Source organism: Pseudomonas sp. B21-056, assembly GCF_026016325.1.
In the GTDB taxonomy this organism is placed as follows: domain Bacteria; phylum Pseudomonadota; class Gammaproteobacteria; order Pseudomonadales; family Pseudomonadaceae; genus Aquipseudomonas.
In genome coordinates this window covers 4,746,052-4,860,307 of record NZ_CP087203.1, presented here as the reverse complement: position 1 = coordinate 4,860,307, position 114,256 = coordinate 4,746,052, and the positions used below count along the sequence as shown (strand labels likewise).

102 protein-coding genes, 8 tRNA genes, 2 pseudogenes and 1 riboswitch (2 of these 113 running past the window's edge) are annotated in these 114,256 nt (G+C 60.8%); of the genes and pseudogenes, 76 read left to right on the top strand and 36 right to left on the bottom strand.

The genetic code is table 11. The annotated features are described in order from the left end of the window. The 6 genes from alaS to LOY67_RS21050 form a co-directional block, all read left to right on the top strand. Nucleotides 1-874 carry the 3' portion of an alanine--tRNA ligase gene (gene alaS, locus LOY67_RS21075; RefSeq protein ID WP_265064272.1) on the top strand. Its footprint begins 1,748 nt before the window's first position, so 874 of the gene's 2,622 nt are visible here — the last part of the coding sequence; its start codon lies beyond the left edge, outside the window; it ends in the stop codon at nt 872-874. Between the two features lie 87 nt (nt 875-961). Further along, complete coding sequence (locus tag LOY67_RS21070) at nt 962-2,203, top strand: aspartate kinase (protein WP_265064271.1); 1,242 nt, start codon at nt 962-964, stop codon at nt 2,201-2,203. A gap of 186 nt (nt 2,204-2,389) precedes the next feature. Next, nucleotides 2,390-2,578, top strand: a complete 189-nt coding sequence (csrA, locus tag LOY67_RS21065; RefSeq protein WP_003178872.1) for a carbon storage regulator CsrA — start codon at nt 2,390-2,392, stop codon at nt 2,576-2,578. A gap of 62 nt (nt 2,579-2,640) precedes the next feature. Continuing rightward, nucleotides 2,641-2,731, top strand: a tRNA-Ser gene (locus LOY67_RS21060). 108 nt (nt 2,732-2,839) lie between these two features. Next, nucleotides 2,840-2,916: transfer RNA gene (locus LOY67_RS21055), tRNA-Arg, on the top strand. A gap of 72 nt (nt 2,917-2,988) precedes the next feature. Beyond that, a tRNA-Arg gene (locus LOY67_RS21050) sits at nt 2,989-3,065 on the top strand. 19 nt (nt 3,066-3,084) lie between these two features. Here LOY67_RS21050 and LOY67_RS21045 read toward each other — a convergent pair. Continuing rightward, complete coding sequence (locus tag LOY67_RS21045) at nt 3,085-3,609, bottom strand: outer membrane protein assembly factor BamE (protein WP_265064270.1); 525 nt, start codon at nt 3,607-3,609, stop codon at nt 3,085-3,087. A 321-nt stretch (nt 3,610-3,930) separates the two neighbouring features. Here LOY67_RS21045 and mgtE point away from each other — a divergent pair, with 321 nt between their 5' ends. Continuing rightward, nucleotides 3,931-5,373 carry a magnesium transporter gene (gene mgtE, locus LOY67_RS21040; protein WP_265064269.1) on the top strand — a complete coding sequence of 481 codons (1,443 nt, stop codon included), beginning with the start codon at nt 3,931-3,933 and terminating at the stop codon, nt 5,371-5,373. A gap of 125 nt (nt 5,374-5,498) precedes the next feature. Here mgtE and LOY67_RS21035 read toward each other — a convergent pair whose 3' ends face one another. Then, the gene (locus LOY67_RS21035) at nt 5,499-6,668 is read right to left on the bottom strand and encodes an IS4 family transposase (RefSeq protein WP_265064268.1); all 1,170 of its coding nucleotides are present in this window, start codon (nt 6,666-6,668) and stop codon (nt 5,499-5,501) included. Between the two features lie 303 nt (nt 6,669-6,971). Further along, on the bottom strand, nt 6,972-7,298 hold the full coding sequence (locus LOY67_RS21030; RefSeq protein WP_003178899.1) for an Arc family DNA-binding protein: 327 nt from the start codon (nt 7,296-7,298) through the stop codon (nt 6,972-6,974). 528 nt (nt 7,299-7,826) lie between these two features. Here LOY67_RS21030 and LOY67_RS21025 point away from each other — a divergent pair. The 7 genes and pseudogenes from LOY67_RS21025 (at nt 7,827) to LOY67_RS20995 (ending at nt 14,974) form a co-directional block, all read left to right on the top strand. Beyond that, nucleotides 7,827-7,903 (top strand) — tRNA-Arg (locus tag LOY67_RS21025). A 116-nt stretch (nt 7,904-8,019) separates the two neighbouring features. Next, complete coding sequence (locus tag LOY67_RS21020; protein WP_265064267.1) at nt 8,020-8,547, top strand: hypothetical protein; 528 nt, start codon at nt 8,020-8,022, stop codon at nt 8,545-8,547. Nucleotides 8,548-8,776: 229 nt separating this feature from the next. Next, nucleotides 8,777-9,454 (top strand): annotated as a pseudogene (locus LOY67_RS21015) (LysR substrate-binding domain-containing protein); the annotation flags it as partial. A 249-nt stretch (nt 9,455-9,703) separates the two neighbouring features. Further along, nucleotides 9,704-11,311: a tetratricopeptide repeat-containing response regulator gene (locus LOY67_RS21010; protein ID WP_265064266.1), complete on the top strand. Its 1,608-nt coding sequence runs from the start codon at nt 9,704-9,706 to the stop codon at nt 11,309-11,311. Continuing rightward, nucleotides 11,304-11,996 (top strand): sensor histidine kinase, encoded by a 693-nt coding sequence (locus LOY67_RS21005; protein WP_265064265.1) that lies wholly within the window; start codon nt 11,304-11,306, stop codon nt 11,994-11,996. The genes LOY67_RS21010 and LOY67_RS21005 overlap by 8 nt, the downstream gene beginning before the upstream one ends. Before the next feature lie 341 nt (nt 11,997-12,337). Then, the gene (locus tag LOY67_RS21000) at nt 12,338-13,579 is read left to right on the top strand and encodes a glutamine synthetase family protein (RefSeq protein ID WP_265067799.1); all 1,242 of its coding nucleotides are present in this window, start codon (nt 12,338-12,340) and stop codon (nt 13,577-13,579) included. Between the two features lie 69 nt (nt 13,580-13,648). Beyond that, nucleotides 13,649-14,974: an MFS transporter gene (locus tag LOY67_RS20995; RefSeq protein WP_320109993.1), complete on the top strand. Its 1,326-nt coding sequence runs from the start codon at nt 13,649-13,651 to the stop codon at nt 14,972-14,974. 117 nt (nt 14,975-15,091) lie between these two features. Here the strand turns inward: LOY67_RS20995 and LOY67_RS20990 are convergent, their stop codons facing one another. The 4 genes from LOY67_RS20990 to flgA all read right to left on the bottom strand — a co-directional run bounded on the left by LOY67_RS20990 (nt 15,092) and on the right by flgA (nt 17,687). Next, nucleotides 15,092-15,838, bottom strand: a complete 747-nt coding sequence (locus LOY67_RS20990; protein WP_265064264.1) for a flagellar brake protein — start codon at nt 15,836-15,838, stop codon at nt 15,092-15,094. 92 nt (nt 15,839-15,930) lie between these two features. Then, nucleotides 15,931-16,398, bottom strand: a complete 468-nt coding sequence (locus LOY67_RS20985; RefSeq protein WP_265064263.1) for a flagella synthesis protein FlgN — start codon at nt 16,396-16,398, stop codon at nt 15,931-15,933. Between the two features lie 46 nt (nt 16,399-16,444). Beyond that, the gene (gene flgM / locus LOY67_RS20980) at nt 16,445-16,750 is read right to left on the bottom strand and encodes a flagellar biosynthesis anti-sigma factor FlgM (protein WP_265064262.1); all 306 of its coding nucleotides are present in this window, start codon (nt 16,748-16,750) and stop codon (nt 16,445-16,447) included. Between the two features lie 172 nt (nt 16,751-16,922). Beyond that, nucleotides 16,923-17,687 (bottom strand): flagellar basal body P-ring formation chaperone FlgA, encoded by a 765-nt coding sequence (gene flgA, locus LOY67_RS20975; RefSeq protein ID WP_265064261.1) that lies wholly within the window; start codon nt 17,685-17,687, stop codon nt 16,923-16,925. 78 nt (nt 17,688-17,765) lie between these two features. Between flgA and LOY67_RS20970 the strand changes: the two genes are divergently transcribed. Together LOY67_RS20970 and cheR are read left to right on the top strand one after the other, a co-directional pair. Then, complete coding sequence (locus LOY67_RS20970) at nt 17,766-18,692, top strand: chemotaxis protein CheV (RefSeq protein WP_265064260.1); 927 nt, start codon at nt 17,766-17,768, stop codon at nt 18,690-18,692. Between the two features lie 54 nt (nt 18,693-18,746). After that, complete coding sequence (gene cheR, locus LOY67_RS20965; RefSeq protein ID WP_041024268.1) at nt 18,747-19,574, top strand: protein-glutamate O-methyltransferase CheR; 828 nt, start codon at nt 18,747-18,749, stop codon at nt 19,572-19,574. A 97-nt stretch (nt 19,575-19,671) separates the two neighbouring features. Here cheR and LOY67_RS20960 read toward each other — a convergent pair whose 3' ends face one another. Further along, a complete protein-coding gene (locus LOY67_RS20960) occupies nt 19,672-20,640 on the bottom strand; it encodes an IS110 family transposase (protein WP_265064259.1) in 969 nt (322 codons plus the stop codon). Nucleotides 20,641-21,111: 471 nt separating this feature from the next. On the opposite strand from LOY67_RS20960, the gene flgB reads away from it, so the two are divergent. The 9 genes from flgB to LOY67_RS20915 all read left to right on the top strand — a co-directional run bounded on the left by flgB (nt 21,112) and on the right by LOY67_RS20915 (nt 30,416). Beyond that, nucleotides 21,112-21,519, top strand: a complete 408-nt coding sequence (gene flgB / locus LOY67_RS20955; protein ID WP_024779770.1) for a flagellar basal body rod protein FlgB — start codon at nt 21,112-21,114, stop codon at nt 21,517-21,519. Between the two features lie 3 nt (nt 21,520-21,522). Continuing rightward, nucleotides 21,523-21,966: a flagellar basal body rod protein FlgC gene (flgC, locus tag LOY67_RS20950; protein WP_139647875.1), complete on the top strand. Its 444-nt coding sequence runs from the start codon at nt 21,523-21,525 to the stop codon at nt 21,964-21,966. A 15-nt stretch (nt 21,967-21,981) separates the two neighbouring features. Continuing rightward, entirely contained in the window at nt 21,982-22,701 is a 720-nt protein-coding gene (gene flgD, locus LOY67_RS20945; RefSeq protein WP_265064258.1) for a flagellar hook assembly protein FlgD, read from the top strand. Between the two features lie 29 nt (nt 22,702-22,730). Further along, a complete protein-coding gene (gene flgE / locus LOY67_RS20940; RefSeq protein ID WP_265064257.1) occupies nt 22,731-24,032 on the top strand; it encodes a flagellar hook protein FlgE in 1,302 nt (433 codons plus the stop codon). A 208-nt stretch (nt 24,033-24,240) separates the two neighbouring features. Continuing rightward, on the top strand, nt 24,241-24,960 hold the full coding sequence (locus LOY67_RS20935) for a B3/4 domain-containing protein (protein WP_265064256.1): 720 nt from the start codon (nt 24,241-24,243) through the stop codon (nt 24,958-24,960). 5 nt (nt 24,961-24,965) lie between these two features. Beyond that, nucleotides 24,966-25,919 (top strand): LysR family transcriptional regulator, encoded by a 954-nt coding sequence (locus LOY67_RS20930; protein ID WP_265064255.1) that lies wholly within the window; start codon nt 24,966-24,968, stop codon nt 25,917-25,919. 221 nt (nt 25,920-26,140) lie between these two features. Beyond that, a complete protein-coding gene (locus tag LOY67_RS20925) occupies nt 26,141-27,544 on the top strand; it encodes an amino acid permease (protein ID WP_320109992.1) in 1,404 nt (467 codons plus the stop codon). A gap of 40 nt (nt 27,545-27,584) precedes the next feature. Then, nucleotides 27,585-29,210, top strand: coding sequence for a thiamine pyrophosphate-dependent enzyme (locus LOY67_RS20920; RefSeq protein WP_265064253.1), 1,626 nt, complete (start codon nt 27,585-27,587; stop codon nt 29,208-29,210). Between the two features lie 15 nt (nt 29,211-29,225). Continuing rightward, nucleotides 29,226-30,416, top strand: a complete 1,191-nt coding sequence (locus LOY67_RS20915) for an aromatic amino acid transaminase (RefSeq protein ID WP_265064252.1) — start codon at nt 29,226-29,228, stop codon at nt 30,414-30,416. A 259-nt stretch (nt 30,417-30,675) separates the two neighbouring features. On the opposite strand, the gene LOY67_RS20910 is transcribed toward LOY67_RS20915, so the two are convergent. After that, nucleotides 30,676-33,567 carry a ribonucleoside-diphosphate reductase subunit alpha gene (locus LOY67_RS20910; RefSeq protein WP_265064251.1) on the bottom strand — a complete coding sequence of 964 codons (2,892 nt, stop codon included), beginning with the start codon at nt 33,565-33,567 and terminating at the stop codon, nt 30,676-30,678. Nucleotides 33,568-34,372: 805 nt separating this feature from the next. On the opposite strand from LOY67_RS20910, the gene LOY67_RS20905 reads away from it, so the two are divergent. Together LOY67_RS20905 and LOY67_RS20900 are read left to right on the top strand one after the other, a co-directional pair. Continuing rightward, on the top strand, nt 34,373-35,095 hold the full coding sequence (locus LOY67_RS20905) for a response regulator (RefSeq protein WP_265064250.1): 723 nt from the start codon (nt 34,373-34,375) through the stop codon (nt 35,093-35,095). Then, a complete protein-coding gene (locus LOY67_RS20900) occupies nt 35,092-36,702 on the top strand; it encodes an ATP-binding protein (protein ID WP_265064249.1) in 1,611 nt (536 codons plus the stop codon). The genes LOY67_RS20905 and LOY67_RS20900 overlap by 4 nt, the downstream gene beginning before the upstream one ends. 117 nt (nt 36,703-36,819) lie before the next feature. Here LOY67_RS20900 and LOY67_RS20895 read toward each other — a convergent pair whose 3' ends face one another. Next, nucleotides 36,820-37,545, bottom strand: a complete 726-nt coding sequence (locus LOY67_RS20895) for a 4'-phosphopantetheinyl transferase family protein (RefSeq protein WP_265064248.1) — start codon at nt 37,543-37,545, stop codon at nt 36,820-36,822. A gap of 234 nt (nt 37,546-37,779) precedes the next feature. After that, on the bottom strand, nt 37,780-38,571 hold the full coding sequence (locus tag LOY67_RS20890; RefSeq protein ID WP_265064247.1) for a dienelactone hydrolase family protein: 792 nt from the start codon (nt 38,569-38,571) through the stop codon (nt 37,780-37,782). 155 nt (nt 38,572-38,726) lie between these two features. On the opposite strand from LOY67_RS20890, the gene LOY67_RS20885 reads away from it, so the two are divergent. The 3 genes from LOY67_RS20885 (at nt 38,727) to LOY67_RS20875 (ending at nt 41,518) form a co-directional block, all read left to right on the top strand. Beyond that, entirely contained in the window at nt 38,727-39,326 is a 600-nt protein-coding gene (locus LOY67_RS20885) for a porin family protein (protein WP_265064246.1), read from the top strand. Between the two features lie 171 nt (nt 39,327-39,497). Further along, nucleotides 39,498-40,175 carry a response regulator gene (locus LOY67_RS20880; protein WP_265064245.1) on the top strand — a complete coding sequence of 226 codons (678 nt, stop codon included), beginning with the start codon at nt 39,498-39,500 and terminating at the stop codon, nt 40,173-40,175. Continuing rightward, a complete protein-coding gene (locus LOY67_RS20875) occupies nt 40,172-41,518 on the top strand; it encodes an ATP-binding protein (protein WP_265064244.1) in 1,347 nt (448 codons plus the stop codon). Before LOY67_RS20880 ends, LOY67_RS20875 begins: the two co-directional genes overlap by 4 nt. A gap of 139 nt (nt 41,519-41,657) precedes the next feature. Here LOY67_RS20875 and LOY67_RS20870 read toward each other — a convergent pair whose 3' ends face one another. Next, nucleotides 41,658-42,656, bottom strand: coding sequence for an AraC family transcriptional regulator (locus LOY67_RS20870; protein WP_265064243.1), 999 nt, complete (start codon nt 42,654-42,656; stop codon nt 41,658-41,660). 334 nt (nt 42,657-42,990) lie between these two features. Between LOY67_RS20870 and LOY67_RS20865 the strand changes: the two genes are divergently transcribed. Next, a complete protein-coding gene (locus LOY67_RS20865) occupies nt 42,991-44,343 on the top strand; it encodes a dicarboxylate/amino acid:cation symporter (RefSeq protein ID WP_265064242.1) in 1,353 nt (450 codons plus the stop codon). 310 nt (nt 44,344-44,653) lie between these two features. Further along, on the top strand, nt 44,654-45,835 hold the full coding sequence (locus LOY67_RS20860) for a CaiB/BaiF CoA transferase family protein (protein WP_265064241.1): 1,182 nt from the start codon (nt 44,654-44,656) through the stop codon (nt 45,833-45,835). A gap of 120 nt (nt 45,836-45,955) precedes the next feature. On the opposite strand, the gene LOY67_RS20855 is transcribed toward LOY67_RS20860, so the two are convergent. Both LOY67_RS20855 and LOY67_RS20850 read right to left on the bottom strand, forming a co-directional pair. Further along, nucleotides 45,956-46,450 (bottom strand): SprT family zinc-dependent metalloprotease, encoded by a 495-nt coding sequence (locus tag LOY67_RS20855; RefSeq protein WP_265064240.1) that lies wholly within the window; start codon nt 46,448-46,450, stop codon nt 45,956-45,958. Nucleotides 46,451-46,608: 158 nt separating this feature from the next. Beyond that, complete coding sequence (locus LOY67_RS20850) at nt 46,609-47,211, bottom strand: Yip1 family protein (RefSeq protein ID WP_139647902.1); 603 nt, start codon at nt 47,209-47,211, stop codon at nt 46,609-46,611. A 398-nt stretch (nt 47,212-47,609) separates the two neighbouring features. Here LOY67_RS20850 and ttcA point away from each other — a divergent pair, with 398 nt between their 5' ends. Then, nucleotides 47,610-48,434: a tRNA 2-thiocytidine(32) synthetase TtcA gene (ttcA, locus tag LOY67_RS20845; RefSeq protein WP_265064239.1), complete on the top strand. Its 825-nt coding sequence runs from the start codon at nt 47,610-47,612 to the stop codon at nt 48,432-48,434. Between the two features lie 19 nt (nt 48,435-48,453). After that, nucleotides 48,454-49,128 carry a DNA-3-methyladenine glycosylase I gene (locus LOY67_RS20840; protein WP_265064238.1) on the top strand — a complete coding sequence of 225 codons (675 nt, stop codon included), beginning with the start codon at nt 48,454-48,456 and terminating at the stop codon, nt 49,126-49,128. Between the two features lie 113 nt (nt 49,129-49,241). Here the strand turns inward: LOY67_RS20840 and LOY67_RS20835 are convergent, their stop codons facing one another. The 3 genes from LOY67_RS20835 to arsC are packed head-to-tail and all read right to left on the bottom strand — an operon-like array spanning nt 49,242 to nt 50,615. Next, on the bottom strand, nt 49,242-49,667 hold the full coding sequence (locus LOY67_RS20835) for a DUF2069 domain-containing protein (RefSeq protein ID WP_265064237.1): 426 nt from the start codon (nt 49,665-49,667) through the stop codon (nt 49,242-49,244). Continuing rightward, nucleotides 49,660-50,265 (bottom strand): NAD(P)H:quinone oxidoreductase, encoded by a 606-nt coding sequence (wrbA, locus tag LOY67_RS20830; RefSeq protein WP_041020225.1) that lies wholly within the window; start codon nt 50,263-50,265, stop codon nt 49,660-49,662. Before wrbA ends, LOY67_RS20835 begins: the two co-directional genes overlap by 8 nt. Then, on the bottom strand, nt 50,262-50,615 hold the full coding sequence (arsC, locus tag LOY67_RS20825) for an arsenate reductase (glutaredoxin) (RefSeq protein WP_265064236.1): 354 nt from the start codon (nt 50,613-50,615) through the stop codon (nt 50,262-50,264). Before arsC ends, wrbA begins: the two co-directional genes overlap by 4 nt. Before the next feature lie 89 nt (nt 50,616-50,704). On the opposite strand from arsC, the gene LOY67_RS20820 reads away from it, so the two are divergent. Then, nucleotides 50,705-51,172: a TlpA disulfide reductase family protein gene (locus tag LOY67_RS20820; protein WP_265064235.1), complete on the top strand. Its 468-nt coding sequence runs from the start codon at nt 50,705-50,707 to the stop codon at nt 51,170-51,172. Between the two features lie 92 nt (nt 51,173-51,264). On the opposite strand, the gene LOY67_RS20815 is transcribed toward LOY67_RS20820, so the two are convergent. From LOY67_RS20815 to LOY67_RS20805, 3 genes are all read right to left on the bottom strand, one after another. After that, nucleotides 51,265-51,669 carry an META domain-containing protein gene (locus LOY67_RS20815; RefSeq protein ID WP_265064234.1) on the bottom strand — a complete coding sequence of 135 codons (405 nt, stop codon included), beginning with the start codon at nt 51,667-51,669 and terminating at the stop codon, nt 51,265-51,267. Continuing rightward, nucleotides 51,669-52,103, bottom strand: coding sequence for a hypothetical protein (locus tag LOY67_RS20810; RefSeq protein ID WP_265064233.1), 435 nt, complete (start codon nt 52,101-52,103; stop codon nt 51,669-51,671). Before LOY67_RS20810 ends, LOY67_RS20815 begins: the two co-directional genes overlap by 1 nt. A 194-nt stretch (nt 52,104-52,297) precedes the next feature. Beyond that, nucleotides 52,298-55,048, bottom strand: a complete 2,751-nt coding sequence (locus LOY67_RS20805) for a response regulator (RefSeq protein ID WP_265064232.1) — start codon at nt 55,046-55,048, stop codon at nt 52,298-52,300. Nucleotides 55,049-55,263: 215 nt separating this feature from the next. Here LOY67_RS20805 and LOY67_RS20800 point away from each other — a divergent pair, with 215 nt between their 5' ends. From LOY67_RS20800 to LOY67_RS20770, 7 genes are all read left to right on the top strand, one after another. Next, nucleotides 55,264-55,986, top strand: coding sequence for a response regulator transcription factor (locus LOY67_RS20800; RefSeq protein WP_265064231.1), 723 nt, complete (start codon nt 55,264-55,266; stop codon nt 55,984-55,986). Then, nucleotides 55,973-57,409: a sensor histidine kinase gene (locus LOY67_RS20795; protein WP_265064230.1), complete on the top strand. Its 1,437-nt coding sequence runs from the start codon at nt 55,973-55,975 to the stop codon at nt 57,407-57,409. The genes LOY67_RS20800 and LOY67_RS20795 overlap by 14 nt, the downstream gene beginning before the upstream one ends. Before the next feature lie 179 nt (nt 57,410-57,588). Then, nucleotides 57,589-58,491, top strand: a complete 903-nt coding sequence (cysM, locus tag LOY67_RS20790; protein ID WP_265064229.1) for a cysteine synthase CysM — start codon at nt 57,589-57,591, stop codon at nt 58,489-58,491. Next, entirely contained in the window at nt 58,491-59,861 is a 1,371-nt protein-coding gene (gene rlmD / locus LOY67_RS20785) for a 23S rRNA (uracil(1939)-C(5))-methyltransferase RlmD (protein WP_265064228.1), read from the top strand. The genes cysM and rlmD overlap by 1 nt, the downstream gene beginning before the upstream one ends. 101 nt (nt 59,862-59,962) lie before the next feature. Next, a complete protein-coding gene (gene relA / locus LOY67_RS20780; RefSeq protein WP_265064227.1) occupies nt 59,963-62,209 on the top strand; it encodes a GTP diphosphokinase in 2,247 nt (748 codons plus the stop codon). A 127-nt stretch (nt 62,210-62,336) separates the two neighbouring features. Further along, nucleotides 62,337-63,170 carry a nucleoside triphosphate pyrophosphohydrolase gene (gene mazG / locus LOY67_RS20775; protein WP_265064226.1) on the top strand — a complete coding sequence of 278 codons (834 nt, stop codon included), beginning with the start codon at nt 62,337-62,339 and terminating at the stop codon, nt 63,168-63,170. 26 nt (nt 63,171-63,196) lie between these two features. Next, entirely contained in the window at nt 63,197-63,736 is a 540-nt protein-coding gene (locus tag LOY67_RS20770; RefSeq protein WP_024779739.1) for a DUF2058 domain-containing protein, read from the top strand. Between the two features lie 115 nt (nt 63,737-63,851). Here the strand turns inward: LOY67_RS20770 and LOY67_RS20765 are convergent, their stop codons facing one another. Beyond that, entirely contained in the window at nt 63,852-64,058 is a 207-nt protein-coding gene (locus tag LOY67_RS20765; protein WP_041020215.1) for a hypothetical protein, read from the bottom strand. A 105-nt stretch (nt 64,059-64,163) separates the two neighbouring features. Between LOY67_RS20765 and LOY67_RS20760 the strand changes: the two genes are divergently transcribed. Further along, a complete protein-coding gene (locus LOY67_RS20760) occupies nt 64,164-64,328 on the top strand; it encodes a hypothetical protein (RefSeq protein WP_265064225.1) in 165 nt (54 codons plus the stop codon). 107 nt (nt 64,329-64,435) lie between these two features. Here LOY67_RS20760 and LOY67_RS20755 read toward each other — a convergent pair whose 3' ends face one another. From LOY67_RS20755 to purM, 3 genes are read right to left on the bottom strand one after another with little or no spacing between them, the layout of a single operon-like run. Continuing rightward, on the bottom strand, nt 64,436-65,149 hold the full coding sequence (locus tag LOY67_RS20755) for a DUF3108 domain-containing protein (RefSeq protein ID WP_265064224.1): 714 nt from the start codon (nt 65,147-65,149) through the stop codon (nt 64,436-64,438). An 8-nt stretch (nt 65,150-65,157) separates the two neighbouring features. Next, nucleotides 65,158-65,808 (bottom strand): phosphoribosylglycinamide formyltransferase, encoded by a 651-nt coding sequence (gene purN, locus LOY67_RS20750; RefSeq protein WP_265064223.1) that lies wholly within the window; start codon nt 65,806-65,808, stop codon nt 65,158-65,160. An 11-nt stretch (nt 65,809-65,819) separates the two neighbouring features. Then, complete coding sequence (gene purM, locus LOY67_RS20745; RefSeq protein ID WP_258626573.1) at nt 65,820-66,878, bottom strand: phosphoribosylformylglycinamidine cyclo-ligase; 1,059 nt, start codon at nt 66,876-66,878, stop codon at nt 65,820-65,822. Nucleotides 66,879-67,242: 364 nt separating this feature from the next. Between purM and LOY67_RS20740 the strand changes: the two genes are divergently transcribed. The 6 genes from LOY67_RS20740 to LOY67_RS20715 all read left to right on the top strand — a co-directional run bounded on the left by LOY67_RS20740 (nt 67,243) and on the right by LOY67_RS20715 (nt 72,653). Next, nucleotides 67,243-68,301, top strand: a complete 1,059-nt coding sequence (locus LOY67_RS20740; RefSeq protein ID WP_265064222.1) for a DUF2066 domain-containing protein — start codon at nt 67,243-67,245, stop codon at nt 68,299-68,301. A gap of 32 nt (nt 68,302-68,333) precedes the next feature. Continuing rightward, complete coding sequence (locus tag LOY67_RS20735; protein WP_265064221.1) at nt 68,334-69,407, top strand: AI-2E family transporter; 1,074 nt, start codon at nt 68,334-68,336, stop codon at nt 69,405-69,407. Between the two features lie 180 nt (nt 69,408-69,587). Further along, nucleotides 69,588-70,292 (top strand): DnaA regulatory inactivator Hda, encoded by a 705-nt coding sequence (gene hda, locus LOY67_RS20730; protein ID WP_003178999.1) that lies wholly within the window; start codon nt 69,588-69,590, stop codon nt 70,290-70,292. 357 nt (nt 70,293-70,649) lie between these two features. Further along, complete coding sequence (locus LOY67_RS20725) at nt 70,650-71,276, top strand: C40 family peptidase (RefSeq protein WP_265064220.1); 627 nt, start codon at nt 70,650-70,652, stop codon at nt 71,274-71,276. A gap of 165 nt (nt 71,277-71,441) precedes the next feature. Then, entirely contained in the window at nt 71,442-71,975 is a 534-nt protein-coding gene (locus LOY67_RS20720; protein ID WP_265064219.1) for a C40 family peptidase, read from the top strand. Between the two features lie 15 nt (nt 71,976-71,990). After that, entirely contained in the window at nt 71,991-72,653 is a 663-nt protein-coding gene (locus LOY67_RS20715) for a class I SAM-dependent methyltransferase (protein ID WP_265064218.1), read from the top strand. A 177-nt stretch (nt 72,654-72,830) separates the two neighbouring features. On the opposite strand, the gene LOY67_RS20710 is transcribed toward LOY67_RS20715, so the two are convergent. Beyond that, nucleotides 72,831-74,141, bottom strand: coding sequence for a PQQ-dependent sugar dehydrogenase (locus tag LOY67_RS20710; protein ID WP_265064217.1), 1,311 nt, complete (start codon nt 74,139-74,141; stop codon nt 72,831-72,833). Nucleotides 74,142-74,207: 66 nt separating this feature from the next. Beyond that, complete coding sequence (locus LOY67_RS20705; RefSeq protein WP_265064216.1) at nt 74,208-74,792, bottom strand: hypothetical protein; 585 nt, start codon at nt 74,790-74,792, stop codon at nt 74,208-74,210. Between the two features lie 158 nt (nt 74,793-74,950). Next, nucleotides 74,951-75,152, top strand: a riboswitch (cobalamin riboswitch). Between the two features lie 80 nt (nt 75,153-75,232). On the opposite strand from LOY67_RS20705, the gene cobO reads away from it, so the two are divergent. The 13 genes from cobO to LOY67_RS20640 all read left to right on the top strand — a co-directional run bounded on the left by cobO (nt 75,233) and on the right by LOY67_RS20640 (nt 86,886). Beyond that, complete coding sequence (gene cobO, locus LOY67_RS20700) at nt 75,233-75,859, top strand: cob(I)yrinic acid a,c-diamide adenosyltransferase (RefSeq protein WP_265064215.1); 627 nt, start codon at nt 75,233-75,235, stop codon at nt 75,857-75,859. Beyond that, on the top strand, nt 75,856-77,274 hold the full coding sequence (locus LOY67_RS20695; RefSeq protein ID WP_265064214.1) for a cobyrinate a,c-diamide synthase: 1,419 nt from the start codon (nt 75,856-75,858) through the stop codon (nt 77,272-77,274). Before cobO ends, LOY67_RS20695 begins: the two co-directional genes overlap by 4 nt. Beyond that, nucleotides 77,271-77,921, top strand: coding sequence for a 5,6-dimethylbenzimidazole synthase (gene bluB / locus LOY67_RS20690; RefSeq protein ID WP_265064213.1), 651 nt, complete (start codon nt 77,271-77,273; stop codon nt 77,919-77,921). Before LOY67_RS20695 ends, bluB begins: the two co-directional genes overlap by 4 nt. After that, complete coding sequence (gene cbiB / locus LOY67_RS20685; protein ID WP_265064212.1) at nt 77,918-78,826, top strand: adenosylcobinamide-phosphate synthase CbiB; 909 nt, start codon at nt 77,918-77,920, stop codon at nt 78,824-78,826. The genes bluB and cbiB overlap by 4 nt, the downstream gene beginning before the upstream one ends. Continuing rightward, nucleotides 78,819-79,811, top strand: a complete 993-nt coding sequence (gene cobD / locus LOY67_RS20680) for a threonine-phosphate decarboxylase CobD (RefSeq protein WP_265064211.1) — start codon at nt 78,819-78,821, stop codon at nt 79,809-79,811. Before cbiB ends, cobD begins: the two co-directional genes overlap by 8 nt. Next, nucleotides 79,808-81,259, top strand: a complete 1,452-nt coding sequence (locus LOY67_RS20675; protein ID WP_265064210.1) for a cobyric acid synthase — start codon at nt 79,808-79,810, stop codon at nt 81,257-81,259. The genes cobD and LOY67_RS20675 overlap by 4 nt, the downstream gene beginning before the upstream one ends. Before the next feature lie 131 nt (nt 81,260-81,390). Continuing rightward, a complete protein-coding gene (gene cobU, locus LOY67_RS20670) occupies nt 81,391-81,912 on the top strand; it encodes a bifunctional adenosylcobinamide kinase/adenosylcobinamide-phosphate guanylyltransferase (RefSeq protein WP_265064209.1) in 522 nt (173 codons plus the stop codon). After that, nucleotides 81,909-82,964 carry a nicotinate-nucleotide--dimethylbenzimidazole phosphoribosyltransferase gene (gene cobT / locus LOY67_RS20665; RefSeq protein ID WP_265064208.1) on the top strand — a complete coding sequence of 352 codons (1,056 nt, stop codon included), beginning with the start codon at nt 81,909-81,911 and terminating at the stop codon, nt 82,962-82,964. The genes cobU and cobT overlap by 4 nt, the downstream gene beginning before the upstream one ends. Then, nucleotides 82,961-83,536, top strand: a complete 576-nt coding sequence (gene cobC / locus LOY67_RS20660) for an alpha-ribazole phosphatase family protein (protein ID WP_265064207.1) — start codon at nt 82,961-82,963, stop codon at nt 83,534-83,536. Before cobT ends, cobC begins: the two co-directional genes overlap by 4 nt. Nucleotides 83,537-83,538: 2 nt before the next feature. Further along, complete coding sequence (locus tag LOY67_RS20655; RefSeq protein WP_265064206.1) at nt 83,539-84,270, top strand: adenosylcobinamide-GDP ribazoletransferase; 732 nt, start codon at nt 83,539-83,541, stop codon at nt 84,268-84,270. 216 nt (nt 84,271-84,486) lie between these two features. Beyond that, entirely contained in the window at nt 84,487-84,891 is a 405-nt protein-coding gene (locus tag LOY67_RS20650; RefSeq protein WP_265064205.1) for a MarR family winged helix-turn-helix transcriptional regulator, read from the top strand. Nucleotides 84,892-84,952: 61 nt separating this feature from the next. Beyond that, complete coding sequence (locus LOY67_RS20645; RefSeq protein ID WP_413776224.1) at nt 84,953-86,152, top strand: MFS transporter; 1,200 nt, start codon at nt 84,953-84,955, stop codon at nt 86,150-86,152. Nucleotides 86,153-86,334: 182 nt separating this feature from the next. Beyond that, a complete protein-coding gene (locus LOY67_RS20640) occupies nt 86,335-86,886 on the top strand; it encodes a glutathione peroxidase (protein ID WP_265064203.1) in 552 nt (183 codons plus the stop codon). A 90-nt stretch (nt 86,887-86,976) separates the two neighbouring features. Here LOY67_RS20640 and LOY67_RS20635 read toward each other — a convergent pair whose 3' ends face one another. The 3 genes from LOY67_RS20635 to LOY67_RS20625 all read right to left on the bottom strand — a co-directional run bounded on the left by LOY67_RS20635 (nt 86,977) and on the right by LOY67_RS20625 (nt 89,385). Next, nucleotides 86,977-88,257: an OmpP1/FadL family transporter gene (locus tag LOY67_RS20635; protein WP_265064202.1), complete on the bottom strand. Its 1,281-nt coding sequence runs from the start codon at nt 88,255-88,257 to the stop codon at nt 86,977-86,979. A 145-nt stretch (nt 88,258-88,402) separates the two neighbouring features. Further along, complete coding sequence (locus LOY67_RS20630; RefSeq protein WP_265064201.1) at nt 88,403-88,885, bottom strand: hypothetical protein; 483 nt, start codon at nt 88,883-88,885, stop codon at nt 88,403-88,405. Nucleotides 88,886-89,160: 275 nt separating this feature from the next. Continuing rightward, the gene (locus LOY67_RS20625; RefSeq protein WP_003204606.1) at nt 89,161-89,385 is read right to left on the bottom strand and encodes a hypothetical protein; all 225 of its coding nucleotides are present in this window, start codon (nt 89,383-89,385) and stop codon (nt 89,161-89,163) included. 909 nt (nt 89,386-90,294) lie between these two features. On the opposite strand from LOY67_RS20625, the gene LOY67_RS20620 reads away from it, so the two are divergent. After that, nucleotides 90,295-90,618: a sel1 repeat family protein gene (locus LOY67_RS20620; protein ID WP_265064200.1), complete on the top strand. Its 324-nt coding sequence runs from the start codon at nt 90,295-90,297 to the stop codon at nt 90,616-90,618. Nucleotides 90,619-90,807: 189 nt separating this feature from the next. After that, nucleotides 90,808-92,193, top strand: coding sequence for a DNA recombination protein RmuC (gene rmuC / locus LOY67_RS20615; protein WP_265067798.1), 1,386 nt, complete (start codon nt 90,808-90,810; stop codon nt 92,191-92,193). A 192-nt stretch (nt 92,194-92,385) separates the two neighbouring features. On the opposite strand, the gene LOY67_RS20610 is transcribed toward rmuC, so the two are convergent. Both LOY67_RS20610 and LOY67_RS20605 read right to left on the bottom strand, forming a co-directional pair. Further along, on the bottom strand, nt 92,386-95,856 hold the full coding sequence (locus LOY67_RS20610; protein WP_265064199.1) for a PAS domain-containing hybrid sensor histidine kinase/response regulator: 3,471 nt from the start codon (nt 95,854-95,856) through the stop codon (nt 92,386-92,388). 294 nt (nt 95,857-96,150) lie between these two features. Continuing rightward, nucleotides 96,151-96,690: a TetR/AcrR family transcriptional regulator gene (locus tag LOY67_RS20605; RefSeq protein WP_265064198.1), complete on the bottom strand. Its 540-nt coding sequence runs from the start codon at nt 96,688-96,690 to the stop codon at nt 96,151-96,153. A 116-nt stretch (nt 96,691-96,806) separates the two neighbouring features. Here LOY67_RS20605 and LOY67_RS20600 point away from each other — a divergent pair, with 116 nt between their 5' ends. The 4 genes from LOY67_RS20600 to LOY67_RS20585 all read left to right on the top strand — a co-directional run bounded on the left by LOY67_RS20600 (nt 96,807) and on the right by LOY67_RS20585 (nt 101,626). Beyond that, nucleotides 96,807-97,994 carry an MFS transporter gene (locus tag LOY67_RS20600; RefSeq protein WP_265064197.1) on the top strand — a complete coding sequence of 396 codons (1,188 nt, stop codon included), beginning with the start codon at nt 96,807-96,809 and terminating at the stop codon, nt 97,992-97,994. A 92-nt stretch (nt 97,995-98,086) separates the two neighbouring features. Continuing rightward, complete coding sequence (locus tag LOY67_RS20595) at nt 98,087-98,398, top strand: cupin (protein ID WP_265064196.1); 312 nt, start codon at nt 98,087-98,089, stop codon at nt 98,396-98,398. A 104-nt stretch (nt 98,399-98,502) separates the two neighbouring features. After that, nucleotides 98,503-99,651: a TDT family transporter gene (locus LOY67_RS20590; RefSeq protein ID WP_265064195.1), complete on the top strand. Its 1,149-nt coding sequence runs from the start codon at nt 98,503-98,505 to the stop codon at nt 99,649-99,651. Nucleotides 99,652-99,751: 100 nt separating this feature from the next. After that, complete coding sequence (locus LOY67_RS20585) at nt 99,752-101,626, top strand: MFS transporter (RefSeq protein ID WP_265064194.1); 1,875 nt, start codon at nt 99,752-99,754, stop codon at nt 101,624-101,626. Nucleotides 101,627-101,728: 102 nt separating this feature from the next. On the opposite strand, the gene sugE is transcribed toward LOY67_RS20585, so the two are convergent. The 3 genes from sugE to rdgC all read right to left on the bottom strand — a co-directional run bounded on the left by sugE (nt 101,729) and on the right by rdgC (nt 104,201). Next, nucleotides 101,729-102,043, bottom strand: coding sequence for a quaternary ammonium compound efflux SMR transporter SugE (gene sugE / locus LOY67_RS20580; protein ID WP_265064193.1), 315 nt, complete (start codon nt 102,041-102,043; stop codon nt 101,729-101,731). A 119-nt stretch (nt 102,044-102,162) separates the two neighbouring features. Next, a complete protein-coding gene (locus LOY67_RS20575; protein ID WP_265064192.1) occupies nt 102,163-103,131 on the bottom strand; it encodes a bile acid:sodium symporter family protein in 969 nt (322 codons plus the stop codon). A gap of 149 nt (nt 103,132-103,280) precedes the next feature. After that, on the bottom strand, nt 103,281-104,201 hold the full coding sequence (gene rdgC, locus LOY67_RS20570) for a recombination-associated protein RdgC (protein WP_245138850.1): 921 nt from the start codon (nt 104,199-104,201) through the stop codon (nt 103,281-103,283). Nucleotides 104,202-104,361: 160 nt separating this feature from the next. Here rdgC and LOY67_RS20565 point away from each other — a divergent pair. From LOY67_RS20565 to LOY67_RS28645, 7 genes and pseudogenes are all read left to right on the top strand, one after another. Then, nucleotides 104,362-104,437 (top strand) — tRNA-Val (locus LOY67_RS20565). A gap of 19 nt (nt 104,438-104,456) precedes the next feature. Then, nucleotides 104,457-104,533 (top strand) — tRNA-Asp (locus LOY67_RS20560). Between the two features lie 174 nt (nt 104,534-104,707). Then, nucleotides 104,708-104,783 (top strand) — tRNA-Val (locus LOY67_RS20555). Between the two features lie 17 nt (nt 104,784-104,800). Continuing rightward, nucleotides 104,801-104,877: transfer RNA gene (locus tag LOY67_RS20550), tRNA-Asp, on the top strand. A gap of 629 nt (nt 104,878-105,506) precedes the next feature. Beyond that, nucleotides 105,507-108,410, top strand: a complete 2,904-nt coding sequence (locus LOY67_RS20545; protein ID WP_265064191.1) for an EAL domain-containing protein — start codon at nt 105,507-105,509, stop codon at nt 108,408-108,410. A 483-nt stretch (nt 108,411-108,893) separates the two neighbouring features. Next, nucleotides 108,894-109,964 (top strand): annotated as a pseudogene (locus LOY67_RS28650) (methyl-accepting chemotaxis protein); the annotation flags it as partial. After that, entirely contained in the window at nt 109,959-110,822 is an 864-nt protein-coding gene (locus LOY67_RS28645; protein ID WP_413776223.1) for a methyl-accepting chemotaxis protein, read from the top strand. The pseudogene LOY67_RS28650 and the gene LOY67_RS28645, both read left to right, overlap by 6 nt. A 47-nt stretch (nt 110,823-110,869) precedes the next feature. Here LOY67_RS28645 and LOY67_RS20535 read toward each other — a convergent pair whose 3' ends face one another. Together LOY67_RS20535 and LOY67_RS20530 are read right to left on the bottom strand one after the other, a co-directional pair. After that, nucleotides 110,870-112,006 carry a catalase family protein gene (locus LOY67_RS20535; protein ID WP_265064189.1) on the bottom strand — a complete coding sequence of 379 codons (1,137 nt, stop codon included), beginning with the start codon at nt 112,004-112,006 and terminating at the stop codon, nt 110,870-110,872. A gap of 31 nt (nt 112,007-112,037) precedes the next feature. Further along, complete coding sequence (locus LOY67_RS20530) at nt 112,038-113,846, bottom strand: c-type cytochrome (RefSeq protein ID WP_265064188.1); 1,809 nt, start codon at nt 113,844-113,846, stop codon at nt 112,038-112,040. Between the two features lie 379 nt (nt 113,847-114,225). On the opposite strand from LOY67_RS20530, the gene LOY67_RS20525 reads away from it, so the two are divergent. Next, nucleotides 114,226-114,256: the start of an FKBP-type peptidyl-prolyl cis-trans isomerase gene (locus LOY67_RS20525; protein WP_003204577.1), read on the top strand. The gene runs 683 nt beyond the window's last position; the window shows 31 of its 714 coding nt (coding positions 1-31); it begins with the start codon at nt 114,226-114,228; the stop codon falls past the right edge of the window.

Below are 114,256 nucleotides of genomic sequence, written 5' to 3'. Positions count from 1 at the left end.
GGGTTCGTTGGTGGACAGCCAGCGCCTGCGCTTTGACTTCAGCCACTTCGAGGCTATCAAGCCAGAGCAGCTCAAGACCCTGGAAGACATCGTCAACGCCGAGATCCGCAAGAACTCCCCGGTAGAGACCGAAGAAACCGACATCGACACCGCCAAGAAGAAAGGCGCGATGGCGTTGTTCGGCGAGAAGTACGGCGACAGCGTGCGCGTGCTGAGCATGGGTGATTTCTCCGTGGAACTGTGCGGTGGCATCCACGCCAACCGGACCGGTGACATCGGCCTGCTGAAGATCATCAGCGAAGGCGGTGTGGCCTCCGGCGTGCGGCGTATCGAAGCGGTCACCGGTGCCGCGGCACTGGCGTATCTCAACGCCGCCGAAGAACAACTCAAGGAAGCGGCGAGCCTGATCAAGGGCAGCCGTGACAACCTGATCGACAAGCTGTCGGCTGTGCTGGAGCGCAACCGCTTGCTGGAAAAACAACTGGAACAGTTGCAGGCCAAGGCTGCCAGCGCCGCGGGCGACGATCTGTCGGCCCAGGCCGTGGACGTCAAAGGTGTCAAAGTGCTGGCCGTGCGTCTGGACGGTCAGGACGGCAAGGCCCTGCTGGGGCTGGTCGATCAGCTGAAAAACAAACTCGGCCGCGCAGTGATCCTGCTCGGCAGTGTCCATGAGGAAAAGGTCGTTCTCGTCGCAGGCGTGACCAAGGACCTGACCGGCCAACTCAAAGCCGGTGATTTGATGAAGCAGGCCGCTGCGGCAGTGGGCGGCAAGGGCGGTGGTCGTCCGGACATGGCGCAAGGCGGCGGTACCGACGTTGGCGCACTGGACGCGGCACTGGCCCAGACCGTTGCATTTGTAGAGCAGGGTATTTAAGGCGGTGCTTCGGGTTCGCGGTCTAGTCGCGGGCCCGACCGCCGTTGTAATTATTGGGCGCCCTTCATGGGCAGAGGCGGCTTTGAAATGGCTTTGATCGTACAGAAATTTGGAGGCACCTCGGTCGGCACTGTCGAGAGAATCGAACAAGTCGCCGACAAGGTTAAGAAATTCCGTGATGCGGGCGATGACCTGGTGGTTGTGCTGTCGGCAATGAGCGGCGAAACCAACCGTCTGATCGATCTGGCCAAGCAAATCAGCGGAGAGCAGCAGCCGGTTCCTCGTGAACTGGATGTGATCGTTTCCACCGGCGAGCAGGTGACTATCGCCTTGCTGGCCATGGCGCTGATGAAGCGTGGCGTGCCGGCGGTGTCCTACACCGGCAACCAGGTGCGTATCCTGACGGACAGCGCGCACAACAAGGCGCGTATCCTGCAGATCGACGATCAGAAGATTCGCGGCGACCTGAAGGCTGGTCGCGTCGTGGTGGTCGCCGGTTTCCAGGGCGTGGACGAGCACGGCAACATCACCACCCTCGGGCGTGGCGGTTCCGACACCACCGGTGTTGCGCTGGCGGCGGCTCTCAAGGCTGACGAATGCCAAATCTACACCGACGTGGATGGCGTCTACACCACCGATCCGCGAGTGGTACCCGTGGCTCAGCGCCTGGATAAGATCACCTTCGAAGAGATGCTGGAAATGGCCAGTCTCGGCTCGAAGGTGCTGCAGATCCGGGCGGTTGAATTCGCCGGCAAGTACAACGTTCCGCTGCGCGTCCTGCACAGCTTCAAAGAGGGTCCGGGCACCCTCATTACTATTGATGAAGAGGAATCCATGGAACAGCCGATCATTTCCGGCATCGCTTTCAACCGCGATGAAGCCAAGCTGACCATCCGTGGCGTGCCAGACACCCCCGGCGTGGCCTTCAAGATTCTCGGCCCGATCAGTGCCGCGAACATCGAAGTCGACATGATCGTGCAGAACGTCGCGCACGATAACACCACCGACTTCACCTTCACCGTGCACCGCAACGACTACCAGGCCGCCGAAGCCGTGCTGAAGAAGACCGCAGCCGAGATCGGTGCCCGGGAAGTGGTGGGTGACACCAAGATCGCCAAGGTTTCGATCGTCGGCGTCGGCATGCGCTCCCACGCAGGCGTGGCCAGCCGCATGTTCGAATCCCTGGCCAAGGAAAGCATCAACATCCAGATGATCTCGACTTCGGAAATCAAGGTTTCCGTGGTGATCGAAGAGAAATACCTGGAACTGGCCGTGCGCGCCCTGCACACGGCTTTCGAACTCGACGCAGCCGCCCGACAGGGCGAGTAAGGCGTTGTCCCGAGGGCGCGGTTCTACCGCGCCCTTTGTTTTTTTCAATGGCGCGTCTCAAAACTGTTCTTTTGCCCGCGCTGGTCAATACTGAGGCCTGTAGGCTGCGACCGTTGCGGTTGCAGGTCCAACGCCTTTGTTTTGCAGACTTGTAGTCCCTGAACTGAATTGCGTGAGGAGAAAGGTATGCTGATTCTGACTCGTCGGTGCGCAGAGAGCCTGATTATTGGCGATGGCGAAATCACCGTGACCGTGCTCGGCGTCAAAGGAAACCAAGTGCGTATTGGCGTCAACGCCCCGAAAGAGGTCGCGGTGCACCGGGAGGAAATTTACCTGCGTATCAAGAAAGAGAAGGACGACGAACCAAGCCATTAATTTTTATCGATTTTTATGTTTGCAAACGGGGATGAAGGTGGTTAATATACGCCCCGTGTTGCGGAGAGCTGGCCGAGTGGCCGAAGGCGCTCCCCTGCTAAGGGAGTACACCTCAAAAGGGTGTCGGGGGTTCGAATCCCCCGTTCTCCGCCATTATTCATGTAGTGCGTTGTAATCTGGCTTGTTCGGTAAGTTGTTGAAACTACTGGAAAAAAGCGCTTTACAAAAAGATTCGACGACCTATAATGCGCGGCAACACATGCACTCGTAGCTCAGCTGGATAGAGTACTCGGCTACGAACCGAGCGGTCACAGGTTCGAATCCTGTCGAGTGCACCATTTAAGAGTCGTTTGCAGCAATGCAAATAACTTGGCTTCAACCAGTTGTGATCTGGTATAAAACCACAACCTGCACTCGTAGCTCAGCTGGATAGAGTACTCGGCTACGAACCGAGCGGTCACAGGTTCGAATCCTGTCGAGTGCACCATACATCAAGAAGCCCGCGTTTAACGCGGGCTTTTTGTTGCCTGTGATTTGCCTTTTACACAGCCTTTCTCATCGAACACGACCTCTGCGCTGCGACCGTTCTTTGCTTTGTAGGTGTAGCGGGTGTTCGAATTCCGCATCTTGATTGAATCGGGTTTGCCGAGGGCGCTTTCCACGTCCTGCTGGCTCATGCCGGTGACGATTCGCCTGTCCATGATTGCATCGCGACGCTGCCCGGGGCTGAGCAGATTCCCGCAGCGGTCTTCGAACTGACCGACAACCGTCGGTTCCCTGCGCCTGGTTATGTTGCCGGATGTTTGCCGGTGCTCGGCTTCGGGCAGCATCGATTCGCCGGCGGGTTCGATCGTGCCGGGGCTGTATGGATGGATTTGTTGCAATGACAGGTCTTCTCCCGGCCCGCAGCTCAAGGTGGTGAAGGTGACCTGCCCTGCGCTGTTTTCGCAGCGATGAACGGTGTGTTCGGCGGCCCACGAAGGCAGGCAGCACTGGGTGGCAAGCAGAAGCAGATAACGATTGGCCGGCATTTTGGCGTCTTCCCTGACGATGGAAAGGGAAGGGTAGCTGCTCCATTTCTGCCGGCGCGTGTGTTTTCTTTTCAGGATAAATCGTCGTAAACCTGGAGGTTCAGCCTGCGTTCAGGTTTGTCTCGCAAGCGCTTGTTCTTGCCATGATTTTTTAACGTTTTAAAACGCCAAGCGGTGTATGATTGCGCCCGTCAGCCCCGCCGGGGCTTTGGAATACTTCCATGGACTTACCCAGTAGTTACTCAAAACCTCGTTTCACCAATCATGAATTGACTGATTGATCCTTCCGGCGTGCCCCACTGCTGGGAGTGGAGTTCGCCTATGACCGAAGTTGAAGTAAAGAAAACGCAGGAAAGCCTTCAGGATCGTCTCGCTCAAGTCGTTGAGCTGCTGCATCGCCAGCGGGTCGTGGAAGACCTGACGCATCGCCAGGAAGGCCCGCATCATGACCGGGTCGAGAACCTGGTCCACCGGCAGAACCTCGTCGAGTTGCAACGCAAGCTCGATGACCTGCACTCCGCCGACGTTGCCTACATCCTTGAAGCCTTGCCGCTGGAAGAGCGTCTGACGGTCTGGCAACTGGTCAAGGCTGATCGTGACGGCGACATCCTGCTCGAAGTGTCCGACTCGGTTCGTGAAACCCTGATCGCTGACATGGATGATCACGAGTTGCTGGCGGCGGCCAAGGAAATGGACGCCGACGAACTCGCCGACCTTGCGCCCGAACTGCCACGGGACGTTGTCCACGAACTGATGGAAGCCCTCGACGGCCAGCAGCGCGAGCGCGTGCGCTCGGCGTTGTCCTATGACGAGGAGCAGGTCGGTGCGCTGATGGACTTCGAGATGGTGACGATCCGTGAGGACGTCAGCCTTGAAGTGGTGTTGCGTTACCTGCGTCGTCTCAAGGAGTTGCCGGGACATACCGACAAACTTTTTGTGGTCGATTACGACGGCGTGCTCAAGGGCGTGCTGCCGATCAAGCGATTGCTGGTCAACGATCCTGAAAAGCAGGTCGCAGAAGTCATGGCCAGCGACCCGGTGAGTTTTCATCCGGACGAAGACGCCTATGATGCGGCCCAGGCGTTCGAACGTTATGACTTGATTTCCGCTCCGGTGGTCGACAAGAACGGCAAGCTGATCGGCCGTCTGACCATCGATGAGATGGTCGACCTGATCCGTGAGGAAAGCGAAAGCGAAGTCCTCAACATGGCCGGTCTGCGCGAAGAGGAAGATATCTTCGCCTCGGTCTGGAAGTCCCTGCGTAACCGTTGGGCCTGGCTGGCGATCAATCTGATCACGGCGTTTGTCGCCTCCCGGGTCATCGGTTTGTTCGAGGGTTCCATCGAGCGGTTGGTGGCGCTTGCGGCGCTGATGCCCATCGTTGCCGGTATTGGCGGCAACTCCGGCAACCAGACCATCACCATGATCGTTCGCGCCATGGCGCTGGACCAGGTCAGCACCGGTAATACCTCGCGATTGATGCGCAAGGAACTGGCGGTGGCGCTGATCAACGGCGTGCTTTGGGGTGGTGTGATTGGTGTTGTGGCGTATCTGCTCTATGGCAGTTGGTCATTGGGAGTGGTCATGACTGCCGCAATGACCCTCAACCTGCTGTTGGCAGCATTGGCGGGAGTCCTGATTCCCATGACCCTCGCCCGGTTGGGGCGTGACCCGGCCATGGGCGCGAGCGTAATGATTACCGCCATGACCGACAGCGGCGGGTTCTTTATTTTCCTGGGACTGGCGACGATCTTCCTGCTCTGAGGTGCTCGTTCCCATGCTCCGCGTGGGAATGCAGCCGGGGATGCTCTGCGTCCCGAAAATTCGAACGCGGAGCGTCCGTTGAGGCATTTCCACGCAGAGCGTCACTAGTGTCCGGTAAAACCTTTTCATAGCTGAAGGCTACCCTGGGCAGCCTTCAGCTCTGTTCGTTCTTGCCTTCGATATCCGCGGTGTGTGTCGCTGAGCGGGCGCTCAAACAAGCTATGAGCCAGCCGGATAGTGAAGTTTGAAAGTGAGTCTGAGCAGGCCGAGCGTTGTTGATACAGGAGCAGCAAAAGGTATGTGATCAGCGCGCTGTAGATTTGTAGACGCACCGCGTTTTCAGAGAATCCGAAGTACCGTTTGAGCTTGAGTTTTTGCTTGATCCACTTGAAGAACAACTCGATCTGCCAGCGCTGCTTGTACAGGTCGGCAATTTCTTCAGCTGAGCGTGAAAAATCATTAGTCACCAGGATCAGCGGCGTTTCGTGATCATCTCGACGAACCTGGACCCGACGTACGGTTTGGTCGTGATAGTGATTTAACCGTCGTGTATTCAGGTGTTTTTTGCCAAATCGCACGGCTTCGTCCGACTCTATGAAGTCGGCATTTTCCCCTCTGTTCAGATCCTCTACGTGATTCACATTGGCATTTTTTTTGAGTCGTGTGACGAAGAACGCCCCCACCTGATCAATCTGGTGCCACCAGTTGTAATCGCAGTATCCCTTGTCGAAAACGTACGTGATGCCTGCTTCAAGCGGCATGGTCAGGGCGTCACTCAGGTCATTGACGTTGGCGGCAGTGATGTTCACGTAAGTGGGTGCTGTTTGTCGTGGATCAATTGCCACATGCACCTTCAGGCCTTGTGTTATGCGGGTTTTCGTCGCAGCGGTCCAGTCGTCGAAGCCGGGACCGCGCAAGGTGATTGAGGTCGAGTCGATCAGCGTGACCATCGCTTCCAGGGACTTGCGCTGCTTGCGGCCAACGCCCTGCAGCAAGTGCTCGCAGGCCAGCCGAAAAGGCTCTGAACTGCGTTTGCTCAAGGCATCACAAAGCGTTGAGCGAACCATGCTGCGAGCGTTGAGATGATAATGGTGAGGTTCCAGCGATTGCGATGCTGTCGCCAAGGCGCGCAGGCTGCTGGCTTGTGTTATCTGACCAAAGATCAGCGTGACGAGCAGATCCCAAGAGCTGAATTGCTTGGCATAACGATCAGCGCCACAGCGTTTGACTGCATTTTTGAACAACTGATGAGGGAGTGCTTGGAGCATTTGTGAAAAGCGAGTGCTGCTGAACATAGCCGGAATCGAGTCTGAAAAAGCCGAGTATCGCTCAAAGGCAGGTACAGCAAGGGGGAGCAAGCTCCCCCTTCAGTTTTTACCGGACACTAGTGACGCAGAGCGTGGGAACGATCGGTCGTCCCGCTGGACTGTGAACGCTGTGTAGGAGCTGTCGAGTGCAACGAGGCTGCGATCTTTTCCCTGACACTTGAATCGAGAGTGAACACCCAGCCAGATCAAGATCAAAAGATCGTAGGCTTCGCCAGCTCCTAACAGGCAAAAAAAAGCCAGCGCAAGGCTGGCTTGAGTACTGCTGTGAGATCAGGACGCGTCTGCGGCCATCTCTGCATCGTGGGCAATCAGCGAAACGAGGGCGTTCTGCTGGCGGTGGGAGAGCTGTCGGAAGCGTTGAAGCAGTTCGCGCTCATGCAGAGACAGCTCAGGGCTGTCCAGGCGCATGCTCAGTTCTTCACCCAACGCGCCTTCCTGGATAAGGCTTTGCTCGAGGCGCGCGATGATTTCAGAGTTCATGCTGCGATGATGATTGCGAGCCACCTCGGCAATGCGTTCCCGCATTCCGTCTGGCAGACGTACGACGAACTTGTCAGCCGTACGGCTGGAATAAATTGCCTGTTTCAATGGGCGCATATATTTAACCGGTTAGTTCAGGGGAGCGGTTCTCGGGATTGGCCGCAGGATGTCGGATAGGACAAGCCCCGTGGCCAAATGTTCAACCTGAATTGTTAAGAGGCCCGCATCATGCCTCAAAATTGCCAGATCATTGGCGCCAATTCTGTGACAAATATTGATCCGCGTAAAGGCGTTCTGCCATTACCCTTCATCAAAAATGCGGACTGGTTTGAAAAATCAGCAGGTCCGCAGGTTGTGACCACCGCATCGTGTCTATGTGCCATACCGTCCGGCGGATAACCGGAACGGCAGCAAAGACCGGTGCTGTCCTTGTATTGTATAGGATAGTGGCAATTTGCCGATTTACTAGCAGGGGCAAGCGGGTATGGATGAGCGGCGTCCCGTTTATCCGTGTCATCGCGCTGAAGGGCGGTGAACCGCAGCATTTGCCTACACTTAAAAAGACTACGGACGACATGACAAACCCAGGGCTGGCCGTTAACATGCTCGCCGTCCATCGCACCACGGTTCTCGTGGTCGACCTGTGTCTCAGTAGCTCAATTGGATAGAGCATCCCCCTCCTAAGGGGAAGGTTGGCAGTTCGAACCTGCCCTGGGACACCATATAAAATGGAGCTTCCAGCAATTCGTCTGCGGGGCTCCGATTGATGGTACCAGCCAGCTACCTACCAGCAAGTGGTTATGTCAGTGTCCCCCTCTCAATTGTGAGATGTGCTCAAATGGCCCGAGAAAACCACCCTGTCTGGGACGTCTATGATCTTCTTCGGACTGCCAGGCTCAACGAGCTCTATTACGGCATCAAGCTTCAGGCAATGGAGCGGCTCAATCTTGGGGTGGAGATAGGAATTGCTGTCGTCTCGTCTTCTTCTGCTGTCGGCGGCTTGGCTGTATGGAAAACTACTGTCGGCAACCCTCTCTGGCAGGTGTTGCTTGGACTAGCGGCCATTCTGACGATTGTCAAACCGTTGCTTGGTCTGCCAAAAAAGATTAAGGCATATGAGGAGTTGCTCGCCGGTTATAGGCTGCTGGCTCATGAGTTACGTGATCTGAGGATGGATATCAGCCAGAGTCGCGAATACACGACTACTCATCAGTCCCGATGCAAGCGCATTAAAGAGAGAGTGCGGGACTATGTGGCAAAAAATCCTGAGCGCATAGAGTGCAAAAAGACCAAGGCGGTTTGCACCCAGCGAGTTCTTGAAGAAATCCCCAGCAACAGCCTGTTCATACCTGGAGAACCCCAATGAGTGACGATAAACGCCCCCAGCGACCACCCCAGGAACCACCCAGGCCGCGGCCACAGGATAACCCTCGGCCTAACCACGATTCGGATCATGGCAAGCGACATCTTGAACCAGACCGTCCTTGGCCACGAAGGTAAAATTTCGGTCGATCCAGCTCAATGTAGTTCACACCTCAATCAAGGATGTGGCTGTATTTCACAGTCACTGCTCTGATGGACTCCGTGGGGCTGGATCGGAAATGCTGCTCGAGTCGACCAACAACAGCGCATTGACCATCAGTACGCTGGTTTCCCTGGCGTCCAAATGGCTGTTGCCGCGCCTGGCGTCCTTTCAGGATGCATTTCCCAATATTGACGTGCGGGTGACCGCCTCAACCGAGCTGGTCGATTTCCGCAAGGGCGGCATCGACGCTGCGATCCGCTACGGTTTCGGCGACTGGAAGGGCTTGCGGGCGGACTGGCTCATGTCCGACGAGATCTTTCCTGTGTGCAGCCCCAAGCTGCTGACGGGACCCAAAGCCTTGAAAAGCCCGGTCGATCTGGTCAATCACACACTGTTGCAGGTCAGCGGCATGACCAGTAACGACTGGAATATGTGGCTGAGCGCGGCAGGGCAACCGAAGAAGCTCGCTGAAGGCTCGCGGCTGATGTTCGATCTGGCAATGATGGCGGTGCAGGCTGCCATCGACGGATTGGGGGTGTGCATCGGTCGTTCCACCTACGTCGATGACGATTTGAAATCCGGAAGACTGGTAGCGCCGTTCAACCTCAAATTAAAGTCCGATCTGGGCTTTTATCTGGTGACGCCGCTGGAAATCGCCAACTCGAAAAAAGTCGTGGCATTCAGAACCTGGTTGATCGATCTGGTGCAGAGCGCTGAGTCGGCATCCGTTTCCGAAGTCTTCAAATGAGCCTCTTCCTACGATCCGCTTAACGGAAAGCCAACTTCAGCCGATAGCCTGATGAGCCCGGTTTTCTCCCGCACCCGTGTGTGCCGGAACGGTTCGCAATGTGCGCCACGGCACAGCCAGGGCAAGAGGTTCGGAAATCTCTTGCCCATTAGTGGCTGGTGGCTATCATCTGCGCGCCCCAACGGGCTGCAAGACGGCGTTTCGTTGTTTGCCATTGGGTGCACCTTTTTACTTGCCTGGACATCCTCGATGCTGGCGTACCACCAAAAAAGTTTTCTGATCGTCGATGATTTCTCGGATTTCCGCAGCTCGATCCGCTCCATGTTGCGTGAGCTGGGCGTCAAGGACGTGGACACCGCCGATACCGGTGAAGTGGCGCTGCGCATGTGTTCGCAGAAGCGCTATGACTTCATCCTGCAGGATTATCACCTGGGCGACGGCCGCAAGAACGGTCAACAGGTACTCGAAGACCTGATGATCGAGAAGCTCATCAGCCATGAAAGTGTGTTTCTCATGGTGACTGCCGAGACCAGTCAGGCCATGGTGCTCAGTGCCCTGGAGCACGAGCCCGATGCGTACCTGACCAAACCGTTCAACCGCTCCGGCCTGGCCCAGCGGCTGGAGCGGCTGGAGCAGCGCAAGACCCTGCTCAAGCCGATTCTCCAGGCGCTGGATCGTGGCAAGCCGCTGGAAGTGCTCAATGCCTGCATTGCCCTGTGCAAGCAGGATCCGCGCTACGGGCCGTTGTGCCTGCGTTATCGCGCCGATGCGCTGCGCGACCTGAATCAGAACGAAGCCTTGGAGCGCCTGTACAACACCATCCTGGCGGATCGTCCGTTGCCTTGGGCCTATGCGGGCCTGGGCAAATTGATGTTCAAGCGCGGTCAGGTAGCGCAGGCCAAGGCGGTCTATGAAAAGGCCCTCAAGACCTTTCCGATGATGCCGGCCTTGTATGACGGCATGGCCGATGTGCTAGTGGCCGAAGGCGACACGAAACAGGCACAGGAGGTGCTGGAGGAGGCGGTTCGCCTGTCGCCCCTGGCGGTGCGTCGGCAATCGTTGCTGGGCAAGTTGGCGATGACCAACGAAGACTACGACACCGCCTCCAGGGCCTACCGCCAGGCGGTCGGGCAGGGGGCGCAGTCGCGTTTCAAGGATCCGGAAAGCAACCTCGGCCTGGCCCATGCGCTGATCAGCAAGGGCAGCGAAAAAGGCCTCGACACCCGGACCCGGCTGGAGATCAACACGACCCTCAGTGCGGTGGCGAAGGAAAACCTCAACGACCCGGGATTGCAAGTCCGGGCGCGGTTGATGAAAGCGACTAGCCTGTTGTTGAACGATGCCGAAACTGCGGAAAAGCTCACCGAACAGGCCTTGCAGCGCCTCGACGGCATGGAGCAGTTCATGAGCGCCGAGGCGGCGCTGCTGGTGGCCAAGCAATTACAAATGCTCGGCCAGGCCAGCGCCGGCGAGTCGATGCTCAAGAACTGTGCGGAAATCTACGGTGATGATCCGACGGTGATGCAAGGCATTGCCAAACTCACCGACGACCCGAACATTCTCAATCAAGGCAATGCGGCTGCCGAACTGAACCGCGAAGGCGTGCGGGTCTACAAGACTGGCGCGTTGCCCGAGGCGCGGGATCTGTTCCGCCGTGCACTGAAGATGCAACCGAAGAACATCAGTATTGCCCTGAACATGGCGCAGTCCCTGCTGCATGGCACCGATACCAGTGTGGAGTCGGAGCTGCTGGAGGAATGTCGCGCCTGCCTGAAACTGGTGGGCATGATGCCCGACACCGATGCGCGTTTTGCGCGCTATCAGAAACTGCGAAGCAAGGCATTTGGCGATGAATGACAGCGAACAGGCACTCGATTTTTCCACGGTGATCGCATCGACCGTGCACGACATGAAGAACTCCCTGACCTTGCTCATGCAGGCGCATGCGCAGTGGCTCGAGCGCTTGCCCGAAGCTGCGCAGCAGACCCCCGAGCAGGGCGTGATGGAGTTCGAATTCGCCCACCTCAATGGCTTGATGGTGCAACTGCTGGGACTGTACAAGCTGGGTGTCAACCAGTTGCCGCTGCACCCGGCCTACCATGAACTGGACGACTTCATCGAGGCGCAGTTGGCCGGCCATCAGGAAGTGTTCCGCAGCCGTGGGATCATGGTCACCTATGAAGTCGACCCGTTGAGCCCCCTGGGCTTTTTCGACCGTGAGCTGATCGCGTCGGTGCTCGACAACTGCATCAACAATGCCATTCGCCATGCCCGCCAGACGCTGTTGATCAGTGCGAGCGATGAGGCTGGGCAACTGGTGCTCACCATCAACGACGACGGTGAAGGCTACCCGGCCGAAATGATCGAGCGTCAGGCCGACTACGTGCAGGGCATCAACCACAGCAGCGGCAGCACCGGGCTGGGCCTGTACTTCGCCGCGCGAATCGCCGGGCTGCACCAGCGCGGCGGCGTGTGCGGGCGGACCGAGATTGCCAATGGCGGTGTGCTGGGGGGAGGCGTGTTCCGGATTTATCTGCCCTGAGCCAGTCCTACGCAAATACTTCTGTCGATACACAAACCCTGTGGGAGCGAGCCTGCTCGCGATAGCGCCGGGTCAGCTCACATCGGGTTGACTGATACACCGCTATCGCGAGCAGGCTCGCTCCCACAGGGTGTTCCCAGGCTCGAAGTTTATTCTCCCCAGTGCTTGATATTCCGAACAGCCGAAGCCTATTTTGTACGGGTTGCCGTTTGCGGCTCGCACATCACAAGGAATGCGTCATGACGACCGATGGCCAAGGTTCACTCGCGCAGCGACTGACGGGCATTGATGAGATTGAATGTGTCACGCCGGACCTCAATGGCGTACCGCGGGGCAAGGTAATGAGCGCTGCGGGTTTCCTGGAGGGGCGGCGCTTGCAGATGGCCCGGGGCGTGCTGCTGCAGTGCATCATGGGCGGTTATCCGCCGTCGCGTTTCTATGGCAGTGATGACGGTGATCTGGCGCTGGTGGTCGACCCGAAGCAGATCCACCGCCTGCCTTGGAGCTCGCAGCCCCGTGCCCTGGCGATCTGCGATGCCGATGAACTGACCGGTGAAAGCTCCCGACTCTCGACACGCGGCCAGCTCAAGACGGTGATTGCCCGGTATGCCGCCCGGGGCCTGGTGCCTGTGGTGGCGACCGAGCTGGAGTTTTTTGTCTTCGCCCCCAACCCGGATCCGACCCAGCCATTCCAGCCGCCGGTGGGCTTGGATGGGCGTCGTGAAGACGGCCACTCGGCGTTCAGCGTCAGCTCCAATAACGGCCTGCGGCCGTTCTTCAACGAGGTCTATGAATGCATGGCGGCCTTGGGGCTGCCGCGCGATACCTTCATGCATGAAATGGGCGTGAGCCAGTTCGAGATCAATCTGCTGCATGGCGATGCCTTGCTGTTGGCCGACCAGACCTTCCTGTTCAAGCACCTGCTCAAGGAAGTCGCGCTCAAGCACGGCCTGACCGTGGTGTGCATGGCCAAGCCGCTGGCCCATACGCCGGGCAGTTCGATGCACATTCACCAGAGTGTCGTCGAGCTGGACAGCGGTCGTAATGTGTTCAGCGACGAGGCCGGCGAGCCGACGGCAGTGTTCAGGCACTTCATCGGCGGGCAACAGGCGGGCATGGCGGATTTCACGGCGCTGTTCGCGCCGAACGTCAATTCCTACCAGCGCCTGTGTCATCCGTTCGCATCGCCGAACAATGCCTGCTGGTCCCACGACAATCGCTCGGCCGGGTTGCGGATCCCGGCCAGTCCGCCGGTGGCCAGGCGGGTCGAAAACCGCTTGCCGGGGGCCGATGCCAACCCCTACCTGGCGATTGCCGCCAGCCTGGCGGCCGGTCTTCACGGGATTGAAAACGGCCTGGAACCGAGCGCGGCGATACAGGGCGAATTCCAGGTACCGGAGAATCTGTCGTTGCCATGTACCTTGCACGCTGCCCTGGAGCGTCTGAAACGTAGCCTTCTGGCGAAGGAACTGTTCGGTACGGAGTTCATCGAAGGCTACATCGCGTCGAAAACCCTGGAACTGACCAGCTACTTTGATGAAATCACGCCCTGGGAGCGGCGTGTGCTGGCCGCCCAGGCCTAACGAAACGTCGCATTCGGGCTGTCTTCACAGGCAGCCTCTACTTATCGCAAGGAGCCGCTCGGAACGCCGATGCGCCAAGTCTGGAAACCTTTTCGCGCGCTTTATTTCGCTTCGCTGATGATGCTCATCGGCTCGGGCCTTTTGAGTACCTACCTGGCCCTGCGCCTGGCTGCCGAGCACGTGGACAGCCTGTGGGTCGGTGCCCTGATGGCCGCCAACTATTTCGGCCTGGTGCTGGGCGGCAAGATCGGCCATCGGCTGATTGCTCGCGTCGGGCATATTCGCGCCTATTCGGCCTGTGCCGGGATCGTCGGCGCGGCGGTGCTGGGCCACGGCCTGGTGAGCTGGCTGCCGGCCTGGGTGGTGCTGCGGATCATCGTCGGCCTCGGCATGATGTGCCAGTACATGGTCATTGAGAGCTGGCTCAACGAGCAGGCCGATGCCAAACAGCGCGGGGTGGTGTTCAGCGGCTACATGATCGCCTCGTACCTGGGGATGGTGCTGGGCCAACTGATCCTGGTGATCCATCCGGCCCTGGGGCTGGAACTGCTGATGCTGGTGGCGCTGTGTTTTGCCCTGTGCCTGGTGCCGGTAACGCTGACCCGACGGATCCACCCGGCACCGTTGCGTCCGGCGCCGATGGAGCCGCGCTTCTTCATCAAGCGCGTGCCGCAGTCGTTGAGCACGGTGCTGGGCTCCGGGCTGATCGTCGGCTCGTTCTATGGCCTGGCGCCGCTGTATGCCTCCCAGCAGGGGCTGACGACCGAGCAGGTCGGTCTGTTCATGGGTAGCTGCATCTTTGCCGGCCTGCTGGTGCAGTGGCCGCTGGGCTGGCTGTCCGACCGTTACGACCGGGCGCTGCTGATCCGCTGCTTTGCGCTGTGCCTGGCGGTCTTCGCGCTGCCGTTGGCGATCTTGTCGTCGGTGCCGTTGGAAGTGCTGTTCGCCGCGGGGTTCTTCTGTTCGCTGATGCAATTCTGCCTGTACCCGCTGGCGGTGGCGTTTTCCAACGACCACGTCGAAGCGGATCGCCGGGTGTCGCTGACGGCGATGCTGCTGGTGACCTACGGCGTGGGGGCGAGTATCGGCCCGTTGGTGGCCGGGGTGCTGATGAAGTCGTTCGGCAGCCACATGCTGTATGCCTTCTTCACCTTTTTTGCGCTGGTACTGGTGTGGCGCATCCGGCCGAAAGCGGTGACCAATCTGCATCAGGTCGATGACGCACCGCTGCATCACGTGGCGATGCCCGACAGCATGTCCAGCTCGCCGCTGGTGGCGTGCCTTGATCCGAGGGTCGATGAACAGGTGGTGCAGGAGCAGATGCAGGTGTCGCCGAACCCGGAGGTCGAGCCGGTTGCCGAGGCGGCTGATGCTGAGGAGTCTCAAGCAAGGTAAGTAGACAGTGGTGCGCCCAATCGCGAGCAGGCTCGCTCCCACATTGGATTTGCAGTGTTTCCATGTGGGAGCGAGCCTGCTCGCGATGAGGTCAGCCCAGGCGCAGCGATACTTGGATCAGAGATCGTCTTTATCGAAGCGCCGCGCTTCACGCTGCAACTGATAAACGAAACGCTCGACCTGCCGCTGCACCAGGCCACTGATATTGTGGAAACGCACGCCGGCGAAAGTGGTATTGAAGCGCTCTTCGAAATGCAGGTAGCGCAGTTCGACCGGCGCCGTCATGTTGCCGAAGGGCAGGGCGGCGATGAAGCGCTCGTAGACCTGGCCCAGTTGCAGGCGCTCGGTGATGTCGCCATCGAAGCGCAGCTTGCAACCAGTGGCGGAGATATCCAGCAGTTTGCCATTCACCGGTGACTTGAGCTTGTCGCCACCCAGTTCGATATTCACCAGTTGCGCCAGCTTCAGGGCGGCACGGAAGGCGTTGCGGCGCTGGTGGTAAACCACTTCGTCGGGCAAGGCACCGCGATAGCAACGGCCGTCGCTGGACTCATTGATCGTCAGCGGACCATTGCCTTCCCACGCAATGCGTACACCATCATGGAAACCTTCGACCCGAAACGGCTCGCCCGCGAGCAGAAAGCGTTCCCCGTCGCGAGGAATCATTTCATCCAGGGCGATGGTGTTCTTCTCGCGATCGACGTCGACCAGGTAACTCTGGAAGCGCTGGGTGCGTTCGTGGAAGGTAATGATCAATGGATCGTGGCTATCTTGCAGCATCCGCAAGTTGCCGGAGATTTCCAGGGGCGTGGTAAGGACCTTGGGCGGTTGCGGAGCATCATCCGCGTTTGAGGCATTGAACACGGTGGGTCAATCTCCAGGCAAAATACGACTACGAATAGCCAGCATTTTGCCAGCATCTATCGCGCGTTGATAGAGCGCAGGCATGGTTCGTTTCATGCCTGGCTGAGCGGGCGGTGCTTGACCATTTTGGCGGTCGAGCCGCGAGCATCGTAAAGCGTCGGGATTTCGCCGCCATTGAGGATGCGCAACTGGTTGGCGGTAGCGGCCTGCTGGAGCTGGATCGACTGGCCATTGCGGGCGTTCGCGGCCTGGCACTGGGCGAGCAGGTCATTGAGCACTGCGCTTTGGGCCAACAACTGATCGCCGATCGTCGACTGGCTCGCCAGTTGTTCGAGGCCGTCGGGGTTGGCGGGCAGGTTGAGGCTGGCGAGAATCTCGCTACGCTTGCGGCCATGCTGATCGAGCAGAATGATCAATGCCTGTTTCTGTGCCAGGATATTTTCCAGCAAGGGCATGTCGCGACCGTGCAGCGCCAGGGATTCGGTCTGCAAAAGCTCCAGCAATTGTTGCGCTGGAACAAAGTCGTCGATGATCAGTTGCAATAAATGAGTGTCGTGCATGGCTGGCCTTGGGTCTTAGCGTCCAAAAGCCTGCGCAGGCGGCGGCCTAGCGCTGGGCTTCGAAGTTGAGCAGTTTGCTGGCTACACGGTTGCTGTCGACTTTATAGCTGCCATCGGCGATGGCTGCTTTCAACTCGGCCACGCGGGCGTTGTCGACGACAGGTTGATCGCGCAGCTTGTCAGTGACCTTCTGCAACTGCTGAGCCTCATCACTGAGGTGTACCGACTCCCCGTTCTTGACAGCGGTAGCCTGCTCGGCCGGCGAGGATTTTTCGGTTTCCTTGCTGGCGCTGGTACGCGTAGTGCCTGTCAATGGTGAAGAGCTGTTTAAACGGTTGAAATCGATGACCATGGTAAAAAACCTCTGGGTATTTGGACGCTTGCCATGTTTTCGGCCATCCCCAAAAAAACTTTAGGCTCATTTGTTCAATGAGCATGCGCACGTCTGCGCTTGCCTTGCGTAAGGCACAGTCTAGGGAACAGCAGGGTCAAGCGCCAGCTTTCTACCCATTTCTACCGGATCGCTACATGGCCACCTCCACCTGGCCTGGAGCGATCACCTGCGCCTTGATGACGCGTTGGGAATTGAGGTTTTTCACCCGGATCTGTTCATTCATGCCGCCGTTGGACAGGGCTTCGCCGGGCATTCGCACGGCCAGGGTGCCGCTGCGGGCGGTAATCACCACCTGATCACCCTTGCGCACGACTTCGGCTTGTTCCAGGTGCACGAGGGTCACGATCTGATCGGCTACCATTGGTCGGACAAGTTTCTGTCCGATGGCTTGATCGACGGAGGTCAGGAACCCCTGGGTGATCTGGCTGATATCCCGTTCACGCAGCGTCACGTCCTGAGGTTCAACGATTCCAGCCCGTTTCAGTGGTCGGGTGGTGGTAACGATGTCGCGAAACAGACGCACCTGGGCGGGCACGAACACTGTCCAGGGCGCCGCGCTGTCGCAACGAACCTTCACCGTGACCCGGCCCAGGGGCCTGGCGGGGCTCTCCAGGGAGGCAGTCAATTCCTTGTCGCACATTGGCATGCGCAAGCGCGGATCGATCTGGTTGACTTCGATTTCGTAGCGACCTTCGGTTTGACTGGAAGCCAGATAGTCTTCTACGGTGAATTCAAGAAAGCCCTGAGTGACGCCGATAAGGAGATCAGGCAAGGTAACCGGAGCATCGGCGAGGGCACGTCCCCCCGAGGCGAACAGGCAGGCAGCCAGCAGCACACCGAGCCAGTGGCGGCAATGAGTGGTCAGGCGTCGAGAAAATGTCGTTTGTGCTTTCATGCCGGTTGAATAGCAAGCCCCGTGCCGTTTAGTGATGAATGCGCGTCGGACACATTAGCGTTAGGTAGGAGTCAGGGCATGGCGGGAGTGATGGATTCGGTAAACCAGCGCACGCAGCTGGTCGGTCAGAATCGCCTGGAGCTGTTGTTGTTCCGTCTCGATGGCCAGCAGTTGTATGGGATCAACGTGTTCAAGGTCCGCGAGGTGCTGCAATGCCCCAAGCTGACCTTGATGCCCAAGTCCAGTCCCGTCGTGTGCGGTGTGGCAAATATCCGGGGAGCGACCATCCCGATTCTCGATCTGGCGATGGCCACCGGTTCCGGTCGGCTGCTGGATCAGAGCAATCCGTTTGTGATCATCACCGAGTACAACACCAAGACCCAGGGATTCCTGGTGCGATCGGTGGAGCGCATCGTCAACATGAACTGGGAAGAGATCCATCCGCCGCCCAAGGGTACCGGCCGCGATCACTACCTGACGGCAGTGACCCGGGTCGACGGCCAGTTGGTGGAAATCATCGACGTGGAGAAAATCCTTGCCGAAGTGGCGCCGACCACGGAAACCATCTCCCACGGTGTGGTGGATGCCGAAACCCAGCACAAGGCGGTTTCGCTGCGGGTGCTGACGGTGGATGATTCGTCGGTGGCACGTAAGCAGGTGAGCCGTTGCCTGCAGACGATCGGCGTCGAAGTGATTGCGTTGAACGATGGACGGCAGGCGCTGGATTACCTGCGCAACCTGGTCGACGAAGGCAAGAAGCCGGAAGAGGAGTTCCTGATGATGATCTCCGACATCGAGATGCCGGAGATGGACGGGTACACCCTGACGTCGGAAGTCCGCAGCGATCCGCGTATGCAAAAGCTGCACATCATCCTGCACACGTCCCTGTCGGGCGTCTTCAACCAGGCGATGGTCAAGAAGGTCGGTGCCGATGATTTTCTCGCCAAGTTCCGCCCCGATGACCTGGCTTCCCGGGTAGTCGAGCGGATCAAGGCAGCGGGATAAAGGTCGGGCGCGTTGTGCGCCCGGCAAATCAATACAATGGAAAGAGGCGGTAACTTGTCTACGGGTAATTTGGATTTCGAACAGTTCCGGGTCTTCCTGGAAAAAGCCTGTGGCATATTGCTTGGTGAAAACAAGCAATACCTGGTGTCGAGCCGTCTCAACAAATTGATGGAGCAGCAGGGCCTCAAGTCGTTGGGCGAGCTGGTACAGCGTATCCAGACCCAGCCGCGCAGTGGTTTGCGCGAGATGGTGGTAGATGCCATGACCACCAACGAAACCCTGTGGTTTCGCGATACCTATCCGTTCGAAGTGTTGAAGAACAAAGTGCTGCCGGCGGCCATCAAGGCCAGCCCGGGCCAGCGCCTGCGGATCTGGTCGGCAGCCTGTTCGTCGGGCCAGGAACCGTATTCGCTGTCGATGTCCATCGACGAGTTCGAGCGGACCAATATCGGCCAGTTGAAGGGCGGCGTGCAGATCGTTGCCACCGACCTGTCCGGGACCATGCTCAACAATTGCAAGACCGGTGAGTACGACAGCCTGGCCATCGGCCGCGGCCTGTCGCCTGATCGCCTGCAACGCTACTTCGATCCGAAAGGGCCGGGACGCTGGATGGTCAAGGCGCCGATCAAGAGCCGGGTGGAATTCCGCTCGTTCAACCTGCTGGACAGCTATGCCAGCCTGGGCAAGTTCGACATCGTGTTCTGCCGCAACGTACTGATCTACTTCTCCGCCGAAGTGAAGAAGGACATCCTGCTGCGTATCCACGGCACCCTGAAGCCGGGCGGCTACCTGTTCCTCGGTGCGTCCGAAGCGCTGAACGGCTTGCCGGATCATTACCAGATGATCCAATGCAGCCCGGGGATCATCTACCAGGCGAAGTGATTCGTCCGGGCCGTCAAAAAACGGGAGCCCCTGAAGGGCTCCCGTTTTTTATGGGCGCTGCTTACTTCCCTGGTATCGACAACCCTTGTGGGAGATTCTATGGTGCATGACTAGCCTTCAAATGCCTTTCTGGCTGGTATTCGCTCTGATTCTGCAGCAGAGCGAATACTACGCGGGCAAGCTTGCGCGACAGCGCCACCATGGCCTGAGTTGTACTTAGTCCCCGTGCCAGCAACGCCTCATAGAACCCCTTCCATCGCTCCGTGCGCCTTGCCGACATCGCTGCGTTGTGCAGCAGTCGGCGAGCTTCTGGATCACCTCGTTTGGTCAAGCAGCGGCGACCCTGTTTTCGCCCTGATTGCGATATGCGCAGGTCCAGCCCCAGAAAAGCGATGAAGGCATCGGCATTTTTGAAATCCCCCCGCTGAAACGAGGTGAGCAACCGGGCGCCGGTCAACAGGCCAATGCCTTCAACTTTCATGCAGCGCTTGAGCTGACCCAGCAAGCCTGCGTCCTTCAGCTCATCCTGGATCTTTTTTTCGACCAGGGTTTCCAGCCGTTGCATCGCGCCTATCTGGCGTTTGAACGCGGCTTTGAGTAACGGCTCGTTCGCCCAGCTTTGGCTCAGGCTGACACGGGCCTGGACCACAGCCGCACGGCGTCGGAAAAGGCTTACGAGCCGGCGATACAAGGGCGATGGCGGGTTCCAGGGATGCAGTTCCTGGCCTTCGTTCTTCAGGTAACGGGCCAACAGGCGAGCATCCAGTGCATCGGTTTTGGCGCGCACGTTCACGCCTTTGCGGTAGTGACTGAGCTCATAGCCACCGACCATGTAGATCACGCAGCCGGCCTTGTGAGCCAGATCGGCGAACTCCAGGTGATAGATATTGGTGGCTTCGATGGCAATATCCACCTGCATGGACAAGGCCTTGAGCCACTTCTTAATCGCAGTTTTGTTATTGGGGACTATCTCAAGCTGATCGGTTTCGGCGTGATACATCACCAACTCATCCTTGGCGACATCCACACCCACAATCGGCTTGACGAGGGGAATCGGCATTGCCATTGAAAACTCTCCGGGCTAAGGTTTGAACACTTGAAGGGTTCACCCAGAGGCGCAGGCTTGTTCCTATCGTCGGTCTAGGCCAGATGCATTCTTTATCGGCGCTTGGGTGAAAGGAGGAGGGGTAAAATCTCCCACGGTCTGTACTGCTGCGAACAGTCAGAAGCGAACCTTGTCCCTCCTCCTCCCTTCAAGTCCTACCATACAAGCGAGCCTGCTCGCGATAGCGGTGTGTCAGTCAATATAGATGCCGCCTGTTGGGCCGCTATCGCGAGCAGGGCTCGCTCCCACAATTGCCCTTCGTTGACCTTGAGAGCGGCAGAAAAGCGGCAGCCGGCGGAAAACGGTTGCCGCTTTTCTGGCATTGCCGCCTTGCCGATGCCCGCAAAGCCCCGGTTTATGGGCTTTTGGAAAGTGGCACGACGCTTGCTATATCCATCGCACGTACATTCTGGTCACCCAAAGGTTTCCGACATGAGCATCAGCTTCGATAAAGCGCTCGGTATCCACGAACAGGCCCTGAGCTTCCGCGCCCAGCGTGCCGAAGTCCTGGCCAACAACATCGCCAACGCCGATACCCCGAACTACAAGGCTCGGGACCTGGACTTTTCCAAAGTGCTCGCCGAGCAGAACGAGAAGACCAAGAACGGCTCCTTCGCCCTGAACATGACCAACAGCCGTCATATCGAGGCCGAAGGCCTGGGCAACGGCGACGAGTCGCTGATGTATCGCACGCCGATGCAACCTTCGATCGACCAGAACACCGTGGACGCTCAACTGGAACAGTCCAACTACGCGGAGAACTCCGTGAACTTCCAGGCCAGCTTCACCCTGCTCAACAGCAAATTCAAAGGGCTGATCTCGGCCCTGCGCGGAGAGTAAGCCATGTCGATTGCGAGCGTATTCAACATCGCCGGCAGTGCCATGAGTGCCCAGACCACTCGCCTTAACACTGTCGCCAGTAACATTGCCAACGCCGAGACCGTTTCGTCGAGCATCGACCAGACCTACCGTGCCCGTCACCCGGTCTTCGCCACCATGTTCCAGGGCGGCCAGTCGAATGGCAGCGGCTCGCTGTTCCAGGAGCAGGATGCGGCCGGGCAGGGCGTGCAGGTAATGGGCGTGGTCGAAGACCAGAGCAACCTCGAGGCGCGCTACGAGCCGAACCATCCGGCTGCCGACGCCAAGGGTTATGTCTATTACCCGAACGTCAACGTCGTCGAAGAAATGGCCGACATGATTTCCGCCAGTCGTTCGTTCCAGACCAACGCCGAAATGATGAACACCGCCAAAACCATGATGCAGAAGGTCCTGACCCTCGGTCAGTGATAAGGGGCGAGTCACATGAGCGTTACCAACACTACCAGCGGTTTGAGCCTCAACGAGATTCTGGCCAACTCCTCGGTCAAGACCACCTCTTCCGATAGCCTGACTTCGCTGACAGGGGCTGCGACCGGTAAAAAGGAGCTGGGCAAGGATGCGTTCCTGCAACTGCTCGTCACACAGCTGAAAAACCAGGACCCGCTGTCGCCTCAGGACAACGGTGAGTTCGTTGCCCAGCTGGCACAGTTCAGCAGCCTGGAAGGCATCACCACCCTCAACGATACCGTGAGCGGGCTGGCCAGCAACTACAACTCGTCCCAGGCCTTGCAGGCCTCGTCGTTGGTGGGGCGCTCAGTCATTGCCCCTGGCGACAAGGCGGTGGTCGACACCTCCAAGAGCCTCAACGGCACGGTGGTGGTGCCATCCGCGGTGTCGTCCGTCGCGGTCAAGATCGTCGACAAGGACGGCAAGACGGTTCGCACCATCGACCTGGGTAGCCAGAAGGCCGGTAACTCCGCTTTTATCTGGGATGGCAAGAACGACGCGGGCACCACGGTCGAGTCGGGCACTTACACCTTCACGGCTTCGACCACCATCGATGGCCAGGCCACGTCGCTGATCACCAACCTGCCGGCGACCGTCAGCAGCGTGACGATCAGCCAGACAGGGGGAGAGCTGATGCTCAACCTCGCCGGGCTGGGCAGCATCGCCCTGTCCAAAGTACAAACTATTGGTATGTAGAGCCGACTAACCCGGCAAAGGAGTGGAATATGTCTTTCAACATCGGCCTTAGCGGTCTCTATGCTGCCAACAAACAGCTCGACGTCACCGGCAACAACATCGCCAACGTGGCAACCACCGGCTTCAAATCGTCCCGCGCGGAATTCGAAGACGTCTACTCGGCCACCAAGCTGGGCTCGGGCAGCAAGACCGTCGGCAACGGCGTGCGCTTGTCCAACGTCTCCCAGCAGTTTGGCCAGGGTGATGTCAACAACACCGGCAACGTGCTGGACATGGGTATCCAGGGCCAGGGCTTCTTCGTCCTGAGCAACGACGGCTCCCTGAGCTACACCCGTGCCGGTACGTTCAAGACCGACAAGGAAGGCTATATCACCAACAGTGACGGCACTTCGAAGCTGCAGGGTTACGGCGTGGATGCGAACGGCAAGATCCAGAACGGGATCCTGACCGACCTGCGTATCGACACTTCCAACCTGCCGCCGCAAGCTACCAGCCTGGTTTCGTCGACCATCAACCTGAACTCGACGGCCACAGCAATTACTGCGGCGTTCAATCCGACCGATACTTCGACCTTCACCAAGCAGTTCACTACGCCGGTGTACGACACCCAGGGCAACCAGCACTCCATGGACCAGTACATGGTCAAGACGGGTTCCAATACCTGGAATGTCTACACGCTGATCGACGGTCGTAACCTGAATGGCACTTCGCCGACTGCTGCCGCCACCCTTGCGGTGCCGTCGACCATGACCTTCGATTCGAGTGGCAAGCTGACTCAGGTCAGTACTCCAGCAGTGCCGGCGCCGATCATCAGCAATGATCTGGTATTGAGTGGCTGGGTGCCGGGTACAGTGACCAACGGCGTATGGGCCGCCAACGGCGCCGGTTCGTCAACGATCACCCTGTCCCTGACCAACACCACCCAGTTCAACGCCGACACCGCTCGTTCGCTCCCGGTCCAGAATGGCTACGCCACTGGTCAGATCACCAACCTGACCATCGACGGCAGTGGTGTGTTGCTGGCCAACTTCAGCAACAACCAGACCAAGCCGATCGGTCAGCTGGCCCTCGCCAGCTTCACCAACGAGCAAGGCCTGCAACCGGTAGGTGGCACCAGCTGGAAAGAAACCTTCGACTCGGGGATCCCGGCCTACGATGCTCCAACCACCGGTACCTTGGGTTCGATCGTCTCCAACGCCCTGGAAGAGTCCAACGTCAACCTGACCAACGAACTGGTCGAGCTGATCAAGGCCCAGAGCAACTACCAGGCGAACGCTAAGACCATCTCCACCCAGAGCACCATCATGCAGACCATCATCCAGATGGCTTGATCCCGATGGTTGCTTGAATGTTGTACAAGGAGCCCCTCGCAAGAGGGGCTTTGTTTTATGTGCAACTGAAAGTCAGTCCGAGGATTTACCGGCATCGGACACTCAACTATTCAGATCCTGCATGGCAACCTTGCGAAAACCGGGTCAATGCCAGGTGTGTCCTGCGAGTATATTCGAGAGTGAATGTCCTCTACCGCCGGGAATCTTCGTGACAGCCTTCTCTTATCATATCCACCCAGAAGTTTTCGCAGACCACCCTGACTATCGCCGCGGCGTGGTGGTGTTTCATGGTCTCGACAACACCGTGGCCCAACCTGAAGTCAGCCAGCAGCTGCGCGACAGCGAAATTGCCCTGAGACAGCAGATCCTCGGAAATCCGGCTGATTATCCACAGATCGCCGCGTGGCGGGATGCCTACCGCCAATTCGGGGCCAAGCCATCCGAGCATCGAAGTTCTATCGAAGCATTGAGCCGGCGCGTGCTCAAGCCCGACTCGCTCCCGGACATCAATACACTGGTTGATATCGCCAACCTGCTTTCGCTGCGATATGTACTGCCTGCGGGTGTACACCCGATCACCGCTCATTCGCTAAGTGTGAAATTGCGCAAGGCAGATGATCTGGATCGGTTCCTCGCTGAACCCGGCAAGGAGCCCGAACCCATCCCGTCCGAGGAAATCGTGCTGGCGGCTGGCAGCCGGGTGCTTACCCGGCGTTGGACATGGCGACAGGCTGCGGACACCCGGACGCTCCCTGAAACCCGTTGCGTATTTTTCGACATCGATGGCCTGCGCCCCAGTACCGACGCCGACGTGAAGGCGGCCATCGCGGACCTGACCCACCTGGTGAGTCGATACTGTGGTGGGGAATGCCTTGGCTACGCCATACTGGATGCAGGAAAACCGTCCCTGAATATCAATCTGGAATAGTCTTCATGAGCCCCGCCTTCAATAATCTCAGCATTTCCCAATTGAAGGCGCTGGTGACGATCCTGGAGGTGCCCCATCTCAGTCGAGCGGCAATTATCCTGGGGACCAGCCAGTCGACGCTGAGCCGACATCTGGCTCTTTTTCGCGAGGTATTGGGCGATCCGCTTCTGGTTCGCCAGGGGCGGGAATACACGCTGACTGAACGTGGGCATCAACTACTCGAGCCGCTCAAGAACCTGCTGGAGCAAATTGACGGCCTCGGCTCGCCCGCCATCTTTTCACCCGCTACCTGCAATCGGCGTTTCATACTGGCTGGCTCTGATTACGTCGCCCAGTACATTCTCCCTGACCTGCTGCGTGACCTCGCCGGTATCGCTCCGGACGTCAGTATCGATTTTCGTACCTGGCAGCCCAATCGTTTCGATTGGCTTTCGAGTGGCAAGGTCGATCTGATTACCAGCATGATCGATGAAACGCCCGCGGACTATCACGGGCGCATCATTGGCGAAGACGTTGCGGTATGTTGCATGCGCACGAGTCATCCTCTCGCTGTCTGCACCACCATCAGTCAGCGGGATTACCTTGCCTGGCCGCATATAAAGATCACGGTGGGAGGGGACAAGGACGGATTCGTCGATGCCCACCTGCGCAAGCAGCAACTGGCTCGGAATCTTAAATTGTCGGTTCCGTACTATTGCGCCGCTTTGAGCGTCCTGCAGCAGAGCGATGCACTGCTGACACTGCCTGAGCACATTGCGCGCCGTTGGGCCGAGCAGGCTGAGATCTGCTTTCGCCCCCTGTCGTTTATCGAACATCAGTTTCGGTATTGGGTTGTCTGGCACAGTCGCAGCCAAACCTCGGCCGAGCAACAATGGTTCCGCCAATTTGTTTATCAACATTGCCGTGGGTCTCAATTTCTCAGTCCGGGTGATCACCTTCCGCATGGCCGGGGCCTTTGATTATCCATATCCTGCATAGCAACTATGCAGCCATGCCGGCTGTTCGCAAAGTATCAGGGTGGTAATGTAAAACTACATCGACTGGCCAGCGGCTATTCGATAGAGAGCAAGCCCAATAATCATAGTGATGGGTATTGTTGCCCATTTATACCTGCCGAAATCGCATCTCATCTGACGCCCAGTGAACGTTATATGAGGTGAATACATTGAGAAGAATAATGATGAGCAGACTACAGAGTTCTGGCCCCGAGCTTTCGCGCGGCTTGTCGAACCGCCATATCCAAATGATTGGCTTGGGTGGCGCCATCGGTACTGGTTTGTTTCTGGGCAGCGCTGGGGTAATAAAGTCAGCCGGACCAGGACTTCTGATCGGCTATGCGATTGCAGGGATGATTGCATTTCTTATCATGCGGCAACTGGGTGAGATGCTGGTTGACGAGCCTGTGTCCGGCTCGCTTAGTTATTTTGCCAGAAAATATTGTGGCGGTTTTACAGGCTATCTGACTGGCTGGAATTACATCGCGGCGTATGTGCTGGTGGGAATGGCCGAACTTACCGCGATCGGCAAGTATATTCAGTTCTGGTGGCCTGAAGTTCCGACATGGACAACCGCGGCCTGTTTCTTTCTGATCGTGAATGGCATGAACCTCCTGAAGGTGCGTGTCTACGGGGAGGTGGAGTTCTGGTTCGCGCTGGTGAAGGTCCTGGCGATCATCGCCATGATCGGATTTGGCGGCTGGCTGCTCTTTGGCCCGACCCGACCGTTGGAAGCATCCGTTTCCAACCTCTGGTCGCACGGCGGCTTTCTCCCCAACGGCGTTGGTGGCCTGTTGATGGCGCTGCCGTTCATCATGTTCGCGTTTGGCGGCCTGGAGATGATTGGTTTCACTGCGGGTGAAGCGAAGAATCCGAAAAGCAGCATCCCCCGTGCGATCAATCAGGTGCTGTATCGAATCGGACTGTTCTATGTGGCGGCCCTGGCGATTCTTCTGGCCCTCACCCCGTGGAATACCCTGGTAGCTTCCCTGGATCAGGCCGGCGATCCTTACAGTGCCAGTCCATTCGTAAAAATTCTGAGCCTGTTGGGTAGCGATTTGGCGGCCAACTTGCTCAACCTGGTTATCTTGACCGCCGCGATGTCGGTTTACAACGGTGTTGTCTATTGCAACACACGGCTGCTGTTTTCTATGGCCGAGCAAAACCAGGCGCCTAAGTACCTGACGAAACTCAATGGCAACCGAGTCCCTGTCAATGCACTGCTCGTCACTTCATTGGTGACCGGTGGAGCAGTTGTAATGAATTATTTTTCGCCAAACGGGACGATGGAGGTTTTGATGTCGTTGACTGTTTCGGCGACGGTCATCAATTGGCTTCTCACAAGTTATACACATTTGAAGTTCAGGGAGGCAAAGACCAGGAGTGCCGAGGCGTTGGAATATAAATCTCCATTTCACCCGTTCAGTAATTACCTTTGCATTGCCTTCATTGTGGGACTGTTAGGGGTAATGGCTTTTATTCCGTCTATCCGCATCGCGGTGTGGCTGATCCCGATCTGGCTTCTCTTGATCTATGCCGCTTACAGAAAATACCAAGTGAGTGATGTTCGTGAAGTCAGCTACGAATGAATTTGCAATAGGGGCTTATATGAAAACCGACAAGACTGTTATGCAAACAATGACCGGTGGTGATGCCATTGTTCAAGGCCTCAAGGCCCATGGCGTAGATACGGTCTTCGCACTTCCAGGTGCCCAGATCTACGGCCTCACCGACGCACTCGCCCGCAACGCCGATAGCCTGCGAATCTTCGGTGCGCGGCACGAGCAGACCAGTGCCTACATGGCGTTCGGCTATGCCCGGTCCACAGGCAAACCCGGTGTGTTCACTGTGGTTCCCGGCCCCGGGATTCTCAACGCCAGTGCGGCGATGCTGACCGCCCATGGTTGCAACGCACCTGTACTGGCGCTCACCGGCGATGTCATGAGTGCGTTCAAGGATCGTGGGCGCGGCCAGTTGCATGAGCTGCCGCGTCAACTGGAAGTTCTGCAGAGCGTCGGCAAATGGGCGGCCCATATCGAACAGCCGGCGGATGCGCCCTGGCAACTTGCGCGGGCATTCCAAGAGATGCTGTCGGGGCGCCCGGGTGTGGTGTCTCTTCAAGCGTCATGGGACTTCTTTACCCGATCCGCCGCGGTGGCGCCCCAGCAACCCATTGGCTTGAAGCCGACGCCGCCTGTGGACACCGACGCAGTAGAGCGTGCCGCCAAGTTGTTGAGCCAGGCAAAGTCTCCGATGATCTTTGCCGGTTCCGGAGCATTGGACGCCGGTGCCGAGGTCAATCAATTGGCCGAGGTCCTGGGCGCGCCTGTGGTCAGCTTCCGGGGTGGCCGTGGTGTCGTGAGCGATGAACATCCCCTGGGCTTCACCGTCGCTGCCGGTGCCCGGCTATGGCCGCAAACCGATGTGGCTGTGGTAATCGGCTCTCGGTTCGAGTTGTTGGACATACGCTGGAGGCACCGTCCTGCCGGGCTGAAGCTGATCCGCATCGATATTGATCCGGCCGAGGTGCGCAGAATCAATGCCGAGGTCAATTTGATCGCCGATGCCGGCGCTGCCTCCAAGGCACTCGCCGAAGCCGTTCTGCGGGTAGGGCCACCTCGGCTTCGGACGGTGGAAGTGGCCGAGGCAAAGGCGGCTGCCGAGCAGGCGATCCAGGCTGTGCAGCCTCAACTCAACTACCTGCGGGTGATCCGCGATGTGCTGCCACGCGATGGTTTCTTCATTGAGGAAATTTCCCAGGTCGGGTTCACATCCATCTTCGGATTCCCGGTCTATAAGCCACGTACCCTGGTCACTTCGGGCCACCAGGGCACGCTTGGCTTTGGATTCCCCACGGCACTTGGCGTGAAGGCTGCCCATCCGGACAAGGCGGTGGTTTCCATCTGCGGTGACGGAGGTTTCATGTTCGCGGCCCAGGAACTGGCAACTGCGGTGCAGTACAACCTGAATCTGGTCACCATTGTCTTCAACAACAACGCCTTCGGGAATGTCTACCGGGATCAGCAGGAGAGCTTTGGGGGCCGATTGCTCGGTTCGGAGTTGATCAATCCGGATTTCGTCAAATTCGCTGAGTCGTTCGGGGTCCAGGCGCACCGTGTCGCTTCACCTGCCCAGTTACGTCCTGTGCTGGAATCTGCATTCGCTGCGGACAAGCCCGTCCTGATCGAGGTGACCGTACCTCGTGGTAGCGATACGAGTCCCTGGACATTCCTGCACCCGACTTTTGCCAGCTGAACTTAGGAGACATGCATGTTCGAGCACGTTGAGATTTATCCCGGTGACCCTATCCTGTCGTTGATGGAGGACTATCAAAAAGATCCCCGTACTGAAAAGGTCAACCTCAGCATCGGTTTCTATTACGACGAGCATGGCAACGTTCCCGTGCTGGAGTCGGTTAAAAAAGCGAAGAGCATCCTGGATACGCGGACGCAGGAACCCAACCTCTATCTTCCCATGGACGGTCTTCCTTCCTTTCGTAAGCAGGTACAGCAATACCTGTTCGGTGAGGCCGACGCAGAGCATGGAGAGCGCATCGTTACTCTCCAGACAGTGGGCGGTTCAGGCGCGATTCGTGTCGGTGCGGATTTTCTGAAGCGCTATTACCCGGACGCTGAAGTCTGGATAAGCGACCCGACGTGGGACAATCATCACGCGATCTTCAAGGGTGCAGGTTTTGAAGTGCAGCGTTATCCGTATCTGAAGGAGGATGGCCGGCAAATCAATTTTGAAGGATTGATTGCAACCTTCGAGTCGTTGCCGGCGAACACGATCGTTCTCTTGCATGCTTGCTGTCACAACCCTACGGGTCTCGATCTGGCGCCCGGTCAATGGGATGCGCTTTTCAGTCTGTTCGCCCGTCGTTCTCTCATTCCGTTCCTGGATGCTGCGTACCTTGGGCTGGGAGAGGGACTTGCGAAGGACAGCTATGCCATCCGGGCGCTGGCAGGTTCTGGCATTACCGGCCTGGTCAGTAACTCCTTTTCGAAAGTCTTCTCCCTTTATGGCGAGCGAGTCGGGTCGCTATCGGTCATCTGCCAAAGCAGCGTGATTGCCGGGCGGGTTGCCGGTCAGCTTAAAGGCACCGTGCGCACCAACTATTCCAACCCGCCTCGATTCGGAGCGGAGCTGGTGAGCATCATCCTTGGCGAGCCTTCACTCAGGACCGCGTGGCTGGCTGAGCTTGAGCGGATGCGCCAGCGTATGGTTGACATGCGCCATGCGTTGTATGACGAGATCAAGACCCTCAAGCCGTACTCCAAGGTGGAATATCTCGTCACCCAGAGCGGCATGTTCAGCTATTCCGGCCTGACAGCCGACGCCGTGGATCGTATCCGGGAAAAGCATGGCATCTATTTCATCCGCAACGGACGGATATGCATTGCGGGCCTGAATGCTTTGAACGTATCAAGGGTGGCGATTGCTATTGCGTCGGAGTCGTAATGGGTTTCAGTTGAGTGTTCATCGTCAGGCGTTCAATTGGGCGCCTTTCTTTTTGGCTGGTTGTTTTGTGTTGCCTGATCCGGCCCCTTCGCGAGCAGGCTCGCTCCCACAGGGGGCGCATTCCAATGTGTGCGAGCCTGCTCGCGATGAGGTCAGCCCAGACGCCACTTTCCTCCAGACAAAAGAAAACCCCCGATAAACCAGCGGTCTATCGGGGGCTTCTTTTCAGCAGGCGCCTCGCAGCGCCCGCCCGCTCAGCTTATTGGCAAGCTTCGCAATCTGGCTCGTCGATCGCGCAGGCTTTCGGCACTGGCGCAGGTCCTGCTGGAGCAGCCAGGACCGAATCGTCCCCGTGGTTGCCGCCGCTGGAAACAGCGTTCAGCTTGCCGGTGTTGATGGTCGACTTCTCGGTGCTGGTGGCGGCCAGGGCACGGAGGTAGTAGGTGGTTTTCAGGCCACGGTACCAGGCCATGCGGTAGGTCACGTCCAGCTTCTTGCCCGAGGCGCCGGCGATGTACAGGTTCAGCGACTGAGCCTGGTCGATCCACTTCTGACGGCGGCTGGCGGCGTCGACGATCCAGCGGGTGTCCACTTCGAATGCGGTCGCGTAGAGCTCTTTCAGTTCCTGCGGGATGCGCTCGATCTGCTGTACCGAACCGTCGTAGTACTTCAGGTCGTTGATCATGACCGAGTCCCACAGGCCGCGGGCCTTGAGGTCGCGGACCAGGTACGGGTTGATCACGGTGAATTCGCCCGACAGGTTCGATTTCACGTACAGGTTCTGGTAGGTCGGTTCGATCGACTGCGACACGCCGGTGATGTTGGCGATGGTGGCGGTCGGTGCGATGGCCATGATGTTGGAGTTACGGATGCCTTTCTGTACACGGGCACGAACCGGTGCCCAGTCCAGGGATTCGGTCAGGTCGACGTCGATGTACTTCTCGCCACGGGACGCGATCAGGATCTGTTGCGAGTCCAGCGGCAGGACGCCCTTGGACCACAGCGAGCCCTGGAACGTCTCATAGGCGCCACGCTCGTCGGCCAGGTCGCAGGAAGCCTGGATCGCGTAGTAGCTGACCGCTTCCATGGACTTGTCGGCGAACTCGACCGCGGCGTCGGAGCCGTACGGGATGTGCTGCAGGTACAACGCGTCCTGGAAGCCCATGATGCCGAGGCCGACCGGACGGTGCTTGAAGTTGGAGTTCTTCGCCTGTGGCACCGAGTAGTAGTTGATGTCGATCACGTTGTCGAGCATGCGCACGGCGGTGTTCACGGTGCGTTGCAGCTTGGCGGTGTCCAGCTTGCCATCGACGATGTGGTTCGGCAGGTTGATCGAGCCCAGGTTGCAGACAGCGATCTCGTCCTTGTTGGTGTTCAGGGTGATCTCGGTGCACAGGTTCGAGCTGTGGACCACGCCCACGTGCTGCTGCGGGCTGCGCAGGTTGCACGGGTCCTTGAAGGTCAGCCATGGGTGGCCGGTCTCGAACAGCATCGAGAGCATCTTGCGCCACAGGTCCTTGGCCTGGACGACCTTGAACAGCTTGATCTTGTTGTACTCAGTCAGGGCTTCGTAGTACTCGTAGCGCTCTTCGAAGGCCTTGCCGGTCAGGTCATGCAGGTCCGGTACTTCGGATGGCGAGAACAGGGTCCACTTGCCGTCGTCGAAGACACGCTTCATGAACAGGTCGGGGATCCAGTTGGCGGTGTTCATGTCGTGGGTACGACGACGGTCATCACCGGTGTTCTTGCGCAGCTCGATGAACTCTTCAATGTCCATGTGCCAGGTTTCCAGGTAGGCACAGACCGCGCCCTTGCGCTTGCCGCCCTGGTTGACCGCGACAGCGGTGTCATTGACCACTTTGAGGAACGGCACGACGCCCTGGGATTTACCGTTGGTGCCCTTGATGTACGAGCCCAGGGCACGAACCGGCGTCCAGTCGTTGCCCAGGCCGCCGGCGAATTTCGACAGCATGGCGTTGTCGTGGATCGCGCCGTAGATGCCCGACAGGTCGTCCGGCACGGTGGTCAGGTAGCAGCTCGACAGCTGTGGACGCAGGGTACCGGCGTTGAACAGGGTCGGAGTCGAGGCCATGTAGTCGAAGGACGACAACAGGTTGTAGAACTCGATGGCACGGTCTTCTTTCTGCTTCTCTTCGATCGCCAGGCCCATGGCCACGCGCATGAAGAAGATCTGCGGCAGTTCGAAGCGGATACCGTCCTTGTGGATGAAGTAACGGTCGTACAGGGTTTGCAGGCCCAGGTAGGTGAACTGCTGGTCGCGCTCGTGGTTGATCGCCTTGCCGAGTTTTTCCAGGTCGAAAGAGGCCAGGACCGGGTTCAGCAATTCGAATTCGATACCCTTGGCGATATAGGCCGGCAGGGCCTTGGCGTACAGGTCGGCCATCTCGTGGTGGGTCGCGCTCTCGGCGACTTCCAGGAAGCCCAGGCCTTCGGCGCGCAGGGTGTCCATCAGCAGGCGGGCGGTCACGAAGGAGTAGTTCGGCTCGCGTTCCACCAGGGTCCGCGCGGTCATCACCAGGGCAGTGTTGACGTCCTTGAGCGCTACGCCGTCATAGAGGTTCTTCAGGGTTTCGCGCTGGATCAGGTCGCCGTCGACTTCTTCCAGGCCTTCGCAGGCTTCGGTGACGATGGTGGCCAGGCGGCCCATGTCCAGCGGCGCCAGGCTGCCATCGGCGCGGGCGATGCGGATCGACGGGTGGGCCTGGACCGGTGCGTCGGCCGGGCTGCGGGTGGCGCGTTCCTTGGCACGGGAGTCACGGTAGATCACGTAGTCGCGGGCCACTTTCTGCTCGCCGGCACGCATCAGGGCCAGTTCGACCTGGTCCTGGATTTCTTCGATGTGGATGGTGCCGCCCGACGGCATGCGACGCTTGAAGGTCGCGGTGACCTGTTCGGTCAGGCGCGCCACGGTGTCGTGGATGCGCGACGAAGCGGCGGCGGTGCCACCTTCAACTGCGAGGAACGCTTTGGTGATGGCGACGGTGATCTTGTCATCGGTATAAGGAACGACAGTGCCGTTACGCTTGATCACGCGCAGTTGGCCAGGCGCGGTGGCGGCCAGATCCGGGGTCGAATCGGCGGCCAGCGGCGCGGTGCCCTGCGGGTTCTCGCGAGTTGTGTCGGTGTGCATGGGTGTCTCCACGTTCTCTATGTTTGTTTGGGCACCATCACGGTGCCCACCGTTCCGTCCTGAAGCACTACAACCGACTGGCGTCGGGTATAACAACTTCGGGACAGTAGGAAGCAGGCCCGTGGGGCTGCTTCCATCCGAAGTTCATGGGTGGCAGCAATGGACTGCAACACCCGTACCGTTTCGGTCGTTTTCGACCTTTGAAACAGTGGCCATCCGCAGGGGCGGTCTGGTCTTGGGAAAACACGTTGTTTCAAGTGGAAAGAGGTGCGAAAAGCGCTTGAATTCTCTGTCCGACTTGTGTTTGGTTTTTGGCTTCAACCCCTACATGTAGGGTTTTTTTCGCAGCGGGCTACAAGATAATGCGTTTTGGGGGATGAATGCAACGTACTACCTGTGGATAAACCTGTGCGTAATTTGTGTGCGAAACAGGGAACTGCGCTGTAGGCCGCGACCTTGCTGGAGTGGGCCTTTTTTCATCGTTTTCGAGGCACTGAAAACAGCCTGGCGGTTTTTGCGGGCGCGGACGTTACCACACAAATTCCGCTTGACCGAACGCATTTGTCCGCTTGTTTTCTACCGGGCCGCCGTTTATACAATCGGCCGGTGTGTCGGACAGGGTTATCCTCCTTTGACATGACAAAAGAGCGAACGGGCATTTGTGGCGAGGGAGCTTGCTCCCGCTCGGTTGCGCAGCAGCCGCAAAATCTTGGGGCCGCTGCGCAGCCCAGCGGGAGCAAGCTCCCTCGCCACAGGTGAGTGCGTCGTTCCTTCTTCCTATATTCACAGCAATACGAGGCCCCAAGTGGAACAAGAAGCCTGGCAGGTATTGATCGTCGAGGATGACCAGCGTCTGGCCGAGCTGACCCGTGAGTACCTGGAAAGCAACGGGTTGCGCGTCGCCATCGAAGGGAACGGCGCGGTGGCGGCGGCGCGGATCATCGCCGAGCAGCCGGACCTGGTGATCCTCGACCTGATGCTGCCCGGCGAAGACGGCCTGAGCATCTGCCGCAAGGTCCGGGCGCAGTACGATGGGCCGATCCTGATGCTCACGGCCCGCACCGACGACGCCGACCAGATCCAGGGCCTGGACCTGGGTGCCGACGACTACGTCTGCAAACCGGTGCGCCCGCGTTTGTTGCTGGCGCGCATCCAGGCCCTGTTGCGGCGCAGCGAGCCAGTGGAGCCGAACTCGCAAAAGCCGCGGCGCCTGCAATTCGGCCCGCTGGTGGTGGACGACGCCTTGCGCGAGGCCTGGTTGCAGGGCAACGGCATCGAGCTCACCAGCGCCGAGTTCGACCTGCTGTGGCTGCTGGTGTCCAATGCCGGGCGCATCCTGTCCCGGGAAGAAATCTTCACCGCCCTGCGTGGCATCGGTTATGACGGCCAGGACCGCTCCATCGACGTGCGCATCTCGCGCATCCGGCCCAAGATCGGCGACGACCCGGACCATCCACGGCTGATCAAGACCATTCGCAGCAAAGGCTACCTGTTCGTGCCTGAAGCCTGTGTAGACCCGGCACCGTGAACTCGATCTTCCTGCGTATCTATGGCGGCATGTGTGCGGCGCTGGTGCTGGTGGCGGTGCTTGGGGTACTGGCCCTGCACCTGCTCAACCAGACCCGCAGTGAGCAGTACCGCGAGCGCCTGGCCCACGGCACGTTTTCCCTGATGGCCGAGAACCTGCGGCCGATGAACGACACCGAGCGCCACCGGGCGCTGCTGCTGTGGGAACGGCTGCTGGGCATTCCCCTGGCGTTGCAGACTTTCGCCCAGACCGACCTGGACCTGGGTCAGCGCACCCGCGTGCTGCGGGGGCAGGCGCTGGTTGAACAGACCGGGCCCCATGCGGCGAAGGTCTATCGGTTGGTCAACGATGGTGAGCAACTGATGTTGGTCGGGGAAGTCCAGCAGATCAGCGAGCAATTGGCCCGGGCAACTATCTACCTGCTGGCCGACGAACTGGTGCGCTACCCGGTGGGCGAGCAACCCCAACGCCTTGCGCAACTCAAGGAAGAAAAAGGCTTCGGTTTCGATCTGCGGCTGATGACTGCCGAGCAGGCGAACATGGACGAAGACCAGCGCCGTCGTGTGTCCGAGGGCGATACGGTGATGGCCCTGGGCAAGGGCGGCGATTCGATCCGTGTGTTCGCCGGGATGGTGGGCACGCCGTGGGTACTGGAAATCGGCCCGCTGTACCAGATGAACCCTTATCCACCCGAATGGCTGGTACTGATCGCGGCGTTGGGCTTGAGCCTGATCGGGTTGATCGTCTACCTGTTGGTGCGCCAGTTGGAACGGCGTCTGAGCGGCCTGGAGGCCGCCGCCACCCAGATCGCCCAGGGCAGCCTGGAAACCCGCGTGCCGGCTCGCGGTGCCGATTCGGTCGGGCGACTGGCCGCCGCGTTCAACGGCATGGCCGAGCACTTGCAACAACTGTTGGCGATCCAGCGTGAGCTGGTGCGGGCGGTTTCCCACGAGCTGCGCACCCCGGTGGCGCGCCTGCGCTTCGGCCTGGAAATGCTCGGCAGCGCTGCCACCTCCCAGGCCCGGGAAAAATACCTGGCGGGCATGGACCATGACATCGAAGACCTGGATCGGCTGGTGGACGAGATGCTGACCTATGCGCGACTGGAGCAAGGCTCACCGGCCCTGAACTTCCAGCGGGTGGATCTGGATGCGCTGGTCAGCCAAGTGATTGAAGAACTGGGCCCGTTGCGGGCCGGGGTCATGGTCGAGCGCGGCCTGTGCCTGTCTGCCGCCGATTGCGACGGTGCCTGGGTCGAGGCCGAGCCACGTTTCCTGCACCGCGCCCTGCAGAACCTGGTGGGCAACGCGATGCGCCATGCCAGATCCCGGGTGACCGTGAGTTATCAGGTGGGGCAACTGCGTTGTCGGGTGGACGTCGAGGATGACGGACCCGGCGTGCCGGAGGCGGCCTGGGAGCGGGTGTTCAAGCCCTTCCTGCGCCTGGACGACAGCCGTGCCCGGGCTTCGGGCGGTCATGGGCTGGGACTGTCGATCGTGCGGCGGATCATCTACTGGCATGGCGGCCGGGCGTTGATCGCCAAGAGCAAGAGCCTGGGTGGGGCGTGTTTCAGCTTGAGCTGGCCGAGGCATCAGGACAGGGGGTGAGGGATGTAGCGACTGGATTGTCCTCATCGCGAGCAGGCTCGCTCCCACATGGGAACGCATTCCTCCTGTGGGAGCGAGCCTGCTCGCGATGGGGCCTTCAAAAGCGATACAAAAGCCTCAGGCCTTGATCCCCACCAGACTCAACAACTGCCCATCCTTCACCCCGAACCGCGCCTGCAATTCACTGCCATGACGCCATTCGGCCGACAGGTCCGTCAGCAAGCGCAGGCGCACCTGCCCGTCGCGGGTCCATTCCAGCACTTCGGCATGTTCGAAATAGAAGCGCTGCCCGACGATCGGGTACAGCGCCTTGAACAGGCTTTCCTTCACCGAAAAGGTCAACGTTACCAGCAACGCTCGATCATCTCGACGAGTGGTGGCCATGCGCTGCAGTTCCGGCGGGGTGAGGATTTCACTCGCCAGCCGCTCGGCGCGCTCCGGGTCGAGCAGGTTCTCCAGGTCCATGCCCAGCCCTTGCCAGTGGTCCTTGCGAGCGACGATGGCCGCCGCCCGGCCAGTGCCGTGGGTGATCGATCCGCTGACATGAGCCGGCCAGACGGGGGCACGGTCTTCGCCGATAGCCGGTACGCAGAGTTGGCCGTCCAGCTGATGAAGGGCCGCCCGGGCACAGATCCGCCCGGCAAGGAATTCGGCCTGACGCTTGGCCACCGAACGCTGGATGCTCGCGGGTGGTTCGATGGCACTGTTCGCAAAGTCTTCGCCGATCAGCAACAGCGGATCGAAGCGGGTGCTCAACAGAATCGTGTCGGGCAGGGCGTCGGGCAACAGCCAATGGTCATCCAGGGGCGAGCAGCAGGCGGGCAGGACAGGGAGTCGGTTCATGCCGGGCATTTTGCCGGGTTGGCTGGGTGCTGGGTAGTGGGTGATGCCGGGGAGTTGTGAACACTGTTGTGGCGAGGGGATTTATCCCCGCTGGGCTCTGTAGGAGCTGTCGAGCGAAGCGAGGCTGCGATCTTTCCACTAACACTTGAGTCTCAAGGGAAAGATCAAAAGATCGCAGCCTCGCTGCACTCGACAGCTCCTGCAGGGTTCAGTGGTAGCAAGTGGTTCGGTTGCTCAGCCAAAGATCTTCTTGAAGAACTTCTGCATATCCGCCCACGACTGCTCATCGGCCGCCTTGTTGTAGCCGATGTCCGGCCCGCCATGTTCGCCGTGGCTCAGGCGGTCGGCGTCGGGGTTGCTGAAGCCGTGCTTGGCGCCTGCCAGGCTGACGAACTTGTAGTCGGCGCCGGCCTTGTCCATCTCGCTCTTGAACGCGGTGACGTTATCCTCGGTGACCATGCTGTCCAGCGCGCCATGCTCGACCAGCATCTTCGCCTTGACGCTGCCGGGGGTGGCCGGGGTGTTGGTCACCAGGGCGCCATGGAAACTCACCACGCCGGCCAGCGGAACGCCCTGGCGAGCCGCATCCAGCACCACTTTTCCGCCGAAGCAGTAACCGATGGCAGCCAGTTTGTCCGGGTCGGTCTGCGGTTGCTTCTTCAACAGGTCGAGCCCGGCCTGGAAGCGCGCGCCGGCGGCCTTGCTGTCCTTGAGTGCCGCTTGCATGAACGCCATGGCGTCCTTGGGATGCTCGGTGTTCTTGCCATCGCCGTACATATCGATCGCCAGGGCGCTGTAGCCCAGGCCGGCGAGGTCGCGGGCGCGGCGCTTGGCGTAGTCGTTCAGGCCCCACCATTCATGCACCACCACCACGCCCGGGCGCGGCCCCTTGACCGCATCGTCGTAGGCGTAATAACCGATCAGCTTCGTGCCGTCGGCACTGGTGTAGGGAATCTCCTGGGTCTGGACGGCGGCGTGGCCCGCACCGCTCAAGGCCAGAAGTACAACAGCAAGCAACCTGCGCATGGGGGAATCTCCTTGAAAGAATGGGTCGCACGAGACAGGACACTCTAGCCGATTCATTCAGCGCAGGTTCAGAGAACGTTCAAGGGGTGTTCAGGATCCGCTGGTTAACGTGACCACGACTTCACACACCACCCACGTTTCAAAGGAACCTGAACATGACACACATGAAAAAACTGCTGCTGGCTTTCACTGTGCTGGGTGCCAGCGCCATGGCCCACGCCGATGACAACTTCGCCAGCCTGACCCTCGGCCAGACCAGCGACAAGGTCAAGAAATCCAGCGCCCTGGACCAGGCACTGAACAATCCGAACGCCGACGGCGTGATCGGCAAGGACGCCACCTATGCCGTCCGATTGGGCAAGCAGAACGACCAGGGTCGCTACTACGCCACCTACGACAACGTTTCGGGTACTCACAATGGCATCAAGTTGCGCCAGGAAAATCTGCTGGGCAGCTACGACCTGTTCTATCCGGTGACTGGCAGCACCAAACTGTTCGGTGGCGCAACGGCGGGCCTGACCAAGGTGACCCAGGACTCCCCAGGCTTCAGTCGCGACAGCGACATCGGTTTCGCGGCAGGCCTGCAGGGCGGCGTCCTGCAACAAATTTCGCAGAACACCTCGGTGGAACTGGGTTACCGTTACCTGCGCAGCAACGCCAGCACCGAGATGAGCCCCCACGGCGGCGACAAGGTGGGTTCGCTGGACCTGACCAGCAGTGCCCAGACCTACCTGTCCGCCAACTACACGTTCTAAGCGGTTCCTTGTGGGAGCGAGCCTGCTCGCGATAGCGGTGGATCAGTCGCTGCAATCTTGAATGACAGATCGCTCGCCGCCCGGAGCAGGCTCGCTCCCACAGGGCCGATCCGGCGGCTTTCGTTGCGCTGCACAGCACTGGATTATCGGATTTGCCTGGAGAGAGGCTCCATGAAGTTACTGGTCGTCGAAGACGAAGCGCTGTTGCGTCATCACCTGCAAACCCGTCTCACCGACAGCGGCCATGTGGTGCAGGCCGTGGCCAATGCCGAGGAGGCCCTGTACCAGGTCGCGGAATTCAACCATGACCTGGCGGTGATCGACCTGGGTCTGCCCGGGATCAGCGGCCTGGAGCTGATCCGCCGGCTGCGTGCCCAGGACAAGACCTTTCCGATCCTGATCCTCACCGCCCGTGGCAACTGGCAGGACAAGGTCGAAGGCCTGGCCGCCGGGGCCGATGACTACGTGGTCAAGCCGTTTCAGTTCGAAGAGCTGGAGGCCCGGCTGAATGCCCTGTTACGCCGCTCCAGTGGGTTCACCCAGTCGACCATCGTCGCCGGTCCTTTGCTGTTGGACCTGAACCGCAAGCAGGCCACCCTCGACGAAGAACCGCTGGCGCTGACGGCCTACGAATACCGCATCCTCGAATACCTGATGCGCCATCACCAGCAGGTGGTGGCCAAGGACCGCCTGATGGAGCAGTTGTACCCCGATGACGACGAGCGCGACCCCAATGTCATCGAAGTATTGGTAGGGCGCCTGCGCCGTAAACTGGAAGGCCCCGCCGGCTTCAAGCCGATCGACACCGTGCGCGGCCTGGGCTACCTGTTCAACGAGCGCTGCCAGTGATTCGTTCCCTCCGGGTGCGGTTGATGCTGGCCGCCACCACCTTGGCGGTACTGTTCATGTTGGCGTTGCTGCCGGCCATGCAAGGCGCGTTCAGCCTGGCGTTGCAGGAATCCATCCAGCAACGCCTGGCCTCGGACGTGACCACGCTGATTTCCGCCGCCCGGGTGGAAAACAATCACCTGAAGATGCCGGCACAGTTGCCCGACGAGCGCTTCAACCTCGCCGACGCCCGCCTGCTGGGCTACATCTATGATCGCGACGGGCGGCTGGTGTGGCGGTCGAAGGCGACCCAGGAAGAAAACATCAACTACACGCCACGCTACGACGGCCAGGGCAACGAATTTGCCCGCATTCGCGAGCAGAGCGGCGAGGAATTCTTTGTCTATGACGTCGAGATCAAGTTGCTCGCCGGCCAGAACGCGGCGTTCAGCATCGTCACCTTGCAGCCGGTGCGCGATTACGAAGTGACCCTGCAGGGGCTACGGGACAAACTCTACCTGGGGTTCGGCGCGGCGCTGGCGGTGTTGCTGGCGCTGTTGTGGATCGGCCTGACCTGGGGGCTGCGGGCGTTGCGACGCCTGAGCCAGGAGCTGGATGAAATCGAAGGCGGCACCCGGGAGAGCCTCAGTACCGAGCATCCCCGGGAACTGTTGCGCCTGACCGGCTCCCTCAATCGCCTGTTGCACAGCGAGCGGGAGCAGCGCAGCCGCTATCGTGATTCCCTCGACGACCTGGCCCACAGCCTGAAGACGCCGTTGGCAGTGTTGCAGGGTGTGGGCGAAGACATGGCCCGGCGTCCCGAAGACCGTGGGCAGGCCTGGGTGTTGCAGACCCAGATCGAACGCATGAGCCAGCAGATCGGCTACCAGTTGCAGCGCGCCAGCCTGCGCAAGAGCGGGCTGGTGCGCCATCAGGTGCGCCTGCGCCCGGTGCTGCAAAGCCTGTGCGACACCCTGGACAAGGTCTATCGCGATAAACGGGTCAACGTCCGTTTCGACCTGCCGGAGCACTGCCAGGTGCCGATCGAGCAGGGCGCCTTGCTGGAGATGCTCGGCAACCTGCTGGAAAATGCCTATCGGCTGTGCCTGGGCGAAGTGCTCGTCAGCGTGCACCAGACCCTTGGCGGCATCGAACTGTGCGTCGAGGATGACGGGCCGGGCGTGCCACCGGACCAACGTGCGCGGATTCTCCAGCGCGGCGAGCGGCTGGACCGCCAGCATCCGGGGCAGGGGATTGGCCTGGCGGTGGTCAAGGACATCATCGAGAGCTACGGCGCACGCCTGACCCTGGGGGATTCAGAACTGGGCGGGGCGGCGTTCCGGGTGCTTTTTCCGGTGGTTTGACTGGGTTGGGTGGTGGGGCCGCTGACGCCATCGCGAGCAGGCTCGCTCCCACAGGTTTTGTGAGCACCGCAAATCCCTTGTGGGAGCGAGCCTGCTCGCGATGGCGGCCACCCGTACACCGCAAAACACCCAGCCCTCCTCAATTCTCCTGCTCCCGATAAGCCCCCGGCGTCAGCCCCGTCCACTTCTTGAACGCCCGGTGAAACGCCGACGGCTCGGAGAATCCCAACTGCTCGGCGATCTGCTGCAACGACAGGTCCGCGCGCCCCAGGTGGTAGATGGCGATATCCCGCCGCAGGTGATCCTTGAGCTCCTGGAAGCTGGTGCCTTCCTCCCGCAGATGCCGGCGCAGGGTCTGGGGACTGAGGTGCAGATGATCGGCGACAGCCTCCAGGTCCGGCCAGCGTGCGGTATCGCGGCCGAGCAAGCGACGCAGTTGGCTGCTCAGGCTGTGGCCATCGTCTGGCCGTGAGAGCAGGTCGGCGGGGGAGCGCTCGAGAAAGCGCTTGAGGGTCCGTTCGTCCTGAAGCAGCGGCATGTCCAGGTAGCGGCTGTGGAACAACAGGCTGCTGTGTGGCGCCTCGAACGCCAGCGGACAGGGGAACAGCAAGTCGTACTCGGCGCCATGGGCGGGGCGGGCATAACTGAAGCTTGCCTGTTCCAGGCCGATTCGCTGGCCGATCAGCCAACTGGCGAGGCGGTGCCAGACCACCAGCAGGCTCTCGGTGAGGAAGTGGTCCGGGTCCCACAATGCCGAATCGTCCAGCACCAGGCGTACCTGTTCGCCTTCGGCCACCAGTGTCAGGTCCGGGGCGTCGGGGAACAGACTGTAGAACAACAGGCCACGCTGGAGCGCCCGGCCCAGGGGCCGGCAATGGATCAGCGTGTGGCACATCATGGCGAACGTCCCGGGTTTGCTCGGAGCGCGGCCAAATCCAAGGTATTCATCCCCCATTGCCAGCCACAGCGACTGCAGCAGGCGGGCGAACTGCTCCGGCGCGATACGCGCGCGCGGTTCGTCCAGCAGCTCAGGGCTGATGCCCAGTTGTTGCAGCAGGGGAAGGTAGTCGAACCCCTGCCGGCGCGCACCCCCCAGGGCTGCGCGGGCAAAGTGACTGGCGATCGTGCGTTGGCGCATGGCATCAATCCGTTGGATAAGCGACCGATGGTAGCAGGGCGATTCATCGCGACAAGGCGGATATCCGCCAAATCCCGGAACAGGAATCAGCCTGTTGGCGGAAATCCGCCACCGTATACGCTATTGTTTAACCTGTGATTAATCACAAAACCTGTCTGCCATGGCGGCTGTAGGGCTTTTCTGGAAAATGGCACGGGCTTTGCGATGCATTACGTAGGTCTGCCCTTGTGCAGCCGACAAAACAAATCCCTCCAGTGCAGGAGGGTTCGCAAAGTTGAGGTGCCGTGGATGACAGCTGGATGTCGTCACGCGGGACGCTTGAGGAAGGTTTGCCATGACGACTCGTCAGCCCCTGTATAAATCCCTGTATTTCCAGGTGATCGTTGCCATTGCCATCGGTATTTTGCTCGGCCACTTCTATCCGCAGACCGGTGTGGCCCTCAAGCCGTTCGGTGACGGGTTCATCAAACTGATCAAAATGGTCATCGCCCCGATCATCTTCTGCACCGTTGTCAGCGGTATCGGCGGCATGCAGAACATGAAGTCGGTCGGCAAGACCGGTGGCTACGCGCTGTTGTACTTCGAAATCGTCTCCACCATCGCCCTGCTGATTGGCCTGGTCGTGGTCAACATCGTGCAACCGGGTAACGGCATGCACATCGACGTGACGACCCTGGACACCAGCAAGATCGCCGGTTTCATCTCGGCCGGTAAAGACCAGAGCATCATCGCCTTCATCCTCAACGTGATCCCGAACACTATCGTCGGCGCGTTCGCCAACGGCGACATCCTGCAAGTGCTGATGTTCTCGGTGCTCTTCGGCTTCGCCCTGCATCGCCTGGGTGCCTACGGCAAGCCGGTGCTGGACTTCATCGATCGCTTCGCCCACGTGATGTTCATCATCATCAACATGATCATGAAGCTGGCCCCCATCGGTGCATTCGGTGCCATGGCGTTCACCATCGGCGCCTACGGTGTCGGTTCGCTGGTGCAACTGGGTCAACTGATGATCTGCTTCTACATCACCTGCATCGTGTTCGTGCTGGTGGTGCTGGGCGCCATCTGCCGCGCCCACGGCTTCAGTGTCATCAAGCTGGTCCGCTACATCCGTGAAGAGCTGCTGATCGTACTGGGTACTTCCTCGTCGGAGTCGGCCTTGCCACGCATGCTGATCAAAATGGAGCGCCTGGGTGCCAAGAAGTCGGTCGTAGGCCTGGTGATCCCGACCGGTTACTCGTTCAACCTCGACGGTACTTCGATCTACCTGACCATGGCTGCGGTGTTCATCGCCCAGGCCACTGATACCCCGATGGACCTGACTCACCAGATCACCCTGCTGGCCGTGTTGTTGCTGTCGTCCAAAGGTGCTGCTGGCGTGACTGGTAGCGGCTTCATCGTGTTGGCGGCCACCCTGTCGGCCGTGGGCACCTTGCCGGTAGCCGGCCTGGCGCTGATCCTGGGTATCGACCGCTTCATGTCCGAAGCCCGCGCCCTGACCAACCTGGTGGGCAACGCGGTTGCTACCATCGTGGTTGCCAAGTGGGTCAAGGAGCTGGATGAAGACCAGTTGCAGACCGAACTGGCTTCCGGCGGTCGTGGTATCTCTGACGTTCGTGAAGACGACGAGCAGATCGCAGCGGCGCAGATTGCCGCGGCTGAAGGCTCTGCTCCAGGCGTTGTGAAGTAATCTTCAGGCTGCAATGAAAAAACCCGCTTCGGCGGGTTTTTTCATGGAATGCTTTCTCAAGGCTGGAAGAGTTTTTGTGGCGAGGGGATTTATCCCCGCTGGGTTGCGTAGCGACCCCAATGGATATGTGCCCTATGTGTGTCCAGCAGGACGCAGGGGGTCGCTGCGCGCCCCAGCGGGGATAAATCCCCTCGCCACAAAAGGTGTGTGCAAGTCTTGAGCGCAATGGTCATCCCAAACGCCACCTGCGGTAATTGCTCCGCCGCCAGCGCCTGCCTAGTCTTTGCGGATCACCCCCTGGAGATTGGCCATGCAAGGCCCATTGGCATCGCTCAAGGTTCTGGACTTTTCGACCCTGCTACCCGGCCCGTTCGCCTCGCTGCTGCTGGCGGACATGGGCGCCGAGGTGCTGCGCATCGAATCACCGACCCGCCTGGACCTGCTACGGGTTCTGCCGCCCCATGACCAGGGTGTCTCCGCCGGCCATGCCTACCTCAATCGCAACAAACGCAGCCTGGCCCTGGACCTCAAGCAACCGCAGGCGCTGGAGGTGATCAAGCGGCTGCTGGCTGACTACGACATTCTGCTGGAACAGTTCCGCCCCGGTGTTATGGAGCGATTGGGGCTCGGGTATGAGGCGTTGAAAGCAATCAACCCCCGGCTCATCTACGTGTCGATCACCGGCTACGGCCAGACCGGGCCCTACAAGGACCGCGCCGGGCATGACATCAACTACCTGGCCCTGACAGGGCTGGCCAGCCATACCGGCCGCGCCGAGAGCGGCCCGCTGCCCCTGGGCATCCAGGCGGCGGACATCGCCGGCGGTTCGCTGCACGGGGTGATCGGGTTGCTGGCGGCGGTGATTGCCCGCCAGCAAAGCGGGCAGGGTCAACACCTGGATGTGAGCATGGCCGATTGTGTGTTCAGCCTGAACGCACTGGCGGGCGCCGGTTACCTGGCGGGCGGTGTCGAACCTGGCAGGGAGAAGCAGATGCTCAATGGCGGCAGCTTCTATGACTATTACCGCACCCGGGATGGTCGCTGGATGTCGGTGGGCAGTCTCGAACCGGCTTTCATGCAGGCGCTGTGCGAGGCGTTGGGGCGGCCAGAGCTGGCGGCCCTGGGGCTGTCATCCGAGCCTGAGCAACAACACCGGCTCAAGCAGGCGCTGCAAGCCGAATTCGAGCAGCATGACTTTGCCGAGCTTTGCCGGTTGTTCGCCAACATCGATGCCTGTGTCGAGCCGGTGCTGAGCCTGGAGGAAGCGCTCGGGCATCCGCAATTGCAGGCCCGGGAAGTGGTCACCCGGGTGCCTCGCGGCGATGGGTCGAGTCAGGCGCAGATGGCGTGTCCGTTGAAGTTCTCCGAAGGATTGCCCGAGCCTCGGCATGTGGGCGCGGGGCTGGGGGCGCATACGGATCAGGTGTTGCGGGAGTTGGGGTTCAGTGTCGAGCGGATTGCCCAGTTGCGGGGTGCCAAGGTGGTTTTGTAGGGTTCTTGCTGGCCTCATCGCGAGCAGGCTCGCTCCCACATTGGATCTGTGAGCGCTGCAAATCCCCTGTGGGAGCGAGCCTGCTCGCGATGAGGCCGGCCCAGGCACCACAAACATCTGCTACTCCACCCGCGTCTCCCCACTGAACACCAACGTCCCACGACAGCTGCGGCACAGATACCGCCGCCCCTGGCGTACCAGGCTATGGCGTTGGGCCGAGAACGGGAAGTCGCTGCCGTCGCAGGGGCATTTGTAGATGTAGCGGGTGACGCTGCGGCGTTTGATTTCGTAGGTGTGGCAGCGGTTGGGCGGCAGTTCGTACACGCCGCGCATGATCAGTTGCCACTCTTCGCCATGGGGCTGGATGCGCTCGCCAAATAGCTGATGGGCGATCAGGTGCGCGACTTCGTGGGCGACAGTCTGCTTGAGGAAGTCTTCGGCATTTTCCCGGTACAGCTGCGGATTGAAACGCAGCAGGTTCTCATGCAAATGCGCGACACCGGCTTTCTGCCCACGCAGTTTGAAGCTGACCACCGGGCGTTTGAAAGGACGTTTGAAAAAGGATTCGGCTTGTTGGTAACACTCTTCGACGCGGGTATTGAGTTGCTCGAGCATGCTTTACGGGTCTCCAGAAACCGGAGTATGCCGCAAGCATCGGCCGTTGCGAATCGCCCAGGTGCCCAGCGGTCGTTTCCACAGTCAGACACAGGAAGGCCGCCTTGCGGCGGCCTGTGTTGGCAGATCCTGTTTTTTTTGGAGAGCCTTGGGTTTTTTCAGTTGGTATAGACCGGGCCGACGCCCAACCCCCAGACAATCACTGTGAACGCCATGATGGCAACCAGCACCACCAGGCCGACGGCGAGTACCGAACTGGAAAACAGGAAACCTTCGTCCTGGGGAATATTCATGAAGGTCGGCAAGCCCACATACAGCAGGTAAACCGTGTAGCAGATCGCCGCCGTGCCAACGATCATCCCCAGCCACATGTGTGGGTAGAGCGCCGCCAGGCCGCCGATGAACAGGGGCGTGGCGGTGTAGGTGGCGAATGCCACGCAACGGGCCAGGCTCGGGTTGGCGTCATAGGTGCGGGCCATCCAGTGAATGAACGCGCCCATGACCGCGACACCGCCCAGCATGGCCAGGTAGGACATGATGGTCATCCACAGCGCGCTTTCGTGGGTGAGCATGACGGGGGCACGATTGCCGATGACCCATCCTACCTGCGTGGTGCCGATAAACGCCGACACAGCGGGAATCGCTGCCAGGATCAGCGTGTGGGTGAGGTACATGTGGCTGATGCTTTCCTCCTGATCGCCACGGATGTCTTTCCATTCTTGATCAGGGTGGGTAAAGAGCCCCACGACATGATGGATCATAGTCAGTCACTCCTTTGTTATTGCCATCGCCCCCCAGCGGAGCGCCTACGGGCCAAAATGGCCAAGTAAGTAAAGGTCTGAATATGTGTGCGACCTTATGACGCAGTATAGAAAGGAGTTATCCCCAGGGGGATGGGGGGCTTAGAGCAAATCGCGCTGTCGGTTGGCGGGTTAATCGCCGATAGGTCTGTGTGCACGGTCTTGAAGCCAGTGATCAACCCTGTGGCGAGGGGATTTATCCCCGCTGGGCTGCGTAGCGGCCCCAAAAGAATAGGGCCGCTGCGCGCCCCAGCGGGGATAAATCCCCTCGCCACAACAGTGGTGTGCCAGCCTCTTCGCCGCAGGCCTGTTTTTGCGTAAAATGCCGGCCCTTCGTCACACCTCACGGATTTCGCGTCATGGGCACTCTCACGGTCAACCAGAACAAACTGCAAAAGCGCCTGCGCCGCCTGGCCGGTGAGGCGGTTGCCGATTTCAACATGATTGAAGACGGCGACAAGGTCATGGTCTGCCTGTCCGGTGGCAAGGACAGCTACACCATGCTCGATGTGCTGATGCATCTGCAGAAGGTTGCGCCGATCAAGTTCGACATCGTCGCGGTGAACATGGACCAGAAGCAGCCCGGTTTCCCCGAGGACGTGCTGCCGGCGTACCTCAAGGCGCTGGGCGTTGAATACCACATCGTCGAAAAAGACACCTACTCGGTGGTCAAGGAACTGATTCCCGAGGGCAAGACCACCTGTTCGCTGTGTTCACGCCTGCGTCGCGGCACGCTCTACACCTTCGCCGACGAGATCGGCGCGACCAAGATGGCCCTGGGGCACCACCGTGACGACATCGTCGAGACGTTCTTCCTGAACATGTTCTTCAACGGCTCGCTCAAGGCCATGCCGCCCAAACTGCGCGCCGATGACGGGCGCAACGTGGTGATCCGCCCGCTGGCCTATTGCAACGAGAAAGACATCCAGGCTTATTCGGATCTCAAGCAATTCCCGATCATCCCCTGCAACCTGTGCGGTTCCCAGGAGAATCTGCAACGCCAGGTGGTCAAGGAGATGCTCCAGGAGTGGGAGCGCAAGACGCCCGGGCGTACCGAGAGCATCTTCCGCAGTTTGCAGAACGTCGTTCCATCGCAACTGGCGGACCGCAACCTGTTCGATTTCACCAACCTGCGTATCGACGAAAGCGCTGCTTCGCGCTTCGTCAATGTCGTGAACCTCTGACCGGACCCCAGGAGCGGGAATGCGCGATTACAAGTGGCTGCATGAGTACTGTCTGAACCGCTTCGGTTCGGCGGCTGAACTGGAAGCCCGCCTGCCTGTTCCCAAGACCCCGGCACAACTGCGCAAGATCAGCGACGACCGCTACCTCTCGACCCTGGCGTTGCGGGTTTTCCGCGCCGGGCTCAAGCACAGCCTGGTCGATGCAAAATGGCCGGCATTTGAGGAAGTGTTCTTCAAGTTCGATCCGGAAAAGGTCGTGCTGATGGGCGCCGAGCACCTGGAGCGGCTGATGCAGGATACGCGGATCATCCGGCATCTGGGCAAGCTCAAGAGCGTGCCCCGCAACGCGCAGTTGATATTGGACGTGGCCCATGAAAAAGGCAGCTTCGGTGAGCTGATCGCCGACTGGCCGGTGACCGATATCGTGGGTCTATGGACCTACCTGAAAAAGCATGGCCATCAACTGGGCGGCCAGTCGGCTCCGCGGTTTTTACGGATGATGGGCAAGGATACCTTCTCGCCCAGCTATGACGTGGTGGCGGCGCTCAATGCCCAGGACATCATCGACAAGGTGCCCACCAGCCTGCGGGACCTGGCGACAGTGCAGAATGCCTTCAACCAGTGGCATGAAGAGAGTGGCGGGCGGCCGATGTCGCAGATTTCGATGATGCTGGCTTATACAGTGAATCATTGAGACCGCGTCGCACCTATCGCGAGCAGGCTCGCTCCCACAGGGGGAACGCACTCCAAATCCCACAGGGGAATGCATACCAATGTGGGAGCGAGCCTGCTCGCGATGGCGGCCTGTCAGGCGGCGGAAATCTCTCCCTCGCCAGCCAATCGCCGGTTCAACTGAAACCGCCACCGCACATACAACAAGGCCGAACAGAACACCGCCACGCTCGCGAGCATTTCCAGTACACCGAACAATTGCCGGTTCGGGTCATAGGCCGCCAGTGCGCCCTTGATGAAATACAGGTTCACCACGAAGCACATCCATGAATGGCCGCGAGCGCTGCCGGTGAGCATGCCGGGTGCCAGTATCAACAGCGGCACCAATTCGATCAGCAGGATCACCCAGGGCCGCGCGCCGTGCAGATCGGCGATCAGCAGGTAATACACGCTGAGCACCCCCACCAGGCCGAAAAAGCACAGCAGGCTGAGGACCCGGGCGATACGTACGCGCGGCTCCAGCCACTGGATGGAAGGGAGGATCTTCGGCTTCTTAGCCACGGCCACTCTCCAGCAACTGTGCGGTTTTCGCCAGGCGCGAACCCAACGCCCGGCACAGGGCGACTTCATGCTCGTTCAAGCCGCTTTTACCGTCACTGCCGGCGTGATGGCTCGGCCCATAGGGCGTACCGCCGCCCTCGGTATCGATCAGCGCCGATTCGCTGTAGGGCAGGCCGGTGATCAGCATGCCGTGGTGCAACAGCGGCAGCATCATCGACAACAGGGTGGTTTCCTGGCCGCCGTGCAGGCTCGCGGTGGAAGTGAACACGCCAGCGGGTTTGCCCACCAGGGCGCCGGTCAGCCACAGGTTGCTGGTGCCGTCGAGAAAGTACTTGAGCGGCGCGGCCATGTTGCCGAAACGGGTCGGGCTGCCCAGGGCCAGGCCGGCACAATTCTTCAGATCATCGAGGGTGGCATACAGCGGGCCTTGCTCGGGGATGTCCGGGGCCACCGCTTCGCACTCGGTGGAAATCGCCGGCACCGTGCGCAACCTGGCTTCGAGCCCGGCCTGTTCGATGCCGCGGGCGATCTGCCGGGCCATTTCATTGGTGGAACCACTGCGGCTGTAATACAACACCAGGATGTACGGGGTGCTCACGGCAGGATCTCCAGGATCTTCTCCGGCGGACGACCGATCACGGCTTTGTCGGCGGTTTCCAGAATCGGCCGTTCCATGAGTTTCGGGTGGCCGGCAATGGCAGCGATCAATTGCGCCTGGCTCAGGCTTTCGTCGGCCAGGTTCAGGCTGGCGTATTCGTCCTCGCCGGTGCGCAGCAGTTGCCGGGCCGTGATGCCGAGCTTGCCCAGCAGCCGTTCGAGCTGCGCTGCATCGAGCGGGGTTTCCAGGTAACGCACCACGGTGGGCGTCAGGCCGCGGGCCTCCAACAGTTCCAGCGCACCGCGGGATTTTGAGCAGCGCGGGTTGTGATAAAGCGTCAGATCGGTCATGAGCGGGTCGCATCTTGCGTAAGGTGGCGGCTATTCTACTGTGCCGCGATGGGTCGTGGCAGGGTTCACATTCAGACAAGGATTGGCACATGGCAAGGCGATTGACGGCGGCACTGACATTCATGGGCATCTTGTTGCTCGCCGGGTGCGGAAACGACTACGGCATTGACCAGAACGGCCAGGCGATTGCCTCGCAACGGCTGGACAAACAGTGGGTGGTCATCAACTACTGGGCCGAATGGTGCGCGCCGTGCCGCACCGAGATCCCGGAGTTCAATGCCCTGGCCGAACAGCTCAAGGGACGCAACGTCGGCGTGTTCGGGGTGAATTTCGATCAGGTGCAGGGCGAGGAGCTCAAGAGCGCCGCCGACAAGATGGGCATCCGGTTCACCGTGCTGGCCCGGGACCCGGCCGAGATCTTCGACCTGCCTCGCAGTGAGGGGTTGCCGGTGACCTACATCATCGACAACCAGGGCAAGGTGCGTGAGCAATTGCTGGGTGAGCAGACGGCGACGGGGGTGATGGCGAAGCTTGCGGCGTTGCAGGCGCTTAAATAACACCTTGTGATGGGGCTGAGGGCTGGATCCTGTGGAGAGGGGATAAATCCCCTCTCCACAGGATCCAGCCAGGCTCAAAATCTTTGGGAGGCTCAACCCTCTTCCAGCCACCACCGCAGCGGCTTGCCCCGGGCCGGCCAGAAGCGTACTTGCTCGATGGGCGAGATATCCCAGCGCTGGACCTTTTCCAGTGCCTGCAAAAACCGCGACTCCTGCTCCATCACGGCCGGGCCGCAGAGTTTACGGGTGCTGCCGATCTTGCCGAAGCTCAAGCGGTGACCTTCCAGGGTATAGGGCGCGAACCAGTGATTGCAGCCAGCATTGCCATAGGCCCGGCCATCCTCTCCCAGGGTGATGGTCAGGTGGCTGTAGTCCATCAATGGTCGTTCACCGATCCATTCCAGGATGTAGCCACGGTTCTGTTGCAACTGTACAGGTTCGGCGGCACAGCCCATCAGGCTCATGCCGATCAACGCGGACAGGGCCAAACGTTTCATCAAGCGGCTTCCCTGCATGTCGGGCACAGATGCTTTTCACCCACGGTGGTCCAGCCCAGCTCGGCAATGCGTGCGCTGGCGGCCGGTTTCTGGGCCTTGACGCCGAGCTTGGCGTCGACGGCAAATTCGAAGCTCAGTGCCTTGGCACAACCGTCGCAGTTGACCTGCCAGGTGTGGATCGCCAATTCGCCGAACACCGGGCCGGTGGTCATGGCGGTCCATTGACCCATGGGCTTGAGCAGGTGGCGAACGGTGTCCACGGTCAGGCGCATGGACAGATCCTTGCTGCCCTTGAGGGTGACCAGCAGTACATCGTTGGCCTGGATTGAACCGCCATTGCCGGTGACCTGGTAGCGGCCCGGCGCCAGTGCGCGGACTTCGGTCAGGGTGTGCTGCGGGTTCATCAGGGTGTAGCGGAAATCGTGCTCGGCCATGGGTCCTCCAAAATAGGCGCGACATGCTAGCACGCGGCATGGGTGGGGATGACCCGGATGCGACGAACTCCCACAAAGGGTGTAGGAGCTGTCGAGCGAAGCGAGGCTGCGATCTTGTCCCAGACAATTGAGTCACGAGAGAAAGATCAAAAGATCGCAGCTTCGCTTCGCTCGACAGCTCCTACGATCCGGGATCACGCGCTGATACGTGCCTCGCTGGCCAGGCGATCGATGGCGCGATCCAGGTCTTGCAGGGCGACGGTGGCCTTGGGGTCCTGTTGCTTGAGCAGGGTTTCGCTGCGCTGGCAGGCGGCGCGCAACTGCGGGACGCCGCAGTAGCGCGTGGCGCCATGCAGGCGATGGACCCGCTCGATCAGGGCGTTGTGATCGTTGGCCTCACTGGCCTGGCGAATCGCTTCGCGGTCGGCTTCCAGGGACGCCAGCAGCATCGACAGCATGTCTGCCGCCAGATCGGCCTTGCCGGCGGCCAGGCGCAGGCCTTCTTCAGGATCGAGCACCAGCAGTTCATTGCCGCCCTGAGTGTCGGAACCTCGCTCCGGCGATTGATTGCGCAGGGCCAGGCCGGTCCATTTGAGCACCACCTGGGCCAGTTGCCGCTCGCTGATGGGCTTGGTCAGGTAGTCGTCCATGCCGCTTTGCAGCAGGGCGCGTTTTTCATTGGCCATGGCGTGGGCGGTGAGGGCGACGATCGGCAGCGGCGTGCAATGCCGCTCGCTTTCCCATTGGCGGATGGCCTCGGTGCTCTGGCGACCGTCCATGCCGGGCATCTGCACGTCCATCAGGACCAGGTCGAAGGTTTCCTTTTGCACGGCCTGGACCGCGGCATAGCCGCTTTCCACCGCCAGCACCTTGGCGCCCATGTCTTCGAGCAGGGTTTGCACCAGCAACAGGTTCGCCGGGTTGTCGTCCACGCAGAGGACCTTGGGCGCGCGGCTGGCCACCGGTTCGTTGGGTTCGCTGCGCGGCGGACGCGGGTTGACCAGGTCGGACAGCGAGCGGCGCAACTTGCGGGTACAGGCCGGCTTGGCCTGCAACTGGCTGTGGGGGTTGGGCACCGAGAGATGGTACAGCGTCTGCTCGGTGGTCGGGCACAGCACCAGGACTTTGCAGCCCAGGTGTTCAAGGTCCCAGATGTGCTGGTTGAGGCGTTCCGGCGGCATGTCGTTGCTGGTGATGCCCAGCACGGCCAGGTCGATGGCCTGATCGGTCTGGTGGGCGATGGTCACGCCATTGGTCAGGTTTTCCAGGGTACTGAACGGTGTCACCTGCAAGCCGCAGTCTTCGAGCTGATGCTGCAAGGCCTGGCGGGCCAGTTCATGGTTTTCCAGCAAGGCCACGTGACGACCCAGCAACGGCGGGCCGGGCAGGTCCTCGGCGTCGTCGCGGGTCTTGGGCAGGCGCAGGCTGATCCAGAATTCCGAGCCTTCGCCCGGTGTGCTGTCGACCCCGATCTCGCCGCCCATCTGTTCCACCAGGCGCTTGGAAATCACCAGGCCCAAGCCAGTGCCGCCGGGTTGCCGCGACAGCGAATTGTCGGCCTGGCTGAACGCCTGGAACAGCGCCCGCACATCCTGGTTCGACAGGCCGATACCGGTGTCCTGGATGCTGATGCGCAGTTGCACGCTGTCTTCGTGTTCGTCTTCGAGCATGGCCCGGGCGACGATGGTGCCTTCGCGGGTGAACTTGATGGCGTTGCTCACCAGGTTGGTGAGGATCTGCTTGAGGCGCAGCGGATCGCCCACCAGCGACAACGGCGTGTCGCGGTAGACCAGGCTCACCAGTTCCAGCTGTTTGGCATGGGCCGCGGGGGCGAGGATGGTCAGGGTGTCCTGCAACAGGTCCCGCAGGTTGAACGGAATGTTGTCGAGCACCAGTTTGCCGGCCTCGATCTTCGAAAAGTCGAGGATCTCGTTGATGATGCCCAGCAGGCTGTCGGCGGATTTTTCGATGGTGCCCAGGTAATCGAGCTGGCGCGGGGTCAGTTCGCTTTTCTGCAACAGGTGCGTGAAGCCGAGGATGCCATTGAGGGGGGTACGGATTTCATGGCTCATGTTCGCCAGGAATTCGGACTTGATCCGACTTGCCTCCAGGGCCTCCTTGCGGGCCAGGTCCAGCTCGATGTTCTGGATCTCGATGGTTTCCAGGTTCTGGCGCACGTCTTCGGTGGCCTGGTCGATGCTGTGCTGCAATTCTTCCTGGGCGTTCTGCAAGGTGCTGGCCATGCGGTTGATGCCCGACGCCAGCTCATCCAGTTCCTGGCTGCCCAGCGGGGGCAGGCGGGTTTCCAGGTGACCGTCCTTGAGTTGCGCCACGGCCAGCTTGATCTGGCTCAGTGGCCGGTTGATCGTGCGGCCCATGCGCAGGGCCAGCAACGCGGTCAGTCCCAGGCCGGCGGTAATCAGCAACAGGCTGGCAAACAGACTGCGGTAACCGCGTAGCAACATGCCACTGTGGGACAACTCCAACTCGACCCAGCCCAATAGGCGGTCGGCTTCTTCGGGGATCAGTTCGCCGGCGAGGTTGCGATGCTTGCCGAATACCGGCAACAGGTAGCGCGTGGCATCGTTGCCGGTGCGTTGCAGCAGTTGAGCGCTGTTGCCTTCCGGGGCGCGGTTGAGCATGGTCGGGCCGGCGTGGGCCAGCGGCGTGCGGTCGGGTGCGAGGAAGGTCACGGCGCGCACATCGGTCTGTTCCAGGGACTGGGTGGCGATGCGCTCCAGCAGATCGCTGTCCTGGTGGCTCATGGCCGGGGCGACCAACGGGGCAAGCTGTTCGGCGATCATCTCGCCACGCTGCAGCAACTGGGCATGCAGGTCCGATTGCTGCATCCAGGTGAAATAGCCGCCCAGGACCAGTGCCATCAGGCTGGTCGGCAACAGGGTCAGCAACAGCACGCGGCCTTTGATTCCCAGTTTCTTGAGCACACTTGTCTCCTGCATCCAGCGGTCTGATTGACTTCGCGCGCATCCGGCACGCAACACCTGCGCAGTGTAGCGACTTGCAGGCGGGCAATCCTCGTAAAATTCATGTCGCCGTGCATCCGTACCGTCGGCTGCGTCGGTGTAGCGATGTGCGGCGGTTGCCTCTGGGGAGACGATCTTGAATAATTCCGTCAACTGAGAATTATTTGCAGATATTCATGAATCCCACTTCCGTTGGTCATCCCCGCATTCTCGCCATTGAAGACGATCCCGTACTGGGCGCTTATGTCCACGAGCACCTGGGCCGCAGCGGGTTCGAGGTGACCTGGTGCCAGAATGGCCAGGAAGGCTTGGAGATTGCCTGTCGCCAGGCTTTCGACGTGGTGCTCATGGACATCCTGCTGCCCGGCATGGATGGGCTTGCGGTGCTGACCCGTTTGCGCCAGAGCCATTCGACCCCGGTGGTGTTGATGTCGGCCCTGGGCGCTGAAGCCGACCGCATCAGTGGCTTTCGCCTCGGTGCCGACGATTACCTGCCCAAGCCGTTCAGCATGGCTGAGTTGCACGTGCGCATCGAAGCCATTCTGCGGCGGGTGGCGCTGGATCGGCGTCCGGCCTCGACATTGCCCGTCCATCAGGTCCGGGGACTGGATTTCGACGAAGAGCGCTGTGATGTGCAGGTCGCCGGACAGTATGCCGGACTGACCCGCAGCGAGTACCGCCTGCTGGAGGTCCTGCACCGCAGTGGCGACGAAGTGCTGAGCAAGGCCTTCCTTTATCAGCACGTCCTGCAACGTGGCTATGCGCCCCACGACCGTAGCCTGGACATGCACGTCAGCCAGATCCGGCGCAAGCTCAAGGCCATCGGCTACACCGCCCGGGAAGTGCGCACGGTATGGGGCAAGGGGTATGTCTTGAGTGCCGTCGATGAAATGGTCTGATCTGCCCTCGCGGCATTCGCTGTTCTGGAAGCTGGCGTGCCTGTTGGTGGCGTTCTGTCTGCTGATGATCTGGCTGAGCTGGTCCTGGGGACGCTACATGGAACAGCGCAACCAGTTCCTTTCGGACGAGGCCCGAGGCACTCTCACGCGCTATGCCGCCGAGGCCGAGCAGGCCTGGCTCGGCGGCAGTCAGTCGGGTGTCGATCGGTGGTTGCATGACATGCAGCAGCGCGAAGCCGGTTGGGTCGGCGTCATCGGTGCGGACTTGCAGTCCCTGAGCGATCATCCGCTGACGGACCGGGAGATCGAGCGCCTGACGTTCCTGCGGGGGCTCGACTGGCCCATCCACCGCAAAGGCCGGCCGTGGCTGCGGGTGCCGTTTCCCGATGATCCCTCCGCCGGCAGCCTGGTGATCGAGCTGCCCGAGCGTTTCCTGCCGGGGCGGTATCGGGTGTTCTGGCGGGTGATTACCAACGGCGTGATTCCCGGGCTGTTCACCCTGTTGCTGTGCGTCGGCCTGTACCGCTTGCTGGTGGTGCCGCTCAATCAATTGCGCGAGCAGGCCAATGCCTGGCGCGCCGATCAGTTGAACGTGCGTCTGCCCAGGCGCACGACCGACCGGACCGATGAGTTGGGTGAACTGGGGCGTGCGTTCGATCACATGGCCGAGCGCCTGCAATCCACCGTCATCCTGCAACAGCAACTGCTGCGCGACCTGTCCCATGAGCTGCGCACGCCCCTGAGTCGCCTGCAGGTCGCCAGCGAAAGCGAACAAGCGTTCGATCCATTGCGTGAACGGGTCGCCCGGGAGGTCGAGGGCATGCAGCGGCTGGTGGAGGACACCTTGCAACTGGCCTGGCTCGACACCGACCGTGCGCCGCTGCCGGGGGAAGCCATCCAGGTCCAGGCGCTGTGGGAAATGCTCACGGAAAATGCCTGCTACGAAAGTGCCTGGCCCGCCAGCCAACTGCACTGCGCCGTGGCGGCCGACTGTTGGGTGCAGGGCAACCTCAACACCCTGGCCCAGGCCCTGGAAAATATCCTGCGCAACGCCATCCGCCATTCACCACCCGAAGGCATCGTGCGCCTGGGCGGCCGGCGCCACGGCGCGTATTGGCATCTGTGGCTGGAGGACGAAGGCGGCGGGGTGGCCGAGCAGGATCTCCAGCGCATCTTCGATCCCTTCACCCGCCTCGACGGCTCCCGTCCCGGCGACGGCGGTTTCGGCCTGGGCCTGAGCATCGCGCGCAATGCGGTGCAACGCCAGGGCGGGCGGATGTGGGCGGAAAATGGTGAGCGAGGGCTGCGGTTGAATCTGTGGTTGATGGCCGATGACAACCTCGTTACCAAGCCGACTGCAACCCCTGTGGCGAGGGGATTTATCCCCGCTGGGGCGCGAAGCGGCCCTCAACAAACGATCTGACACCGTGGACTCAGGCCTAGGGGCCGCTTCGCAGCCCATCGGGGATAAATCCCCTCGCCACAGAGGGCAGTTGGCAGGCCTTATTCCCATAAGCCATAACCACCACACTTTGCGTGATATGGCCGCGCAGGGTTTGCCGGTATGATAGGCGCCCCCGCAGCCCGGATTGCGAATACGCCATGACTGTGCAATACCCCACCATCGCCGATTGCGTCGGCAACACTCCGCTGGTTCGTTTGCAGCGCCTGCCCGGCGTCACCAGCAATACGCTTTTGCTCAAGCTCGAAGGGAACAACCCGGCGGGTTCGGTCAAGGACCGGCCGGCGCTGTCGATGATCACCCGTGGCGAGTTGCGCGGGCAGATCCAGCCCGGTGACACGCTGATCGAGGCGACCTCCGGCAACACCGGGATTGCCCTGGCGATGGCGGCGGCGATCAAGGGTTACAAGATGATCCTGATCATGCCCGACAACTCCAGCGCCGAGCGCAAGGCGGCGATGACCGCCTACGGTGCCGAGTTGATCCTGGTGACCAAGGACGAGGGCATGGAAGGCGCCCGTGACCTGGCCGAGCGGATGCAGGCCGAGGGCCGCGGCAAGGTGCTCGACCAGTTCGCCAACGGCGACAATCCCGAAGCCCACTACACCACCACCGGTCCCGAGATCTGGCGCCAGACCGACGGCACCATCACCCATTTCGTCAGCTCGATGGGCACCACCGGCACCATCATGGGCACCTCGCGCTACCTGAAGGAACAGAACCCGAACGTGCAGATCGTCGGCCTGCAACCGATGGAAGGCGCGTCCATCCCCGGCATTCGTCGCTGGCCCGAGGAGTATCTGCCGAAGATCTACCAGGCCGACCGTGTGGACCGCATCATCGACATGGCCCAGAGCGAAGCCGAGGACGTGACCCGTCGCCTGGCCCGCGAAGAAGGCATTTTTTGCGGCGTGTCGTCCGGCGGTGCCGTGGCGGGGATGCTGCGTTTGTCGAAGGAAGTTGAAAACGCGGTGATCGTTGCGATCATCTGCGACCGCGGCGACCGCTACCTGTCCACCGGCATCTTCGACGCGCCCAACTGATGGCCAAGCATGAACGAGGCCTGCGCTTCCAGCCCAGCGGCGGAAGCCGGGCCCCACAAGTGCCGACCGGCAAAAAACAGCGCCTGACCATAGAGCGCCTGGCCAACGATGGCCGGGGCATCGCGTTTGTCGACGGGCGCACCTGGTTTGTCATCGGTGCCCTGGCTGGCGAAGAGGTCGAGGCGCGGGTGCTGGGTGCCCATGGCAAGGTGGTCGAGGCGCGCACCGAGCGGGTGTTCCAGGCCAGCGACCTGCGCCGCGCGATGCCGTGCGTCCATGCCGGCCGATGTGGCGGTTGCAGTGTTCAGCACCTGCCCCACAACGAACAGCTCGCCCTGAAACAGCGCATGCTCGCCGAGCAATTGTCACGGGTTGCCGGTGTGGCGCCGGATGAATGGGCCGCGCCGCTGAGCGGGCCGGAGTTCGGTTATCGGCGCCGCGCCCGCGTGGCGGTACGCTGGGACCAGAAAGCGAAGAAACTCGAGGTCGGTTTCCGTGCCGTCGGCAGCCAGGACATTGTCGCCATTGGCGATTGCCCAGTGCTGGTACAGCCCTTGCAGCCGATCATGAGCCGCTTGCCGGACATGCTCCGCCGCTTGAGCAAACCCCAGGCGCTGGGACATGTGGAATTATTCGCCGGCTCATCCCTGGCGGTGTTGCTGCGGCACATGGCGCCGCTGTCGGAAGCCGACCTGGCGATTCTCAAGGATTTCTGCGCGGCCCAGGACGCCCAACTGTGGCTGCACGGTGAAGGCGAGCCGCAACCGCTCGAACCGGGACTGGCCCTGGGCTATCGCCTGGACACCTGGGACCTGGACCTGGCCTATCGGCCGGGGGATTTCATCCAGGTGAACGCCGGGGTCAACGAGGCGATGATTGCCCAGGCCCTGCATTGGCTGGCGCCGCGCTCCGAGGAACGGGTGCTGGATCTGTTCTGCGGCCTGGGTAACTTTGCCTTGCCGCTGGCCCGGTGCGTGCGCGAGGTGGTGGCCGTGGAAGGCGTGCAGACCATGGTGGACCGGGCGGCGGCCAATGCCGTCAGCAATAATTTGAATAACACTGCCTTTTTTCAGGCCGATTTATCCCAGCCGTTGGCGGGTGCCGAATGGATCGGCGAAGGCTTTTCTGCGGTACTCTTGGACCCACCCCGTGACGGTGCTTTCGAGGTGGTGCGCAAGCTGGCATCCCTGGGTGCCGAACGGTTGGTTTATGTATCGTGCAACCCGGCAACTTTGGCCCGGGACACGGTCGAATTGATCAAGCAGGGCTACCGGTTAAAACGTGCCGGGATTCTCGATATGTTTCCTCAAACGGCGCATGTCGAGGCCATGGCGTTATTTGAAGCGAGCCAGGATGGCTTGTCCGACTGACCCGTTCGTGCCAACCCGCCACAGCCCTGGGCGGAAACACGGGCAACGAAGGTCAGCGATGTTGACGCATTGAATCTGCGTCGTAGGGAAGGTAAGTAAAGATGGTACAGGTGAGAGCACACCAGCCGATCAACACCGACGGCAGTATCAATCTCGAGGCTTGGCTCGATCACGCGGTCAGTATCGACATGGCACTGGATCGCGAAGCCTTGAAGCAAGCCTGCGAGTTCGCTCGTGAGGCGGAACAGCAACACAACGCGGCGAAGAACCTCTGGTCCGAAGGCACGTCGAGTTTCCAGACGGGTCTTGAGATCGCCGAGATTCTCGCCGACCTCAAGCTCGACCAGGATTCGCTGGTAGCCGCCGTGTTGTACCGTGGCGTGCGCGAAGGCCAGATCCAGTTGTCGGTGGTCAGCCAGCGCTTCGGCGCGGTGGTCGCCAAGCTGATCGACGGCGTGCTGCGCATGGCGGCCATCAGCGCCAGCCTCAGCCCGCGTCATTCCATGGTCCTGGGCACCCAGGGCCAGGTGGAAAACCTGCGCAAGATGCTCGTGGCCATGGTCGACGATGTGCGCGTCGCGCTGATCAAGCTGGCCGAGCGGACCTGCGCGATTCGCGCCGTCAAAGCCGCCGACGATGAAAAGCGCAATCGTGTCGCCCGGGAAGTCTTCGACATCTACGCGCCGCTGGCCCACCGTCTCGGCATCGGTCATATCAAGTGGGAGCTGGAGGACCTGTCCTTCCGCTACCTGGAGCCGGACCAGTACAAGCAGATCGCCAAGCTGTTGCATGAGCGACGCCTGGACCGCGAGCGCTTCATCACCGACGTGATGACCCAGCTGCGCGAAGAGCTACAGGCCACGGGCGTGGAGGCTGACATCAGCGGTCGGGCCAAGCACATCTATTCGATCTGGCGAAAAATGCAGCGCAAGGGCCTGGAGTTCAGCCAGATCTATGACGTGCGCGCCGTTCGCGTGCTGGTCCCGGAGATGCGCGACTGCTACACCGCGTTGGGTATCGTCCATACCTTGTGGCGGCACATTCCAAAGGAGTTCGACGACTACATCGCCAACCCCAAGGAAAACGGCTATCGCTCGTTGCACACCGCGGTGATCGGCCCGGAAGGCAAGGTGCTGGAAGTGCAGATCCGCACCCACTCGATGCATGAGGAAGCCGAGCTGGGCGTATGCGCCCACTGGAAATACAAGGGTACCGACGTCAAGTCCGGGTCCAACCACTACGAAGAGAAAATCTCCTGGTTGCGCCAGGTGCTCGAGTGGCATGAAGAACTGGGTGACATCGGCGGCCTGGCGGAACAGCTGCGGGTGGATATCGAACCGGACCGGGTCTACATCTTCACCCCCGATGGCCACGCCATCGACCTGCCCAAGGGGGCGACGCCGCTGGACTTCGCCTACCGGGTCCACACCGAGATCGGCCACAACTGCCGTGGCGCCAAGATCAACGGGCGGATCGTGCCGCTCAACTACAGCCTGCAAACCGGTGAACAGGTCGAGATCATCACCAGCAAGCACGGCACGCCGAGCCGCGACTGGCTGAACCCGAACCTGGGTTACATCACCACCTCGCGGGCACGGGCGAAAATCGTCCACTGGTTCAAGTTGCAGGCCCGCGACCAGAACGTCGCCGCCGGCAAGACCCTGATCGAGCGCGAACTCAGTCGCCTCGGCCTGCCGCAGGTGGACTTCGACAAGCTGGCCGAAAAGGCCAACATGAAAACCGCCGAGGACATGTTCGCCGCCCTCGGGGCCGGCGACCTGCGCCTGGCGCAACTGGTCAATCTGGCCCAGCAACTGGTGGAGCCGGAGCGCGGCAACGAGCAACTGGAGCTGATCCCGCGCAAGGCCACCGGCTACAAGCCAGGCAAGCGCGGCGATATCCAGATCCAGGGCGTGGGCAACCTGATGACCCAGATGGCCGGCTGCTGCCAGCCATTGCCGGGGGATGCGATCGTCGGCTACATCACCCAGGGCCGTGGCGTCAGCATTCACCGCCAGGACTGCGCCTCGGTGCTGCAACTGGCCGGTCGCGAACCCGAGCGGATCATCCAGGTCAGCTGGGGCCCGGTGCCGGTGCTCACCTACCCGGTGGACATCGTCATCCGCGCCTACGACCGCTCCGGCCTGCTGCGTGACGTGTCCCAGGTGCTGCTGAACGAGCGCATCAACGTGCTGGCGGTCAACACACGCTCGAACAAGGAAGACAACACCGCGCTGATGTCCCTGACCATCGAGATTCCGGGGCTGGATGCACTGGGGCGGTTGCTGGGACGGATTTCCCAGTTGCCGAACATCATCGAGACCCGGCGTAACCGGACACCGGGGTAAGCGCGGTCCAAATGTGGGAGCGAGCTTGCTCGCGATAGCGGTCTTTCAGTGACAGAGAGGGTTACTGACATACTGCAATCGCGAGCAGGCTCGCTCCCACAAGGGTTTTGTGTGACGAGATGGATTTATGTATAGCCTTGAAGACCTGCTCCACCTGATGAACCGCCTGCGCGATCCGCAGTACGGTTGCCCGTGGGACATCAAGCAGACCTGGGAGACGATCGTCCCCCATACCCTGGAAGAAGCCTACGAGGTGGCCGATGCGATCGAGCGCGGTGACTTCGATCATGTGCAGGGCGAGTTGGGCGACCTGCTGTTCCAGGTGGTGTATTACAGCCAACTGGCCCGGGAAGAAAACCGCTTTGAATTCGCCGGCGTGGTCGACAGCATCACCCGCAAACTGATCCGTCGCCATCCCCACGTATTTCCCACCGGCGACCTGTACGCGCCGCTGGATGTGCCGCGCCTGAGCGAAGAGCAGGTCAAGCAGCACTGGGAGGAAATCAAGGCCGAGGAGCGGGCCGAGAAGTCCACCGCGCCGCTGCAACTCTCCCTGCTCGACGATGTGCCCGGCGCATTGCCGGCGCTGTCCCGTTCGGCCAAATTGCAGAAGCGCGCCGGGCAGGTCGGTTTCGACTGGCCGGACGCCTTACCGGTACTCGACAAGGTCCGGGAAGAGCTGGATGAAGTGCTCGAAGCGATGTCGGAAAATGACCAGGCGGCAGTCGCCGACGAGATCGGTGACCTGTTGTTTTCGGTCGTCAACCTGGCCCGGCACCTCAAGGTCGACCCGGAAGGCGCGTTGCGCGGGGCCAACGCCAAGTTCGAGCGACGCTTCCGTTTTATCGAACAGGCATTGCGCGACACCCACCGTCCCATGGAAGATTGCACCCTCGAAGAGTTGGACGCCTTGTGGGGCGAAGCCAAACGTCAGGAAAAGAATTTGCCCAGCTGCGGCTGAGGCCGTTGCCTAAGTGAGTAAGCACCATGAGCCTTTCCCTTCGCGACCAGTTGCTCAAAGCAGGGCTGGTCAACCAAAAGCAGGTCAAGCAGGTCGGCAAGGACAAGCAGAAGCAGCAGCGCCTGGCCCACAAAGGCCAGATCGAGCTGGATGACTCCCAGCAGCGCGCCGCCCAGGAAGCCATGGCCGAGAAGGCCCGGCGCGACCAGGAACTCAACCGTCAGCAGCAGGAGAAGGCCGAGCAGAAGGCCCGTGCCGCGCAGATCAAGCAATTGATCGAAGTGTCGCGCCTGCCGAAGCTGACCACCGAGGATTACTACAACTTTGTCGACGACAAGAAGGTCAAGCGCATTTCGGTGAACACCCTGATGCGCAACAAGCTGAGCAGCGGCTCGCTGGCGATCGTCCATCATGCCGGTGGCTATGAAGTGATCCCGCGCGAGGCCGCCCTGAAGATCCAGGAGCGCGATCCCAAGCGCATCGTCCAGCTCAACACCCAGACCGAAGAAGTGGATGCCGACGATCCGTACGCGGCGTATCAGATTCCTGATGATTTGATGTGGTAATGAGCTAAACACAAAACCCTGTGGGAGCCGAGCTTGCTCGCGATGGCGGTGTGTCAGTCGATACGTTTGTTGACTGATACGCCGCCATCGCGAGCAAGCTCGGCTCCCACAGGAGTCAGAGTTGTTCCTGGGATTGCGTTGCCTCATGGGCACGCTGGCTTTCCTCGCGCTCCAACTCGGCCTTGTAGCGGTAGGCCTCCGTCTCGGAGTGGAACATCCCCACCAGCAGATCCTGTTGACGCACATCCCAGATCTGAATGCCGGCGGCAATGGCTTCGTGGGACATGTGGGCATCATCGCGTTCATTTACTTTCACTGTCATCTTGCAAACTCCAATCTCTGTCATCTGCAGCAAAGCGTGTGCAGGACTTTGTTATAGATTTGGATAGCCTGCTAAGTAAATGCCCTGGCCGGTTAAGAAGTTTTCATGAAAATCGCAACCATCCCGCAGGCCGGGCAGGGCGCGGCGTTTGGTCGCAGGGGTGGGTTCATGAAAAAAATTTCATGTTGTAGAAACGAACTCAGCACAAGACTCTGTGGGAGCGAGCCTGCTCGCGATAGCGGTGCTTCAGTCGGCATCGATATCAACTGACATACCGCTATCGCGAGCAGGCTCGCTCCCACAGGGAATATCGGTGTTCATGAAACCCGGGCAAAAAGAAGCCCCGCATTGGCGGGGCTTCTTGATGTTCGCGGCGATCAGCTGCCTTTGACTGTCTTGCCGTTGACCGTGCCGTCCAGGAGCATGATGTTGTACTCCTTGCCGTCCGTCTCGACCTGTTGCAGGCGTACCAGCAGGTAATCCCAGTCCTTGGCGAACCAGAGTACGGTGGTGCGCTTGCTCTGTGTCGGATCGCGCACGCGCTCGACCTTGATCGCGTCGATCTGGCCGGCCTTGGTGTCGACTTTTTCCGAGCCCAGCACGCGGAAGTCATAGGTATCGACTTCGCCATCATCGACGACCTGATAGCTCATGCTTTTCTTGCCGGCTGCGACGTCGTGCTGCAGGGCCAACTGGTAAGTGGATTTATCGACCATGCCACGATTCAGCGGCAGCTTCACCGCGTCGCCGCGATCGGTGCCAGTGACCATCTTCGTGCTCCAGTCGAAGTCCAGGTCGGCCTTCTTGGCTTTGCCCAGGCCACCCCGTTCGAAGTGGTAGGACTGCGGCAGCAGTGTGTCCTTGTCCAGGGTCAGGGTGCTTTCTTCCGTCAGGCTGGCGATCATCATCGATGCCTTGAAGCTCAGCTTCCAGGTGCCGTTGGCCTCCTTGGTCAGGCTGCGCTCGGCGGTGCCGCTCATGGGCAGCTGTTTCCAGTCGGCGGTGTAGCTGGCGGAGAACGGTTGAAGGTCTGAAGCCTGTGCCAGGGGCAAGGCGAGCAGAGCACAGGCGAAGAGCAGGGCGCGACGCATAAAATCTCCTAGTGTCGAATCAAATGGCCGCTGGCGGCGAGCAACTGGCCGTCCAGTGAGGCTCCGCGATCGTCGAGGGTCAGCCGTCCTTCGGCAAACCAACGCACGGCCATCGGGTAGATCTGGTGTTCCCGGGCGTGAACCCGTTGTGCCAGGCTTTGCGGCGTGTCGTGCAACTCTACCGGTATTACTGCCTGTACGACCAGTGGTCCGCCATCGAGTTCCTCGGTGACAAAGTGCACCGAGCAGCCGTGCTCAGTGTCTCCGGCCTCCAGCACGCGCTGGTGAGTGTGTAACCCTTTGTATTTGGGTAGCAGCGATGGGTGGATATTGAACAGGCGGCCCTGGTAGTGGCGCACGAAGCCGGCACTGAGGATGCGCATGAAGCCGGCCAGGACCACCAGTTGCGGATTGAAGGCGTCGATCTGCTCGATCAGCGCGGCGTCGAAGGCTTCGCGGCCGTCGAAGGCCTTGTGATCCAGGACACGGGTGTCGATACCCGCATCCTGGGCACGTTGCAGGCCGTAGGCATCGGCGCGGTTGGAAATCACCGCGCGGATACGGACCGGGCTGTCGCCGGTCCGCGTGCTGTCGATCAGCGCCTGCAGGTTACTGCCGGTGCCGGACAGCAGCACCACGACGTCACAGGTTGCAGGCATCTTTTCCTGCATCAGTGAGCCTTGAGGTTTTTCAGCTCGACCTGGGCAGCGCCTTCGGCCGCGGTTGCGATCTGGCCGATGACCCAAGGCTGTTCGCCCGCTTCACGCAGCACGTTCAGGGCTGTCTCGACGTGCTCCTGGGCCACGCAGATCACCATGCCCACGCCGCAGTTCAGCACGCGGTGCATTTCGGTTTCGTCGACGTTGCCTTTCTCTTGCAGCCAGTCGAACACCGCCGGACGGGTCCAGCTCGCCACGTCGACCACCGCCTGGGCGCCTTTTGGCAGCACGCGCGGGATGTTGTCGAGCAGGCCACCGCCGGTGATGTGGGCCATGGCCTTGACGGCGCCGGTGTCCTTGATCAGCTTGAGCAGCGGCTTGACGTAGATGCGGGTCGGGGCCATCAGCAGGTCGGTCAGTGGCTTGCCGTCGAGCTGGATGTTTTCGATGTCGGCGCCGGACACTTCGATGATCTTGCGGATCAGCGAGTAGCCGTTGGAGTGCGGGCCGGAAGACGGCAGGGCGAGCAGGGCATCGCCGGCGGCGACTTTCGAGCCGTCGATGATCTCGGCCTTTTCCACGACGCCGACGCAGAAGCCGGCCAGGTCGTAGTCTTCGCCTTCGTACATGCCTGGCATTTCAGCGGTTTCGCCGCCGACCAGGGAGCAACCGGACAGTTCGCAGCCGGCACCGATGCCGGTCACGACCTGGGCCGCGGTGTCGACGTTCAGCTTGCCGGTGGCGTAGTAGTCGAGGAAGAACAGCGGCTCGGCGCCGCAGACCACCAGGTCGTTCACGCACATGGCCACCAGGTCGATGCCGATGCTGTCGTGCTTGTTCAGGTTCAGCGCCAGGCGCAGCTTGGTGCCGACGCCGTCGGTGCCCGAGACCAGCACCGGTTGCTTGTAGCCGGCCGGGATCTCGCAGAGGGCGCCGAAACCGCCCAGGCCGCCCATGACTTCCGGGCGCGCAGTGCGCTTGGCGACGCTCTTGATGCGTTCGACCAATGCTTCACCGGCGTCGATGTCTACACCGGCGTCCTTGTAGCTCAGGGAGGGTTGCTTGCTCATGATCCAGGCCTTTAGGGGGGATTTCTGGGTAACGACCGACAGCCTGGGCCATTGAATAACCGTTGTACGAATTATTCCGGGTGCCCGGCCATTGCCGGTCTGCGAAGGCGCGCGATTTTATCAGGCTTGTGGGGCAGCGGCCATCCTCGCGCCGACGGGCAGGGACATATCCGAGGAAAAAACCGATATTTCTGCTGTTGGTGCTGCGCGGTGCCCCTGTATAAGGTGTAGCGGTAGCCGGCTATGGTTACGCGGTGCGAAACTTCCATCGGGTGTGTGAATGTTTTGCCAGGTGCTGTGGTCACAGCCATGCTCAGTCTTCTTCACGCGGCGTGTTCCAGCCGTTTATGTCCGGGAATCTTCCATGCGTCTGTTCAAATTCTTGTCCGTGGGCTGCTTGTCGCTGATCAGCCTGGCGAGCCATGCCGAAACCCTCAATGGCCTTTACCAAGTACTCGAGCCGGTGAGCAGCCAGACGCCGGATGAGCGCAACCAGGCGACCCTGCGTGCGCTGGATACGCTGGTGCTGCGCCTGACCGGCGACGCCAAGGCCGCGCAGAACCCGGGGCTGGCGGCGATCCGCAAGGACCCGCAGCAGATCATTCTTCAGTATGGCTACGATGCCGGTCCCCCGGAAAGCCTCAAGGTCGACTTCGACCCGGCGAGCACCGATCGGGCATTGCGTTCGGCAGGGCTGTCGCTGTGGGGCGTGAACCGGCCATCGATCCTGGGCTGGTGGCTCAACGACTCGGCTGAAGGCTCCAGCCTGGTGGGCGATGGCCAGGCCAGTGCCACGCCGTTGCGCCGTGCCGCCCAGCACCGGGGCCTGGCGCTGCACTTGCCGCTGGCGGACTTGAGCGAGCAGATCGTTGCCACCGCGCCGAACCTGGAAGGCACTGATCCGGCGCCGCTACGCGATGCATCGGAGCGATACGCGGCGGATGCCTTGCTGGCGGTCCACGCCAAGGAAGAGGGCGGTCAGTGGCACGGGACCTGGCGCCTGTGGCTGGGCGATCAGCGCGAGCAGGGCACCGCCCAGGGCGCCGATCAGGCTGCGCTGGCCGATGCGGTGATGCTGGCGGTGAGTCAGCGGCTGGCGCCGCGCTTCGTGGCCAAGCCGGGTGTGGCCACCGAGCAGTTGCTGGAAGTGCAGGGCATGAATCTTGAGCGCTATGCCGCCCTTGGGCGCTTGCTCGAACCGTTCGCCGGGCAGGTGCAGCGGGTCGAGGGTGACCGGATCATCTATCGGGTCAACGGCAGCGCGGAGCAACTGAAGGCGCAACTGGCCCTGGCGAAGTTGCAGGAAATTCCCGCCGGTGAGGCGATGGCTCCGGTGCCTGCGGCTCCACCGGCTGCCGATGGAACGGCCCCGGCAGCAACACCGCCGCCCGCGCCGACGGCCAGCCTGCGGTTCCGCTGGTAGATTTTCTTTCTTTATATAGCAGGGAGTGGTTCATGGGCGATACGCGGCGTTGGTTCTGGTTGGGCGGGGTCGTCCTGCTGTTCGCGTTTATCTATCTGCTGCATCCGATTCTGACGCCGTTCCTGGTTGCACTGCTGTTGGCCTATCTGTTTGACCCGGTGGTGGATCGCCTGGAAAAGCTCGGCCTGTCGAGAACCTGGGGCGTGATATCGGTATTTGCGCTGTTCACCTTGATTGTCAGCGCCCTGTTGCTGGTGTTGATACCGATGCTCGCCAAGCAGTTGCTGCGCCTGTATGAACTGGCGCCGCAGATGCTCGACTGGCTGCAGCACACGGCGGTGCCGTGGGTGCAATCGAAACTGGGACTGGCGGACGGTTTCTGGAAGTTCGACAAGGTCAAGGCGGCCATCAGCGCGCATATGGGCCAGACCACCGACATTGTCGGCGTGGTCCTGAGCCAGGCCACCGCCTCGGGGTTGGCGCTGATTGGTTGGCTGGCGAACCTGGTGCTGATTCCGGTCGTGAGTTTCTACCTGCTGCGGGACTGGGACCTGATGATGGCGAAGATCCGCAGCCTGCTGCCCCGTCACCGTGAAGAACGCATCATGACCCTCGCTGGTGAGTGTCATGAAGTGTTGGGTGCGTTTGTGCGCGGGCAGTTACTGGTGATGGTGGCGCTGGGCTTCATCTATGCGGCGGGGTTGATGCTGGTGGGGCTGGAGCTGGGGCTCTTGATCGGTATGATCGCCGGGTTGGCCGCCATCGTTCCGTACATGGGCTTCGTGATCGGTATTGGCGCGGCGTTGATCGCCGGGCTGTTCCAGTTTGGCGGCGACCTCTACCCCATGGTCGGCATCGTGGCGGTGTTCATGGTCGGCCAGGCCCTGGAGGGCATGGTGTTGACGCCGTTGCTGGTGGGTGATCGCATCGGCCTGCATCCGGTGGCGGTGATCTTCGCGATCCTGGCTGGCGGCGAGTTGTTCGGCTTCACCGGGATCCTGCTGGCGCTGCCGGTGGCGGCGGTGATCATGGTGCTGGTGCGTCATGTGCATGACTTGTACAAGGACTCGGACATCTACAGCGGCGTCGAAGACCCGGAACTGTAGGGCGGCCGGTAGCCTGATGCTTGTCCGGGTGTCAGGGAAACGCTCGTCCCGCTGTCCTGGCGCTGCAAACCTTTGATTTTGCTCGTGGTCCGGCGCATTGTGCGGTCCGCGCCACGGGTATAGACTTTGCGAACTTTACACAGAGGCCACTCACGGTTCCTTTGGAGCTGTCCAGCCAGCATGAAACCGATTCAGCTGCCCCTAGGTGTGCGTCTGCGTGACGACGCCACCTTTATCAACTACTACCCAGGCGCCAATGCCGCTGCACTCGGCTATGTCGAGCGGCTTTGCGAAGCCGACGCCGGCTGGACCGAAAGCCTGATCTATCTGTGGGGCAAGGACGGGGTAGGGCGTACGCATCTGTTGCAGGCGGCTTGCCTGCGGTTCGAGCAACTGGGCGAACCTGCGGTGTATCTGCCGTTGGCTGAGTTGCTGGATCGCGGGGTCGAGATCCTCGATAACCTCGAACAGTACGAACTGGTCTGCCTGGACGACCTCCAGGCCGTGGCCGGCAAGGCCGATTGGGAGGAGGCGCTGTTTCATCTGTTCAATCGGTTGCGCGACAGCGGTCGGCGCTTGCTGATCGCCGCGTCGACGTCGCCACGGGAGCTGCCGGTGAAGCTGGCGGATCTCAAGTCCCGCCTCACCCTGGCGCTGATCTTCCAGATGCGCCCGCTTTCCGATGAAGACAAGCTCCGTGCCTTGCAGTTGCGCGCTTCCCGGCGTGGCCTGCACCTGACCGATGAGGTCGGGCACTTCATCCTCACCCGCGGCACCCGCAGCATGAGCGCATTGTTCGAATTGCTCGAACGCCTCGACCAGGCCTCGCTTCAGGCCCAGCGCAAGCTGACTATTCCGTTCTTGAAAGAAACCCTGGGCTGGTAAACACAGCGACCCCTGTGGCGAGGGGATTTATCCCCGCTGGGCTGCGAAGCAGCCCTATTCCTGACACCTCGGTGTGTCAGACAGATCGAGTTGACTGTTTCGGGACTGCTGCGCAGCCCAGCGGGGATAAATCCCCTCGCCACAAGGGTGTGTACAGCTTTGTAACCAGCAGCCTCTAAGGCATGGCAAAATCGCGGTCCTGCTGGGTAGCAGGCCACGTGACTTTCAAAATGGGCTTAAGCGCTTAGATGTAGACGGAAAACCGAGAAGTCACATTTGTATCGATTGAATTTGCAAATGAAGTCGATAGAAGGCATAGTCTCGTCCATCTTTATAACTACAGCCACGGTCGTGCCCATGCTCAATCGCTTCGCACCCCTCGTGCCTCTCGCACTCGTTACCCTGCTGTTCGGTTGCGCTGCCCACTCTCCAGTGTCGCAGCAAGCGCAACAACCACAGGTCAAGACCTCCGTTACCGCCCAGTCTTCTTCCATGGCATTCCAGGAAGAAATGGCAGACGACAAAGAACTGGCAGCCTTCGCCGGCAACAAGCCTTATCAGCTGCCAGTGCTGGCCGACAGCATTCTGGAGCGTGGCATGTCCCTGATCGGTACCCGCTACCGTTTCGGCGGTACTTCTGAAGCCGGCTTCGATTGCAGCGGTTTCATCGGCTACCTGTTCCGTGAGGAGGCCGGCATGAACCTGCCGCGCTCCACACGTGAAATGATCAACGTGAACGCGCCGCTGGTGGCCCGCAACCAGCTGGAGCCCGGTGACCTGCTGTTCTTCAGCACCAGCGGGCGTCGTGGTCGGGTCAGTCACGCTGGTATCTACCTGGGCGACAACCAGTTCATTCATTCCAGCAGCCGTCGCAGCGGTGGCGTGCGGATCGACAGCCTGGGCGACACCTACTGGAACAAGACCTTCATCGAAGCCAAGCGCGCCCTCGCCATGGCACCGACCGTGGTCACCGCTCGCAAGTAAGCGCACAGTTTGTAAGGCAAACTTAAAGTCTTACTTGAAGTTTGCCCCATAGCCGCTAGAATCTTTGATCATTGATTGATGGCAATCCGCCTGCGTACTCCGCAGGCGGATTTGTTTTCATGTCCACGGCAGAAAAGCCGCATCCAGATCAGGATTGTTCTGCATATGTCGACGTCGGCCCGCCTTGCTCTCATTTGCCTTGCCGCACTGCTCAGTGCCTGCGCAAGCCATGCGCCACCGCCCGCACCCGTTCGGGCCCCCGTGGTATTTGCACCCTCGCAACCCTTGGCCCCGGCCGCCGAAGACGTGCTCTTCCGGGCGTTGGGCCTGGTCGGGACACCCTACCGTTGGGGTGGCAATACGCCGGATTCGGGTTTTGATTGCAGCGGCCTGATCGGTTATGTGTACCGCGATGCCGCCGGCATTTCCCTGCCGCGCTCGACCCGCGAGATGATCGGCATGCGTGCGCCGGATGTCGGCAAGGATGCGCTGCAAAGCGGCGACCTGATCTTCTTCGCCACCAACGGCGGCTCCCAGGTCAGCCATGCCGGGATCTATGTCGGTGAGGGCCGCTTCGTTCACGCGCCGGCCACTGGCGGTACGGTCAAGCTCGACAGCTTGTCCAAGGCCTATTGGCAGAAAGCCTATCTGAGTGCCAAGCGGGTGTTGCAACCGGAACACCTCGCGCGCTATCCCTGATTCGCGGAGGTTGTCATGACCACTCGTACCCTCAACCTCGATGATGCTCTCTACCAGTATCTGCTGGACGTTTCCCTGCGGGAGACGCCCTTGCAGCGACGTCTGCGGGACGAGACCCAGGCGCTGCCCATGGCGCGCTGGCAGATAGCGCCCGAGCAGGGTCAGTTTCTCTCATTGCTGGTGAAGCTCACTGGCGCCCGGCGCTTGCTGGAGGTCGGTACGTTCACGGGCTACAGCGCGTTGTGCATGGCCTCGGCGTTGCCGCCGGACGGTTCGTTGATCTGCTGCGATATTCCCGGTGACTACAACGCCGTGGCACTGCGTTATTGGCGCGAAGCCGGATTGGCCGAGCGGGTCGAGCTGCGCCTGGCGCCGGCTCTGGAAACCCTCGACAACCTTGAGCGCCAAGGCCAGGGCGGCACCTTCGATCTGATCTTCATCGATGCCGACAAGGCCAACTACCCGGCTTACCTCGAATACGCGCTGCGGTTGCTGCGCACAGGTGGGCTGGTGATGTTCGATAATACGCTGTGGGATGGACGGGTGCTGGAAGCCCAGCCCCAGAGCGAGGACACCCGCGCCATCCAGGCCCTGAACCTGGCCTTGAAGGATGATCCGCGAGTGGATTTGTCGCTGCTGCCGCTGGGGGATGGATTGACCTTGTGTCGCAAGCTTTAAGCGCAGTTCCTGGTTGGAATGACATTTGTGGCGAGGGGATTTATCCCCGCTGGGCTGCGAAGCAGCCCTAAAACCAAGCAATCCGGTGTGTCAGCAGGTTGAGTTGGCTGCTTTGGGGCTGCTGTGCAGCCCAGCGGGGATAAATCCCCTCGCCACAGGATGTTCGCAAGGGCGGATTTATTTACCCGACACCCGCCATATCCTATTACCCACATCATCGGCCACCAGCAACCCGCCCTGCTTGTCGATCACCACACCCACCGGCCGGCCCTGGGCTTTTTCGTCTGCATTCAGGAACCCGGTCAATACATCCACGGGTTTGCCCGCCGGTTTGCCGCCGCTGAACGGTACGAAAATCACCTTGTAGCCACTGTGGGGCTTGCGGTTCCAGGAGCCGTGCTGGCCGACGAATGCGCCCTCGGTGAACGGCGCAGGCAAACGACTGCCCTCGGCAAAAGTCAGGCCCAATGATGCCGTGTGAGGACCAACCGCATAGTCCGGGGCAATGGCCTTGGCCACCAGCGCAGGATTCTGTGGCTCGACCCGCACATCAACGTTCTGCCCGTAATAACTGTAGGGCCAGCCATAGAAGGCGCCATCCTTGACCGAGGTGATGTAGTCCGGCACCAGGTCGCTGCCGATCTCATCCCGCTCGTTCACCGCGGTCCACAATGCACCGCTGCGCGGTTCCCAGGCCAGGCCGTTGGGATTGCGCAAGCCCGAAGCGAAGATGCGGTGATTGCCGGTGGCGCGGTCGACTTCCCAGATTGCCGCGCGGCCTTCCTCGGCCTCCATGCCATTTTCCGCGACGTTGCTGTTCGAGCCGGTGGTGACGTACAGCTTGCTGCCGTCACGGCTGGCGATCACGTTTTTGGTCCAGTGGTGGTTGAGGGTGCCGCCCGGCAGGTCGACGACCTTGGTCGGCTGCGCCTTGATTTGCGTGTCACCGTCCTTGTAGGGGAAGCGGATCAGCCGGTCGGTGTCGGCCACGTACAAGTCATTGCCCACCAGCGTCATGCCGAACGGCGAGTTGAGGTTCTCCAGGAAGACCGTGCGGGTTTCGGCGATGCCATCGTGATTGGCGTCACGCAACAACGTGATGCGGTTGGGGCTGGGGACGCCAGCACCGGCGCGGCCCATGACCTTCTTCATCACCCAGCCACGGATGCCCTTGGCATCGTCCGGTTTGGGCGGCGCGTTGGTTTCCGCCACCAGTACGTCGCCATTGGGGAGCACATAGAGCCAGCGCGGATGGTCCAGTCCTTCGGCGAATGCCACCACTTGCAGGCCTTCGGCCGCGGTGGGCTTGGCGCCCTGGGGCCAGCCGACAGCCTCGGCGATGTTGACGGTGGGGATCAGGGTCTTGTTCGGCTCGGGCAGTTTCGGCGCTGGGCCGGTGCCGTCGGAGACTTGCAGTGTGGAAGACTCGCCACAAGCGACAAGCCCTGCGGCGAGGGCGACGATCAGAAGGTGCGGTGGCTTGAGCATGCTGGCTTCCCTATGAATGCATGTGGTTATTCATAGAGAAGCATAGATCGGCGATGGTTCAACCGGTCAGCCGTGGGCCTGCTTGAACAACACGGCGATGCCCGGGTGATAATGACCGGCCTCGTTACGCAACTTGCGATAGTTGTAAGGGAAGTACCAGGCCACGGCGCAGGTGTTTTCCTTTTGCAGGTCATCGATCATGTCCTGGAGTTCTTCAGGGGTAGCGCTTTGCTGGGCTTTCTGTGGGGAGACGAACAGGCAGCCCAGCTTCAGGTCAGTGGCATAGCTGATGCGCTTGGCATCGCTGGTGATCTCCTGCAGGGGCTGGGTCAGGTTCAGGCTCTTGACCTTCGGCCAGCGTTGGGTGGCCTGGATGAAGGCGCGATCATCGGCGCCGGCAATGAACAGGTCGGCACTGACGTTGCGTTCGCCTTCTTCATTCTGTTTGCGGGTCGCGGTGTCCTGCAGCGTGACCATCTCGGCCATCCAGGCGGCAGCCGAGAGCAGGCCGAGGTTGGCCTTTTCATCGAACCAGTAAGGCGTATCGTTATCGCCGCGCACGGCGTTGTAACGATCGATACAGTCAAACCAGCGCTCCAGCACCGGGCGCAGGAATTCCAGCTTCGGATTGCTGATGATCATGCCTTGCATGTTTTGCCCTCTTGTTTTTGTGATATCGGGTCGTAATGCCTATTTGATATCACTTGCCATGACGTGGCACAAGATTGGCGTCATTTTATTGCTTCGGACCCATGATCGACGCTGAGCCCACGGCGGCTTTAATTGACGCTCCACCCCCAACCCTCTAACCTTCGCGACTTGTTTCAGGTGCTCTGTGACCCTGGTCGACAGAGTGAAACAGGGAAACCGGTGAGAACCCGGCGCTGCCCCCGCAACGGTAAATGAGTCAAGGCTGCCATCAAGTCACTGTGTCATCGACACGGGAAGGCGCGCAGCCCGGCGTCACGCCACTCATGAGCCCGGAGACCGGCCTGATTCATCCAACGGCATCACGGTGGGCGATGCCAGGCTTGTTGCCGTCTTTTCCTGTGCCCGCCCGCCGTTATCCAGTTCCCAACGGAGGCTTCCCCATGTCCGGTTCCCCCAACACCGATGCGTCCGACCGCGACGAGCGTCACCTGGCGCGCATGCTGCGCAAGAAAGCCGTGATCGACGAGCGCATCGCCAATTCCCCGAACGAATGTGGCTTGCTGCTGGTACTGACCGGCAACGGCAAGGGCAAGAGCAGTTCGGCGTTCGGCATGCTGGCCCGGGCCATGGGGCATGGGATGCACTGTGGCGTGGTGCAGTTCATCAAGGGCCGCAACAGCACCGGTGAAGAGTTGTTCTTCCGGCGCTTCCCGGAGCAGGTGCGTTTTCATGTCATGGGCGAAGGCTTTACCTGGGAAACCCAGGATCGCCAGCGCGATATCGCTGCCGCCGAAGCCGCGTGGGCCGTGTCGCGCCAGTTGCTGAGCGATCCGTCCATCGGCCTGGTGATGCTCGATGAATTGAACATTGCCCTCAAGCACGGCTACCTCGACCTCGATCAGGTCCTGAGCGACCTGCAGGCTCGCCCACCGATGCAGCACGTCGTGGTGACCGGTCGTGGCGCCAAGCCGGAAATGATCGAGCTGGCGGACACCGTCACCGAAATGGGCATGATCAAGCACGCCTTCCAGGCCGGCATCAAGGCGCAGAAAGGCGTCGAACTGTGAGTGACGCTTCGTTTGCGGACCGCCAATGTCCGGCGGTACTGATTGCCGCCCCGGCGTCGGGGCAAGGCAAGACCACCGTCACCGCCGCCCTGGCCCGGTTGCATCGCAACCAGGGGCGCGAGGTGCGCGTATTCAAATGCGGCCCTGATTTCCTCGACCCGATGATCCTGGAGCGTGCCAGCGGCGCGCCGGTCTATCAATTGGACATGTGGATGGTCGGCGAGCAGGAAAGTCGACGGCTGTTGTGGGAAGCCGCCGCCGAAGCGGACCTGATCCTGATCGAAGGGGTGATGGGGCTATTCGACGGCACGCCGTCCAGTGCCGACCTGGCGCGGCATTTCGGCGTGCCGGTGCTGGCGGTGATCGACGGTACGGCCATGGCCCAGACCTTCGGCGCCCTGGCCCTGGGGCTGGCGCGCTACCAGCCGGACCTGCCGTTCGCCGGCGTGCTGGCCAACCGGGTCGGCACCGTGCGCCATGCGCAGTTGCTTGAAGGCAGTCTCACCGAAGGCCTGCGTTGGTACGGCGCACTGTCCCGGGAAACCGGCATCGAACTGCCAAGCCGTCACCTCGGGCTGGTCCAGGCCAGCGAGCTGAACGATCTGGACCTGCGTCTCGACGCCGCCGCCGAGGCCTTGGCCGGCACGTGCGAAGTGACACTTCCGCCAGCGGTGACGTTCGCCGCGCCCGAGGTAGTTGTCGCGCAACCGTGGCTCGACGGTGTGCGCATCGCCGTGGCCCGGGACGAGGCGTTTGCCTTCACCTATGGCGCGAGCCTCGATCTGCTGCGGGCCATGGGCGCGCAGTTGCGCTTTTTTTCACCGATCCATGACCGCGAGCTGCCCGAGGCGGACAGCCTGTACCTGCCTGGCGGTTATCCTGAACTGCATCACCTTGCTCTGGCGCAGAACGCGCCGATGCTGGCGGCGATCCGTGCGCATCACGACGCCGGCAAGCCGTTGCTGGCCGAGTGCGGCGGCATGTTGTATCTGCTGGACTCGCTGACCGATGTCGAGGGCAATCGCGCCGAGCTGCTCGGTTTGCTCGCCGGTGACGCGCAGATGCAGAAACGCCTGGCTGCCCTGGCGCTGCAATCGGTGGAGCTGCCGGAAGGCAATCTGCGCGGACATACCTACCATCATTCGCTGACCAGCACTGATCTGGAGCCGATTGCGCGTGGTCACAGCCCTAACGGCGGGCGTGGCGCCGAGGCGGTGTTCCGGCTGGAGCGGATGACGGCTTCCTATGTGCATTTCTACTTTCCGTCGAATCCGCGGGCGATTGCTGCGCTGTTTGCGCCAGATCCAGAGACCGCTTTCGCGAGCAGGCTCGCTCCCACAGGGAACGGTGAACACCCATCCGATTGTGAACACCAACCCGATGTGGGAGCGAGCCTGCTCGCGAAGCGGCCATGACTGACAACGCATTTCCTAAGGCCGAACGCGACGCCATCTACCGCGCCATCGCCGAACGCCGCGACATGCGCCACTTCATCGGCGGCACGCTGGAACCGCAGCTGCTGCGTCGCCTGCTGGAGGCCGCCCACCAGGCGCCCAGCGTGGGCCTGATGCAACCGTGGCGGTTCATCCGCATCAGCGACCGCGCATTGCGTGCAGACATCCGGCAACTGGTGGAACAAGAGCGCATCCGCACCGCCGAGGCCCTCGGCGAACGCAGCGATGAATTCATGAAGCTCAAGGTCGAAGGCATCAATGACTGCGCCGAAGTGCTGGTGGCGGCGTTGATGGATGATCGCGAGCGGCACATCTTCGGCCGGCGGACCTTGCCGGAAATGGACCTCGCCTCGCTGTCCTGCGCGATCCAGAACCTGTGGCTGGCTTCCCGCGCCGAAGGGCTGGGGATGGGCTGGGTGTCGCTGTTCGAGCCCCAGGCCCTGGCCGATCTGCTGGGCCTGCCTGCGGGGGCCAAGCCCCTGGCGATACTCTGTCTCGGCCCGGTAGAAAGCTTTTATCCGGCACCGATGCTCGCCCTGGAGGGCTGGGCGCAACCGCGTTCACTCAATGAACTGCTTTATGAAAACCATTGGGGAGTAAACCCATGAGTGTGGCGTTGCTCAGTGCCGCCGCCGTAGCGCTGGATGCACTGCTGGGCGAGCCCCGGCGTTGGCATCCGCTGGTGGCGTTCGGCCGGTTTGCCGATCGCATCGAACAGCGCTTCAACTCCGGCGGGCGCGGCTGGCGCAGCCATGGGGTGACCGCGTGGGTGATTGCGGTGGTGCCGCTGACCTTGCTCGCCACGGCCCTGTCCTGGGCGCCGCTGGTGGGTTGGCTGGTGGACATCCTGGCGTTGTACTGCGCCCTCGGCCTGCGCAGCCTTGGTGAACACGTCGAGCCGGTGGCCCGGGCGCTGCGCAGCGGCGATCTGGACGAAGCGCGCCAGCGTGTCGGCTATCTGGTCAGCCGCGAAACCCGTGAGCTGGACGAAACCGCCGTCGCCCGGGCAGCCACCGAGTCGGTGCTGGAAAACGGTAGCGACGCGGTATTCGCCGCGCTGTTCTGGTTCGCCGTGGCGGGGGCGCCCGGCGTGGTGTTGTATCGCTTGAGCAATACCCTCGACGCGATGTGGGGTTACCGCAATGAACGCTTCGAGCGCTTCGGCTGGGCGGCGGCAAAAATCGACGACGTGCTCAACTACATTCCGGCACGGCTGGTGGCGTTGACCTACGCGCTGCTGGGAAAAACCCGTCTGGCGCTCCAGTGCTGGCGCAGCCAGGGCCCGACCTGGGACAGCCCCAATGCCGGGCCTGTCATGGCCGCCGGTGCCGGTGCGCTGGGTGTCGAGCTGGGTGGTGCGGCGGTGTATCACGGCGAACTGCATCAGCGTCCACCCCTGGGCGAGGGCGTGCCGGCGAGTGCCGATTCCATTGATCGCGGCTGGCAACTGGTGCAGCGCGGCGTATGGTTGTGGTTGCTGATTCTCTGCCTGGGAGCTGAGTTCTATGCTTGAGCACGGCGGACGCCTGCGTAAAGCAGCCCGGCAATACGGCATTGCCGAGGCGGATTGGCTCGACTTGTCCAGTGGCCTGGCGCCGTGGCCGTTCGACGTCCCGGCGATTCCATTGCGGGCCTGGGCGCGTCTGCCTGAAACCGATGACGGGCTGGAGCAGGCGGCCTGCACTTATTACGGTGCGAGCCATGTGCTACCAGTGGCCGGTTCGCAAATGGCCATCCAACTGCTGCCGCGCCTGCGTCGCAGCGGCAAGGTCGGCGTGCTGTCGCCCTGTTACGCCGAGCACGCCGAAGCCTGGCGCCGCAGCGGTTACATCGTGCGTGAAGTGCTGGAAGCGGAAGTGGATTTCTTCCTCGACAGCCTCGATGTGCTGGTGGTGGTCAACCCGAACAATCCCACGGGCCTGAGCCTGAGTCCTGAACGTTTGCTGGATTGGCACGCCCGACTGGCCCAGCGCGGTGGCTGGCTGGTGGTGGACGAGGCTTTCATGGATGTCACTCCGCAACTGAGCCTGGCCACCCATGCCCATCAGGTCGGGCTGATCGTGCTGCGTTCGTTCGGCAAGTTCTTTGGCCTGGCCGGGGTTCGCCTGGGGTTTGTCCTGGCCGAGCAACACTTGCTCAGGCTGCTCGCCGAACAGGTCGGACCGTGGGCCGTCAGTGGGCCGACCCGGGTCCTTGGTCAAGTCTGTTTGCTCGACACCGCTGCTCACATCCGTCAGCAACAGCGCTGCGAAGCCGCCAGCCAACGCCTGGCGCTGACGCTGGCCCGTCACGGCTTCAAGCCTCAGGGTGGTTGCGGGTTGTTCCAGTGGCTGGTCACCGAGCACGCCCAGGTGCTCCACGACTTTATGGCCCATCGCGGCATTCTCCTGCGGTTGTTCACGAACAACAGCAGCCTGCGCTTCGGGTTGCCGGCCGATGAGGCCGAATTCCTGCGCCTCGAACAGGCTTTCGAGGCCTACGCCAAGGATTTCCAATGACCACAGTGATGGTACAGGGCACCACGTCCGATGCCGGTAAAAGTACCCTGGTCACGGCGCTGTGCCGCTGGGTCAGGCGCCAGGGCGTGGACGTGGTGCCGTTCAAGCCGCAGAACATGGCCCTCAACAGCGCCGTCACCACCGACGGCGGCGAAATCGGCCGCGCCCAGGCCGTGCAGGCCCAGGCCGCCGGCCTCGAGCCGCACACCGACATGAACCCGGTGCTGCTCAAACCCAACAGCGACACGGGGGCCCAAGTCATCATCCATGGCCGGGCGGTCACCACCATGAATGCCATGGCCTATCACGATTACAAGGCCATCGCGATGCAGGCGGTGCTGGCCTCCCACGAGCGTTTGAGCGCAGCGTATCCGGTGGTGATGGTGGAGGGCGCGGGGTCGCCGGCCGAGATCAATCTGCGTGCCGGTGACATCGCCAACATGGGCTTTGCCGAAGCGGTGGACTGCCCGGTGCTGTTGATCGCCGATATCAATCGCGGCGGGGTCTTCGCCCATCTGGTGGGCACCCTGGAACTGCTTTCGCCCAGCGAACAGGCGCGGGTCAAGGGCTTCATCATCAATCGTTTTCGCGGCGACCTCGCTTTGCTGCAACCGGGCCTGGACTGGCTGGAAGCGCGCACCGGCAAACCGGTGGTGGGCGTACTGCCCTACGTGATGGACCTGCATCTGGAGGCCGAGGACGGTCTCGATCAGCGTCAGACCGACAAGGCCGAACAGGTGCTCAAGGTGGTGGTGCCGGTGCTGCCGCGCCTCAGCAATCACACCGATTTCGATCCGCTGCGCCTGCACCCGCAGGTTGACCTGCAATTCATTGGCCCCGGCCAGGCCATTCCGTCGGCCGACTTGATCATCCTGCCGGGTTCGAAAAGCGTGCGCAGCGACCTGGCCCACCTGCGGGCCCAAGGCTGGGAAGCGGCCATCCAGCGGCATCTGCGCTACGGCGGCAAGCTGCTGGGGATCTGCGGCGGTTTGCAGATGCTCGGCCAGCAGGTCCACGATCCGCTGGGGCTGGAAGGCGCGCCGGGCTCCAGCGCCGGGCTCGGGCTGCTGGCGTTCGAGACGACCCTGGAGCAGGAGAAGCAACTGCGCAATGTTCGAGGGCGATTGACCTTGGAAAATGCCGAGGTCAGTGGCTATGAGATCCATGCCGGCGTGACCGTCGGCCCGGCCCTGGAACACCCCTCGGTGCAATTGGATGACGGCCGCTGCGACGGTGCCCAAAGCCTTGATGGGCAGATTTTCGGCACTTACCTGCACGGCTTGTTCGAGTCTGCGCAGGCTTGCAGTGCCTTGTTGCGTTGGGCCGGGTTGGCGGACGTGCAAGCGGTGGATTACCACGGCTTGCGCGAGCGGGATATCGAGCGGTTGGCGGATCTGGTGGAGAAGCATCTGGATACCGGGTTGTTGCGTGAACTCTGTGGGATCTAGGGTGGCTGGGCCGGCCCTATCGCGAGCAGGCTCGCTCCCACAGGGGATTGTGAACACCGGGCCAATGTGGGAGCGAGCCTGTTCGCGATGGCGCCGGCAGCAACACCGCCTATTTGAAAGGTAAATACACCATGCTCCAACTGATCCTCGGCGGCGCCCGCTCCGGCAAGAGTCGCCTGGCTGAAAAACTCGCGGCGGACACTCGCTTGCCAGTGACCTACATCGCCACCAGCCAACCCCTGGACGGCGAGATGAACGAGCGGGTCGCCCTGCATCGCACTCGTCGTCCGGCCGAATGGGCGTTGGTGGAAGAGCCGTTGGCCCTGGCTCGGGTGCTGCGGGAAAACGCGGCGCTCGGACACTGCCTGCTGGTGGATTGCCTGACCCTGTGGCTGACCAATCTGCTGATGCTCGAAGACGCGCAACAATTGGCTACCGAACGTGAGGCCCTGCTGGATTGCGTGGCCGCATTGCCCGGTGAAATCATTTTTGTCAGCAACGAGACCGGGATGGGTGTCGTGCCGCTGGGCGAGTTGACTCGCCGTTATGTCGATGAAGCCGGTTGGCTGCATCAAGCCTTGGCCGAGCGTTGTCAGCGTGTCGTGCTGACCGTTGCCGGCCTGCCCCTGACCCTCAAAGGTACTGCGTTATGAATCACCGCTGGTGGCTGGACCCGTGCAAGTCCCTTGATACCCAGGCCCAGGAACAGGCCGCGGCCCGTCAGCAACAATTGACCAAGCCAGCCGGCTCCCTGGGCCGGCTCGAGTCGGTGGCGGTGCAACTGGCGGGCCTGCAAGGGCAGGTCAAGCCGAGCCTGGATCAACTGTGGATCGCGATTTTTGCCGGCGACCATGGGGTGGTGGCCGAGGGCGTGTCGGCCTTTCCCCAGGAAGTCACCGGGCAGATGCTGCTCAACTTCGTCAGCGGCGGCGCGGCCATCAGTGTTCTGGCGCGGCAATTGGGCGCCGGGTTGGAGGTCGTGGACCTGGGGACCGTGAACCCGTCGCTGGACCTGCCCGGTGTGCGGCATCTGCACGTCGGGCACGGCACGGCGAATTTCGTCCAGGGCCCGGCGATGACCGCGGTCCAGGGCGAACAGGCCCTGCAAGCGGGGCGCGACAGCGTGGCCCGTGCAACCGCCAGCGGCGCGCAGTTGTTCATCGGTGGTGAGATGGGCATCGGCAACACCACGGCGGCCAGTGCCCTGGCCTGTGCCTTGCTCGATTGCCCGGTGGCGCACCTGGTCGGGCCGGGTACGGGGTTGGACGCGGCGGGTGTCAGTCACAAGGCCCAGGTGATCGAGCGTGCCCTGGCGATGCACCGAGCCCAGTGCAACGATCCGTTGCAGACGCTGTTCAACCTGGGCGGGTTTGAAATCGCAGCGCTGGCCGGTGCATACCTGGCCTGCGCCCAGCAGGGCATCGCGGTGCTGGTGGACGGATTCATCTGCAGCGTCGCCGCGCTGGTGGCGGTGCGCCTCAATCCCGGGTGCCGGCCATGGTTGCTGTTCGGCCATCGCGGCGCCGAACCGGGGCATCGCCACGTCCTGGAAACCCTTGGCGCCGAACCGCTGCTCGACCTGGGCCTGCGCCTGGGCGAGGGCAGTGGCGCTGCGCTGGCGGTACCGCTGTTGCGCCTGGCCTGTGACCTGCACGGGCAGATGGCGACGTTTGCCGAAGCGGCCGTGGCGGATCGCCCGGCATGACCTTGCGCCTGGACCTGCTGCGCCATGGCGAAACCGAATTGGGTGGCGGGTTGCGTGGCAGCCTCGACGATGCCTTGACGGCCAGGGGCTGGGAACAGATGCAGGCGGCTGTAGCAGGGGATGGCCCTTGGGATCGGCTGGTGAGTTCGCCGTTGCAGCGTTGTGCGCGTTTCGCCGAGCAGCTCGGCAGCCGCCTCAACGTACCGGTGCACTTGGACGCCGATTTGCAAGAACTGCATTTCGGTGCCTGGGAGGGGCGTAGCGCTGCGGCGTTGATGGACACTGACGCCGAGGCCCTGGGCCGGTTCTGGGCCGATCCTTATGAGTTCACCCCTCCCGATGGTGAGCCGGTGCTGGCGTTTTCGACGCGGGTCCTGGCGGCGGTGGAGCGCCTGCACGCAGCTTATGCGGGGCAGCGGGTGCTGCTGGTCAGCCATGGCGGCGTGATGAAATTGTTGCTGGCCCGGGCCAGAGGCCTGCCCCGGGAGCAATTACTCAACGTTGAAGTGGGCCACGGCGCGCTGTTTTCCCTGCGGGTGTCGTCCGGCTCAGTGTTTACGGAGATGAACTGAGGATGCTGCCGTTCTGGATCGCCCTGCAATTTCTCAGCAGCCTGCCGGTTCGCCTGCCGGGCATGCCGGAGCCGGCGCAGCTTGGCCGGTCGCTGCTGTTCTATCCGCTGGTGGGGTTGTTGTTCGGTGTTTTGCTGTGGGCCTTCAACGCTTTGCTGCTCGGCACGCCGTTGCTGCTGCATGGCGCGCTGTTGCTGACGGCATGGGTGCTGCTCAGTGGCGGTCTGCACCTGGATGGTTTGGCCGACAGCGCTGATGCCTGGCTCGGTGGCTTTGGCGACCGCGAACGCACGCTGCTGATCATGAAAGACCCGCGCAGCGGGCCGATTGCCGTGATCACCTTGGTATTGGTGCTGCTGCTCAAGTTCGCCGCGTTGCTGGCGCTGCTCGAACAGGGACAAGCCCTGATGCTGGTCATCGTGCCGGTACTCGGGCGTGCCGCGCTGCTGGGCCTGTTCCTGACCACCCCTTATGTGCGGGCCGGCGGGTTGGGCCAGGCGCTCGCCGATCATCTGCCGCGACCTGCGGGGTGGCAGGTCTTGTCGCTCTGTGCGCTGGGCTGTGTGCTGGTGACGGGCTGGGCCGGGGTCTGGGCGTTGATCGTCGCCGCGGTGGTATTCGTCGGGTTGCGGCAGATGATGCTACGCCGGCTGGGTGGGTGCACCGGCGATACGGCGGGGGCCTTGCTGGAGCTGCTGGAGATGGTTGTGTTGGTGGGAGCGGTATTGATCTGACGGTGTGTTTTTTTGTGGCGCTCGGATTCTGTAGGAGCTGACGAGCGAAGCGAGGCTGCGATCTTTTGATCTTTCGCTGGAGATTCAACTGCCAGTGGAAAGATCGCAGCCTCGCTTCGCTCGACAGCTCCTACGGCGCTGCGGTATGGCGTTATCTTTACAGTATCCGGTCCATTTAAATTTGCATTCATTTAGTCACGGGTATATACACGCATCATGCTTCCTTCCCAATGTCTGTGCATCAACCTGCGTCGTGCCGCCCGTGGCGTCAGCAGGTATTACGACGGCGCCCTCGACGGCTTCGGGATCAACGTCGCCCAGTATTCTCTGCTGAGCAACCTGGCGCGCCTGGATCAGCCGAGCATTTCCTCCCTGGCCGAGGCCATGGGCCTGGACCGCAGCACCCTCGGGCGTAATCTTCGGGTACTGGAAGGCGAGGGGCTGGTGGCGCTTGCCGAGGGTGAGGACATGCGTAACCGCATCGTCGTGCTCACGGAGGCTGGCCGCACCCGACTGGCGGCGGCGCTGCCCGCCTGGGAAGCGGCGCAACAACGCTTGATCGATAAACTGGGCGCCGAGAAGCGCACGGCATTGCTGGCCTTGCTGGATGAACTGGCGTGAAGCCGGTTCGTCCGATGATAAGTGGGTATATACCCGCGAGCGGAGAATAAGAATGACATCGATGTGGCGTACCTGTGGTTGGGTCCTGGTGGGCAGCGCGCTGATCCTGGCGTTGTCCCTGGGTGTGCGGCATGGCTTCGGGCTGTTCCTGGCACCCATGAGCAGCGAATTCGGCTGGGGCCGTGAGGTGTTCGCCTTCGCCATCGCCTTGCAGAACCTGATCTGGGGCCTGGCGCAGCCCTTTACCGGTGCGCTCGCCGATCGCTTCGGTGCAGCGAAAGTGGTGCTGGTCGGCGGTGTGCTCTACGCCCTGGGCCTGGTGTTCATGGGGTTGTCGGATTCCGCCTGGTCGCTGTCGCTCAGTGCCGGGCTGCTGATTGGTCTAGGTCTGTCCGGCACGTCGTTTTCGGTGATTCTAGGGGTGGTCGGTCGGGCCGTTCCGCCGGAAAAACGCAGCCTGGGCATGGGCATCGCCAGTGCCGCCGGCTCCTTCGGTCAATTCGCCATGTTGCCGGGCACCCTGGGGTTGATCGGCTGGCTCGGCTGGTCCGCCGCATTGCTGGCCCTGGGCCTGCTGGTGGCGCTGATCGTGCCGCTGGTGAGCATGCTCAAGGACGCACCGACACCGCTGGCCGGCCATGAGCAAACCTTGTCTGAAGCGTTGCGCGAGGCGTGCAGTCATTCCGGGTTCTGGCTGCTGGCGTTCGGCTTTTTCGTCTGCGGCTTCCAGGTGGTGTTCATCGGTGTGCATCTGCCGGCGTACCTGGTGGACCAACACCTGCCGGCCAGCGTCGGCACCACCGTGCTGGCCCTGGTCGGGCTGTTCAATATCTTCGGTACCTACACCGCCGGTTGGCTGGGCGGACGCATGTCCAAGCCGCGGCTGCTAACGGCGTTGTATCTGGCGCGGGCGGTGGTAATCGGGGTGTTCCTGTGGCTACCGGTCACCACCACCACGGCCTACGCGTTCGGCATGGCGATGGGCTTCCTGTGGCTGTCCACGGTGCCCTTGACCAACGGCACCGTGGCAACCCTGTTCGGTGTACGAAATCTCTCGATGCTGGGTGGGATCGTGTTCCTGTTCCATCAATTGGGATCGTTCCTCGGCGGTTGGCTGGGCGGGGTGGTGTACGACCGCACCGGCAGCTACGACTTGATCTGGCAGGTCGCCGTGATGCTCAGCCTGTTGGCGGCGGCGTTGAACTGGCCCGTGCGCGAGCGTCCAGTGGCGCGCCTGCAAGTCCAGGCCGGTGCTGCATGAGTCGCGTCGGCCCCTGGTTGATTGTCGCCGGCGCCGTCCTGCTGCTGGCGTTTGCCTGGTGGGGCTGGCATCAGGGCGGCTTGGCCTTGCTGCAACTGGGCATGGGCAACTGCTGAGCGGTGGACGCTTCAGGTCATGACGAGTAACGTCGTGGTCTGACCTGTCTTCAAGGAAGTGCCTACATGCTGATGCGCTGGCTAGCTGTTCCCGCCCTGTTGCTGGTTGTGACTGGGCAAGCCTGGGCCGCCGATTGTCCTCCGTTGCTGGAGGGTTCGTTGCCCAAGCTGCGGGCCAAGGAAACCATCGATCTGTGCCAGCGCTTCGCCGGCAAGCCGCTGGTGGTGGTCAACACCGCCAGCTTCTGCGGGTTCGCGCCACAGTTCAAAGGCCTTGAGGCGTTGAACCAGCGCTACAAGGATCAAGGGCTGCAAGTGCTGGGTGTGCCGTCCAACGATTTCAAACAGGAATCCAAGGATGGGGCCGAGACGGCCAAGGTCTGTTACGTCAACTATGGCGTGACCTTCACCATGACTGAACCGCAACCGGTGCGCGGGGCGGACGCCATACCGCTGTTCAAGCACCTGGCCGAACAGTCCGGCGCGCCGAAATGGAATTTCTATAAGTACGTCGTGGATCGGCAGGGCAAGGTTATTGGCAGTTTTTCCAGCCGGATCAAGCCCGACGATCCTGAGTTCATCAAGGCGGTGGAGGCGGCGATTGCTTCCAGGCCCTGACTGTCAGCCATGAAAAAGCCCCGGCTCTTTGCAGAGTGCGGGGCTTTTTTTTGCTTCGGATGGCGAGGGGTTCAGGCTCGCCGTGGATCATCAGAAGCGGTAGGTTGCGCCAACACCGAAGCCGTTTGCGCTGTTTTCGTACTCAGCGTTGTACGACTGGTTCAGTGGGGCCCCGTTGCTGTTGTTGACACGGACCTTTTCCTCCTTGAGGTAGGAATAAGCCACGTCGATGGTCAGATCGTCGGTCGGGCTCCAGCCGGCTCCCAGGCTGAAGACGGTCCGGTCGCCGGTCGGGATGCGTGGCGAGCGGTCGGTGTTGTTGGCTGGCGATTGGTCGAAGGTCAGGCCGGTACGCAGTACCCACTGCTTGTTCAACTGGTAGGAGGTACCAATGGCGTAGGCCCAGGTGTCGTGCCAGTTCTGTTCTTCGGTGATGCTGTCGAAAAAGGTCGGGTTCAGCGCGCCACCGCCTGTTACGTCATTGTTGACTGTGATGTCTTTCAGGCGGCTCCAGCGAGTCCAGGTGCTGCCGGCGTAGACTGTCCAGGCATCATTGATCTGCTGTGTGACCGAAAAGTCCACCGTTTCAGGTGTCGTGATGTCCAGAGAGGCGTCATAGCGTCCGCTGCTCAGGAAACCGGCAGGTGTGCCTGCGCCCGGAGTCACTTCGGTATGGCCGTCGAGCTTGTACTTGACCTTGGAGTGGTAGGTCAGGCCGACGCGAGTAGTGTCGGTTGCCTGGACCAGCAGGCCGATGTTGTAGCCGTAGCCAATGTCATCGCCTTTGATCTTCACGTTGCCGTCGTTAGGCGAGAACGGGGTGGTCAGCGCCGACTCCAACTGACCGGAAATACGGTTGATCGTCGGACCAAAACCAATCGACACCTTGTCATTGAAGGCATAGCTGATGGTTGGCTGGAAAGTAACGACCTTCACTTCGCTCTTGCTGCCGAAGTTACGGCCTTGGAAATTGCTTTCGTAATCGGTAATCAGGCCGAAAGGGGCATAGACACCCAGGCCGAAAGCCCACTGATCATCAATAGGGTTGACGTAGTAGCCCATCGGAACCCCAGTGAACGGCACCATGTCGCCCTTGTTGGTACCGGACTGGCTGCCGCTGGCATCGTTGATGTCACTGGAGGCATCAATAACGGCGAAGCCGCCCGTTACTTGCTGACGCTTGAGTCGCGACATGCCGGCAGGGTTACCAAACACGGTACTTGCATCATCGGCAGAGGAAGAACGACCCGCGAAACCAGTGCCCATGCCACTGATACTCTGTTCGTTCAGGGCAAAACCACTGGCGAACAACTGAGAGGAGGCCAAAGTTACCGCAAGGCCAAGGGAGGTTTTGAGCATCATTTTTTTCATTGTTAGAACTCCGTGTGGTCACCGAGGCGAAAATTACCAACATTTTCGTTCAAGCGCTATAGCCTGTGTTGCTTGATTTAGAGGGGTTTTGTAGGACAATCCGACCAAATTCGCGACCGTTGTAGGAACTTTCCGAACATCCCATTCAACAGGCGACTTGATTCAGTGATGAAACACAGTGTTGCCAGGCGCAAGTAAAGTCCCGCAGGCGCCCTTGGGGGTGAAACGTCTGGCGCCAGATGCGGGCCATGCCCAGCAGGTCGTCGGCGTCGGGAAGCGGGGTGTGCTGTTCCTCCACCAGCAGCCAGGCGATGGCAGTGGCGTAGCGCAGGTTGACGGTCAGTTCCAGGTGCGGACCGCTGAGGAAGGCATGTTGGCTGGCCAGGCCGCGCACAAGGCTGGCGCGCTCCGGATCCAGTGCCAGGTAATGATCCCAGAGTGCCTGGTGGCGGGGTTCGGTAATGCGATACAGGCCATGGCCGCGACGGTCGTGCAAGGCTGAGCCCAGGCCGGACTGGCTGGCGGCAATCCCCAGCAACAAGGATTCCGCCGTGGCGCTGTGGCACTCCAGGTACAGGAGCGTCGGACGGATCACATATCGACACAGTTCGCTGGCAGCGATACCCATAACACCCTCGAAGCGTAAGAGAGGCGGAACCTGAAGGAGTAGGCTTGGCAGCAGTGGATCGGTTCAGGCTCCGCCGACAGCGGCTCATGCCGCTTGACTTGAAGTGTAGTGTGATACTTACGTTGTAAAGGCCTGTTTTTAAAACATCTTCCGCGAACGGTTATAACTGTTATATCCGTTGGTGCTTAAGCCGTTTCGCTCTATCGAGAAGTTTCAGGCAATAAAAAACCCCGCTTTTCGAGCGGGGCCTTTGGGGTTTCAGCGTTTCTGGCGTCTCAGGCAACCAGTGCCTGACGGGTACGCTCGATCACGGCCTGCAGCGGTTCTGCGCTGGAGTACTGATCGGGGTACAGGCGTTCGCTGTGACGAGCGATGCCGTGTTCGTTGACCAGCGTGAAGCTGAAGCAGCCTTTGCGAGCGGCCATGATCAGGCAGTTCATTGGAGCAAAAGCGTTGGTGAGGGTGCGGATGGCATCCTGTGCGTGGATTTGAGTCGACATGTTATGGGTGTTCCTACAAATGACACGGTTAAGAACCGTGCAACGTTAAAACGTTCCAGTAACGTCGACCACCATTGGTCGAACGAAGAACCCGACTGGAACAAAGCAGCCAGTTCGAGCGCTGTATAAAGTGCGCGCTAGGGCTGGCAGGTAGGTACTTAGGAGGGCAGGCGACACAGCAAGGGCAAAGGTTCTGGGCCCGGGGTGAAGATCCTGATCAATTTTGCAGGTTGGTTCGGTCAGAGTAATGAACTTGGCAACACCCTTTGTATTCAGTCAAAGGCTGTGTCGGCGCAAGGTTTACCTGGAAACCATCGAGGGGGTCGGTCTCTGTTATCGGTGAAGCGTCCCTTGGGGATGGCTGACCGTGGAGATGTGTTCGACCCGGAATTGACTTTCAGCTTGGTACTAACGGCGCGGATGTTAACGGATCGAATCCCATAAGGGAAGCGTGTTGTTCAAAAAATATCCAGGTCCGGTACGTTTGGTCGGATCGACAGGGCAGAGGTGTCATGTCCTTGGGGCCAGGTTATCCCCAGGCTTACCGCCAAATGCATCAAGAAAGCACAGCGATATAACCGGTTTGGGTGTTACTTGTGCACACTCCCCGGGACGTTTGTCACCGAACTGTCATGTCGAAACATTCCGGGGTGGGTGCCTGTATCCAAAATTTAAGTCAATGAAAAACATCGCTTTTTTTTACTGGTGAAAAAATCGTCAGTTTGAGCGCAGGCCCCGTCCCACAGGGCTTTCGACCCCTTCAGGGGTGGTTGTCCACTGAGTTATCCACAGCTTCTGTGGATTGTCCCAAGCACTTGCTCTAGCACGGGCGTGCCGGTTTTTTTCGACTTTACCCACACGAAAAAAGGAGTAGAGTGGCGCGCCTTTCGATCTGCCCCATAGTGCGTTATGAAGTTTCGCTCAGTATCAAATCCTGTTACCCCCACACCCTCCAGTGTTACCCCGCCCAAGCGCATGTCGATGCGCGTCGCCGAATGGTTGCTCGACAGCTCGCGGCTCGGAGAGCGCCCAAGCGTCAAGCACCTGGCTGGCCGCCTGCTCAAGCAACCGGCCCGCGAAGGTGTCGTGGCTGCGCAAAGTCGCCTGGGCCAACTGATGTGTCGGGAATGCGGTAACGCGCGGGACCGGCGCATCGGCCAGGATCTGCTGCGCCAGGCCGCCCGGGCTGGGGATCATCGCGCCCGGCAGGCCCTTCTTGAAATAGACGATTGAAATCCAGGACTTAAGCTGGGCAACCTCCAGCGGCTTGGTTAACCTTCGGGCTTTATCTGATCGGCAGGATTTGTCATGGCTATGGATTTGACCAGCCTGTTGTTGGGCCTGGCAGGCGCTGCGGTGCCGTTGCTCGCACTGGCCTGGCACCTGCAACGCCAGGCCAGTGCCGCGCAGACCGAAGTGGCATTGTTGGAAGAGCGCCTGGCGACTGCGCACATGGCCCACGACGGCCTGAACGCCCAGCTCGATGCCTGCCGCGATGAAATCAGCGACCTGAGCCAGGCCAATGGGGCCAAGCAAGCCGAACTCGCGGCGGCCTGCCGGGAGGTCGAGCTGTTGCAGATCGAGCGTGACAACGCCCGGGATGCGGCCCACGCCTGGAACCTGGAACGCGCCGGCAAAGAGGCGGAACTGCGGCGGCTCGATGCCCAGGCGGCGTCGTTGCATGCCGAACTGCGCGAGCAGCAGGAAAGCCATCAACAACGTCTGGAAGATCTGCAAGGTTCGCGGGATGCGCTGCGGGCACAGTTCGCCGAGCTTGCCGGAAAAATCTTCGATGAACGTGAGCAACGTTTCGCCGAAACCAGTCAACAGCGCCTGGGGCAGTTGCTCGATCCGTTGAAGGAACGCATCCAGTCTTTCGAAAAACGCGTCGAGGAAAGCTATCAGGCCGAAGCCCGGGAGCGTTTCTCCCTAGGCAAGGAGCTGGAGCGCTTGCAACAGCTGAACCTGCGCCTGAGCGATGAAGCCACCAACCTCACGCGTGCGCTCAAGGGCCAGAAGACCCAGGGTAACTGGGGCGAGTTGATTCTCGAGCGGGTGCTCGAACACGCCGGCCTGGAGAAGGGCCGTGAGTATCAGACCCAGGTCAGCCTCAAGGGCCCCGATGGCGAGCGTTTCCAGCCTGACGTGTTGATTTACCTGCCCGGCGACAAGCAGGTGGTGGTCGATTCCAAGGTCAGTCTCACGGCTTATCAGCAGTACGTCGCCGCCGAGGATGACGCCATCGGCCAGATCGCCCTCAAACAGCACATCGTGTCGCTGCGAGCCCATGTCAAAGGACTGGCCGGCAAGGACTACAAGCGCCTGGACGGTTTGCACAGCCTGGATTTCGTGTTGCTCTTCGTACCGATCGAAGCGGCGTTTTCCGCTGCCCTGCAAGCCGAGCCGAATCTGTTCCAGGAAGCCTTTGACCGCAACATCGTGATCGTCAGCCCGACCACGTTGCTGGCGACGTTGCGGGTGATCGACAGTTTGTGGAAGCAGGAGCGCCAGAGCCAGAACGCCCGGGAAATCGCCGAGCGGGCCGGGTGGCTGTACGACAAGTTCGTGCTGTTTATCCAGGACCTGGACGAAATCGGCAGTCGCCTGCAACAACTGGACAAGGCCTACAGTGCTGCGCGTAACAAGCTGACAGAAGGGCGTGGCAACCTGGTCAGTCGCACCGAACAGCTCAAGTTGCTCGGTGCCCGGGCGAGCAAGCGGTTGCCGGGTGAGTTGCTTGAGCGGGCGATGACGGATGAGGATGGGTTGCCTGAGTTGCCGGAAGAAGCCAGAAGTACTCAGGGTTGATTCAGGCTGTAAACCCTGTGGCGATCCCTGCGGGTTGCTGTAGGAGCTGTCGAGCGAAGCGAGGCTGCGATCTTTTGATCTTTCGCTGGGGACTCAAGCGCCAGTGGAAAGATCGCAGCCTCGCTTCGCTCGACAGCTCCTACAACAGCCAGCGGGGCACAGGTTCGGTGTCTTGTCGGAAGGGCAATCCTCCTACAACGGCAAATGCCGACTCAACAACGCCCTCAACGCCGCCGGTTTCACCGGTTTGGCCAGATAGTCCAACCCGGCAGCATGCACCTGGGCCACCGTCTCGGGGCGGCCGTCGGCGCTGATCACCACCCCAGGCACCGGTTCACCCATGCGGGTGCGCAACCAGGCCATCAGCTCGGTGCCGGTTTCGCCGTCGTCCAGGTGAAAATCCACCAGGGCCAGTTGCGGGCGTCCACCCTCGGCGAGCCAGCGCTCGCATTCTTTGCGGTTGCGCGCCGTCCACACCTGGCAACCCCAGCGGGTCAGCAGGCTGTTCATGCCGATCAGGATGCTGTCTTCATTATCGACACACAGCACCTGCGCGCCGCTGGGCAAATGACCGTTGGGTTCGGCCACGATATGGGGCGCAGCTACCTGCGTATGGGCCAGCGGTACGCTGACGCTGAACACACTGCCGCGTCCCGGCCAGGAGCGCACGCGCAAGGTATGGCCGAGTACGCGGCACAGACCGTCGGCGATCGCCAGGCCCAGGCCCAGGCCTTTCTCGGCGCGGGTCTGATGGCTGTCCAGGCGTTTGAATTCTTCGAAAATCACCTGCTGCTTGTCTTCAGCGATGCCCGGCCCGCGGTCCCAGACCTCCAGGCACAGCTCGCCGTTGCGCCGGCGTACGCCCAGCAGCACCGGTCCCTTGGCATAGCGGAAGGCATTGGTGAGGAAATTCTGCAGGATCCGCCGCAGCAACTTGATGTCGCTGTCGACCCGCAATCGCGAGCCCCGGACGCGGAATTTCAGGCCCTGCTCCCGAGCCAGGACCGTGAACTCGGCGCCGAGGGTATCGAACAGGTCATTGAGGGCGAAGGCTTTGCGGTCGGGGTTGATCTTGCCGTTTTCCAGGCGGGAAATGTCCAGCAGGTCGGTGATCAGGTCTTCGGCCGAGCGCAGTGAACTGTCCAGGTGCTGTACCAGTTGCCGGGCTTCGCCTGGCAAACCATCGTGCTGATGGGACAGCGCGGCGGAGAACAGTCGAGCGGCGTTGAGGGGCTGCATCAGGTCATGGCTGACGGCGGCCAGGAAGCGGGTCTTGGATTGATAGGCCGCTTCGGCGGTGCTTTTGGCCTCAGTCAGGGCCTCGTTCAGTTGCGATAACTCACGGGTGCGTTCGGCCACCCGTTGCTCCAGCCCTTCGTTGGCTTCGGTCAGGGCCTGTGCGGCTTCGCGGAAGGCAGTGATGTCGGTGAAACTCATGACGAAACCGCCGCCGGGCATCGGGTTGCCGATCAGCTCGATCACCCGGCCGTTCGGGAACAGCCGCTCGGACGTGTGGGCGCGGCCCTGGCGCATCCAGTGCAGGCGCCGGGCGACGTGGACTTCGGCCTCGCCCGGGCCGCAGAGGCCGCGTTCGGCGTTGTAGCGGATGATGTCGGCAATCGGCCGGCCGACGCTGATCAGGCCGTCCGGGTAGTTGAACAGTTCCAGGTATCGACGGTTCCACGCCACCAACCGCAGGGACTGGTCGACCACGCTGATGCCCTGGGTGATGTTCTCGATGGCACCTTGCAGCAGGGCACGGTTGAACTGCAGCACTTCCGAGGTTTCGTCAGCGATCCGGACGACATCCTCCAGTTGCATCTCTCGACCTTCAATCGCGGCTTTTACCACGGCCCGCGTCGACGAGGCCCCGAGCACACCGGCCAGCAGGCGTTCGGTGTGGGCGATCCATTCGCTGTCGGCATTCTGGTTCGGGTTGAAGCCCTTGCCCTGGCGGTAGGCAAAGCGAATGAAACTCTGGCGCGCCCGTTCCTCGCCGACGAAGCGTGCCGCCAGTTGCAGCAGGTCTTCGATGTGCACCGCCAGCATCGACCGGGCGCTGGGGCGGGCGCTGATTTCCTGACCGATGAAGCGTCCGGCCTGCCAGTGCTCCGACACGCGGGTGCGCGACAGCACCGAGATCCAGGCAAACAGCGTGAAGTTACCGGCCAGGGACAGGACGACGCCCTGGGTCAGCGGGCTGATCGGCAAATGCAATGGGTTGCCGTGCAGCCAGGCCAGGCCCGGAAAGGTATTCAGGGACCAGCCGAGGCTGTGGGCGGCAATCGGCAGCACCAGGGTGTAGAACCAGAGGAAAATCCCGGCGGCGAGGCCGGCGAATACACCGCGGCGGTTCGCCTGTTTCCAGTACAGCGCGCCGAGCATGGCGGGCGCCAGTTGGGTGACGGCGGCGAAGGCGATCTGGCCGATGGTCGCCAGGCTCGCGGTGGAGCCCAGCAGTCGGTAGCTGACATAAGCCAGCAACAGGATCACCACGATGCTCACCCGCCGTACCGAGAGCATCCACTGGCGGAACACTTCGAACGGCCGCTCGGCGTTGTTGCGACGCAACAGCCAGGGCAGCAGCATGTCGTTGGAAACCATGGTGGAAAGCGCCACGCTCGCGACAATCACCATGCCGGTGGCCGCCGAGGCGCCGCCGATGAACGCCAGCAACGCCAGCGCCGGATGGGCCTGGGCCAATGGCAGGCTGATGACGAACGAATCCGGCAGCACCGAACTGGGCAACATCATTTGCCCAGCGAGGGCGATGGGCACCACGAACAGCGCGGCCAGGGCCAGGTAGGCGGGGAACACCCACTTGGCCAGGCGCAGGTCCTGGGGCTCGATGTTCTCCACCACGGTCACGTGGAATTGTCGCGGCAGGCAGATGATCGCCATCATCGCCACCCCGGTCTGCACCACCATGGACGGCCAGTTGATGGTTTCTTTCCAGTATTGCTCCAGGCGCGGAGCGAGCATCGCCTGATCGAACAGGTCGTCGAAGCCGTCGTAGAGGCCATACGTCACGAACGCGCCGACCGCGAGGAAGGCGAACAGCTTGACCAGGGATTCGAAGGCAATGGCCAGCACCATGCCGCGGTGGTGCTCGGTGGCGTCGAGGTTGCGGGTACCGAACACGATGGTGAACAGCGCCAGGATCAGCGAGACGATCAGCGCGGTGTCCTGGGCGCGGGTGCCCATGGCGTCGGCGCCGGCGCCGATCAGCAGGTTCACTCCGAGCACGATGCCCTTGAGTTGCAAGGCAATGTACGGCAGCACCCCCACCAGGCAGATCAGCGCCACCACCACCGCCAGCGACTGGGATTTGCCATAGCGGGCGGCGATGAAGTCGGCGATGGAAGTGATGTTTTCCTGCTTGCTGATCATCACCATTTTCTGCAGGACCCACGGCGCCAGCACCAGCAGCAGGATCGGCCCGAGGTAGATCGGCAGGAACGACCAGAGCTGTTCGGCCGCCTGGCCCACCGCGCCGAAGAAGGTCCAGCTGGTGCAATACACCGCCAGCGACAGGCTGTAGACCCAGGCCCGTACCCGTGGCGGCAACGGCGTGCTGCGCCGGTCGCCGTAGAAGGCGATGGCGAACATGATGGCCATATAGGCCAGGGCAACAACGGCGATCAGCCCGCTGGACAACGACATGGAAACTCCCGAACGAAGAACACCGGGCTTGGGCCCGGCAGGACAGTCTCGCACGCCCGCTCGGGTTCGTCAGTGTCGACCAAGGTCGAGGCGTGGTGGGGTGTCGCAGCCTGGGGGGACTTCTCAGGTCATGCAGTGGGTTTGCGGGTCTCATCGCGAGCAGGCTCGCTCCCACAAGGGATTCGCAGCGGTCATGAATCTCTCATCCACTGCAGAACAAAATGTGAGAGCGTTCACAGATCCGGCGTGCGCCGCCAGTTCCCTGTGGGAGCGAGCCTGCTCGCGATGGCGGCCTTACTGACCCAACGCAATATCAATCAACCGATGCAACTCCCCAACCTCCAGCGGCGTGCTGGCAAAGAGAATACGGAACACCGTCGGCGCCACCATCACATTGATCAGCCGCTCGATGCCGGGATTCGGTTCATCGGGATAGCGCTCCAGGATGATCTGCAACTGAGCGCTGATGATGCCCACACAATGCCCTGGCGTGGCGCAGGCCTGGATGTCGCGCATCATGTTGCGACCCGGTTCGGAACTCATCTCGTCCAGGTACTGCTCGGCCCAGGCACGCAGGTCGCCGCGCAGGCTGCCGGTGTTGGCCGGTTCACTGTCGTGGCGCATGCGGGCGACGGCGACATCGGCCAGCAGCGCCGGCAGGTCGCCCCAGCGCCGGTAGATGGTGGACGGCGTCACGCCCGCGCGCGCAGCAATTTGCGGCACGGTCAGCATGGCGCGGTCCTGTTCCTGGAGCAGGGCGCGGACGGCCGAATGGATCGACTCTTGTACCCGAGCGCTTCTGCCGCCGGGGCGTAAACCTTCTTTAATAGCCATGGATTGGACCTTAACACAAAGAATTTGCTTTAAGCGCATATCGGTAGCACACTCGGCAAAAGCAAAAAATTAGCTTTTGCTGATGTTTTGCGAACTGCTTTTTGCGGAGTGTGCCCATGTCCCGTCCAGCTTCGACCCGTGCCAGCCTGATATTCCTGGCAATCACCTTGCTCGGTTTCCTCGCCGCGTCCAGCGCGCCGACGCCGTTGTATCACCTCTACCAGGAACACATGCAGTTTTCCCCGGCGATCCTCACGCTGATCTTCGGCGTCTACGCCTTCAGTCTGTTGGCCGCTTTGCTAACCGTCGGGTCGTTGTCGGATTACCTGGGTCGCAAACCGGTGATCTTCGTGGCGCTGCTGCTCAACATGCTGGCAATGCTGCTGTTTATCAATGCCGACAGCATCGCTTGGCTGATCGGTGCCCGGTTGATCCAGGGTTTCGCCACGGGCATGGCCACCAGTGTACTGGGCGCCGCGTTGCTGGACTTCGATCGTCGGCAAGGCCCGCTGATCACCAGCGTCGCGCCGTTACTGGGTATGGCCAGCGGGGCGCTGGGTTGTGGCTTGCTGGCTGAGTTCGCGCCCTTACCCCTGCAACTGACCTATTGGCTGTTGCTGGGCCTGTTCCTGGCCCAGGCGATTTATCTCTGGCGCCTGGAGGAAAGCGTCAGCCCGCAACCCGGTGCCTGGCAGTCCTTGCGTCCGACCTTGCATGTGCCGACCCAGGCGCGGCGGCCCCTGTGGCTGATGCTGCCACTGAACCTGGCGGCCTGGGCGGTGGGCGGTTTCTATCTGTCGTTGGCGCCATCCCTGGTGCGGACAGCGACCGGATCGACCTCCAACCTGATCGGCGGCGCGCTGGTGGCGGTGCTGACGCTCACCGGGGCCTTGTCCATCTACACGCTGCGCAACCAAAGCGCGGAGAAGATGCTGCGTCTTGCCGCCAGCTTATTGATAACCGGCCTGGCGCTGGTGTTGATCGCCGCACACGCAGGCGGCTTGCCGTTGTTCTTCATCGGCACGCTGGTGACCGGCAGCGGTTTCGGCGCGGGCTTCATGGGCGCGCTGCGCAGCATCCTGCCGCTGGCCTTGCCCCATGAACGGGCCGGTTTGATGTCGGCCTATTATGTCCTCAGCTATCTGGCGTTCAGCTTGCCATCGCTGCTGGCCGGGAACCTTACGCGGGTATTCGGGTTGATCCCGACCACCGATGGTTATGGCGTGGTGCTGATCCTGTTGGCGAGCGCTGCGTTGCTGGGGTTGTTGCGTCAGGCCGCGAAGCCAGCGCCCAATGGCGTGTGACCTTGAATACCTTGAATACCTTGAATGCAGGCGCTGCTGACGGTTGAATTGAGCTAGCCTTGGCGTTTCGCCATTTCTCTCGGTTGACCCCCTTGAAAATTATTCGCAGCAAGTCTTTCACCGGCGACCGTGCCTGGGCCGCGTTGGATATCGCCAACATGAACGGCATTACCACGCGCCTGCACTGGACCGACCAGCCGTACAAATGGCACGTCAACGACGGTCAGGAGGTCTTCGTGGTGCTCGATGGGCACGTGCAGATGTGCTACCGGGAGGAGGGGGTCGAGAAGGACACCTTGCTGGGAGTGGGTGACATTTTCTACGCATCGGTAGGGACCGAGCATGTCGCCAAGCCCCAGGGAGAAGCGCGAATCCTGGTGATCGAAAGCGAAGGCAGTGTCTGATTGGTTATCTGCAAAACAGATAACCTATAGAGAAATTACCCGTTATATCGATATTTGATCCAGCTCTAAGATGACTCCACCTCAATCGGGGACTGGAGTTCGCCATGACATGCTGCCCTGCAACAAACCGTTTGCGCCCACTGAGCCACTTGCCCAGGCCGTTGGAAGCCATTCGCCAATTCACACCCAACTGGTTCGCCGTGACCATGGGCACCGGCGTCCTTGCCCTGGCCTTGGCGCAATGGCCGGGCAATGTGCCGGGTCTGCGTGTCGTGGGGGAAGGGTTGTGGTTGTTCAACATCCTGCTGTTCGTGTTGTTCAGCGGTTTGTACGCTGCCCGATGGGTGCTGTTCTTCGATGAAGCGCGGCGGATTTTCGGGCACTCAACGGTCTCGATGTTCTTCGGCACCATTCCCATGGGGCTGGCGACTATCATCAACGGTTTGCTGGTGTTCGGCCTGCCGCGCTGGGGAGATGCCGTGGTGGCGCTGGCCGAGGCGTTGTGGTGGATCGATGTGGCGATGTCCCTGGCCTGCGGGGTGTTGATTCCCTTCCTGATGTTCACCCGGCAGGAACACCGGATCGACCAGATGACCGCCGTGTGGTTGTTGCCGGTGGTGGCCGCCGAAGTCGCAGCCGCCAGCGGCGGGCTCTTGGCACCGCACCTGGCAGACGCCCATTCGCAATTGGTCATGCTGGTCACCAGCTACGTGCTCTGGGCCTTTTCCTTGCCGGTGGCATTCAGCATTCTGACGATTCTGTTGCTGCGCATGGCCCTGCACAAACTGCCCCACGAAAACATGGCGGCCTCGAGCTGGCTGGCCCTAGGCCCAATCGGCACGGGGGCCCTGGGCATGCTGGTGCTGGGCGGCGATGCGCCGATGATCTTTGCCGCCAACGGCTTGCCTGGCGTCGGTGAAATCGCCGCCGGCCTGGGGCTGGTGGCCGGTGTCACGCTATGGGGTTTCGGGTTCTGGTGGATGTTGATGGCGCTGTTGATCACTGCGCGCTACTTGCGTGAAGGCATCCCGTTCAACCTCGGCTGGTGGGGCTTTACCTTTCCCTTGGGCGTGTACGCATTGACGACGCTGAAACTGGCGAGCCTGCTCGGCCTGGGGTTCTTCAGCCTGTTCGGTTGCCTGCTGGTGGCGATGCTGGTGGTGCTGTGGCTGATCGTCGGCTGGCGCACGCTGTCGGGTGCCTGGCACGGTGAGTTGTTCGTGTCGCCGTGCATTGCCGGGCTGGCGAAATAATTGCCCGGCGGCTCCCAAGCGACGTGCCGTAGGTTAATGTGTGGCCTGGATAAAAAAACGTTATTCCAATAAGCGTCCACGCCACTCAGGAACATGGAAGATGAGTCACCCTTCGCAGTTCACCTTGCTTCGCCGGCGGCGTTTCCTGCCGTTTTTCATCACGCAATCCCTAGGGGCTTTCAACGACAATGTGTTCAAGCAGTCGCTGATCCTCGCGATTCTCTACCGGCTGACCATCGAGGGTGACCGTTCGATCTGGGTCAACCTGTGTGCGCTGCTGTTCATCCTGCCGTTCTTTCTGTTCTCGGCGCTGGCGGGGCAGTTCGGGGAAAAGTTCGCCAAGGATGCGTTGATCCGTCTGATCAAGCTTGGCGAAATCGTCATCATGACCGTCGGCGCGGTGGGCTTTCTGTTCGATCATCTGTCGCTGATGCTGGTGGCGCTGTTCGCCATGGGCACCCACTCGGCGCTGTTCGGTCCGGTCAAGTATTCGATCCTGCCGCAAGCGCTGCACGAGGACGAACTGGTCGGTGGCAATGGCCTGGTGGAGATGGGCACCTTCCTGGCGATCCTCGCCGGTACCATCAGTGCCGGGGTCATGATGTCTTCGGCCCACTACGCCCCGGTGGTGTCGACCGCGATCATCGGCATCGCCGTGCTCGGTTACCTGGCCAGCCGCAGCATTCCCCGGGCAGCGGCCGCTTCGCCGCAAATGCGCCTGGACTGGAACATCTTCAGCCAGTCCTGGGCCACCCTGAAACTGGGCCTGGGGCAAACCCCGGCGGTGTCCCGTTCGATTGTCGGCAACTCCTGGTTCTGGTTCGTCGGGGCGATTTACCTGACGCAAATCCCGGCTTACGCCAAGGACTGGATGCACGGCGACGAAACCGTGGTGACCCTGATCCTGACGGTGTTTTCGGTGGGGATCGCCCTGGGTTCGCTGCTCTGCGAAAAACTGTCGGGACGCAAGGTCGAGATCGGCCTGGTGCCGTTCGGTTCGTTCGGCCTGACGGTGTTCGGGCTGCTGCTGTGGTGGCATTCCGGTGGAATCCCTGACAGCGTCGACGGCCATGGCTGGCTCGAACTGCTCGGCTTCGGCCATGCCTGGCTGGTGCTGATCGACATCCTTGGTCTCGGTGTCTTCGGCGGTTTCTACATCGTGCCGCTGTACGCGCTGATCCAGTCGCGTACCGCTGAAAACGAGCGGGCCCGGGTGATCGCCGCCAACAACATTCTCAATGCCTTGTTCATGGTGGTGTCAGCCATTGTCTCCATCGTGTTGCTGAGCCTGGCCAAGCTGTCGATCCCGCAACTGTTCCTGGTGGTGTCGCTGCTGAACGTTGGCGTCAACGCCTACATCTTCAAGATCGTTCCCGAGTTCACTATGCGTTTCATGATCTGGCTGCTGAGCCATTCCATGTACCGCGTGGAGCATCGCAACCTGGAAGCGATTCCCGATGAGGGCGCTGCGCTGTTGGTCTGCAATCACGTCTCCTTCGTCGATGCGTTGCTGATTGGCGGCGCGGTGCGTCGGCCGATTCGCTTCGTGATGTACTACAAGATCTACAACCTGCCCGTGCTGAACTTCATCTTTCGCACCGCCGGGACGATTCCGATTGCCGGACGTCAGGAAGATATCCACATCTACGAAAAGGCCTTCACGCGGATCGCGCAGTATCTGAAGGATGGCGAGCTGGTGTGCATCTTTCCTGAAGGAAAGTTGACCGCTGACGGTGAGATCAATGAGTTCAAGAGCGGCTTGACGCGCATTCTCCAGGAGACCCCGGTGCCGGTGATTCCCCTGGCATTGCAGGGCTTGTGGGGCAGCTTCTTCAGTCGCGATCCGGCCAAGGGCATGTTCCGGCGGCTCTGGTCGCGGGTGACCCTGGTGGCTGGGCCGGCGGTGGCGGTGGAGATGGCTGAGCCGGCGAAGCTGCAAATGTTGGTCGGCGAATTGCGCGGCAGTATCAGGTAATACGAAGTCTGTGGGAGCGAGCTTGCTCGCGATAGCGGCGCGACAGTCACAGAGCAGTTGGCTGAAACTCCGCTATCGCGAGCGGCTCGCTCCCACAGGGGCCTAGGCGCTGACCTTGAGCCCGATCAACCCTGCGACGATCAACGCCACGCTGACCAACCGAACCAGCGCCATCGACTCGCCAAACAAAATGATCCCGGCGATCACCGTGCCCACCGCGCCGACTCCGGTCCAGATTGCATAGGCGGTGCCCAGCGGCAGCTCCTTCATCGCCAGGCCCAGCAGGCCAAGGCTGATTCCCATGGCGGCTATTGTCAGGGCGGTGGGGAGAGGGCGGCTGAAGCCGTCGGTGTATTTCAGGCCGACAGCCCAGCCGACTTCGAACAGGCCGGCAAAAAACAGAATGATCCAGGACATTACGCACCTCCATGAAATGGATGGGGTCGTCCCCGGATTGAAAGTTGATACAAGCTGCGGGGTCGTCCCCGCACTCGCGAGATAGAGTGCCCATGATCGGGCACTCGATCAAGTCTGCCTCAGTCGGTCGCTTGCTGGCTGGCGAGGGTTTTGCGGTCCTGCTTTTCACTCATGCGCCGGAAGTATGTGGAAAGCAGCGCCCCGGAAATATTGTGCCAGACGCTGAACAACGCACTGGGCACCGCCGCCAACGGCGAAAAATGCGCACTCGCCAGGGCCGCGCCGAGGCCGGAGTTCTGCATACCCACTTCGAGTGCGAGGGATTTGCGCTGGGCCAGGGGCAGCTTGAACAAATGTCCGGTGAAGTAACCCAGCAAAAAACCAAAGCTGTTGTGCAGCATCACCACGGCCATGATCAACAGGCCCGATTCGGCAATTTTCGCCTGGCTGGCGGCAACGACGGCAGCGACGATGATGACGATGCTCACCACTGACACCAGCGGCAACACTTCTACCGCGTGACGAACCTTGTTACCCAGCAACCGTTGCGCTACCACGCCGAGCACGATAGGCAGCAGCACCACTTGCAGGATCGACCAGAACAGCTCCATGAACGACACCGGCAACCAGGCCGAGGCCAGTAGCCAGATCAGCGCGGGGGTCAGCAGCGGCGCGAGGAGGGTGGTGACGGCGGCGATTGCCACCGACAGCGCCAAGTCGCCGCGAGCCAGCCAGGTCATCACGTTCGACGCGGTGCCGCTCGGGCAGCAGCCCACCAGGATCACGCCGACGGCAATTTCCGGCGGCAGGTGAAAGGCCTGGCAAAGCAGCCACGCCACACCGGGCATGATCACGAAATGCGCGACCACGCCCAGTGCCACACGCCACGGATGGCGAGCGACTTCGGCGAAGTCCTCGAGCTTGAGGGTCAGGCCCATGCCGAACATCACCAGCCCCAGCAGTGGCACGATGGCGCTTTTCAGACCGATGAACCAGGTTGGCTGCACGAACGCCACGATGGCGAAAATCAGTACCCAGTAAGCGAAGGTATTGCCGACGAAGCGGCTCAGTGCAGCCAATGCGCGCATGACAGATCCTTGTTATCAATAATTGAAACCACACAAAACCAATGTGGGAGCGAGCCTGCTCGCGAAAGCGGTGTATCAGCAAACATCAATGTTGACTGATCCGACGCTTTCGCGAGCAGGCTCGCTCCCACAGGGGTAATGCTATGCCGTCAGATCCCCTGCGGAATCTCTTCCCCACCCAACGCTTCAACCAGCGCGGGCAGGAACTCGCCGAAGGTCAACATCATCAGCGTGAAGCTGGCGTCCAGTTGGCCGAGGGCTTCGTCGCCACCGTCCTGCTCCGCCTGGTCCTGCAGCAAGTCTTCAAACTTCAGGCGCTTGACTACCATCTTGTCGTCGAGGACAAAAGACAGCTTGTCCTGCCAGGCCAGCGACAGTTGCGTCACCACCTTGCCGGTATTGAGGTGTAGCTGGATTTCGTCGCTGGTCAGGTCCTGGCGCTTGCAGCGCACGATGCCACCGTCTTCATGGGTGTCGCGCAGTTCGCATTCGTCCAGCACGAAGAAGTCGTCTGCGGCTTTCTGGGTCTTGACCCAGTCGGTCATGATGGCGGTCGGGGCGGTCTTGACCGTCAGTGGACGCACCGGCAGCGAGCCGATGACTTCGCGCAGGGTGGAAAGCAGGTCTTCGGCGCGTTTCGGGCTGGCGGAGTTGACCAGGATCAGTCCCTGTTTCGGCGCGATGGCGGCGAAAGTGGACGAGCGACGAATGAATGCACGCGGCAGGAACGCCTGGATGATTTCATCCTTGATCTGGTCCCGTTCCTTTTTATAGACCTTGCGCATCTGCTCGGCTTCGATCTCTTCGACCTTTTCCTTCAGGGCATCGCGCACGACGCTGCCAGGCAGGATGCGTTCTTCCTTGCGCGCGGCGATCAACAGGAAGTCCTGGCTGACGTGCACCAGGGGAGCATCTTCGCCTTTGCCGAACGGTGCGACGAAACCGTAAGTGGTCAACTCCTGGCTTGCACATGGACGCGCCAGTTTGCTGGCCAGTGCAGTTTCCAACGCCTCGGCATCAAAAGGCAGATCTTGGGTCAGGCGATAGATAAGCAGGTTTTTGAACCACATGGGGTGAGTCTCTCCTTTATACAAAGGAGCGCATTATTCTCTTCGCGGCGCCATAGGCCAACCCTTCGCTAAGCCTTTGGAAGACCTGAGGAAATTAATTTAAAAAGTGCTTGCCAGCGTGGAGGACGCTCCGTAGAATGCGCGCCACACCGAAAGCGAAGGGTGATTAGCTCAGCCGGGAGAGCGTCTGCCTTACAAGCAGAATGTCGGCGGTTCGATCCCGTCATCACCCACCATTCGTTCCAAGTGTTACGCGCAGCGGTAGTTCAGTCGGTTAGAATACCGGCCTGTCACGCCGGGGGTCGCGGGTTCGAGTCCCGTCCGCTGCGCCATATTCGGTTATCTGGAACACTGAACGCCAGATGACCACCGAAAAGCCCGCTGATGCGGGCTTTTTGCTGCTTGCGATTCCTGCGGTGCGCATCGATCACTTTTTTCTGATTTTGTTAATTAAATCAGCACATTACGAAAAACTGTGAGAGAATGCGCCCCGCATCGAAAGTGCAGGGTGATTAGCTCAGCCGGGAGAGCGTCTGCCTTACAAGCAGAATGTCGGCGGTTCGATCCCGTCATCACCCACCAAGCTTTCAATGTTACGCGCAGCGGTAGTTCAGTCGGTTAGAATACCGGCCTGTCACGCCGGGGGTCGCGGGTTCGAGTCCCGTCCGCTGCGCCATATTTGCTTTCCCAAGGCCCACTGAACGCCTGGAAGCTACGGAAAAGCGGCCTATGGCCGCTTTTTTCGTTTATCGCGTTCCATCGCAATCCACCAGCAGCCAAGCATTTTCCAGTACGTTAAACAGTACGTCGCGAATGCCGGATCGTTTGTTGGTGCGCCTCTTCACAAGAGGTTTCTCGTTGCTCCAGGCAATGGGGCATCAGCCAGCCACTCCCCGATACGCCGTCGCCATACCAAGCCCTCAAGCAAAGACTATTCACTCGCCGATGGTCAAGCCTGTCGCTGTTCTTCTCAATCCTGGATAGCGAGCAGTAGTGCTTTCGTGATCGGCAAGTCGGGCCAATTGCGTTACAGAACACCAGGGTAATGCCTACATGAATTGCCGATATACCTACAAATAAATCGGCATCACCCGATGGCCGATATCAGCGCATGGCCTGCATCCTAGGCCATGGCATTTTGCTGTCAGTTTTTTCGACGCCAGGCTACTGGTGTCGACATCTGTCAGCAGGTTCGCCACCGGATGAAGAATCCACATGGAGCGTAACAATCGACCCGCCGCCGAGATTCATGTAGGCCGGGCCTGACCTCTCACATGTTGGAAAAAGGCAGATCCTCGCGCGACCATGAAAGAACCGATCCCTCCGACGTTTCCGTACAGGGCACGGAAAGCCTTCCTTACGGGCGGTCAACCCAGCAACCTCACGGCCACCAGCGATGCCGAAAGATGTATGGCGGGTTTTATCGCCAACGTGCCGGGCTTCGTCTATACATTGCGCCGCTCCTCAGAAGGGCATTGCAGTCTTCCCTTCGCCAGTCACGGCATTGTCGACATGTACGGCCTGCAACCTGAAGACGTGCAAGGCGACATGGCGTCCCTGCGTGCGCTTGTGCATCCCGACGACCGGCCCAGGATTGCGGCAGGTCTGGCCGAAGCGGCAGTAACGCTCTCGACGTTGACGCTCGTGTTCCGCGTCTGCCGACCGGGGCTGCCGGAGCGCTGGATCGAGGCGCGTTCCACGCCACAGCCCGAAGACGACGGCGCCATTGTCTGGCACGGCTTCATGTTTGACGTCACCGAGCGCAAGCAGAGCGAACACTCGCTCGATGAAGTCAGAAGCCGTTTGTCCAGCGTCATAACGACGCTCCCGGATTACGTCTGGTTGAAAAATGCCGAGGGTGTTTACTTGACCTGCAATCCAGCATTCGAACGTTTCTTCGGGGCACTGGAAGCCGACATAGTCGGCAAGACCGATTACGATTTCGTTGATGCCGAATTAGCTGATTTCTTCCGCCAGAAGGATAGGGAGGCCATGGATGCCGGCAGCATCCGTATCAATGAGGAGTGGGTGACGCTTGCCGAGGATGGGCGGCGAATATTGTTGGAAACCCGAAAGGTGTCGGTGTATGGCGCCGATGGCAGTATCGCCGGCATCCTCGGCATCGGTCGTGACATTACGGAACGCAAGCAGCGCGAAGAAGAGCTGGGCTTGTTGAACTATGCCATCGATCATGTCGAAGAAGCGGTTTATCTGATAGACGAAGAGGCGAGAATCTCGTATGTCAATCCGCACATGTGCCAAGGCTTGGGCTACAGCCGGGAGGAGTTGCTGGGTTTAAGCATCCCGGATATTGACCCCGACTATCAACAGGCGATCTGGCCGGCACATTGGCGCAACGTCCAGGCCAACGGTTCGCTGACGTTTGAAACCCGCCACCGGACGAAGGATGGCCGTATTTTTCCGGTTGAAGTTGTTGCCAACTATTTTGAGTCCGGCGGCCAAGGCTACATCATGGCCATGACCCGCGACATCACTGAACGCAAGCGCCTGGAGGCACTGCTGCACACCCGAGAGCGGGAGTTTCGCACCCTCGCGGAAAACTCGCCCGACAGTATCTCCCGCTACGACAAGGACTGCCGAAGGAGGTATGCCAACCGCAAGTTGATAGCCGACATGGGCGGGGACTTGGCGCAGATCCTCGGCACCACGCCGGTCGAGTTTCCCGGCGGCAGTCATGCGCAGGAGTACATGGACAAGACACTCGAAGTCTTCGAGCAGGGTGAACCGCGCGATTTCGAACTGCACTGGCAGGCGGAAGGTCACGAATTCTGCTCCCATATCCGCGTGAGTCCCGAGTTCGATGATTCTGGCCAAGTGACTCAGGTGCTGGCAGTCGGACGCGACATCACGGAAATTGACCAATACCGCAAGAAGGTGCGGTACCAGGCCTTTTACGATGACTTGACCAAACTGCCGAATCGCGCCCTCCTGTTCGACCGTATCCAACAGGAGATCGCTTGTGCCAAGCGGCATGGCAACTGGTTTGGGCTGATGCTTCTCGATCTGGACCGCTTCAAGGAAGTCAACGATACGCTGGGGCATGAGGCCGGCGACCGCATGCTGTGCGAGGTGGCAAATCGCTTGAAAATCGCCGTGCGCACATCCGACACGGTGGCACGGCTGGGTGGCGATGAGTTCGGAATCCTGCTGACGGCGGTGCGCGACAAAAGCGACCTGAATACGATCGCCGGCAAGATATTACAAGCGCTGGCCGCCCCCTTCATGATCGATGGCGGTGAACTGTTCGTATCGTCCAGCATTGGCATCTCGCTGTATCCCGACGATAGCGTCGAGATGGACGCGCTGCTCAGGTATTCCGATATGGCGATGTATCACGCCAAGAAGGAGGGGCGTAACAATTTCCAGTTCTACCATGGAAAGTTGAGTGCCCAATCCTCTGAAAGGATGGAGCTGGAGTCCGCATTGCGCAAGGCCTGTGGCAAAGGTGAGCTGGCCTTGCATTTTCAGCCGCAGATCGATTTACCCAGCGGGCGCGTAGTTGGCGCGGAAGCCTTGCTGCGCTGGAACCGCCCGGGGTATGGGATGGTGCCGCCGGACCGGTTCATTCCGATTGCCGAGGAATCGGGATTGATCGTCGACATTGGCGAGTGGGTATTGGCTAACGCCTGTGCTGCCGTGGCGGCCTGGAACCTGGAGCGCGAAGCGACGTTGACTGTACCGCTGAAGATGGCCGTGAACGTATCGACACGACAGTTCTTGCGCAACGATCTGGTGGGATCGGTGCGCCGCATCTTGGCCGACAGCGGATGCAGGGCCGAATGGCTGGAGCTGGAGATCACCGAGAGCCTGCTCTTGGAAGATAGCCTGGAAGTGGCACAAATGTTGGCGGAATTGGATCAGATGGGTGTATCCATCTCGATCGACGATTTTGGCACCGGGTATTCAGCGTTGAGTTATCTGCACCGCTTCCCGGTGGCGCAGATCAAAATCGACAGATCGTTCGTACAAGATGTTCCGCATGTACGCCGCCAGTGCGAATTGGTGAAGGCCATGCTGTCGATTTCAGCGGCGTTGCAGCTAGACGTCGTGGCGGAGGGGGTGGAAACGCAGGAGCAGGCGGACTACCTGATGACGCACAGTTGCCGGCGGGTGCAAGGTTACTTGTTTGGCAAACCCATGCCGCGTGCGGCCTTTGAGGTTCTGCTGACGGCAACGGCTATCACGTGAGGGTAGATGACGCGTCGGAGGTACCCGTGCGCGTCCAACTTGCCGCATAGCTGGCGGTGTTCGAGAACGGCACCTTCGCCGGCGCCGCACGCATGATTCAGCGCCATCTGGCGGTGCTCCAGAAAAGGCTAAACGCAGCGCACGGCACAAGGGCGCGTTAGCCGGGGTGGTCCTATCCCTACTATAAAGTCAGCCTTGGCCGATAGCGCCCAAGCCTACCTGGCCATAAACTATTTTTCTTGAGTCAACCCGCTCAGCACAAAGGCGCCTGAAAAACGAATAGTTGGTTTGGAAAGAGTCTTTTTTGCGTTCATAAGAGTTGGCTTTCAGGTCGAGGTTCCATGAGGTGGGCGGTTTAAGTACGGACTTTTAAGTGCGGCTTAAAGAACAAGTCTGTTTGCTTTTGATTTTTGATTAATCAGCATCCGGTGTCAGGATTATAGAGACGTTTGCACTGGTATTACTGCTTGGCGAGAGAAGTTAATGAGTAAGGTATTCTGTAACCTCAGCGTGGGTTTAAAGCTCGCGCTGGGTTTCACCCTGGTTTTGCTGCTGGCATTGATGATTGCCTTTACCGGTTGGTTCGGTTTAAACGCTCTGATCCAGCGGAGCGAAAAGCAAGCTCTAATGCTCGAAATTGAGAATGTTGCCAAGGAATTTCGCATAGCGCGGCTGTCCTATACGATTAACTATACTGCAGCCAATGCGACGACTGTCGTCAATGTGCTGGAAAAGCTCGATCAGTATTTGCAGCGTGCCCAAAACCTGTATGTGCTTCCTCGTGATCTTCAAGCAATCAATGACGAGATAGGTTTAGCGAAAAACTCCCGCGTGGCGTTTACCCAGTTCAGTCAGGCAATCGAGGCTCGCGAGGCCACTCGTAGTGTATTCGACAGGTACGCTGAAACTGTTGCGAGTGAGATCAACAAAGTCGACGATGAGCTTCACAAGCGTATTTTTCCTGAAGAAGATGCCGAAAAAAGAGAGGCGCTTCTGGATTCAATCGTCAATCAAAACCTGTTGATTCAGGAAGCCCGATTTGAACTGCGTGGTTACATTTCCAGCGGCAAAGCCGAACTGGAACAGCCTGCTTTGGACGCCATCGAGCGGGCCCAAAATAATATCAAACAGATAGCTGCCATGATGCCCCCTGAACAAGCTGATGGCATACAGCGTGCCGGTCAGGCTCTGTTGGGTTATCGCTCCACCGTGGGCCAATTTCACGATGCGCAGTTGGCGGCTGAACGGGCACAAAAAGCACTGGATACCTACATCACTCAACTGTTTGAGTTGTGCAAACAGGTTTCGACCGAGCAAGTTGTGAAGCGTGATCACGACTCCGACCAAGCTAAAGTTCAACTAAGCGGTACTGCCGGCGTGGCTTTGTTGCTGGGTATTCTGGCTGCCTGGATCATCAGTCGCCAGATCACCCGTCCGATCCGCGAAGTCCTCGGCGTCGTCGACCGCATCGCGGCTGGCGACCTCACTCAGAACCTGCTGGTCACCCGCCGTGATGAGTTGGGGATGTTACAACAAGGCATTCAGCACATGGGCGAGACCCTGCGCAACCTTATCGGCGGTATTCGTGACGGCGTCACGCAGATATCTAGCGCAGCGGCGGAGCTATCGGCCGTGACCGAACAGACCAGCGCCGGAGTCAACAGCCAGAAAGTCGAGACCGACCAGGTCGCCACTGCCATGCACGAAATGACTGCTACCGTGCAGGAAGTCGCACGCAACGCCGAACAGGCTTCACGTGCCGCCGCCGACGCCGACGGACAGGCCCGTGAAGGTGACCAGGTGGTTGCCGAGGTCATCGCGCAGTTCGAACACCTGGCTGCTCAAGTTATGCGCTCTACCGAGGCGATGGTTCTCTTGCAGCAGGAAAGCAACAAGATCGGCAGCGTTATGGACGTGATCAAGGCCGTGGCGGAACAGACGAACCTGCTGGCCCTTAACGCTGCCATCGAAGCGGCCCGCGCCGGCGAGGCCGGTCGTGGTTTTGCCGTGGTCGCCGACGAAGTCCGCGGCTTGGCCCAGCGTACTCAACAGTCCACCGAGGAAATCGAGGGGCTGGTCGCCGGTCTACAAAATGGCACGCGGCAGGTCACCAGCTTGATGAGCCAGAGCCGCAACCTGACCGATAGCAGCGTTGAATTGACGCGCAAGGCCGGTGTGTCATTGGGAAATATCACCCGCACCGTTTCAAGCATCCAGATGATGAACCAGCAGATTGCTGCCGCCGCGGAGCAACAAAGTGCCGTGGCCGAAGAGATCAGCCGCAGCATCGTCAACGTACGCGACGTCTCCGAACAGACCGCTGCCGCCAGCGACGAAACGGCCGCATCGAGTGTCGAACTGGCGCGATTGGGTAACCAGTTGCAGATGATGGTCAGCCATTTCAAGGTCTGAGGAAGTGAGCCTGGGTCCCATTCGCCCGAAGGACTTACTCTCCTTACCTACTGCTCGGCGTTGCGGCTGTGACGGTAGTCGCTGACCGCCTCATACACCGCTTTACGCAAACGGTTGATGCCGCCGATGGGGCGATGCGCCTCGATGCCGAACCAGGGATTGAACGACTGGTTGTCGCAGGCCAGGTTCAGCTTGGGGGTGTCGAAGTCCTGGGGCGGTACCTTGATTCGCGCCACCGTCTCGAACGGCGCGTCACTTTCTCGCCATTCAATGCTGGTGTCTTCGATCGGCATGTATTTGCCTGGGTCCTGACGCTGGATCTGCAGGACAAAACACGCCGGCACCCGGTCTGTGGATAACTGCTGATGCAACGCACTTCGCAGAAAGTTCGGCAGTGCCTGGTTTTGTGGCGGCAGGATATAGCTCGGGCAACTGTCCGGGTCTGGCGCTACGCGAAACTTGGCGTTGGCCTCGCCGAACTTGTAGGGCGATACCGAAAAATACGTCGTTTGTGTCGGACTGGCGGGAGCCGGTGACAGGGTTGCCAGGGCGATGAACAGGTGGCGGATCTGCCAACTGCGCGGATCCAGTCCAGGAAAGAACGCCATGACTTTTTTTCCGTCAGCCTGGGCGGCCACATTCTGACGGTACTCGGCGACATCACTGACGAAGAAGTTCGGGTGATTGAACATCACGAAATCCTGTTCAGCCTGTGCCTGTCGCTCGCCCAGCAATTGCTTGCCCGGCACGTTCAGCAGCTTGAGAGCCATCCCTCGCGCATCCCGCAGGCTATCGAATTGCGGGTACGCGTTGCCATTGGACAGGCGCATCGTCGCTTGCCAGACCTTTCCCGGCTCGGCAAACACGCCCTGGCGCAGGGGCGCCGGCAGGTCGCTCGGTACCTGGACTTCAGCCATCACGCAGCCGTGTGCCTTGGCATGGGCGTCGCGCAGATAACGCGTGCCTTCGCGATGCTGGTCGACGATGCGGATGGCGGTCTGGATGATCTCCTGGGTCATGGCGGTTTCGCCGGGCGGCATCTGTTCCTTGTCCGAAACCGGTCCGCTGTGTTGCCAGGCGAACCACGCTGTGGCGAGTGCCCAGCCGAGCAAGCCGATGCCCAGCAGCCACAGGAATGTCTTGCCCAGAAAAGCACCGAGGCGCAGCCAGAGCGTGGTCAGCATGGGTCAGTCCTTTTGCCTGAGAAGTTCATCATCACAGTTGCGACTCCAGCGGCCCGCCCAGCACCTTGAGGTACTCCAGCAACGCCCAGCGCTCCTGCGGTTGCAGCAGGCGACCGATCACGCCGTTACCCTTTTCGCCTGCGCGAAATTCATGGCCGCTGTTGTGGTTGCCGGTGATCCGGGTGTCGAAGAGAAAGCCGTTGGTAAAGGCTTCGGTGCGATAACCCAGGTGCCGGGGATCGTATTCGAAGCTGCCTTTATAGAAGGTGGTCGCCCGTTCGTCCTGGGGGGACAGCAACTGGTAAATCGTCGGCACCGAGCCGTTGTGCAGGAACGGCGGCGTAGCCCAGACACCGGCCAGTGGCCGCGCCTTGTAGGCGCGCAATTCGCGCACGCCAATGGGCAGGCCGAAGCCATCCATGGCCGGCCGCTCGACCGGGGTAACGCCGGCGTCGCGGTAGGCGCGGTTTTCGACGAACGCTGTGACGTAGGCCAGGCCCTTGGCGACCGAAACCTGGCTCAGGTCCAGCGCTTGCGTCGGGGCCGGGTGCAGTTGTACGTCCAGTTTCGCCAGTTCGGCCGGGTCCCATTGCAGGCTGGTCAGGTCGAAGCGGTGGTCGGCAATGTTATTGGCCGTGCCCGGGTCGGTGCCGATCACCTTCACCGGCAACATGTGCAGTTGCTGGGTTGGTCTGTCGGGGCCCTGGACCACGTTGGGCACATGGCAGCCGGCGCAGTTTTCGGTGAACAGCGCCCGGCCCTTGGCGGCCAAGGGCTTATCGATCGAGCCCAGCAGGGCTTCCGGCCACACCGGGGGTTTGAGCAGTTGCAGGGTTTCCTCGATCGTGTGCAGGTCGCGCACGCGCACGCTGGAGGGATAGCGCGCATCGCCCTGCAACGGTTTGCCCTGGGCATCGAAGAAATTCAGCGTGGCACCCACCCCCAGTGCTTCACCGACGTTGCGGGCCATCGGCTGTTGGGCCGAGCCGTTCCATTGCACCCAGTCGAAGGTCCAGATGTCCCATAGCTGCGGGTAATCCACCGGGGCGTCGGCGACCCGGTAGTTCGCTGCCGAAATGGCGTCGCCGAAACTGGCATTGGCGATGCGGCCAAACGCGTCGGTACGGCCAGGGCCTTCTTCGGTGGGGTAGAGGCCACGGTGGGTGTCATTCCAGGCGACCCGCAGGAACGTATCCAGGGAGTCCTTGAAGGTTTTGCGCAAGGCGTCGTGGCGGGCATCGTCGTAGTCCTGGCCCAGGACCTGACGGGCGAAACGTTCGAATTTCCACGGGTTGTAGTAGGTCGAGGCGAGGCTGGCGACCAGTGCCTGTCCGAAGCTGCCACCGCGCAAGGTCGGCACGCTGGAGGGCAGCACGTGTTGCGCCGAGCCGCCGTCGATCCTGATCGCCTGGCCCTTGAAGCGCAGTTCGCCGGTGTGGCAGGCGGCGCAGGTGATGTCCAGGAATTGCTCGGTGCTGCCCGGGTTCTGGTGTCGCGCAAAACCCACCGGCAGGTTGCCGGGGTTGTTTTGCGAGGCTTTCTGCGCCGGATCGACCAGAAAGCCGAAGCGCGCCAGGTATTCAGGCGACGCGAAGCGCTGTTGCGAGAACGGCAGTTCGAGGGCCGTGAACCAGTCGTAGCGCAGGCCTTTGACCTGCGTCCCCTGGGGCGTGAAGTAATACGTCTGGCGCTCGGCGGCGCTCCATTGATCCAGGTAGTGCACCTGTTCGACGGGGGTGTAGAACGGCAGGCGGGGATTGGCGACGTAATAAAGCACCACGGCCACGGCGACCAACACCAGTACGAGAAGCAGCAGGAAAATGCGAGAGAGGAGGCGCACGGTCACATCCTTGTTTTTTTGATACGCCCTTATGCCTCAGTGCTGCGTGGCCGGCAAGTGGCCATTATTTTCCGCCTGCAATGAACTGAACCATTGTGGGAGCGAGCCTGCTCGCGAAGGCGGTCTGTCAGTCACATTCGTTTTGACTGAAACACCGCCTTCGCGAGCAGGCTCGCTCCCACAATGGTTTTGGTGCGGCCGCTATGTCCCTGTACGTAACAGATGACAGAAGCTTCATCCTGCAACCATGAAAAGCGTTTGTGGCACCTGAACTTATCACCGGTTTTCGGCTCACATGCCGGTAGCCATTGGTCGTGGCGGCCTGATAAGCTCGCGGCTTTACTCGATTGCCCTTTAGGCGCATGAACAAGGAAATAGCATGAAACAGCATCGGTTGGCGGCGGCGGTTG

Coding starts and splice junctions, on each gene's coding strand:
- LOY67_RS20850 (WP_139647902.1), bottom strand. CDS start 47,211: ATGATCCATCATGTCGTGGGGCTCTTTACCCACCCTGATCAAGAATGG.
- LOY67_RS21030 (WP_003178899.1), bottom strand. CDS start 7,298: ATGCGCCCATTGAAACAGGCAATTTATTCCAGCCGTACGGCTGACAAG.
- LOY67_RS20895 (WP_265064248.1), bottom strand. CDS start 37,545: ATGAACCGACTCCCTGTCCTGCCCGCCTGCTGCTCGCCCCTGGATGAC.
- LOY67_RS20995 (WP_320109993.1), top strand. CDS start 13,649: ATGCGCCAAGTCTGGAAACCTTTTCGCGCGCTTTATTTCGCTTCGCTG.
- LOY67_RS20910 (WP_265064251.1), bottom strand. CDS start 33,567: ATGCACACCGACACAACTCGCGAGAACCCGCAGGGCACCGCGCCGCTG.
- LOY67_RS20620 (WP_265064200.1), top strand. CDS start 90,295: ATGAAGTTTCGCTCAGTATCAAATCCTGTTACCCCCACACCCTCCAGT.
- LOY67_RS20715 (WP_265064218.1), top strand. CDS start 71,991: ATGACCACTCGTACCCTCAACCTCGATGATGCTCTCTACCAGTATCTG.
- cobT (WP_265064208.1), top strand. CDS start 81,909: ATGAATCACCGCTGGTGGCTGGACCCGTGCAAGTCCCTTGATACCCAG.
- ttcA (WP_265064239.1), top strand. CDS start 47,610: ATGGGCACTCTCACGGTCAACCAGAACAAACTGCAAAAGCGCCTGCGC.
- relA (WP_265064227.1), top strand. CDS start 59,963: ATGGTACAGGTGAGAGCACACCAGCCGATCAACACCGACGGCAGTATC.
- LOY67_RS20800 (WP_265064231.1), top strand. CDS start 55,264: ATGAATCCCACTTCCGTTGGTCATCCCCGCATTCTCGCCATTGAAGAC.
- LOY67_RS20925 (WP_320109992.1), top strand. CDS start 26,141: ATGAGCAGACTACAGAGTTCTGGCCCCGAGCTTTCGCGCGGCTTGTCG.
- LOY67_RS20535 (WP_265064189.1), bottom strand. CDS start 112,006: ATGCTGACCACGCTCTGGCTGCGCCTCGGTGCTTTTCTGGGCAAGACA.
- LOY67_RS21045 (WP_265064270.1), bottom strand. CDS start 3,609: ATGCCGGCCAATCGTTATCTGCTTCTGCTTGCCACCCAGTGCTGCCTG.
- LOY67_RS20840 (WP_265064238.1), top strand. CDS start 48,454: ATGCGCGATTACAAGTGGCTGCATGAGTACTGTCTGAACCGCTTCGGT.
- cobC (WP_265064207.1), top strand. CDS start 82,961: ATGACCTTGCGCCTGGACCTGCTGCGCCATGGCGAAACCGAATTGGGT.
- LOY67_RS20880 (WP_265064245.1), top strand. CDS start 39,498: ATGAAGTTACTGGTCGTCGAAGACGAAGCGCTGTTGCGTCATCACCTG.
- flgA (WP_265064261.1), bottom strand. CDS start 17,687: ATGAAAGCACAAACGACATTTTCTCGACGCCTGACCACTCATTGCCGC.
- LOY67_RS20590 (WP_265064195.1), top strand. CDS start 98,503: ATGACATGCTGCCCTGCAACAAACCGTTTGCGCCCACTGAGCCACTTG.
- LOY67_RS20585 (WP_265064194.1), top strand. CDS start 99,752: ATGAGTCACCCTTCGCAGTTCACCTTGCTTCGCCGGCGGCGTTTCCTG.
- LOY67_RS20655 (WP_265064206.1), top strand. CDS start 83,539: ATGCTGCCGTTCTGGATCGCCCTGCAATTTCTCAGCAGCCTGCCGGTT.
- LOY67_RS20920 (WP_265064253.1), top strand. CDS start 27,585: ATGCAAACAATGACCGGTGGTGATGCCATTGTTCAAGGCCTCAAGGCC.
- LOY67_RS20970 (WP_265064260.1), top strand. CDS start 17,766: ATGGCGGGAGTGATGGATTCGGTAAACCAGCGCACGCAGCTGGTCGGT.
- LOY67_RS20545 (WP_265064191.1), top strand. CDS start 105,507: ATGAAAGAACCGATCCCTCCGACGTTTCCGTACAGGGCACGGAAAGCC.
- cobO (WP_265064215.1), top strand. CDS start 75,233: ATGTCCGGTTCCCCCAACACCGATGCGTCCGACCGCGACGAGCGTCAC.
- LOY67_RS20795 (WP_265064230.1), top strand. CDS start 55,973: ATGAAATGGTCTGATCTGCCCTCGCGGCATTCGCTGTTCTGGAAGCTG.
- LOY67_RS20885 (WP_265064246.1), top strand. CDS start 38,727: ATGACACACATGAAAAAACTGCTGCTGGCTTTCACTGTGCTGGGTGCC.
- cobD (WP_265064211.1), top strand. CDS start 78,819: ATGCTTGAGCACGGCGGACGCCTGCGTAAAGCAGCCCGGCAATACGGC.
- LOY67_RS20765 (WP_041020215.1), bottom strand. CDS start 64,058: ATGACAGTGAAAGTAAATGAACGCGATGATGCCCACATGTCCCACGAA.
- LOY67_RS20575 (WP_265064192.1), bottom strand. CDS start 103,131: ATGCGCGCATTGGCTGCACTGAGCCGCTTCGTCGGCAATACCTTCGCT.
- LOY67_RS20705 (WP_265064216.1), bottom strand. CDS start 74,792: ATGCAAGGCATGATCATCAGCAATCCGAAGCTGGAATTCCTGCGCCCG.
- rdgC (WP_245138850.1), bottom strand. CDS start 104,201: ATGTGGTTCAAAAACCTGCTTATCTATCGCCTGACCCAAGATCTGCCT.
- LOY67_RS21020 (WP_265064267.1), top strand. CDS start 8,020: ATGGCCCGAGAAAACCACCCTGTCTGGGACGTCTATGATCTTCTTCGG.
- flgB (WP_024779770.1), top strand. CDS start 21,112: ATGAGCATCAGCTTCGATAAAGCGCTCGGTATCCACGAACAGGCCCTG.
- cysM (WP_265064229.1), top strand. CDS start 57,589: ATGACTGTGCAATACCCCACCATCGCCGATTGCGTCGGCAACACTCCG.
- LOY67_RS20915 (WP_265064252.1), top strand. CDS start 29,226: ATGTTCGAGCACGTTGAGATTTATCCCGGTGACCCTATCCTGTCGTTG.
- LOY67_RS21035 (WP_265064268.1), bottom strand. CDS start 6,668: ATGTTCAGCAGCACTCGCTTTTCACAAATGCTCCAAGCACTCCCTCAT.
- mazG (WP_265064226.1), top strand. CDS start 62,337: ATGTATAGCCTTGAAGACCTGCTCCACCTGATGAACCGCCTGCGCGAT.
- LOY67_RS20755 (WP_265064224.1), bottom strand. CDS start 65,149: ATGCGTCGCGCCCTGCTCTTCGCCTGTGCTCTGCTCGCCTTGCCCCTG.
- LOY67_RS20645 (WP_413776224.1), top strand. CDS start 84,953: ATGTGGCGTACCTGTGGTTGGGTCCTGGTGGGCAGCGCGCTGATCCTG.
- purM (WP_258626573.1), bottom strand. CDS start 66,878: ATGAGCAAGCAACCCTCCCTGAGCTACAAGGACGCCGGTGTAGACATC.
- LOY67_RS21005 (WP_265064265.1), top strand. CDS start 11,304: ATGAATGACAGCGAACAGGCACTCGATTTTTCCACGGTGATCGCATCG.
- mgtE (WP_265064269.1), top strand. CDS start 3,931: ATGACCGAAGTTGAAGTAAAGAAAACGCAGGAAAGCCTTCAGGATCGT.
- LOY67_RS20770 (WP_024779739.1), top strand. CDS start 63,197: ATGAGCCTTTCCCTTCGCGACCAGTTGCTCAAAGCAGGGCTGGTCAAC.
- LOY67_RS20720 (WP_265064219.1), top strand. CDS start 71,442: ATGTCGACGTCGGCCCGCCTTGCTCTCATTTGCCTTGCCGCACTGCTC.
- LOY67_RS20710 (WP_265064217.1), bottom strand. CDS start 74,141: ATGCTCAAGCCACCGCACCTTCTGATCGTCGCCCTCGCCGCAGGGCTT.
- LOY67_RS20630 (WP_265064201.1), bottom strand. CDS start 88,885: ATGGGTATCGCTGCCAGCGAACTGTGTCGATATGTGATCCGTCCGACG.
- LOY67_RS20870 (WP_265064243.1), bottom strand. CDS start 42,656: ATGCGCCAACGCACGATCGCCAGTCACTTTGCCCGCGCAGCCCTGGGG.
- rlmD (WP_265064228.1), top strand. CDS start 58,491: ATGGCCAAGCATGAACGAGGCCTGCGCTTCCAGCCCAGCGGCGGAAGC.
- cbiB (WP_265064212.1), top strand. CDS start 77,918: ATGAGTGTGGCGTTGCTCAGTGCCGCCGCCGTAGCGCTGGATGCACTG.
- LOY67_RS20760 (WP_265064225.1), top strand. CDS start 64,164: ATGAAAATCGCAACCATCCCGCAGGCCGGGCAGGGCGCGGCGTTTGGT.
- LOY67_RS20600 (WP_265064197.1), top strand. CDS start 96,807: ATGTCCCGTCCAGCTTCGACCCGTGCCAGCCTGATATTCCTGGCAATC.
- LOY67_RS28645 (WP_413776223.1), top strand. CDS start 109,959: ATGGGCGAGACCCTGCGCAACCTTATCGGCGGTATTCGTGACGGCGTC.
- LOY67_RS21070 (WP_265064271.1), top strand. CDS start 962: ATGGCTTTGATCGTACAGAAATTTGGAGGCACCTCGGTCGGCACTGTC.
- LOY67_RS20985 (WP_265064263.1), bottom strand. CDS start 16,398: ATGCACGACACTCATTTATTGCAACTGATCATCGACGACTTTGTTCCA.
- purN (WP_265064223.1), bottom strand. CDS start 65,808: ATGCCTGCAACCTGTGACGTCGTGGTGCTGCTGTCCGGCACCGGCAGT.
- sugE (WP_265064193.1), bottom strand. CDS start 102,043: ATGTCCTGGATCATTCTGTTTTTTGCCGGCCTGTTCGAAGTCGGCTGG.
- bluB (WP_265064213.1), top strand. CDS start 77,271: ATGACTGACAACGCATTTCCTAAGGCCGAACGCGACGCCATCTACCGC.
- LOY67_RS20855 (WP_265064240.1), bottom strand. CDS start 46,450: ATGCTCGAGCAACTCAATACCCGCGTCGAAGAGTGTTACCAACAAGCC.
- LOY67_RS20635 (WP_265064202.1), bottom strand. CDS start 88,257: ATGAAAAAAATGATGCTCAAAACCTCCCTTGGCCTTGCGGTAACTTTG.
- LOY67_RS20890 (WP_265064247.1), bottom strand. CDS start 38,571: ATGCGCAGGTTGCTTGCTGTTGTACTTCTGGCCTTGAGCGGTGCGGGC.
- LOY67_RS20820 (WP_265064235.1), top strand. CDS start 50,705: ATGGCAAGGCGATTGACGGCGGCACTGACATTCATGGGCATCTTGTTG.
- csrA (WP_003178872.1), top strand. CDS start 2,390: ATGCTGATTCTGACTCGTCGGTGCGCAGAGAGCCTGATTATTGGCGAT.
- flgM (WP_265064262.1), bottom strand. CDS start 16,750: ATGGTCATCGATTTCAACCGTTTAAACAGCTCTTCACCATTGACAGGC.
- LOY67_RS20640 (WP_265064203.1), top strand. CDS start 86,335: ATGCTGATGCGCTGGCTAGCTGTTCCCGCCCTGTTGCTGGTTGTGACT.
- LOY67_RS20650 (WP_265064205.1), top strand. CDS start 84,487: ATGCTTCCTTCCCAATGTCTGTGCATCAACCTGCGTCGTGCCGCCCGT.
- LOY67_RS21010 (WP_265064266.1), top strand. CDS start 9,704: ATGCTGGCGTACCACCAAAAAAGTTTTCTGATCGTCGATGATTTCTCG.
- arsC (WP_265064236.1), bottom strand. CDS start 50,615: ATGACCGATCTGACGCTTTATCACAACCCGCGCTGCTCAAAATCCCGC.
- flgC (WP_139647875.1), top strand. CDS start 21,523: ATGTCGATTGCGAGCGTATTCAACATCGCCGGCAGTGCCATGAGTGCC.
- LOY67_RS20860 (WP_265064241.1), top strand. CDS start 44,654: ATGCAAGGCCCATTGGCATCGCTCAAGGTTCTGGACTTTTCGACCCTG.
- LOY67_RS20930 (WP_265064255.1), top strand. CDS start 24,966: ATGAGCCCCGCCTTCAATAATCTCAGCATTTCCCAATTGAAGGCGCTG.
- LOY67_RS20740 (WP_265064222.1), top strand. CDS start 67,243: ATGCGTCTGTTCAAATTCTTGTCCGTGGGCTGCTTGTCGCTGATCAGC.
- cobU (WP_265064209.1), top strand. CDS start 81,391: ATGCTCCAACTGATCCTCGGCGGCGCCCGCTCCGGCAAGAGTCGCCTG.
- LOY67_RS20815 (WP_265064234.1), bottom strand. CDS start 51,669: ATGAAACGTTTGGCCCTGTCCGCGTTGATCGGCATGAGCCTGATGGGC.
- LOY67_RS20675 (WP_265064210.1), top strand. CDS start 79,808: ATGACCACAGTGATGGTACAGGGCACCACGTCCGATGCCGGTAAAAGT.
- LOY67_RS20735 (WP_265064221.1), top strand. CDS start 68,334: ATGGGCGATACGCGGCGTTGGTTCTGGTTGGGCGGGGTCGTCCTGCTG.
- flgE (WP_265064257.1), top strand. CDS start 22,731: ATGTCTTTCAACATCGGCCTTAGCGGTCTCTATGCTGCCAACAAACAG.
- LOY67_RS20810 (WP_265064233.1), bottom strand. CDS start 52,103: ATGGCCGAGCACGATTTCCGCTACACCCTGATGAACCCGCAGCACACC.
- LOY67_RS20960 (WP_265064259.1), bottom strand. CDS start 20,640: ATGGCAATGCCGATTCCCCTCGTCAAGCCGATTGTGGGTGTGGATGTC.
- hda (WP_003178999.1), top strand. CDS start 69,588: ATGAAACCGATTCAGCTGCCCCTAGGTGTGCGTCTGCGTGACGACGCC.
- LOY67_RS20625 (WP_003204606.1), bottom strand. CDS start 89,385: ATGTCGACTCAAATCCACGCACAGGATGCCATCCGCACCCTCACCAAC.
- LOY67_RS20605 (WP_265064198.1), bottom strand. CDS start 96,690: ATGGCTATTAAAGAAGGTTTACGCCCCGGCGGCAGAAGCGCTCGGGTA.
- LOY67_RS20865 (WP_265064242.1), top strand. CDS start 42,991: ATGACGACTCGTCAGCCCCTGTATAAATCCCTGTATTTCCAGGTGATC.
- LOY67_RS20610 (WP_265064199.1), bottom strand. CDS start 95,856: ATGTCGTTGTCCAGCGGGCTGATCGCCGTTGTTGCCCTGGCCTATATG.
- LOY67_RS21000 (WP_265067799.1), top strand. CDS start 12,338: ATGAGCGCTGCGGGTTTCCTGGAGGGGCGGCGCTTGCAGATGGCCCGG.
- flgD (WP_265064258.1), top strand. CDS start 21,982: ATGAGCGTTACCAACACTACCAGCGGTTTGAGCCTCAACGAGATTCTG.
- LOY67_RS20725 (WP_265064220.1), top strand. CDS start 70,650: ATGCTCAATCGCTTCGCACCCCTCGTGCCTCTCGCACTCGTTACCCTG.